This window comes from Kitasatospora sp. NPDC088134 (assembly GCF_044741705.1).
Classification (GTDB): domain Bacteria; phylum Actinomycetota; class Actinomycetes; order Streptomycetales; family Streptomycetaceae; genus Kitasatospora.
On sequence record NZ_JBIUTD010000001.1, the window covers coordinates 649,297 to 734,295 of the forward strand.

Sequence of the window (84,999 nt, forward strand, 5' to 3'; positions counted from 1 at the left end):
GGGCCCCGCGCGCGGGGGGGGGGGGGGGGGGGGGGGGGGGGGGGGGGCGCGGCCGCCCCCCCCCCCGGGGGGGGCCCCCCCCCCCCCCCCCGGGGCCCCCCCCCCCCCCACGCCAGGGTTTGTACTGAGCTCATGCGAATCGGCGAGATCGCCGCACTGGTCGGGGTCACCCCGCGGGCCGTGCGGCATTACCACCATCAGGGCCTGCTGCCCGAACCTGTCCGGCTCGGCAACGGCTACCGCGACTACGGCCTGCGCGAAGCCGTCCTGCTCGCCCGGATCAGGCGTCTGACCGAGCTCGGCCTCTCCCTGGAGGAAGTCCGGGACGTCCTCCAGGATGACCGGGGCCGGGATCTGGTGGAGGTCCTGGAAGAACTCGACCAGGATCTCGCCCGCCAGGAGAAGGTCCTCCAGGAACGCAGGATGCGGCTCCGTGCGCTGCTGGCCGAGGCGCGTACCGGCCGGCTCGACGGGGACGTCTTGCTGTCGCCGCAGCTCACTCGGCTTCTGGCGGGCCTGGGGCCGGTCCCGGACTCCCCGATGGCCGCGAAGGACCGCGACCATCTGGTCTTCCTGGACAGCGTGCTCCCCGCAGAGACCCGGACCGCCCTGCTGGCGGGCCTGGCCGGGATGCGGGACCACGCGGAACAGGTCTACGCCCTGCTGGACCGCCTCGCCGACAGCAGACCGGACGATCCGCTGGTGACCCGCGCCGCGCGGGAACTGGCCGCACTCATGCCCGACGACCTCGTCACCCACATCCAGCACGGTGCCCCGGGCACCGCAGAAGAGGCACTTCTCGCGGATCTCGCTCCAGCTCAGGCCGCGGCGCTGCGCCACGCCGTACAGCTGGCCGCCGAGCGGCAGGAAGGACCCTCATGACGACCTCCGAGGCCCAGGCGGTGCCCGTGGACCGGCCCGCCGTCCCTGCGCGCGGCCCCGCCTCGCGGGCCCTGCGCACCGTCGCCCTTCCCGCTCAACTCACCCTCGCCGTCTGCCTGCTGGCCGGCGTACCGGTGCCGGGCGCGGTCATCGTGGGCGCGAAGGTCCTGCTGATCGCCGTGCTCGCCGCCGAGGTCACCCTGTGGCTGCGGCTGCGCAGGTCCGGCCTCTCCGGGCGGGACGCGCTCACGCACCTGATCCCCGCCGCCGTGCTGCGGTTCGTCACCCACGAGCTGCGGCTCATGGCCGGTCTGGTCCGCTGGGCCGGCCGCCGCCGGCACGGGGTCGAGGGAGCCGACGCCGTCTTCCCCCACGGCCGCGATCAAGCCGCCCTGACGTACGGCTTCACGTTCGTATGCGTCGCCGAAACCACTGCAGTGTCCTTCCTGCTCGCCGACTGGCCCGTCATCCACGCCGTCATGCTCGTCGTCGACATCTACACCGTCCTGTTCGTCCTCGGCATCCACGCCGCTTCGATCACCCGGCCCCACGTGCTCGCCGACGGCTCCCTGCGCATCCGCCAGGGAGCCCACACCGACATCCTCGTTCCCCTCGACCAGATCACGACCATCCGTCGAGAGACCCTGTTCACCCACGAGAAGAAGGACGGCGAGATCAACCTCGCCATCGGTTCCCAGACGTCCTTGACCCTGCACCTGCGCGAACCCGTCAACGCACCGAAGTTCCTCGGCGCGCCCCATCACGTCACCGTGATCCGGATGCACGCGGACGACCCCAAGGCCCTCTACGGCACCGTCGTACGGGCACTCAACGCGCTCTCGGCCTGAGGGACCGCGCCGGTCCGCCGGTTGCACAACGAACGGCCCGACAGGCGGGTGCGCCGCCCGGCCGGGGCAGCGCCCCGCGCATCCGACTCGCCCAGCAGGGACAGGAACGGGCGCACGGTGTTGTAGCGCTGGGCCCGCTTCTCGCGCATCGCCGCCTCGGCCGATCCGTCGTCCTCGGGCACCAGGGTCTCGACGGTCGCCACCGCGCCGGCTACCGCCGTACGCGGCACGGCCTCCTCGACCGCCGCCCACAGCGCGGCGACGTCCAGGTCCGTCTCGTGCTCGGTAACCGGGTCCAGCTCCTCGGTGAGGATCTTCGACGCCTTCGCCGGGATCCGGGCCGCCTGCTCCAGCTGCGGCAGCATCGCCAGGCGCTCCCGGTCCGACGCCCGGCGGGCGGGGCTGATCAGCCGGTTCGCCATCAGCACCGCGAACAGGTCCAGGGCGTCGTCCACCGCTTGCGCCTCCAGCTGCCGCAGCACCGCCGTCAGCAGCGCGGTCCGCCGCGGCGCAGGCGCCCGCTCGATCGTCTGCGCCTTGCTGAGCTGCCCGTACTGGGCCAGCGCGGACAGCCGGTTCACCGGCACCCGCGACAGGTTCACCCGGCCCAGCGCGAACGCGGAGATCTCCTCCACCCGCTCCATCGCCCGTACCATCGCCGTGCCCGTCGACCTCACCGGCGGTGTACGCAGCCGCTCCAGCTCCGGGACCCGCCTGCCCTCTGGCACCACCAGCAGCTCCGCCAGGGCCGGCGCGAGCACGGGATCGGCCCGGTACGTCGCCCGGGCCACCGCGTCGTACAGGCACCGCTCGGCCGCCGTACGGGCCGCCGACACCTGCCGGGCCAGCCGACCATGATCGTTCTCACCGGGATTTCCTGCACCCCGACTACTCACACCCGGGGCTCACGGGGTCTCCTCCGGCGGTCTGTGGCACTCGGCAACTTTGAACGAGTGGTCAGAAGTTTCCGACCGTCATCAGCCGCTTTTCGCCGAGCAGAGACCTCAGTTCGTTGATCAGGTGTCCAGTTGTTGGGTCAGGCGGGCTCGGGGGCGTAGCGGGCGAGGAAGAGGTCGACACCGGCGGTGATCTGGGCGTCGAGGGCGGGGAGGTCGAGGGGGGTGCTGGGGGCGAAGGTGTGGACGAGTTGGGGGATGCCGACGGTGGTGGCGACGAGTTGCTGGACGGCGAGGTCGGGGTCGGGGACGTCGAGGGCGCCGCGGGCGGTGAGGTCGGTGAGGAGGTCGATCAGGGGGCGGTTGTTCATGTCGTAGGTGACGCGGTACCAGAGGCCGCCGAGCTGGGGGAAGCGGTCGATCTCGCCGATCACCAGGCGGCGCAGCGACATGATCCCGGGGCTGAGCAGGATGCGGGCCAGCGCGGCGGTGTGGCGGATCAGGCCGGTGCGCAGGTCGGGGGCGGCGGCGACGGTGGCGGCCGCCGGGGCGAGGTCGGCGTAGGTGGTGGGGAGGACGCCGCCGACGACGGCGAGGAAGAGGCGCTCCTTGCTGCCGACGTGCTTGTAGACGGTGGCCTTGGAGACGCCGGAGCGTTTGGTGATGGCGTCCATCGAGGCGGCCGAGTAGCCCTCGGCGAGGAATTCGGCGAGCGCCGCGTCGATGATCGCCCGGCGCTTGCGGGCGCTGGCCTCGGACGGGTCCGGGATGGTCGGGATGCCGTACTCGTCGAGCGGGTCGGGGGTGGTCGCGGCGGGCATGGTGCGATCCCTTCGGGGTGGGTGGGTGGTCCTGCGGTTCAGCTTGGGCCGATCGCCCCGTCAGTGTATGAACTGAACAGTTCGGTCGACAACGGACGCCAGCACCGGCCCCGCCGCCACCCCCAGCGGGAAGGCCAGGTTGAACAGTCCGATCGCCGCCCCGCGCCGCTCGGCGGGCACCGTGTCGGCGGCGAGCGCCGTCAGCCGCCCCTGCCCACCGGCCGTGACCAGCGCACTGACCAGGGAGCCCGCCGCGACCGGCGCCGCCCAGGGCGCGAGGGCCGCGACCGCGGCGGCCGCCAGCGAGGCCGCGGCCAGCACGGCGGGCCGCTGCCCGGGCCGGACCACCCGGGTGGCGAGCAGCGCGCCGGTCAGCGCCGCGCCGGAGACGGCGAGCGCGGTGGGCAGCGGCGCCCAGCCGGTCAGCCCCGCGATCCGGCGCGGAACCCCGTACACCAGCGCGAAGTTGACGGTGGCGAGCAGCAGCATCAACGCGGCGGCCCGCCGGAAGGCGGGGACCCGCAGCAGGTCGAGCGGCAGCACCCGCCCGGGCGCGGCCGGGGCCGCCTCCCCCGCCCGGGCTGCCCGCAGTGCCGCCGGGACGACCGCGAGTCCGAGCAGCGGCAGCACCGTCGCGGCCCGCCAGTCGAGCAGTTGGGCGGCCAACGCGCCGACGGACAGGCCGACGATGCCGCCCACCGCGTTGCCGACCGCGACCCGGCCGGCGGCCCGGCCGCTGCGGTCCCGGCCGGCGATCCGGAACGCCGCCAGGGTCAGCCCGGCCGCACCGACCGCCTCCACCGCCCGCCCCGCGAGCAGCGCCGGCAGCACCGGCGGGGCCAGCAGCAGGACGGCCGCGCCGAGCGCCACCAGGACGGCCCCCAGCCGGACCATCCGGGCCGGCCCGCCGCGCCGGGCGAGCGCCGACATCAGCGGCGTCCCGACCACCAGCCCGAGCCCGTACCCCGTCAGCAGCCAGGCCGCCGTCCCGACCGGCACCTGCAGCACCCGGGCGACGGCGGGCAGCGCGAGGCCCGGCCCGGAGATGCCGGCCGCAGCCGTCCCCGCGAGCAGGACGGCGGGCAGGGCGGCGGCGGAACGGATGGACGGGGCAGGGGCAACCGGGGCGGAGCCGGACGGGGCAGGGGCGGCCGGGGCGGGGGTGGTGGCGGTCCGGCGGGCGGGGAGGGCGGAGCGAGGGGCGAGGAGCTGATGGGCGATCACGGCGGAAGCACTTCCGTTCACGGGATTCGGCGGAACTTCACGAGGCGGAGGACGGACGGGGCGGAGGACGGACGGGGCGGAGGACGGACGGGGCGGAGGACGGACGGGCGGGCCCGGTAGGGGCTCACTGCGGCATGACGCCCATCGCGCCGCGGGCGAAGTCCTGCTGGGCCTGCCGGAGTTCGGCGGCGGTGTTCATCACGAACGGGCCGCTGCGGGCGACCGGTTCGCCGATCGGCTCGCCGGTCAGCACCAGCACCTCGGCGGGCCCGTCCTCGGCCCGGACGGTGAAGCGCTCGCCGTCGGCGAGCACCGCGAGGTGCCCGTCCGGCAGTTCGGTGCCGCCGCCGGTACCGCCGGTACCGGTCGGGCCGCCGACGGTGGCGCGGCCGGTGAGGACGTGGACGGCGGCGTTGTGGTGGGCGGGCGCGGTGAACTCGGCGCGGCCGCCCGCGTCCAGCCGGGCATGGGCGACCAGGACCGGGGTCAGGGTCTCGAACGGGCCGGTGACGCCATGGGTGGAGCCGGCGATGACGGTGATCCGGGCGCCGTCGGCGGTGACGGCCTCGGGCAGTTCGCCCGCCTCGGCGTTCTGGCTGCGCGGGGCGGTCCACTTGTGCCGGGCGGGCAGGTTCACCCAGATCTGCAGCATGTGCTGGAGGCCGCCGGCGGCGAGGAACTCCTCGGTGGGCAGCGCCTCGTGGACGATCCCCGAGCCCGCCGTCAGCCACTGCACCCCGCCGGCCCGGACCACGGCCCGGTGGCCGCGCGAGTCGGCGTTGGCGATGTCGCCGGCGATCACGTACTGGATCGTCTCGAAGCCGCGGTGCGGGTGCGGCGGCGCGCCCTTGGCCTCGCCCGGCGCCAGCTCGACCGGCCCCACCTGGTCGACCATCAGGAACGGGTCGAGGAAGGGCAGTTGCTCGGTCGGGAAGGGCCGGCGGACCGGGAATCCGGCGCCCTCGTAGGTGTGGAACGGGCGGACGGTGCGGACGACGGTGCGCTCAGGAGCGGCGGGGGCTTCGGTGGTCATGGCCCCACTGAACTAGACGGAACAGTTCACTGTCAAGACTGAACCGTTCCGTTGACACAAATGAACCGAATCGTTTAGTTTTCTCGGCGTCGGAACCACCACCGCACCACTTCGCCCCAGGGGGACCCCGCCATGACCGGCTCCAAGATCTTCGCCATCTCCGGCTCGCTCCGCGCCGACTCGCACAACACCCGACTCCTGCACGCCGCACGGAAGTTCACCCCCGTCGACCAGCAGATAGAGATCTACGAGGGCCTGCGCGACATCCCCCCGTACGACTACGACCTGGACACCCCCGAGCTGCGCCCCGCGATCGTCGAGGACCTGCGCCGCCGGGTCTCCGAGGCCGACGGCCTGCTGATCGCCACGCCCGAGTTCAACTACTCGATCCCCGGCGTGCTCAAGAACGCCCTGGACTGGCTGAGCACCGACTGGACCCGCACCGAGGGCCTGCCGCTGCACCGCAAGCCCACCGCGATCCTCGGCGCCGCCCCCACCAACTTCGGCAGCGTCCGGGCCCAACTCGCCCTGCGCCAGGTCTTCGTGTGGACCGAGAGCGATGTGGTGGTCAAGCCCGAGGTGATCGTCTTCCGGTCCCACGAGCGCTTCGACGCCGACGGCAACCTGACCGACGAGACCACCGTCGAACTGCTCCGCGGCCTGCTCACCGCCCTCCAGGACAAGATCGACGCCCGCTGAGCCCCGCCCGTCCCGTCCCGCCCCCGTCCCCGTCCCCGGTGTCCGGGGAGTTCCCGAAGGAGAACACCGTGTCCACCACCGTGCCCGCCACCGCCTCCGGGCCCGTCGAGGTCCGGCACCGCACCGTCGAGGTCAAGGGCCTGCCCGTCTTCTACCGGGAGGCCGGCGACCCGGCCAACCCCGCCCTGGTCCTGCTGCACGGCTTCCCGAGCAGTTCCTCGATGTTCCGCGGCCTGCTGCGCGACCTCGCCGACTCCTACCACCTGATCGCCCCCGACCACCTCGGCTTCGGCCGCTCCGCGACCCCGCCCGTCGAGGAGTTCGCGTACAGCTTCGAGAACCTCACCGACCACACCCTGGCCCTGCTCGACACCCTCGGCGTCGACCGGTTCGCGCTGTACGTCCAGGACTACGGCGCGCCGATCGGTCTGCGGATCGCCTCCCGGCACCCCGAGCGGGTCACCGCGCTGATCTCGCAGAGCGGCAACGCCTACCTGGAGGGCTTCACCCCGTTCTGGGACGTGCTGTTCGCGCACGCCGCCGACCGGGCCGCCCACGAGCCCGCCGTCCGGGAACTGCTCACCGCCGGGGCCACCCGCTGGCAGTACACCCACGGCGTCCCCGCCGACCGCCTCGACCGCGTCTCCCCCGACACCTGGACCCTCGACCAGGCCGGGCTCGACCGCCCCGGCAACCGGGAGATCCAGCTCCAGCTGTTCTGGGACTACCAGTTCAACCTCGACGGGTACCCCGCGTTCCAGGAGTACTTCCGCACCCACCGCCCGCCGACCCTGGTCGCCTGGGGCCGCCACGACGAGATCTTCGGCCCCGCCGGCGCCACGGCCTTCGCCCGCGACCTGCCCGACGCCGAGATCCACCTGCTGGACGCCGGCCACTTCGCGCTGGAGACGCACGGCCCCGAGATCGCCGCCCTGATCCGCGACTTCCTCGGCCGGACGCTCTGACGCCCCGTCATGCCGGGGCCCGCACCCCTGTCGGTGGGAGGCGGGCCCCGGTGCGTGCCTGCGACTGCTCCGCTCAGCGGCCGGGCCTGCGCATGGTCCGGATCTCGCCGCCCAGGCTGTCGGCCCGCGAACCCACCGCGCCGATCCGGCTCACCGTGTCCGCCTCGTTCGCGGCGTGGTTGTCCGCCATGACCTGGAGCTTCTGGCCGACCTCGCCGAGGCGCTGGGCCAGCGAGTCCATCGACTCCTGCATGCCGTCCCGCAGCCCCTCGTACACGATGCCGAACTTCTCGCCGAGGTCGTCGTCGCCCCACGGCGGCTCGCTGCCGCCCTCCAGCCCCTCCAGCCGCGACTTCGCCTGGTCGGCGATCCGCTGGAACGCGGCGGCCACCGACTCCAGATTCCGGCCCTCCGCGCGCAGGTTGGCCTCGTCGACGACGATCTGCTGTGACATCCGGACTCCCCCGTCCCGCTGCGGCACCGTGACCGGGCCGCACCCGACTTGACCTTGACCCCGACCTCGGACCTGACTGCTACTGCCGGCCGTCCCCGGTCGAACAGTGATCGTACGTCCCCGACCGCCCGCCCGGCCACGCGCGGTCGATCAACCGCACGGGCAGGTACGGCGACTCGACCGCGACCGGGTGCCCGAGGTCGAACGCCCAGCAGGCCAGCGCGAGCGCCCCGAGCGCGAGACCCCCGGCAGGCTGGCCCGCCCGCTCCTCCGTCGCGGTCCAGTACGCCCGGTGCAGCTCCACCGCCTCGACCAGGGCCGGCCCGAACTCCGCGCCGCCACCGCCCAGTTCCGCCAGCAGCCGGACCAGGGGCCGCTGCAGTTGCTCGGCCGCGTCGCGTGCTGCTTCGCGTGCCGCCGCCAACGCTGTTGCAGCGTCCGGACGTTGGAGTCGGTGTGCCTGCAGAGCCTCGATCCAGGCGTACGTGAACCCGTCGTCCCCGTCGTCCGGCGCCGCCCGCAGCCGCTCCACCGGTATCCCGCACAGCCATCGCGCCTGCTCCCCGTCCCGGCAGATCAGCGCCAGGTAGAACGCGTCGAGCCAGTTGTCCGCGTCGGCGTACGTCTGCCACCCCGTCGCCGGGATCTCGCGTACCCGGCCGTCAAGGAAGCACTGGACCGTCCCCTCCTCCACCGCCGTCACCGCGAACAGCGCCGTCCCCACCTCGGACGCCACCACCGCGGCCCGCCGGGTCCGCAGGTGCGCCGCCTCCGCATCCACCAGACAGTGGGCCCAGAACGCGGAGAACGCACTGCCGAACGCCGAATCGATCTCCTCCGCCGAGAGATCGAGCTCGCCGATCTCCTCCGCCGCCTGCTCGCTCAACCGCTCCGCGAGCCCCTCGGCCCCGGGCCCGGCCATCAGATGGCCGGCAACGAACGTGGTCACGCAAGCACCTCCACGAACAGCACTCCCCGGATCACCGGGTCGGGAACTCGCCGACCCAGGCGCCCTTCAGCAGGTAGATCGGCAGGTAGATCGGCAGGTAGGGCGGCTCGACCTCGATCGGCATCCCCGCATCGAAGGCCAGGCAGGCCATCGCCAGCGGGGCGAGTGCCACCAGGCCCTCCGACCTCAGTGCCCGGGCCTCGTTTCCCGTCCAGTATTCCCGATGCCAAGTCAGCGCGGTGGCCAGGGACTTGTTGAACTCTGCGGTCTCGCGGCGCAGGTAGAGCTGGAACAGTTCCAGCGGCGGGTGGAGCAGCTTGAGCATGACCTCCTTGCTCGCCACCCGGATGCGCTCCGGTGCCGTTCCCTCGATCGCGGCGACCAGCGCGTCCCACCTCTCCGGCCTGCGCTCCCAGGCCAGTTGCAGCGCCTCGATCCACCGGTACACGTACTCGTCGATCTCCGCGCCGGACGCCCGCAGGAACTCGACTGGCACGCCCAGGAGTTGAGGGATGCGCTGCTCCTCGCGGCACACCACCGCGAGGGAGAACGTGTTCAGCCACAGCACGGGGTCCAGGTACTCCTGCGGCCCGGTGGCCGGCAGCTCCAGCACCTCGCCGTTCGTCCCGACCCGGCAGCGCACCGGGCCGGACTCCGCCGTCGCGGACTCGAACAGCGCCGCCCCGATCTGGACCGGCAGCACCCCGGCGTGCCAGGTCGGGTTCGTCCCGCCGTCCGGGTCGAGCAGGCAGCGCCGCTTCGCCGACCCCAGCGCGTAGTCCAGCGCCTCGGCCCGGTCGTCCTCGGAATCCGGCATCCCCGCGACCAGCTCCGCGACGGTCGCCTCCAGCAACTCCAAGGATCGCTCGGACTGTTCACCGCGCACCTCGTGCCGGGCGATACGGACGGTCATCGGGCACCGCCCGGCCGACGGGGCATCATGACCGTCACGTCGGGAACTCGCCCAGCCACTCGTGGTTGAGCAGGTACTTCGGAATGTACGGCGACTCCACGCCGAGCGGGAACTTGCCGTCGAAGGCGTGGCAGGCCACAGCGAGCGGGCCGAGCGCGACCGCTCCTCTGGTGTCGGTCGCCCGCTTCTCCGTCTCCGTCCAGAACCTCTTATGGAATTCGAGTGCCTCGACCAGGGCGGGCCCGAACTCCTCCTCGCGCTTGCGCAGCACCTGGTAGAAGAGGTGCAGCGGCGGATAGAACAGCAGGTTGATTGCCTCCGAGGCCGCCGGGTCGGCGGCATCCGGATAGGACGCTTCGAAAGCGATCTCCAACTTGTCGAGCAGGTCCGGCCGTTGCAGCCAGTAGCTCTGCAGGGCGTCGATCCAGGCGTAGAGGAACTCGTACACCCCCTCCCGGACCCGAAGTCGCTCGACCGGGATCTCGCACAACTTCCGCGCCCGCTCCTGGTCACGGCAGATCATCGCCAGATAGAACGCATCGAGCCAGTTACGAGCACCGGCGTACGTCCGTGGGCCCATCGCCGGGATCGACCGCATCCGACCGTTGATGAAGCAGTCGACCGTCCCCTCCTCCACCGCCGTCACCGCGAACAGCGCCGAACCCACCTGCAACGCCGTCACCGTGGCCTCCCACGTCTCCAGGCGCGCCGCCTCCGGATCGACCCGGCAGTGCATGTTCATCGACAGCCGAGCATTGTCGAACAGGATGTCGATGATCTCCGCCGACCCCTCCAGGAGGTCGACGAACGTCCCCACCTGCTCGGCCAGATCCTTGGCGATGGCCTGACTGTTGGGCTCGGGTTCGATGTGACGGGCAACAGTCACGGTCACGGAAGAGTCCCCTTACTGATGTCAAACCGCCGGTACTGCAGGCCAGTATAGCTTCCGCTATTCTTCTCGCCCTTCACAACGATGTACTCCAGATTTCCCGTGTGAAGCGCCGTAATAATTTTCGTCACAAGCTTGGTTTCGCCGCGCTCGGTCATCTCCCTGATGATGTCGTTGAAATACTCCCTGCTTCCCTGCGAAACAATGTTGCGCTCGCCGTTCGCCTCGACTATCCGCGAGCCGAGTTTGGTGTCGGTGCTGCTCTTGGCTTCGACAACGACGACCCGGCCATCGTCATTCGTCCACACCTGGTCGAACTGGTCGTTTCCGTTCGCCGGACCGAGCAGCGGCTCATCGGTGAATCCCTCGTATTTCTCGGCGATGTAATGATGCCTGGCCGCCGCTTCCCCGAATGCCTCGGTGGCCTCTCCTATCGCGGTATGGGTCTTCTTGTAGGCCGTCTGTGCTTCGGGCAGGCCGGATTCGTCCCGCCACTTCCTGGTTTTATTGTCCAAATCGATGGCGTCGTGGCGCCTCTTCGCGAATCCGTCGAGTTCGCCTCGCCGCTCATCGCTGGTGACGGTCTCCCGTCCCATCGGGACGTAGTCCGGGTCGAGGTAGTGCGGCTCGGGCGGCTCCGGGGCGTCCTTGGCCCTGATCCATGGCGCATCCGGTTTCAACTGCATGAGTTGCGGCGGCGTCTGCCCGCTCTCGTCCTTTGTGGCGAGCAGCAGCCGGCGGCCGTTCTTGTCGTAGTACTGCTCCCGGTACCCCGCCTCCTCGTTGGCGCGGTAGACCTGGATCTGCTCGACCTGGTCCTTGGTGAGACCGGGCCGGCCGTAGATGTCCGGCGGGTCGCCCATGAAGTCGGGGCGCTGCACCCTCGGCCGGTCGGCGTCGGGTTGACCGTCCGGCGCGTTCGGGTCCGGATGCGTACTGTCGCCGGCGGCCTCGGCCGGGGCGCGGCGGTCGTGGGACGGGTCGGTGTCGTGGGACGGGTCGGCGTGGTGGTCGGGTGTGACCGGGTTGCGGTCCGGGCCGAGCGGGACGGCGAAGACGCCGTGGTCGCCGCTGTGCATTCGTTCCGGCGTCCGGGTCGAGCAGGCAGCGCCGCTTCGCCAACCCGAGCGCGTAGTCGAGCGCCTCGGCCCGGTCATCCTCGGAATCCGGCATCCCCGCGACGAGGTCCGCGGCGATCGCTTCGAGCGGCTCCAGGGAACGCTCGGAGCGGTCGCCGCGCACCTCGTGCCGGGCGATACGGATGGTTATCGGGCACCGCCGGGCCGACCGGGCATCACGGCCGTCACGTCGGGAACTCGCCCAGCCACTCGTGGTTGAGCAGGTACTTCGGGATGTACGGCGACTCCACGCCGAGCGGGACCTTGCCGTCGAAGGCGTGGCAGGCCACGGCCAGCGGGCCGAGCGCGACCGCCGCGGAAGTGTTGGACGACCAGGCCTCGTTCGAGGTCCAGTACGACTTGTGGAACTCCAACGCCTTCACCAGGGACGGCCCGAACTTGTCCTCCCGCTTGCGCAGCAGCAGGTAGAACAGGTGCAGCGGCGGGTACAGCAGGTAGTCGACCACCTCGGGCGGGGCGATGTGCGGGGCCGACGGGTCCGAGGCCGCGAAAGCGACCTCCAGCTTGTCCAGCAGGTCCGGACGGCGCAGCCAGTACGTCTGCAGCACGTCGATCCAGGTGTACAGGAACTCGTCGTACACTCCTTCCTGTACCCGCAGCCGCTCCAGCGGGATCTCGCACAACCGCTTGATCCGCTCCTGATCGCGGCAGATCATCGCCAAGTAGAGCGTGCTCAACCAGTTGTCCGCGTTGGCGTACGTCCGCCGCCCCATCGCCGGGATCGACCGCATCCGGCCGTTGATGAAGCAGTCGACCGTCCCCTCCTCCACCCCCGTCACCGCGAACAGCGCCGAACCGACCTGAAGTGCCGTCACCGTGGCCTTCCACGTCTCCAACCGCCCCGCTTCCGGATCGGCCAGACAGTGGTTCCACCACGCCGAAAGCGCACTGCTGAACGCCAAGTCGATCAGATCCGCGGACGTTTCGAGGTGGTCGACCCGTCGCGCCACCCGGCCGCTCAGCCGATCGGCCAACTCCTCGGCGTCAGGCCGAGGTACCAGGTGCCGTTCGACGATCGTGGTCATGCCGGGCTCTCCTTGGAAGAAACAGTCATGTCATCACGGTCACCGGGTCGGGAACTCGCCGATCCAGGCGCCCTTGAGCAGGTAGATCGGCAAGTACTCGGAGTCGACGTCGATCGGCATGTCGGCATCGAAGGCCAGGCAGGCCATCGCCAGCGGGGCGAGTGCCACCAACCCCTCCGACTTCAGCGCCCGGGCCTCGTTTCCCGTCCAGTACTCCTTGTGCCAGGTCAACGCGGTGGCGAGGGACTTGTTGAACTCCTCGGTCTCACGGTGCAGGTAGAGCTGGAACAGCTCCAGCGGCGGGTGGAGCAGCTTGAGCATCACTTCCTTCCTCGCCATTTCGGTGCGCTCCGGCGCCGTGCCCTCGATAGCGGCGACCAACGTGTCCCAGGCCTCGGGCCGGCGCTCCCAAGCCAGTTGCAGGGTCTCGATCCACCTGTACACGTACTCGTCGATCTCGGCACCGGACGCCCGCAGGAACTCAACCGGCACTGAAAGGAGTTGACGGATTCGCTCCTTCTCGCGGCAGACCACCGCGAGGTAGAACGCGTTCAGCCACAGCACGGGGTCCAGGTACTCCTGCGGGCCGGTGGCCGGCAGCTCCAGCACCTCGCCGTTCGTGCCGACCCGGCAGCGCACCGGCCCCAACTCCGCCGTCGCGGACTCGAACAGCGCGGAGCCGATCTGCATCGCCAGCACCCAGGAGTCCCAGGTCTCGTACAGATTGGCCTTGGGGTCGAGCTGGCAGCGCCGCTTCGCCAGGTCCAGCGCGTAGGCCAAGGCGTCGGCCCGGTCGTCCTCGGAGTCCGGCATCCCCGCGACCAGCTCCGCGACGACGGCGGCCCGCCCCGCGAGTGACGCCTCGGTGGGAACGCCGGCCACTTCGTGCCGCTCGATCTGCTCGGGCATCACATTCCGTTCTTCCAGACGCGCAGGTAGAGCGTGCCCTGCCGGGTCAGCGGGTGGGGAACTCGCCGACCCAGGCGCCGTCGAGCAGGCACTCCGGGAGGTATTCGGACTCGACCTCGATCGCCATGCCCGCGCCGTGGGCGAGCGCGGCCATCGCCAGCGGGGCCAGGGCGACGAAGCCCTCCGGGTTCTGGGCCCGGGCCTCGTTGGCGCTCCAGTACTCCTGGTGCCAGGTCAGGGCCGTGGCGAGGGACTTGTTGAACTCCTCGGTCTCGCGGCGCAGGTAGAGCTGGAACAGCTCCAGCGGCGGGTAGAGCAGCTTGAGCATCACTTCCTTGCTCGCCACCCGGGCGCGCTCCGGCGCCGTCCCGTCGATCGCGGCGACCAGCGCGTCCCACACCCCCTGCTGCCCGTCCCAGGTGCGCCGCAGCGCCTCGATCCACTGGTAGACGTACTCGTCCATGTCGGCGCCGGACGCACGCAGGAACTCGGCCGGTACCGCCATGAGTTGGCCGATCCGCTCCTCCTCGCGGCAGACCACCGCGAGGTAGAACGCGTTCAGCCAGGTCAGCGGGTTCAGGTAGTCCTGCGGCCCGGTGGCCGGCAGCTCCAGCACCTCGCCGTTCGTGCCGACCCGGCAGCGCACCGGCCCCGACTCCGCCGTCGCGGACTCGAACAGCGCCGCCCCGATCTGGGTCGGCAGCACCCAGGCGTGCCAGGTCGGGTTCGTTCCGGCGTCCGGGTCGAGCAGGCAGCGCCGCTTCGCCAACCCGAGCGCGTAGTCGAGCGCCTCGGCCCGGTCGTCCTCGGAGGTCTCCATGCCCGCGACCATCTCCGCGACGGTCGCCTCCAGCAGCTCCAAGGATCGCTCGGAGTGGTCTCCCCGCACCTCGTGCCGGGAAATTCGGGTCACCATTCGTCTCGCTCCTGTCAGATCCGGAAATCCTCGACAACCACGCCGGTGTATTTGCCGTTGTCGTCCTCGTTCACCTTGACCAGGACGTACTGTACCTTTCCGTCTTTCAGCGCCTGCCGGATCTCGTTGGCGAGGTGGGGGTCGTACTCGGACGGGTCGTTGGGGTCCCGATCGGGGTCCACCCGCAGCGACATCTCCCGGAGGATCGTCCGGATGTACGGCCTGGTGCCCTGCTGGACGCGGAGGCCGCCGGCACCGCCGTCGTCGCTCGGATCTGCCGGGTCCGGGTCCGCTTTGCCCTTCCGCCAGTCGGGGTCGCCCGCCGGCGCCTTCTCCTCGACGATCAGGATTTCGCCGTTCGGACGCCGGTAGACGCCATCGAACATGTTGGCACCGTTCGGCGTCTTCGGGAGATCGATCGGCACGGCATCCGGGAATCTGTGCGGAATGGCGTGCAGCACCGCGGCCTGGTGGCCGAACTCCTCCGAGATCTTGCTGTTGTTGTCGCGCCCCGGGAGCCGCTCGTCGAATTTCTCCTGGGCCTCGTCGAGCGCCTTCCGGTTCTCCGGGCTCTCGTCCTTGTCGAACGCCTTCTGGGCATTCCCCAGTTCCACCGACGCCCGACGGTTGGCCGCGGCCGAGTGCAGGGCCGGCAGGTTCCCGTCCGGGACGGAGCTCAGGTCGAGGCTCTTCTTGTTGAACCTGCTCTCCCCCGGCGCGCTCGGCAGGTCGTGTGCCGAGATCAGGTTGCCGTCCGCATCCCGCACCAGGTGCGGCAGTTCGACCCCGTCGACCAGCTTCTTGATCCTGAGACGCTGCGGCGGCTCGTGGTTGGTGTAGTGCTGGGCCCGCCAGTCCGGGTCCTCGTTCGCCAATCTGACGTGTTCCCGCATGAGTTCCGCGCGGCGCTCCGCGCTGATCTCCGGCGGACTCGTGTTGCTGCTGTCGCCGGCGGCCTCGGCCGGAGCGCGGCGGTCGTGGGCCGGGTCGGTGTGGTGGGACGGGTCGGCGTGGTGGTCGGGCGTGACCGGGTTGCGGTCCGGGCCGAGCGGGACGGCGAAGACGCCGTGGTCGCCGCTGTGCAGGGGCTGGTCGGAGCGGCGCCCGGTCTGGGCGTCGATGTAGGTGATCTTCCCGTTGTGGTTGACCGCGTTCCAGGCGTGCGCCCGGCCGTCGGCGTCGCGGGTGATGATCACCGCCTGCGAGCCGTGCCCGTTGCGCCGGAGGGTGTCCTCCAGGCGGCGGTAGGCCGCAGGCCCGTCGCCCAGGTCGGAGAACTTCGCGCCCAGCGCGTTCTCGATCCGGTCGCGGCCGTTGCGCTCGCCCCGGTCGGACGGGTTGCCGTCCGCGTCGTGGTCGGGCGTCCGGGCCGCCGCCGGGGTCGGGTGCCCCGAGTAGGTGTCGACGGTCGCCAGCGCGACATCCACGCAGTTGTTGCGCCGCCCCGGCTCGTTCGGGTCGCCGTTGACCGCACGCGGCCAGTCGCCCCCCGGGTCCGGGTGCCGCAGCGGACGCCCGTCGGCGCCGCGCGGCACCGACTCCTCCACCCGCTGCCGGTCCCGGTCCGTCGGCTCCACCAGGCCGCCCGGCTCCCCGTACGGACGGTCGGCCGTGGCCGGCTGCGACGGATCGTGCGCCGGGACGTCCTCGGACCGGTGGGTGGTCGGAGAGTCGGAGTCGGACGGGGTGGGGGTCGAGTCGGCGGGACGGGAGTCCGGGTGACGCGGGTCGCTGCCGTGCGGGTCGGTCCCGTGCGGGTCCGTGGCACGCGGGTCCGTCGAGCGGGGGTCCGGGTGCGTCGGGTTGTCGCGGTTCGGGGCCGTCGGCGGGTGGTCCGCCGAACGGGGCTGCACCGGGACGGTGTTGGGGTGCGGGGTGGTGTCCGGGCGCGACGGGGCGTCCGAACGCGGCTGGGACGGAACGGCGTTGGGCCGCTGAGTGGAGTCCGGGCGCGAGGTCGGGGTGCGGTCGGCACCGTCCGGGCGCGACGGGGCATCCGAACGCGGCTGCGCCGGGGCGGCGTTGGGGCGCTGAGTGGCGTCCGAACGCGACGGGGCGCCCGAACGCTGCTGGTGGGGGACGGAGTTGGGGCGCGACGGGGCGTCCGGGTGGGAGGGGGTCGCGGGCTGGCGGCCCCACGGGGCGGTGCGCGGGTCCGGGCGGCCGGTGGTGGGCTGCTGGCCCAGGGTGACCGGGCGGTCGGGGCGCGGCGCGTCCGCGGTGGGGCGGTGGGTGGCGGCGGGCGGCGGGCTGCCGGTGGGCCGGTCGCTCCTCGGGGCGGCCGAACTCATGGGCCCCGCAGTCGGGTTGACGGGCGGCATGCCGGTCGGACCGGTGGCCACGGGGCCGGCGGTCGGGTTCGGCTGGGGCGTGCCCTGCGGCGGAACGTCCGGGTGGGGTGCGCGGGTCGGCGGGGCGTCCGCGACGGCGGTCGAGGCGGTCTGGACGTTGGCCCGGGGCGCCTCGTGCTCCGCGTTCTGGCGGGAGGGATCGGCCACCGGGCCGGGCACGTGCGGCACCCCCGGGACCGGTGGCGGCTGCGCCCCCGGCGTCTCGTGCTGCGGCGCGGCGGCCGGACGAGTGTGCTCCGCACCGCTCGGCGCGCCCGGAGCGGGACGAGCGGCCCCACCGGGCGCGACACCTGACGTCTCGTCGCCCGGACGGCCCGGCCCACGCGACTCGCCCTCCGGCCGGGGTCCGTCCGCAGCCGCGTTGTGCCCGTCCCCACGCGGATCGGCACCGACCGGGTGCGGAGCCGGGTTCGGCACGCCACCACCCTGCGGACGCGAATCCGGGCCGGGGGCCGGAGCACCGTCCGTCTGCGCGTGCGGCGCCGGGCGGGAGTCGGGGGTCGGCGTGTGGTGCGACGGGCCGTCGCCCTGCGGACGCGCATCCGGAGCAGGAGTGCTGTCGGTCTGCGCGTGCGGGGCTGGACGGGAGTCGGGGGCGGGCGTGTGACCCGACGGGCCGTCACCTTGCGGGTGCGCGCCCGGGCCGGGCGTCGGAACGCCGTCGGCCTGCGCGTGCGGAGCCGGACGGGAGTCGGGGGCGGGCGTGTGACCCGACGGGCCGTCACCTTGCGGGTGCGCACCCGGACCGGGCGTCGGAGCACCGTCCGCCTGCGCGTGCGGAGCCGGATGCGCACCGGGAGTCGGCGCGTGACCCGACGGGCCGTCACCCTGCGGGCGGGAATCCGGGCCCGGGGTCGGGGTCGGGGCGCCGTCGTTCCGCACGTGCGGGGCCGGACCGTCGCCGTGCGGCGTCGAGTTGGGCACGCCGCCACCCTGCGGGTGCGTACCCGGACCGGAGGCCGGAGCACCGTCCGCCTGCGCGTGCGGGGCCGGACGGGGGTCGGAGGTCGGCGCCTGGCCCGACGGGGCGTCACCCTGCGGGTGCGCACCGGGGCGCGCGTCCGAACCGGCCGGGTCGCCGCCGTGGTTCGGCACCGCGCCGCCCTGCGGAGGCGCATCCGAAGCAGGAGTGCTGTCCGTCTGCGCGTGCGGGGCCGGGCGGGAGTCGGGGTGGGGCTGGGTGGTGGCCTGGTCCGGCGTCGGGGCGGCGGTGGTCGGGGTGGTGGTGTGGGTCGGAGCCGGGGCCGGGGTGGTGTCGGACTGGGGGGTGAGGCGGGTGCCGAAAGGGTCGGACTGGTCGGTGGAGCGGTGGTCGGCCGTGGGGGTGGGAGCGGGTGTGGGGCGCGGGGCGCTGTCGGGCCGGGTGGTGGTGCTGGTGTCGCCGGTCTGCGAGGTGGGTGAAGTCGGGTGCGGGGTGGGGGTGTTGGTGCTGCCGGGGGTGGTCGACGACGGGCTGGGGGCGGTCCGGGTGCCGCCGCTGCTGTCGCCGCCGTTCGGCGTGCTGCCCTCGTTGCCGCCGGTGCGGCTCCCGTTCCCGCTCCCGTTCCCGCTCCCGTTCTCTCCGGAGCCGTTGCCGGTACCGGAGTTGCCGGACTCGCCGGAGTTCCCGTTCTCGTGGCTGCCGCCGTTGCCGTCGCCGTTGCCGTCGCCGTGACCCGCCGCACTGTCCGCGCGGTGGCGGACCGCTCCGCCGGCGCGGGAGCCGACGCCGTCGCGGAGGCTCTCGGTGAAGGTGTCCTGCCAGTTCTTGGCGGCGTCGACGCCGTCCTCGATGCCGCGCTTGGCGGTGCGACCGAGGTCGTAGCCGTTCTGGGCGCCGAAGCCCTGGTTGACGGTCTGGGCGATCAGGTCGCTGATCATGCCCTGGACGGCGGAGACGATCGGGTCCTTGAGGGTCTCCATGATGGCTTCGATCAGCGCGTCGCGGAGTTCCTTGAGGAGGCGCCGGACGATCATCTTGGTGGCCTGGGTGGCACCGAGCGCGCCGACCTCGGAGAGGCCGAAGGTGAACGGGGCGGCGGCCTGGGCGGCGATGATCTCGGCGGCCAGGATGACCAGTTGGGCGATCACGGCGATCTTGCAGGCGACCACGATCATCGCGGCGGCGTCGAAGGCCATGGCGATCAGGCGGGCGGCCTGGGCGGCGTCGGCGAGGTAGCCGTCGCCGCCGGTGGTGAACTTGTCGAAAGCCTTGCCGAAGGCGTCGATGTCGTCGCCGAGGTTGGCCGAGCGGACGCTGCTCGCGGCGGACAGGGCCTGGTAGTTGATCTCGTCGACCTGGTCGGCGAAGTCGCGCCAGACCTGGGCGCACTCGCGGAGCTTGTCCTCGTCGGCCTTGGGCCAGTCGAAGCCGAGCATCTCCAGGACCCATTCGAGTCCGTCGGGCAGCATCATCGACACGAGTCAGTTCCCCCAACTGACGGGACCACCGGGGCCGGCGGGACAGGACCGGGACCGACGGCCGGAAGGCACGGACAACACAGAAGGCACAGAAGGCACGGACAACACGGAAGGCACGAACAGCACGAACAGCACGAACAGCACGGAAGACAGCGACAGCGCGAGCACAGACGGATAAGTCGCTACATTAAACGACCAGTCAAATGATCCTACTCATCCGGCCAAGACAGTTCGCCACCGCCCGTACCCCGGGCGGCGCACCGGCGGGAGGGGGCGGAGGGTAGCCTCGGCCGGGATTTGACCGGCACGGAGGAGCGGAGGAGCAGCAGTGATCACCCAGGAACAGGCCCTCGCCACGGCCGACCGCTGGCTGAACGGCGGTGCGGCCGACGGGGAGCGCCGGGAGGTGCGGTACCGGGAGTTCGGCCTGGGCTGGGCGGTGTGGGCCGCGCCGGCGCCGTTGGAGCGCGACCCGGTGACGGGTGAGCGGCGGCCCCCGGCCGATCTCGGTGACGCCTGCGGGGTGGTGGACCGGGAGAGCGGGGAGCTGAGCGTCCGGCCGTCGGTGCCGGTGGACGAGGTGATCGCGGGGTACGAGGCGGAGCACGCCGAGCGGGCGCACCGGTCGGACCCGCCCGCCACGGGGCCGGGCAACACGGCGGTGGCGACGTACGTGGACCCGGCGAACGGGCAGGAGACGATGCTGTACCGCACCGCGGGGCCGGGGCTGCCGCCGGTGGAGTACCAGGTGGCGGCGGAGCTGGCGCGGATCGGCGTGCCGGCGGGCAACGTGGTGGCGCTGCACACCGACCTGCGGCCGGCCACCCTGCCGGGCGGGTACACCGCGGCGCTGGTGGAACGGGCGTTCCCGAACGCGGAGTTCTCCTGCTCGCACCTCTACGGGATCTTCGCCGAGGAGCGTGCCGAGGGCGTCGCGGCGCTGGCCGAGCACGCCGAGCGGACGGCCCGGCTGGCCGGGCAGCAGCCCCCGCCGCGGCCGCGCCGGGTCCCGGCGCCGCAGCCCGGCGAGGTCGCGGCGGCGGCGCCGGTGCGGGACGTGGCGCTGGGCCGGCGGATCGCGGAGGTGCTGGGCGAGGTGGTCCGGTACGACGCCGACGACATCGCCGCCAGCGCCCTGCCGGCCGCCGCCCGGACCACCCTGACCTGGGCCGGACTGCCCGCCGACGTGCCGCTGTTCTTCACCGCCGACCGGCCGGACGGCCCGCCGCCGGGCGGCCTGTTCGCCGATCTGCGCACCCAGCTGACCGCCGCCGGAACGGAGTTGGAGCCGCAACTGCTCGACGTGCTGGCCGGGTGGACCCGGATCGGGTCGGATGGCCTGTGCGTGGTCGCCGTGCGCTGCGGCGGCGAGGACGAGCGGGATACGGGCTCGGTCTGGGCCGTGCACCCGCGCACCGGCAGTGGCCGCTACGTGAGCGACTCGGTGGCCTCCTTCCTGCGCGGCCTGGACGCCCTGGTGACGGCGCGGGCCGCGCTGCCGGGTCTCGACCCGTTCGCGGCCGGCGCGGCGGTGGCGGCGCTGCAGCAGGAGCTGGCGGCGATCGACCCGCGCGCCTTCCACAAGGACTCCACCTGGTGGAACGTCGTGCTGGAGCAGATGTGGCACGGCCTGTTCTGACCCGCTGACCCGCTGACCCGCTGACCCGCTGACCCACCCCGCCCGGATCTCCGCCCGGACCTCCGCCCGGCCCCCGGCCAGCCCCCGGACAGGCGACCGGGCGCGCATCCGGGGGATACCGGGAGGTCACGGGGTCTCCCCCGCGGGCGCGAAATCGCACGGCCAGGCGGCGCAGAGCGGGGGCGTCGCCGGGCCGGGCGCGGCGCGGGCTCCTCTTGCATGGGCCGCATGGCAACACTTCGACGCGGGCCCCGCCCGCCCGGGACCCTCGCGCTGCTCCCGTGGGTGCGGCAGACCTGTGCGCCCAAGCGGCCGCCCACCGTTCCGACCGCGGCCTGGCGGTCGCTGCTGGCGATCGGCGGGCCGGTCGGCGGCGGGCTGCTGACCGGCCGTCCACTGGAGGGGGTGCTGGTCGCCCTCGGGGCGCTCTCCGCCGTGCTGACCGACGTGGCCGCCGGGTACCGGCACCGGGCGGTCACCATGCTGCTCCCTCAACTGCTGGGCATGGCAGGGGCGTTCACCATGCTGGCGGCGGGGGGCGGGCCGGCGGCGGGGTGGGTGCTGCCCGCGCTCGGGGTGGTCGCGGGCGTGCTGTCCTGCCTCGGGCCGGAGGGCTCGCTGACCGCGATGATCCTGCTGATGGACGCCGAGCTGGTGCTCGACGTGCCGCTGCCCGGACCGCTCTGGCACGCTCCGGCGCTGCTGCTGTCCGGCGCGCTGGCCGTGGTGGCGCTGGCGCTGGCCGGGCGGCCGCTGCGCGGCGACCGTCCCGAACGGGCGCTGCTGGCCCAGTGCCTGACGGGCTGCGCGGAGGCGCTGGAGGTGACCGGCCCGGCGGGGGCGGCCCGGCGGCGGGTCCTGCACGAGGCGGTGGAGCGGGCCCGGCGCACCGTCGCGGTCGGCGGCAGCACGCTGCTGGGCCGTCACCTGCCGGGCCTGCTGCTGCTGTCCGAACTGGCCTCGGCCGCCGGGTCGCGCGGCCTGCCGGTCGATCCGGCGCTGCCCGCGCGGCTGCGCGCAGAGGCGGCCGCGCTCACGCGCGGCAGGACGCCCGGGCCGGACCGGCCGGACCGGTCGGACTGGCCGGTGGCGGGGTGCGCGTTCGAGGCGCGGCTGGTGCGGGCCGCGCGGGCGGCGGTCGCCCCGGGGGTGCCCCGGTCGCGCGGGACGGCGGCGGAGCGGCTGCGCCGGCGGGCGGTGCGACAGTGGCCGGTGGTGCGGGCGGTACTGGCGGACCCGCGGTCCTGGCTGGCGGGGCTGCGGGTCGGCCTGGCCCTGCTGCTGGCCGGTGCGGCGGCGGCGTACCTGCACCTGCCGCACCCGTACTGGGCGCTGCTGAACGTGACCTTCGTCTGCCGTCCGGACGTCGGGCCGGTCACGGGGCGGGCGCTGGAACGATTCGCCGGGACGGCGCTGGCGGCGCTGGTGAGCGGGCTGGTACTGGCGTCCACCGGATCGGCGTGGGTACGGGTGGGGGTGCTGGCGGTGGCGGCGGGGCTGATCCCGGCGCTGGCCGGGACGGGCTACCTGTACCAGACCTCGGCGCTGGCGACGGTGGTGCTGATGGCCACCGAACTCGCCGGGGACCCGGCGCTGCCGCTGCTCGGCCCGATCCTGGCGAACTGCGCGATCGGCTGCCTGGCCTCGGTGCTGGCCTGCGAGCTGTTCGGCGGCCGGACCCGACAACTGGTGCTGGCCCGCCGCCTGGCGGGTGCCGTCGAGCAGGCCGCGCTGACCCTCGGCCCGGGGCGCCCGCGCCCCGCCTCGGCCCTCGCCGCGCCCCGGGCGCACCTGCAACTCGCCCTGGCCCGGGCCGAGTTCGACCGGATTCGGCGCGAGCCGCCGTGGCGCCGGCGCAGCATCGGCCAGTGGGCCGACCTGATCGAGGAGGTCGAGCGGACGGTCGACACCGCGCTCGCCACCCGCCCGACCGCGGACGGCACCCGCCACCGCCTCCACCGCGCCGCGGCCGGCCTGCACCGGATGCCCGCCCCCCGCACCCGCCCGTCCGGCCGCACCACCCGCCCGGGCAACCGGCGCTGACAGGCCGTCGACCGGCCCGCCCGGAGGGGGTCTCCGGGCGGGCCGGGGAGAGGCGGCACCCGGGGTGTCAGTGGTCGGCGGCGGCCAGGCCGCGGGCCTCCAGGATCGGGCGCAGGGCCCGGACCGCGTAGAAGCTGCGGGACTTGACGGTGCCGACGGGGACGCCGAGCGCGGCGGCGGCCTCGACCATGGAGCGGCCCTTCATGTGGAGTTCGACCAGGACGTCGCGGTGGTGGGAGGGGAGTTCGGCGAGCGCGACGGCCATGTCCCGGGCGTCCAGCAGGGCGTCGTAGGGGTCGTGGGCGCCGCCGTGGCACTCCGGGGTCTCCCCCGCGACCTCCTGCGGGCGGGCGGACTGCATCCGGAAGTGGTCGATGGCGATCCGGCGGGCCACCGTGAACAGCCACGGGCGGCTGTGCTCGGGGCCGCGGCGGATCGCGTCCGGGTTCTGCCAGGCCCGCAGCAGGGTCTCCTGGACGATGTCCTCGGCCTTGCCCCGGTCGCCGCTGGTGGCGCGCAGCATGGCGCGCAGCAGGTAGCCCCCGTGCAGGCGGTACAGCTCGGCCAAGGTCTGCTGGTCGAGGGTGGGACGTCGCGGCGCACGGGCGGCGCCGGGGACGTCTGCGGTGGGTGCGGCGCCCCGGATGGTGTCCGGTCGTGCGGCGGTCGCTCCGTCGGTGGGCCCGGCGGTCGGGTGGGTGTCCTTCAGCTGAGCAGTAGCGTCGATGGCCACGGCGGTAGAGCCCTTCACAACAATCGTCGGCATTGGGCAAGCCGCCCCGCCTGGCCCACCACCTTCTGCGGCCCACCCTCGCGGGCGGTCCCAACGTCGCGCCAACGTCGCGCCAATGCGGCGGCCGGGACGGGCTGACGGGACGTCATCCCTCGTCGGGGGCGGCCCCGGTGCGGCGGCGGTGGACCCGGGCCGCGCCCGCGCCGAGCGCGACGACGACGGCGAGCGCCCCGGCGGACCAGGCCAGCGCGGCGGCGCGCCGGACCGGGGTCGGGTCGGGGGCGGGCGGGACGACCACCTGCGGGGCGGGGAGCGCGGCCGCGGTCGGGGCGGGCCCGGTCGGGGTGGAGAGCGCCGCGACCGGGTCGACGGTGCCCCAGCCGAGCAGCGGGTCGGGGACGGTGGTGCCGGGCCGGTAGGCGGTGGCCTTCAGCCGGGCGGCGAGCCGGTCCGGGGTGAGGGCGGGCTCGTGGGAGAGCAGCAGGGCGGCCGTCCCGGCGGTGAGCGCGGCGGCGCCGCTCGCCCCGTCGGTGCTGAACTGGCCGCCGCCCGGGCCGGGGGCGCGGAGCCGGGTGCCCGGGGCGGCGAGGTCGACCCGGGCGGGGGCGGCGTTGATCGCGGCGCCGTCGGGGCCGACGCCGGCCACCGCGAGGACGCCGGGCAGCGCAGCCGGGTACACCGCCCCCTTGGCCTGGGCGTCGTCGGGGGCGGTGGGCGCGACCAGCAGGACGCCCTTGGCGGTGGCGTAGCCGACGGCGTCGACGAGTTGCTGGCTGGAGCCGGCCGCGGGCACGCCGACCAGGGCGATCCTGGCCCCGTTGTCGGCGGCGGCCCGGATGCCCTGGGCGAGCAGGTCGGGGGTGGTGGTGCCGGCGTCGTCGGTGACGGCGACGGCGAGCACCGTGGCCTCGGGCGCGACCCCGGCCGGGCCGCCGTCGCCGGTGGCGCGGGCCGCGACCAGCCCGGCGAGCAGCGTGCCGTGGCCGACGCAGTCCCGCCCGGCGTCGCCCTGCCCGTACACCCGGGGGCCGAGCCGCAACCGCCCCGCGAGCGGGCCGGCCGCGCCGCCCGCGGCGGAGTCCACCCCGGAGGCGAGCACCGCGACGGTGACGCCGTTGCCCCGGCCGAGCGGCCAGACCGCCTCCGGATGCAGGTAGACCTGCGCCCACGGCAGCCCGTCGACGCTCTTCGCGGACGGCTTGCGGCACCCGTTCTCCTGGACGTCCGGCAGGCTCTGCCGGATCGTCGGCAGCTCGGTCGGCGACGGCGAGGGCACGTCCGCGACCGCCGCCCCGCCCGGCCCGAGCAGCGCCAGCCCGTACACCACCGCGCACCCGACCACCGCCCCCACCGCCCGCCGCCCGAGCGGCCCCACGCCCCCCGGCACGCTCTCCCGCGCCCCCGGTCGCAGGCCGTTCAAGCTCTCCTGCGCTCCCGGCCGCCGGAGGCCGGCTGTGCCGTCAGTGCCGTGCTGCGGGGTCATGCCGGGGTGCCCGTGGGGGCGGCGAGGTCCTGCGGGAGGAGGAGGCTGAGCTCGGAGACGTCGGCGAAGTCGAGGCGGCTGAGGCGGCGGGCCTGACGGGTGATCATGCCTTCGAGGGTCTGGCGGGCGTAGCGGCCGTTGCCGAAGGTGCGGTCGCGCGGGACGGCGGCGAAGTGCCGGGCGAGGGCGGCGACGGTGTCGGGGGCGCAGGTGTAGCCGGCCTTCTCGGCGTGGCGGCCGACGATGGTGACGAGTTCGTCGTCGGTGTAGTGGCCGAACTCGATCTGGCGGGAGAAGCGGGAGGCGAGGCCGGGGTTGGAGGAGAGGAAGTGCTGCATCTCGTCCTCGTAGCCGGCCACGATGACCACGACCTCGTCGCGGTGGTCCTCCATCAGCTTCATCAGGGTGTCGACGGCCTCCTGGCCGAAGTCGTTGCCGCCGCCGCCGTTGCGCGGGGTGAGGGTGTACGCCTCGTCGATGAACAGGACGCCGCCGCGGGCCCGGTCGAAGGCCTCCTTGGTGAGTTGGGCGGTGTGGCCGATGTAGCGGCCGACCAGGTCGGCGCGGGCGGTCTCGATCAGCTGGCCGGTGGGCAGCACGCCGAGTTCGGCGAGGAGTTGGCCGTAGAGCCGGGCCACGGTGGTCTTGCCGGTGCCGGGCGGGCCGGCGAAGACCAGGTGGTGGCCGATCTTGGCGGTGGGCAGGCCGGCCTCCTCGCGGCGGCGGGTCTGCCGGAGCAGGTCGACCAGGTCCTCGACCTGCTCCTTGGCGGCGGGGAGGCCGACCATGGCGCGGAGTTCGGCGAGCAGTTCGGTGCCGTCCTTGCGGGCGGCGGGGTCGGGTCCGGCGGGGGTGACGTCCTCGGGGAGCAGTCGGGCCAGGTCCTCGTCGGAGACCTCGGGGTGGGTGGCGAGGCGGGTGGCCTGGCGGTCGACCATCTCCTCGAAGACCTTGCGGGCGGCCCGGCCGTTGCCGAAGTCCTCGCCCTTGGGGAGCCGTTCGAACAGGGTGCGCAGGGCGTCCTGGGTGCCGTCGGCGAGGGTGTAGCCGTGGCTCGCGGCGGCGCGTTCGACGATGGTGACGAGTTCCTCGTCGGAGTAGTTGGCGAACTCGACGGTGCGGCTGAACCGGGAGGCGAGGCCGGGGTTGGAGGCCAGGAAGTCGGTCATCTCGGTGGAGTAGCCGGCCACGATGACCACGATCTCCTCGCGGTGGTCCTCCATCAGCTTGACCAGGGTGTCGATCGCCTCCCGGCCGAAGTCGGGGCCGCTGCCGCCGGAGCCGGCCGAGAGGGTGTACGCCTCGTCGATGAACAGGACGCCGCCGAGGGCGGAGCGGAACACCTCGGTGGTCTTCAGCGCGGTGCCGCCGATGATGGAGGCGACCAGGTCGGCGCGGGCGGTCTCGACCAGCTGGCCGCCGGCCAGGACGCCGAGTTCGGCCAGGATGCTGCCGTAGAGCCGGGCGACGGTGGTCTTGCCGGTGCCGGGCGGGCCCGCGAAGACCAGGTGGCGGCTCATCGGGAGGGCGGGCATGCCGGCGAGTTCGCGGCGCCGGGCCAGCTTGTTGAGGTTGACCAGGGTGGCGACCTGCTCCTTGACCCCGGCGAGGCCCACCAGCGACTCCAGCACCTCCAGCGGCCCGGGCGGGGCGGCGGACGCGGCGGGCGGCGCCGGCTGCTCGGGGGCGGCGGCGCGGTGCGGGTCGGGGGTGTGGCCCGCCCCGGCCGAAGGGGCGGCCGGGACGGACGTCTGGGAGGTGGCGACGGCGGTGCCGTGCGCGTCGGGCAGCCCGTTCTCCTCGCTGACCAGTTCCTCCACGGCGAGCCGTTCGCCGGGGGCGGTCTGCCGGAGGCCGGAGCCCTTGTTGCGGGAGAGCGTGCAGCCGGTGAGCCGGACGGCCTCGACGGAGTCGGTGCGGACGCCGTCGCCGGTGTTCTCGGCGGCGGCGACCTTGACCAGGACGGCGCGGGCGCCGCTGCCGAGCCGGACGCCGTGGCGGCGGTTGCCGGTGGCGCGGACCCGGGTGCAGGTCAGGTCGGCGCCGTCCTCGGCGGTGATGCCGTCCTCGCCGGAACCGGTGATCTCGCAGTCCCGCAGCTGGGCGGTGCCGACCCGGCCGAGCAGCACGCCGGAGCCGGTGGCGTCGCGGACGGCGGTGTCGCCGATCCGGGTGTCGGCTCCGTCGGCGATCCGGATGCCGGAGCGGCCGGCGTCCAGCACCTCGCACTTCTCCAACTGGCCGCGCCCGTCCCGCAGGACGGCGACGCCGTCGCCCTTGGCGCGGTGCACGGCGGCGCGGCGCAGCCGCGGGTTGGCGCCCTCAGTGATCAGCACGCCGGTGCCGGCCGCGTCGCGGACCTCCAGCCGGTCCAGGTCGGGGGCGCTGTCGCCGGTCAGTTCGAGGCCGTCGCCGCCGCAGTCCCGGACCACGGTGCGGGACAGGGTGGGGCCGGAGGACTCGCCGATCCAGATGCCGGTGCCCTGGGCGGCGGCCACCTCGCAGTCCTCGAAGGTGCCGCGGGAGCGGCCGGTGACGTGGACGCCGTGGCCCGAGGTGCGGACGGTGCGGCAGCGGCGCAGCTCGGGGTCGGTGCCGGCCGCGAGCACGATGCCGTGGCCGGAGGTGCCGGTGACGGTGCAGTCCTCCAGCACGACCCGGGCGGTGGAGCTGATGTAGACGCCGATGGTGGTGTCGCGGACGTGGGTGCGCAGCAGCCGGGTGGTGCTGTTCTCCTCCAGCGCGATGCCGGGCTTGTCGGTGACGGAGATCTCGCAGCCCTCGAAGGTGCCGCGGGCGTTGCCGTTGGCGCAGATGCCGTTGCCGCGGGCGTCGCGCAGCACGCAGTTGCGCAGCAGCGGGTCGGCCCGTTCGCCGATCACCACGGCGGAGCTGCCGAGGTGTTCGACGACGCAGTCCTCGATGACGCTGTTGCCGGTGGAGGTCTCCACCAGGCCGGCGCCGGCCGGGTTGGTGACCCGGCAGCCGCGCATCGCCAGCGAGCCGTCGCCGCGGGTGAGCAGGGCCGTCCAGGAGTTGCCGATGACCTCGCAGTCCTGGAAGGCGGCCTGGCCGCGCGGCACGTCGACGGCGGGCAGTTCCTCGTCCTGTCCTTGCAGGATCAGGCCGGTGAACTGCACCGCCTCGGCGGTGACCTGGACCACGCAGCCGCGCCGGGCGGTGATCCGGACGGTGCCGCGGGCCTCGGCGGCGGTGATGGTGACCAGCTTGTCGATCACCAGGTTCTCCTCGTACCGGCCGGGCCGGACCGAGATCACCGCGCCGCTGCGGGCCTCCGCCAGTGCCTCGCCGATCGTGCGGTAGCGGCCGTCCCGCTGTTCCGGGCACACCGTCAGCACGTGGCGCGACATGGCGTGGAGTCTCCTCTTCCTGGGTGGACTGGGTGGGCGGGGCGCGCTTCCTGACGGCGGATCAGGTGCAGTCGGCGCGGACGGCGGCGGCGGCGTGGTGGGCGTGGTCGGCGCCGGCCCCGTAGTCGATGCCGCGGTCGTGCAGCATCACAGCGATCTTCCCGTTGCTGACGGGGAAGGTGCCGGCGTTGACCCACTTGCCGCGGTTGGCGGTCTGGTCGATGGTGAACGCGCCGATGGTGCCCTCGCCGGTGGTGAAGTACCGCTGGACGGTGTAGTAGGCGGGCTTGCCGCCGACCGCCTTCACGTCGGTGTTGTTCGGGATGTACACCGAGAGCTTGCAGGTACCGGTGTTGATCGGCGAGGTGGTGAACGCCCACAGCACCGACTTGCCGTAGTCCTTGCCGGCCTCGCCGGACATCGGCACCGACACGTACTTGCCGCTGCAGCCCGAACCGGCGTACCCGCCGGTGGTGCTGGTGGTCCAGCCGGTGCTGCCGTCGGTGTACCAGCCGTTCTGGTCGTAGCCGATGCCCGCGTTGGTGCAGCCGGTTCCGGCGACGGCGGTGAAGCTGGGCGCGGCCGGGGTGGTCTTGTTCGGCGCGGGGACGGCGGGGGCGCCGCCGGTGGTGGTGGAGCCGCCGCCCGTGGTGCTGCCGCCGGTGGTGGAGCCGCCCCCGGAGGTCGAGCCGCCGGACGTCCCCCCGCCGGAGGTGGAGCCGCCGCCCGTACCACCGCCCGAGGTCGAGCCGCCGCCGGTGGAGCCTCCGGAGGTGCCGCCGGTGGCGGTGCCGCCGGCCGTGCCCGCGGCAGCGGGGTCGGTGGAGGTCGGCGCGGCCGTGCCGCCCGGGAGCAGCGCGGCGTCGACCGGCACCGCGACGGCGGTCGGGTCGTTCGGGCCCGGGGTGGGCAGCAGGTCGCCCAGTTCGGGGCCGCCGGCGGGCGGCTGGTCGGCCTGGCCGGCCGCGGCGTTGACGGTCTTCGGGCCGCTGCCGGTCAGCACGAACGGCAGGCCGAGCAGCAGCACGCCGGCGGTGACGGCCGCCAGCACCATCGGCTTCTTCGAGCGGCGGCGCTCCGGCTCCTCCTCCCCCTCGAACCCGTCCGGGTCCTCGCCGTCGAAGCCCCCCGCGGTCGGGTCGGGCATCGGGGCGGTGGCAGGCTCCTGCTCGGGCGACAGGAACGGGAACACCCCGGCGGGGGTGCGGGGCGGCCGGGGGGCCAGGCGGGCGTCGTCCTCGGCCCCGGCCCCGGCGGCGGGCTCGGGCTGCGCCGCCGCGGGCTGCGGCTCGGCGGCGGGCGGCGCGGACGGCCGGCGCACCGCGTTGGGGTCGGGCAGCACCCGGCCGTACTTCGGCGCGGACCCGGCCGACTGGGCGCCGGCGGGCTCCACCTGCCCGTACGAAGGCGCGCCGGACGCGGCGGCCCCACCCTCGGAGCCCTCCTCGATCTCCCAGGCGACCGAAGGTAGTTGGACTCCCCCGGCGCCGGCCTGAGAACCGTTTCCACCCGTGCTCGTACCCACCAGAACTCCTCGGCTCCCCATGCGGTCCTGTCGACGGGACCGCCCCGCCGACCGGACTGCGGACGCTCCCACTCCCTAGCTACGGCCCGGACCGGACCGGCGGTTCACCCGTTCCGGGAACCGCCCATCAGGGTGTTGAAGACCTTCTGCTCCGGGGAGACGGGCAGCCGGGTGAGGTCCCCGACGGTGAGGCGGCCTTCGCCCGACAGCTGGTTCACGTGGCGTATCAGGTCGGCCAGTTGGTCGTCCGTCGGCCCGGTGCCCTCCGGCAGCTTGAACAGCTGGCGGACCAGGGCCGTCGCCCCTTCCGAGGTGCCGCCGCCGAGCTCGACCAGCTCGTGGGCGGCGCGCAGCGCTGCGATGTCGTTCGCGTCGAGGCCCGGCCTGGCTCCGGCCTCGGCGCGCTGGAAGTCCTCGCCGAACAGGGTGCGGCTCAGCTCGACGGCGGCGACCTGCCGGTGCAGACCGGTCGCGGTGGTGGGGATGTACTCCGCCGGCGGGTGCCCCGTCCCGTCGGCCAGCACCCGCCAGAGGTTCCCGAGGGCCTGAAGGTGGGTCCCGGCGGACACGGGGGGCTCCAACTCCGGCAGCCGGTTCATGACGACCGCCAGCCGGGCCGCCTGATCGTCCGTCGGCCGGGCGTCCTCCGACAGGTCGAACAGCCGACGGACCTCGGCCATCGCCCCCTCCGGCGTGCCGCCGCCGAGCTCGACCAGCGCGTGGGTGGCGCGGAACACCACGATGTCGCCCTCGCCGAAGCTCGGCCGGACCCCGTTCTCGGCGATCCGGTAGTCCGTGCCGAACAGGGTGCGGCTCAGCTCGACGTCGACGGCCTTGACCTCCTCCAGCGGGATGTCCACCGTGAACGGGACCGTGCCGACCAGGGCGTTCTTCGGCGGGGTCCCCGCTCCGCCGTCCTCCTGGGGCTTCGACTCGGAGCCGCCGAAGAAGGTCACCTCGATCTTGGCTGCCCCCTTGAAACGGCCCATCGGGATCTCGTACTTGCCGTTGGCGATCCCGCCGCCGGAGCTGCCGAGGCTGGCGCCCTTGCGCCCCTGGTGCTGCAGGCCGAGCGTGCCGGTGGGGTTGAAGGGGGTGGAGCTGTCACCGAGCTTGGCGCCGACCTGCACCTGCGCCCCCCACTGCTTGCCCTTCAGTTCGCTGTGCTCCGTGCCGGCGACGCTGTTGTTGACCGGGCTCAGCACGGCCTTCTGGTGGTTGCCCTGGTGCTCCAGATCGAGGATCTGCACCTTCACCTCCATGCCCAGCCCCTTGCCGAGGTCCCAGTGCGAGGGCGGCTTGCCGGTGAACATCGCCGTGCCCTGGCTCGCGGAGTGCAGCAGCGAGGAGAAGTGGCTGTGCGAGATGACGTTCTCCACCGTCGGCCTGATCCGCGCCCAGGCACGGGACCCGAAGTACTGCTCGGCCCGCTGCCGCACCAGGTCGTGCAGGCCGCCGACGTCCTCCAGCCAGCGCAGCACGTCGGTGTCGCGCAGGCCGTGCTTCTCGATCCGCTCCGGCGGCAGGTACACCTTTCCGGGCACCGGCTTCTCGGGTGCCACGCTCGCCGCCCGGTACGGAGCGGAGGTCTCGGTGGTCTCGACGATGGTCTCGAAGCCGATCTCGGCGGTGCGCCGCCGGAAGACGCCGGCGCCGATCCACGGCTTCCGGGTGAAGTCCAACTGCAGCTCGGCGACGCCCGCGAAGGCCCGGCCGGACACCTTCGCCTTGGTGCCCATGCCGGCCGTGAAGCTGCCGGCCACGGTGTCGATCCGGTCGGTGCCCCAGGCGTGGTTGACCGAGCCGCCGACGTTCATCGTGACGCCCGACGGCAGCGTGACGTAGCCGACGGCACCGACGGTGACGGAGTGGCCGGTGCCGGCGCCGTAGGCGGTGACGCCGTCGGTGTTGGTGTAGCTCTGCTGCACCTGGGTGCCGACGTTGAACTCGGTTTCACCGGTGTAGCCCAGGTCCCGCAGGCCCTCGCGGACCACGGCGGTGATCCGCACGGTGCTCCGACCGTGCCGGACCACGATCGGGTCCCCCGCCGTCATGCCCTTGAGCCGGGCCTGGAGCTTCTCCGGGGTGAGCTCGGCCTCCAGCTTCCGGTCCAGCCCCTTCCAGTCCCACCGGAACGGGTTCTTGCCCGGCTCGTCCTTCGACTTCCGGACCAGGCCGTCCCAGTCCCACTTGAGCGGGTTGTGCTCCCGCTTGCCCCCCACCGTCGGGGCGAGGTCCTTCCAGCCCCAGTTGAGCGGGTTCTTCTCGACCACCATGACGTAGCGGGGCTCGTCTCCGGGGCCGGTGAACGGCACGACCTCCCGCGTCCGCCCACCCCTCCGGACCAGGCCGCCCCAGTCCCACTTGAGCGGGTTGTGCTCCCGCTTGCCCTCCGCCGTCAGGGCGAGGTCCTTCCAGCCCCACTTGAGCGGGTTCTTCTCGACCCGGTAGTCGTCCGCCGAGACATTCTCCTTCGGCCGCAGCGCGTCGGGGGCCTTGGGCAGGGACCGGTTCCGCTCGCCCTCCCAGGCGATGCCCCGCCCGGGGACGTGCACGGCCCTCCGGTCCTCCTGCGGCCACGACTTGATCTGCTCCAGAATCGACCTGCCGAAGCTGCGGGGCCGCTCCTTGGCCGTCTTGTCCTCCTGCTGCCCCCCCGCCTTGTCCTCCTGCTGGTTCGCGGCCGTGCCCTCGGCCTTGGCCGACTCCTCGGGCTTCCGGTGCGGGTACACGTCAGTGACGATCGCCGACGAGTCGATCCGCCGGCGGTCCAGCGTGTGCTCCTGCTTGCGCTCCTCGTCCTCCCGCTTCTTCTTCGCCTTCTCCTGCTCGTCCTTCTCCCGCTTCGCCTTCTCCTCCGGGCTCTCCTCCTTGACCTCCTTGACCTCGGTGTCCTCCGCCTTGCCCTTCCCCTTCGACGGTTCGGGCTGGTCCGGCGCCTTCTGGGCGTCGCGCTGCGGAACCGCGATCCGGGCGCTGGCCGGCACCGTTCCGTGGTCGGTGCTGTGGAGCACCTTCAGGGAGGTGTGCTTGATGTCGATCCGGTACGTGACCTCGGTGTCGAAGAGCTCGGCGGGCTCCGTGTGCTTGCCCCGGTTGGAGACCGAGCCGACGGTGTCCGCGACGTTGCCCTGGGTGCGGTCCCGGCGCCACGTGTAGCCCGCCGTGATGTCGAACAGCTTGTTCTTGTACTTGCCGACCGCGCCGGCGGTGAACCGCTTGAGCTCGTCGTGCGCGTAGCCCTGCCCCTTGGAGCTGAGCGTGCCGGACTCGAACTCGTACTTGGGCAGCGAGGAGTGGTGCTTGCTGTTCCCGAGCTCGGCCGTGACGGTGATCTCGGACGTCCAGGACTTGCCCGAGACCTTCGTGGTGATGCTGTCGCCGAGGGTCAGCCCGGCCAGCCGGGTCTTCAACCCGGTCTCGGTGAAGGAGTTCTCGATCCGGCGCTGCTGCTCGGCGGTGAGCTCACCGTGCTTGGCCGTCAGCTTCTGCTTCACCATCGCCGCCACCCCGTCCGCGCCGGACAGGCTGTGCACCACGTAGGAGGAGTTCAGCTCGTGGTGGCCGCGCATCCGGGTCGGCGCCTCGTAGGGCGCCGGCGGGGTCTTCGGGTTCTCGCCGTCCCCGCCCTCGTTGTGCTCCTTGTTCCCGTCGTCGCCCAGCGGCACCTTGGCGGCCTTGGTGTTCCGGGTGTCCATGCCGAACTCGGCGTGCAGGTCGGCGGTGAGGGGATCGCCCTCCTCGCGGCCCTTGGCCTTCACGTGGAACTCCACCGTCAGGTCCGCACCGAAGATGGCTTGCGGCGCCCCGTACTTGCCGTTGGCGTATATCCGGTCGGCGTCCCGGGCGCGCCAGGAGAAGCGGTCGCGGTACATGCCGCCGACCGAGGCGACCAGGTCGCCGTCGGGCTTGGGGCTGTCCGGATGGAACACCGGGCCGACCTGGGCCTGGATCGCGCCGCTGGCGGAGAGCAGCCGTCGGTCGGCGCTGAACGCGGTGTTCTCGTTCACCTGGTTCAGTTCCGCCTCGGCGTCGTACCGCCGGTAGACCAACTCCTTCACCTTGGCGACCGCGGTCACCACGTGGTGGCCGTTGTCGAACAGCGTCAGGGGTTCGCCGCGGGTCATCCCGACCAGCCGGGGCGCCAGGTTGGACTGGCCGGCCCGGGACAGCACCTCCTCGCCGTGCTCCTTCCAGAACGCGGCGTGGGTCCCCTTCCCCAGGCTCTTCAGCTTCGTGCGCAGGTCGGTGACGTTCCCGACGTCCCGGACCACCACGTCCCCCTGGAAGCCGTCCTTCCGCACGTCGTACGAGGGCTCCTGCGGCGGCAGTAGCTCCTTCGCCGGGGCCGCCGCCTCCCGCCCCTCCTTCGGGGACACCGTGGTGTCGGCCTTGTCCACCAGGAGCCGGACCTTGGCCGCGGGCCCCGTGGAGACCTGGTAGCCGCTGTCGAAGACCAGGTCGAACTGGACGTCGGCGTCGTACAGCGCCCCGTCCGTCTTCGACTTGCTGGTCAGCTGCGAGTTCTCGCTGGTCCCCTCGACCGTGACGTGTTCCCCGCCGACCCGGACGTTGGCGTTCACGTTGTCCGAGACCGGCTTGGCCTTGATCGACGGCACCAGGGAGCCCTGGACCGCGTGCCCGGTGCTCGTCGCCGTGCTGTGGACCTGCTGCACGGTGGTGCCGATGTTGAACTCGGGCTTCTTGACCGACCCGATGTGCTCCGGCTGCACGACCTTCGCGGTGATGTCCACCGAGACGGTCCGCTTCCTGCCGAACGGTCCCACCTCGACCTCGATCCTGATCGGCTCGCCGGCCGTCATGCTCCGCAGGCTCCACTCCAGGCGCTCGAAGCCGACCTGGGAGCGGATCTGCTCGCGCAGCTCCGGCCAGTGCGCCAGGACCTGCCGGGGCCGGTCGTCCTGCGGCTGCTGCTCGCCGCCGCGGTCCGTCATCTCGTGGTCCCCGGCAGACGCGTTCTCCTGCGCAGCGGCCTCGGCCAGCCTCGCCTCGGCCTGCTTCACCTTCTGCTGCAGCTCCTCCTGCACCTGGTCGAGCAGTTCCTCCACCGGCCCCTTGACCGGGCGGAGGGCCTCTGAGGACGGCGGCTCCAACGGCTCCAGCGGGCGCAGGCCCTGGACGACGTCCTGTCCGCCGATCCGGCCTTCCTGCAGCAGGCGCTCCGGTGCGGTCAGCCTGTCCTCGGCCGCCACCGGCGGGTGGTACGGGACGGCGATCTTCGCGGTCACCCGCACCGGCGTGGTGAGGTCCTCCTCCTTCTCCTTCCCGGCCTGCTCGGTGGGCTCCGTCTTCTTCGGGCCGTCGACCTCCACGGTGGACCCCGCGTGCTGCAACCCGCTGAAGTCCAGGTCCAGTTTGAGGTGCGTCAGGGACAGGTCGGCGTCGACCGTGCTCTTGGAACGGGCGACCGGCCCGACGGTCTCCAGCTCCACGTCGCTGTGGCCGGTGTCGTAGAAGTAGCCCAGCGCGTCGGTGACGTCGGCGATGCTGTCCGACTGCTTGGACTGCAGGCCCACGCTCATCTGCCAACTGCCGTCCGCCCGGGTGCCGGTGGTGACCCGCTGATCGACGCCGTTCTCGAACTCGATCGCCCGCAGGCCGACCCACTCCCGCCTGGCGACCTTGCCGCGCAACCGGATCTTCCCGGACCACCTGTTACTGCTGAACGGCGCCTCCCACACCTTGCCCTGGGACAGCGCAGCCACCATCGGCCGCAACGCCGAGGGCCCGAAGTACGCGTCCGCGAACGCCTTGATCGCCACCTCGTCGCCCGGCGAGACCTTCTCCAGGATCTTCACCACCCGGTCCCGCGCGGCAGTCTGACCGGCAGTCAGCTCGATCGTCAGGTCCGTACCACGGATCGGCCGGTCCTTCATCTCCGCGACCCGGAGCTTGGACGCCCTCTCCTTGGCCTTCCGCTCGGCCTCCTCCCTCTCCTCCTTGGCCTTCCGCTCGGCCTCCTCCCTCTCCTCCTTGGCCTTCCGCTCGGCCTCCTCCTTGGCCTTCCGCTCGGCCTCCTCCCTCTCCTCCTTGGCCTTCCGCTCGGCCTCCTCCCTCTCCTCCTTCGCCCTCCGCTCGGCCTCCTCCTTCGCCCTCCGCTCGGCCTCCTCCTTCGCCCTCCGCTCGGCCTCCTCCCTCTCCTCCTTCGCCCTCCGCTCGGCCTCCTCCTTGGCCTTCCGCTCGGCCTCCTCCCTCTCCTCCTTCGCCTTCCGCTCGGCCTCCTCCTTCGCCCTCCGCTCGGCCTCCTCTTGGGCCCTCCGCTCGGCCTCCTCCTTCGCCCTCCGCTCGGCCGTCTTCTCGTCCTTCGGCTGCTTCGCCTGCTTTTCGCGCTGCTTCCGCTCGGCCAGGCGGCGGTCCGCCTCGTCCCGGAAGTCCGTCTCCTGGGCCAGCCGTTCGACTTCCTCCCAGTTCGCCTGCTCGATCTCCCTCTCGCGGTCCTTCTCCAGGCGCTCGTCCTCGTCCCGGCGGGCCTTCTCCTGCCGGGCCTCCTCCTTGGCCCAGTGCTCGGCGTCCGCAGCCCGGCGCAGGTCGGCCTCCTCGGCCATCCGGCGTTCCCATGCGCGCTGGGCGGCCCTGTACTGGGCGGTCTCCTCCGCGGTGGGTTCCCGGAGGTCCTCCTTCAGGCGGTCCGCCTCCTTCTGGAGGGCTTCCTGCTGCCGGGCCTCCTCCTCGGCCCAGCGGTCGGCCTCCTCCTGGGCCGCCAGCTTCTCCTCGTCGTCCTTCAGATAGTTCGCTTCCTTCCGGCGGGCCTCCTCCTGCCGAGCCTCCTCCTCGGCCCAGCGGTCGGCCTCCTCCTGCTCGGCGCGCTTCTCCTCGTCCTTCCGGCGCGCTTCCTGCTCCGCACGGCGTTCGGCGTCGAGGTCCCTCGGGGGGACGAACTCGTAGGTGCCGTCGGCGTGGCGGATCAGGTCCATGGGGGTGCCGTGCTCGGGGCCCAGGTGTTCGAGGGCCCCGTTCTCGGCGCCCTCGTGGCGGACTCGCAGGCGCAGGCCGAGGGCGTGGGCGAGGACTGCGGGCAGGGCCTGGCGGTTCTGCGGGTCGTGGCCGGCCCAGGAGGGGGCGTGCCGGCGGAGGGTGTTGAGCAGCAGGTGGCTGTTCCGGGAGTCGATTTCGGTCCGGACCGCGGCCTGGACGTCCCGGGGCAGGCCCCCGGGGTGTTCCTGGTCCAGGTAGTGCTGGGCGACGTCGACGAGGTCGGGCTGCCTCTGGGTGAGGCCGCGGGCCGCTCCGGCCTGTTCGAGGGCGGTCCGAACCTGGGTGGGGGCGTGCGTGGTGAGGGTGTCGAGCAGGCTGTGTTCGGCAAGCGGCACGATGCCGTCGTAGTGGTTGCGCCCGTTGTAGTAGAGGGTGACGGGACGGCCGTCCTCGGGGCCGATCGTCAGGTGGGTCGATCCGTCGTGCCTGATCACCCGGATGTTCAGGTTGAGGGCGTGCGCGGCGGCGGGGAGCAGCATCTCACCGGCGTCGCTGCGCCAGTCCGTCCGCCATTCCCGGATCGTGCGCAGCAGGGAGTCGCGTTCGCTGGGCGAGAGCGGGACGTCCAGGTTGTAGAAGCGTTCGGTGATCTGCTCCCGGAGTTCGTTCTCGGAGAGTTCGGACATGACCGGCCTGAGCTCCTCGGGGATGTGCTCGCGGAGTTGCTCCAGGAGCATCGGCTCCTCGCGGTCGGCCAGGCGGTGGTAGGTGTTGCCGATGTCGGGCGGGTAGGCGCCGGGCTGTCGGTCCGTGTAGTACTGCTCGATCCGGGCGCGGAGGGTCTCGATGGCGGCGGCGCGGCCGCCGGGGCCCTGGAGGTCGGGCAGGCTGAGGACGAGCGCGTCGAGCAGGCAGAGGCCGTTGTCCTCGGCCTTCGCCCAGCGTCCGGCCGGGGTGGGGCCGGGGAGTTCCTGCTTCTCGTCGTCCGACTTGTGGAACGTGTTGGGGGGGCCGGTCATCTCGACGTCGTGGTGCGGTTCGGCCATCTCGACGTCGTGCGGGTGGGGGGCGCTGTCCTGCTCGGGGAGGTGGCGGTAGCTGCGGATGAGGCCGTCGCGGACCCGGACCTCGAAGCGGTGGCCGTGGAACTCGCCGCGGTGGACGGTGGTGCCGGGGCGGTCGGGGTGGGCCTCGCCGGTGCTGCTGGTGCGGACCTGGTGGGCGGCGAGGCGGAGGTCGGCGTCGGTCCAGCCGCTGGGCAGGGAGGAGCCGCGGCGCCGGGCCTCGGGGTGGAAAGCGTGGGCGGCGGCGGCCCGGGCGTGGTCGGTGGCGCTGGCGGGGCGGTGGCCGGTGCCGGGGGTGACGGGTTCGACCAGGGGGTGCGGGTCGGGGTGCTGGGAGGGGAGCCGGAACCAGCCCTCGGCCGGCGGGTCGCCGGCGAGGGTGCGCAGGTGGGCGGGGAGGTCGCCGCCGGCCTGCTGGTGGAGGTGCGGGACGAGGTCGGGGAAGTCGGCGTGGGTGGCGGTGGAGAGGTCGAGGGTGGAGTGCGCGGCGGCGGGGTCGTCGACGGCGGTGAGGCGGAGCCGGACCAGCGGTTCGCGGCCGCCGCTGAGGCCCGCGAAGTGCTGGTCGGCGTACTGCTGGAAGCCCGCCAGGAACTCGGCGCGCTGCTGCGGGGTGGTGTGCTCGGGGGCGAGGTGGATCGGGGCGGTGATCTCGACGCCGGTCTGGCCGCTCTCGAACCGGACGTGACGGACCGTCACCCGCAGCCCGGTGCCGGGCAGGACGGCGGTGCGGGGCTGGGAGGTCTCGGCGACCGCGTCGGCCCGCCAGTCGCGGTGGGGCTGCTGGTCGGCGGGGCGGTGGACGAGGTGGCGGCCGTCGCGGGTGAGTCCCTCGATCCGGATCGGCAGGTGCTCGCCGGGGAGGTGCGCGGTGCCGGTCCAGCGGACGGTGCGGCCGTCGGGGAGGAGTTCGGCGGTGGCGTTGCGGTGGGCCTCCTGGACGGCCTGCTCGATCCGGGCGGTGTTCCAGTGGTCGGGGTAGAAGGTCTGGTCGGGGCGGTCGGCCCGGCGGTGCCAGTTGCTCGGCCGGCGGGCCTCCCGCGAGCCGGGGTGGACGTTCGGGTCGAGGAAGTGGACGGGGGCCCGGTAGACGCCGTTGTCGTGGGTGTGGACGGGGTCGCCGACCCGGACGCCGCGGCGGCGGGCCACGGCGGGGTCGGTCCGCTGGTGGACGCCGTCGAGGGTGTGCCGGTCGCCGAACCGGGTGAGGTCGTCGACCCGCTGGTCGAAGGGGCGCAGCGTGCCGAGGTCGGGCAGGTGGGGGGCGGGCGTGAGGCCGCTCTGGTCGTCGGAGGGGCGGAAGGAGACGAACTCGTCGCCGCGCAGTTCGCCCTCGATCCGGACGCCGCCGTACACGCCGGTCCACCGGTGGCCGAGGCCGGCCGGTTGGACGCCGCCGTTGCGGCGGGCGTCCAGGTAGGCCTGTTCGGCGGCGTAGACGGCCTGGTCCTCGGTCCAGTGCGGGGGGAACATGGTCCGGGTGTCGCGCTCCCGGGGGGTGCTGGTGTCCTCGGCGGCCCGGGGCGGCAGTTCGGTGTGGTCGCCGAGCGGGCCGGTGGTCCGGCGGACGTGCGCCCGGTAGGTGCCGTTGGGGTGCTCGCTGCCGGGGACGGGGACGGGCCGGTGCCGGGCGGAGCCCTGCGGGGGCAGCAGGTGGCCGCCGCCGTCCTCGCTGCCGCGCAGCATCTCCTGGCGGACCGTCAGGCGGAAGTTCGCCCGGGTGGGCAGGTCGCCGTCGGTGCGCGGGTCGGGGACCGGGTCGTGCGGCGGGGCGTCGGGGTCGTCCTGCCGGGCCAGGTGCCGGGCCCGGTCGATGGCGTTGCCGAGCTGGCGGAGGTTGCGCGGCTGGAGGTACGCCTGCTCGTTCTCGGTGAGGTGCTTGCCGTGCGGGTTGTCGACGTCGACGTCGATCCGGCCGTCGGCCTCGAGCGCGCTGCCGCCCATCAGACCGTCGAGGTACACGGGGCGCGGCCCGCGCGCGCTCTCGCGGTACTCGTCGGGCAGGCCCAGCTGGTGGCCGATCTCGTGCGCGACGGTGGTGGGGGTGGTCTCCAGGCTCCAGTTGTACATGTCCTCCCGGATGTCCCGGGGGTGCACGGTGACCTGGATGTGCGGGTCCTGGTCGGGGCGGACGAACTGCAGCCGGACCCGCAGCAGGTCGCCGTCGGGCAGCCGCTGGCCCCGGTTGTAGACGCTGGCGATGCCCGCGTGGGCGTGCTGCCGGAGCTGTTCCAGCCGGGCGTCGCGGTCGGGCGTGGTCCGGTGCAGCCTCGAGGTGTCGAGGGCGACCCGGACGGTGATCAGGGTCTCCCGGTCGCCGTCCGGCAGGTCGTTGCGGTGGACGTCGAAGCCCTGCTCGTCCCGCGCCGAACTGACCATCAGGTGCCGGGGGTCGGTCTCCGGCACGACCCGGACCGGCACGCCCCGGTAGTCGGCGATGTCGCCGCGGTCCAGGGTGACCTCGATCCGCACCCCGGCGAACTCCCCGGTCACGACGAAGTCCTCGGCGCCGTGGTCGATCAGGCCCGCGGTGTCGGCGTCGGCGAGGACCCGGCCGACGGCGTAGCGGATCTGCTCGGGCGTCCAGCTCTCCGGCAGGTCGCGGCCGGCGGTCTCGCCGAGGTCGACCGGCCAGTGCTCGTAGTGGTCCTCGGTCTCGCGGACCCAGGTGGTCTCGTGCGGCGCCCCGGCGGGCGGGTAGCCGGGCAGCAGGTAGCCGCGGCGCTGCGGCTGCGGATCGTGCTCGCCGTACGGGTGCGGCTGCGGCGGCTGGTCGGGGGTGGGGCGGTGCAGCAGGGTGCCGTCGGCGTTGCGGATGCCCTCGATCCGGACGCCGCCGGACTCGCCGACCCAGTAGGACCGGCCGTCGGGCAGTTCGACCCGGCGCAGCGGCACCAGTTCGGCGGCCCGGACCTGGACGTGCACCTCGGTGGCGTCCCAGTCGTGGGGGTAGTAGGTGTGGCCGGGCGCGTGCGCGGGGCGGTGCCAGTTGGAGCCGAACAGGGCGAGCGGCGAGTCGGGGCGGATGCCGGGCACCGTCGTCCAGTCGTACACCCGCACCACGCCGTTGGGTTCGGTGACGGGGCGGGGCGTGCCGGGCCGGTCGGGGCGCGGGCGGAGCACGCCGGCGGGGGTGCCGTCGGGGTGCTCGGCGCGGTGCCAGAGGCCGGAGTGGTCGATCTGGAGCAGCGGCGCGGGCTCGGCGTCGGGGGTGTGCGGCGCGAACCCGGGGGTGTGCGGCGGCGAGTCGGCCCCGGGGGTGTGCGGCAGCGACTCCAGGTCCGGCGTGTGCGGCGGGGAGTCGACATCGGGCGTGTGCGGCGGCGACTCCGGGTCCGGGGTGTGCGGCGGCGAGTCGGCGCCCGGGGTGTGCGGCAGGGGCGAGCCGGACGGGGTGGCGACCGGCGGGGCGGCCGGGGGCCCGGGCTTCGCGGGGGCGGGCCGCTCCTCGTCGGGGGTGCTCTCTTCGGGGGTGCTCTCTTCGGGGCGGGCGGCGGGCCGGGGCCGCTCGGCCGGGGGCTTGGGCGGCTGCGCGTCGGGGGCGGGGCCGTTCTCCACCAGGTCGGTGAACTCCCGCAGCCCTTCGTACAGTTCGTTCTCGGCGCTGGTGCGGTGCACCGGGTTGGCGGGGCCGCCCTCGGGTTCGGCGGGCCGGCGGCCGTAGAGCTTCTCCAGCAGCGGCAGCAGTTTCGGCTCGTGCTTGCGGACCCAGTCGGCGCCGTTGTTGCGCGGCTGCCGGGTGTGCGGGTCGAGGCCGTGGTTGGTGCCGAGGTAGGCGTTGGTGACCTGGGCGAAGTACTCCTGCTCGTCGCGGGCGCCGTAGTTGCGGCGGCCGTCGGCGGCCGCGTAGGGGCCGTCGGACCAGCGGGGGGCGCGGGCGGCGTGCTCGCGGTGGGCCTGCTCCCAGGCGGCGTGGACCTGCTCCCAGCCGGCGGCGGCCTCCTTCCACTGCGCGGCGGCGGCCTCGTCGCCGGGCCGGCGGGTGCGTTCGAACTCGGCCCGCCGGGCGGTGAAGTCCCGCCACTGGCGCCGGTGTTCCTCCCAGCCGGGCCGGAACTCCTCCCAGGCCTCGGCCCGGGCCCGCTTGTCCCGGAACGCGTCGGCGACCAGCTGCTTGCCGGCGTCGTCCAGGCCGTACTCGTGCAGGGTGTGGCCGAACTCGTGGGTGGTGGTGGAGTAGCCGTCGGGGTAGTGCGGGGCGGGGCCGACGGTGGTGTGCTCGCCGAGCAGGTTCTCCTCGGTGACGGCGGAGTGCCGGCCGCCGGCGCCGCGGAGGTCCTCGTAGCCGCCGGAGTCGGTGCGGGTGCCGCGCAGGTCGTGCAGGTCGGGGACGTCGGTCATCCGGACGTCCTTGGGGACGACGACCACGTCGGCGCCGTTCTTCAGCATCCGCTCGATGGTGGCGGGGTCGTGCAGCAGCCGGGCGATCTGGCGCTGCGCCTCCTGCCGGGCGCTGGCGGGCCGGTCCGCGCGCGGGTCGACGTGCACCATCAACTGGGCTGCGGTGCGGGCGAATTCGGTGGTCGACAGGGTGTCGCGCAGGGCGCCGACGAAGCCGGGGTCGCGGGCCAGCAGGCGGCGGTCCTCGGTGGACAGGTTGGCGATCCGCTGGGCGCGCTGCTCGGGCGTCAGACCGGGCAGCTCCCAGCGCTCGCGGCGGAGCGCGGGCGGCAGCGGGGCGGCGGGCGGCAGCGGGGCCGGGCGCTGGTCCTCCGTCAGGTGGGTGGTCGCCCCGGGGGCGGCGTCCTGCTGCGGGCGCCGCTGCCCGTCGGCGGCGGGCGGGGCGGCGGGGTCGGGCCGGTGCGGGGGCATCGGCGGGACGGGGGGCGGGGGCGGCGGGGCGAGCGGCGGGGCGGCGGTGTCGTGCGGCGGCGGGGTCCCCTCCGGCCCACCGGTCGGGCGGGGGGCCTCGGCACCGGGGAGGTGCCCGGCGGCGGAACCGGTCGGGACGGGGGTGGGCAGGACGGGGGCGACGGGGGTCGGGGCGGTCATGTGCTGCCCGGTGGCGGGCGGCAGGTGGCCGGTGCCGGCGGGGCCGGTCGGCGGGTGCCCGGCCGCGGAGCTGGTCGGGACGGGCGCCGGGCGGCCCGCGCCGCCGGTGGTCGCGGTCGCGGTGTTCGCCGGCCCGGTGGGCGAACTCTCATCGTGCGCACTCCCGTTGCCGGGTGCGGTGTGGTCGCCGGTGCGGCGGGTCGGGGTCGGCGCGGGGGTGACGTCCTGGTGGCCCTGGGACTGGGTGCGGGTCGGCCGGGGCGTGTCGGCGACCGGGTGCGGCGGCTCGGGCTGCTCGCCGCCGCTGGTGCGGGTCGGCCGGGGGGTGGGCGGCGGGGCGTGCAGGCCGGTGTCGTTGATGTCGCCGAGGAAGCGCAGTGCGGCCAGGCCGGTGTGCTCGGTGTTCTCCTCGATGCTGAAGTCGGCGTAGTGCAGCAGGGACTGCATCAGCTCGGCGACCTCGGGGTCGGCGGGCGGCGAGTCGAACTTCTTGCCGGCGGCGTGGCCGATCGCGTCGGCCAGGCCCTCCAGATCACCCTTGTGCAGCCCGCTCGGGTCGAAGGTGCTGTCGCCGCGGTGGCCGACCCGGGGCACCGGGAAGGGCACCACCTTGCCGGAGGCGAGGCTGGCGAGGGCGGCGAAGCTGATCGGGTGGTACAGCGGGAAGTAGTCGGAGGCCCCGTCCGCGATCGCCTGGTGCTGGGTGGTCTCCACCCAGTGGACGTAGCGCTTCATCAGGGGCGCGGTGCCCAGGTGCAGGCCGTGGCCCATGGCACCGGTGAGCATGCCGCCGAGGAAGCTGCCGGCCGAGACGGTGAACTCGTGGTCCTCGCCGAAGATCAGGTTGTAGAAGCCCTCGGTGAGGACGTTCTGCACGCCGCTCTGCAGGTAGCCGCCGAGGGCGACGCCGAAGTGGTACGCCTTGTTGCCGGAGGACATGTTCCCGGCGAGTTCGGGCAGGTGCTCGCCGAGCATGGTGACGTGACGGCCGCTCAGGCCCCGGTTCTCCAGGACCTGGCCGAGCCCCTGCTTCATCTCGGCCGCGCCGACCCGCTCGCCGGTGGTCGCTCCCCAGTGCTTGACGAAGGCCTCGCCGAACTCGCGTCCGATCGCCCGGGCCTCCCCCTCGGCCAGGCCGCTGCCGAGGTGCTTGCCGAAGACCGTCTCCATCTCGTTGACGAAGATCTCCGACAGGGTGCCCGCGCCGGACTTCCCGAAGCCGTGCTGGAGCTGCTCGGTGGCGGCCTCCATCAGGCTGCCGAGCTCGCGGGCGAAGGCCTTGGCCTCCTTCTTGGTGAAGGTCGTCTTGAGGAGTTCCTCCTCGGACGCCTTCAGCACGTTCTTGCCGATCGCCCCGAGCGGGCCCTTCTTCCCGCCCGCCTCGGCGGCCTCCGCCGCGGCCTTCAGCAGGCCCTTGAGGCCCTGCAGGTCGCCGTGCACCAGGTAGTTGCTCAGCTGGTCGGCGAGCAGTCGGCCGCCGCTCTTGCCGAGCAGCTTGCCCAGCAGCTTGCCGAGGCCGAGGCCGAGCAGCTCCAGCGGGCCGCCGAGCAGGCCGCCGATCACGCCGAACAGCACGGCCTGCTTGGTGTACTCCTTGTCGATCTCCTTGCGGTTGCCCTGGCCGATCTGGATGTTCTGGATGATGCCGTCCATCAGCAGGCCGCCGACGATGCCGGCGAAGGTGTGCATCGCGATGGTCTTCAACAGGTACTTCATCAGCGCGGTGAGCGCGGCCTTGGTGAGCAGCTTGCGCAGCACCAGCCCGGAGAGGCTGGCCCCGAAGCTGAACGGCGCCCAGAAGATGGCCAGCGCGATCTCGACCAGCAGCTGCACCAGCTGGGCGATCGCCATCCACTTGGTGTACTCGACGGCGTTGGCGACGTCGCCCGCGCAGTCGGCGAGCTTCTTCGAGGCCTCGGCGGCGGCGGTGACGTAGTCGTTGTCGCCGCCGACGCCGATGAAGTAGTTCATCTGCCGGGCGAACGCCTGGGCGGCGGCGCCCTCGAACTGCCGGCGGCAGGTGGCCGCCACCTTGGCGATCAGCTCGCGCAGTTCGGGCAGTTCCTTCGACAAGCGCTCGTACGCGTCCCGGATGTCGCGCAGCTCGCCCTCGTTGATCTTCGGCCAGGGCATGCCGGTGATCGCGGAGAAGAACGCGGCCGTCGAGGGGCTGACCTCGATCGAGGAGTGGGACACGTGGACCGTCCTGCCGTCAGAAGTTGTTCATGGTGAGGACGGTGTCGTCGTCGGCCTTGTCCAGGGTCCCGGCCAGGGCCTCGCCGTTGGCGCCGGCGTCGCCCATGGTGGTCTCGATCTTGTTGACCAGTTCGGTGAGGATCGAGGTGCCCTCGTCGACCTTGGAGTGGTACTGCTTGCCGATCTCGTCGTCGCCGCCGACCTTGAGGTTGAGGCTGTTGATCAGGTTGACGTCGCCCTTCACCTTGGCGATCAGGTCGCGGAGTTCGTAGAACTCGGCGAAGGTGACCTTCAGGTTCGAGGTCTTGCCGGTGACGTGCGGCTCAGCCATCGAACTCCTCCTGGCGGCCGGAGCGGCGCTGCCGGTCGGCCTGCTCCTGGCCGGGGCGCATCGCGTAGAGCGGGGCGAGGATCTCGTCGAGCTCGGTGCCGCCGGTCATCGACAGCCGCAGCGTCTCGCCGAGGTCGTCGAACGCGCCGATCCGCTGGGCGACCTGCTCGCCGACGGTGGCCCGGGCCTGGTTGAGCAGGTCGGTGAGCTGCTTGCCGAGTTCGGCGGGCGCCATCGAGCGGTACGCCTCGGTGTGGAAGGTGATCGAGACCACCTGGCCCTGCGGGCCGACCTTGACGGTGACGGACCGGTCCTTGGTGGTCGCGGAGGCGGTGAGCTCGTTCAGCTCCTGCTGCAGCGCCTCGGCCTTGGCCAGTTCGCTGCGCATCTCCTCCATCGCCAGGGCCACCTGCTCGGCGAACGGGGTGCTCATGCGGGTCCTTCCGGTGGGTGCGGGCCGCCGGGGCGCGGGTCGCGCCCCGGCGGGGAGGGGGAAAACGGGGGTCAGCGGCCGATGACGCCGTGCACGGCCCCGGTGTCGGTGCCCCAGACCTCCTCGTCCTCGGCGAGCCAGGTGGTGCGGCGGCGGTCCTTCTCGCCCTGGCCGCCGGGGGCACCCATGCCGCCGCCGGGCATCATCGGCATGCCGCCGGAGCTGGTGGAGGTCTGCCGACCGGTCAGCAGCGCCTGCTCCTGGGCGGCGGCCCTGGCGGCCTTCTCGGCGGCCATCCGCTCGGCGTTGGCCTGGTCGGCGGCGGCCTTGACGGTGACCGGGTCGGCGCCGCCCGCCAGGGCCTTGCTGCCGATGCCGCCACCGGTGCCGAAGATGCTCGGCAGGCCGCCGATCCCGCCGGGGCCGGAACCGCCGGAGCCGAGGCCGGGGCCGCCGGTGGTGTAGGAGAAGCCGCCGGTGCCGAAGTGACTGGGCGTCAGCAGGTCGCTGCCGCCCCCGCCGCCCGAGTACTTGTCGGCGAGCAGCTGCCGGTACTGCGGGATCGGGTTGCCCTTGCCGTCGCGGACGGTGCCGTCGGGGCCGATGGTGTAGTCCTTGCCCGCCACCATCGGGTTGCCGTTGGCGTCGAGCACGGGCTTGCCGTTGGCGTCGACGATCCGGCCGTCGTCGGTGATCCGGGAGCCGGGGGGCACGGTGACGGGCTTGTTGTCGGTGGTGCTGCCGCCGGTGCCGATGCCACCGATCCCGCCGATGCCGCCGATCCCGCCGCCGATCAGGTCGGCGCCGCCGGTGCCGCCGGTGCCCTTGTTGCCGCCGATCCCACCGATGCCACCGATGCCGCCACCGCCGGGGCCGCCGCCGAGGTCGAACTTGCCGCCGCCGCCGAGGCCGCCGCCACCGGCCCCACCGCCGGTGCCGCCTCCGCCACTGCCGCCGCCGAGGCCGTTGACGTCGAACTTGCCGTTCCCGCCGAGGCCGTCACCGCCGGGGCCGCCCTTGCCGGGGTCGTCGATGCCGGGCGGGGCGGGCGGAGCGCTGAACGGCAGCTTCAGGTTGGCCTCCCCGATGGGGTGGCCGACCATCAGGTCGCGGGTGGTGTGGTAGCTGGTCTCGATGCCGGTCAGGGCGTCCTTGGCGGCCGCGTCGAGGGTGTGCAGGTCCTCCAGCCAGATCGCCTTGGCCCGCTCCTTGACCTTGGCCCAGAAGTCGTCCGTCTTGGGGTCGCCGAACTTCGCCCCGCTGAACGTCAGGGTGAAGGAGGACGCGGATTGGGGATTGCCGTCGACGCCGGTCGGCGCCAGGCCGCCCTGGTTCTCCCAGAAGTCGTGGTCGTTGTTCGCGCCGCCGTAGGCGAGGTGCACCCGGGCGCCGGTCAGCCCCTCGTACAGGGCCTTGGCCAGGGACTGCTGCGGCGAGGACTCCTTGAGCGCCTTCCACGCCTCCCAGGCGGGGGCCAGCTTCAGCATCGCCCGGTTGAGCTCCAGGCTGTTCTTGCCCAGCTCGGTGATCAGATCCGTCTCGACCAACTTGTCGTAGAGGGTCTGCATCTCCCGGTAGTAGCCGGTCAGCACGGCCGAGAACGAGCCGGCGGCGCTGCCCTGCCAGTCGCTGCCGGGGCTGCCGACGTCCGTGGCCCACCCCTTGGCGATCGGTATCCACGTCTCCAGGACGGTCTTGACGTTCGTCAGCATGAGGGCGGCTTCATTGAAGGTCGGCGGGCTGCACCGGTCGTTCATGTAGGTGCTGCTCACCAGCGAGTCGATCACCCGCTGCCCGTCCTGCAGGAACTTGCCGTAGGCGGTGGACGGCCCGATGAAGCCGTCCTTGGTGGTCAGGCTGACCACGACGCTGCCGGTGCCGGCCGCGTTGCTGTAGTGGGGGATGGAGTTCCCGTCAGTGGTCGTCAGGACGTAGGAGTAGACGAAGTTCCAGGAGAACCAGACCTCGTGGTCCCCGCCGCTCTCCCTGATCCGGTTGGTGATCTCGACCTTGTGCTCGGCGACCCACTCCTCCTTCGGGTCGACGACGGCGGTGCGGGTGTCCCGGGTGGCGTACACCGCCGGCGCGACGAACGACAGGAGGTCTTCCCACTGGTTCACGGCGTGCTCTCCCTGCTGCTGTGACGGCGCGGCGGACGGACGGGCGGACCGGCCCCGCGCCGGAGCCGGTCCCCGTACTGACGGTGGATCAGGGGTGGCCGGCGCCCCCGCCGGTCCCTCCGCCCCTGAGGACGTCGTCGATCAGCCACATGAACTGGGCGGCGCTGAGCGCCTCGTCGTGGCCGTCGCTGAGCGCCCAGTCGGCGTGCCGCAGGTCGCCCTGGAGCTTGATGACCTGCTTCGCCAGCTCGCCGATGTACGCGTCGATCTGCCCCGCGTACGTGGACAGCGCGGTGACCAGCTCGCCCGGCGCGGTGTTGCCGTCGACCGAGGTCCCGGCCAGCAGGTGCGAGACGGTCGTCTTGTCGCCGACGAACAGCTTGACCTTCGCCCGCTCGGGCGACTTGTCCAGCGCGGCGATCAGCTCCGGGAGCTTGGTGTCGGCGAAGTTCTTCAGGTAGCTCTCGGTGACCTTGACCTTGCCGCCGTGGTGGTCCTCTTCGTCCTTCTTCGCCACCGGGCTCAGCCCCTGGCGTGGTCGAAGTGGGTGCTGGCGAGCATGTCGGCGTCGCGGATGGTGTCGCGCATCTCGCCGAGCTTGCCCTGGGCCTCGCCGATCTTGACGCCCATGCTGGTGTCCGCGTCGCTGAGCTTGCGGGAGAATTCGTCGGCCGCGCCGGAGAACTGGCCGATCAGTTCGACGCCCAGGTGCTGCTTCAGCTGCTGCATGGTCTGCTCGTTCTGCTCGACCATGTGCCGGAAGCTGGTGCCCAGGTCTTCGATCGCCTTGTCGAGGTTGGCGTAGTGGAGTTCCATGTCGCCGCTCATGGTCCGGCCCTTTCGTTCGAGGTGCTCGGCCGCCGCCCGTCGCGGCGGCCGGTCCGACAGTGGATCAGCGGCCCGTCGCCGGGCCGGGACTGCTACGGGTTCAGCACGCCCTCGATGTAGCCGGGCAGGGTGCTGCCGCCACCGCCGCCGATGCCCATGGCGAGCTTCACGGTGTGGTCGCCCGCGTTGGCGAGCTGGCCCTTGCCGGCGTTCAGGCTGGCCTCGAACTCCCGGTACGCCGCAGTGACCTTGGCGTACTCCTCGCCCCACTCGCGCATCTTGTCCTGGAAGACGGTGCTGGCCGCGCCCTGGAAGCTGTCCCGGACGGCGTCGGTGATGCCGTCGATGTGCATGCGGGTCTGCTCCATCGCGGTGTACTGGCCCTCGACCCAGGCCACCACCTTGTCGATGGCGGCATCGGTGTTCTTGAACGTCGGCGTGCTCAACGCTGTCCCTCCTCGCGTGGCGCCGGCCCGGGCGGGCGGCTGGACGTGTCGCGGGGCCGCGCCGGAACCCGGCCCGCCAGGGTGAACGGCCCGCCGCCGCCCGGTGGTTCACCGTCCGGAGCCCCCTCCGGTCACTTCGCGCAGCGCCCCTCCGCCGCCGCCGGCGGCTGGACCACGCCGCCCGCCAGCGGGCCCGGGTCCAGGCTGGGTCCGGTCGGCAGCAGCGACAGCAGCCGGGACGGCACCCCGGACGGGGCGGCCTTGCCGTAGCCGAGCTGCTCGGCGACCGCCGGCGAGGCCAGCGGGTACTTCACGCCGGTGTCGGTGACCAGGTACAGCGTGCTGCCGTAGCCGCCGCCGGCCAGCGCCCGCACCAGGGCGCCGCCGCCGGGCCGGACCGCGATCCGGTCGGCGGGCGCGCAGGACGGCAGCACGCCGGGCTGGAGCGCCGGGGGCAGGCCGAGGACGGTCGCGGAGTCCGGGACGGTGAGCGCGAGTTCGCCGTCCTCGCCGGGGCGCAGCGCCGCGCACAGCGCCCGGTCGGCGGTGGTCGGCAGCAGCTCCGGGGGGCGGGCGGGCAGCCCGGCCGGGTCGGCGGCCTTCGCGGCGGGCGCGGTGTGCGCGGCCAGGTCGGCGGCGCCGACGGGGGCGGCGGCGACCCGGCCGCCGCCGTAGGCGTCGCGCTGGGTGCGCGGGTCGCCGAGCAACAGGGCGAGCTGGGTGGCCGTCAGCGGGGCGAGGCCCTGCTCGGTGAGCAGCCAGCGCTCCTCGCCGAGGCCGGCGAAGAGCTGGCCGACCCGGGTGGGCTGCCCGGACAGCACCGGTCCGGCGCCGCCCCGGCCGGGCACCTCGGGGGCTCGCAGGTCGGGCCCGGCGGGGAAGGCGCCGAGGAAGGCGGCGGTGACCGGCACCGGCGTGGCGGCGGCCCAGCCGAGGGCGTGCACGGCGGCGGGGTCGACGGCGGAGCGGCGGCCGTGCCAGAGCAGGTGCAGGCCGCCGTCGGGGGTGGTGGCGAGGACGCCGCGCTCGCCGGCGTCCCGGCCGGGCTGCCGCAGGCCGACGCCGACGGACAGCAGCGGGGCGGCGGTGGCGGTGCCGGACGCGCGGACGCTGCACACCTGCCAGTCGGTGCCGCCGACCGCGTCGGCGGCGGGCAGGCCGTCGGGGGCGCCGACGATGCCGACCGGGACGCCGCGGCCGGCCCCGGCCAGCGAGCGCTCGGAGACCTGCTCGACCCGGAGCCGGTCACCGGCCAGCAGCCGGGCGCTGGCCTCGTTCAGCACGGGGTGCAGCAGGCCGTCGGCGTACAGGTAGCGGGCGCCGCTCTCCTTCGCCACCACCAGGGTGCCGGGCTGCTTCCAGCCGGTCGCGCCGCCGGGCACGACCAGGCCGTACACCCCGGCGCCGGCGCCGATCAGCAGGGCCAGCACCAGGCCGGTGACGGCGCCGCGGTTGGTGCGGCCGACGGGCGTGTCGGGGGCGTCGGGCTCGGCGCGGAGCACGCCCGCGGCGACCCGACCCATCACGAACAGGTGGGCCTGCACCTGGTCGCGTCGGGACTGCATGCGCTGCTCCTCCTCGGGTCCTGGGGTGGGGTGGGGTGCTGACGGGGCGTCAGCCCGCCAGGCCGCGCATCCGCGCGTAGAAGCCGAGCACCTGGAGCGCCAGCGGCAGCAGGGCGAGCGCGGCCAGCGAGTGCAGCAGGTCGCCGGCCCGGCCCCAGTACGGGAGCAGCCGGCGGCCGGGGACGGTGCGGGCGACCACGGCGAGGACGGTGGCGGCGGCCAGCAGGGCCGCGAACAGCACCAGCCGCCCGGCCGGGTCGGTGTCCCGGCCGACGTGCAGGGCGAGCAGGGCCAGGCCGAGCGCGCCGGGCAGCAGCAGGGCCAGGCGGTGCCGGACGCCGCCGATGTCGCGGGCGTGCAGGAGCAGCAGCACCGACAGGTCGGCGGCGGTCGCGGGCACGCCCCAGCCGCCCTCGCCGGAGGTGGCGAGCAGGGCCAGGGCGACGGCGCAGACGGTGCCGACGGCGAGCAGGAACCCGGCCAGGTAGCCGTCGGCGACCAGGCTGCGGGAGAGCACCTGCTCGGCCGGGAACGGCTCGATCTCCTCCTGGAGCTCGTCGGCGTTGCGGGGCAGCGCGGGCAGCCGCAGCCCGGCGAGCTTGAAGGACAGGCCGGGCACGAACGCGCCGAACAGCACGGCGAAGGCGGCGGTGACGGCGGCGGCGTGCGTGACGGGGGCGCCGGAGGCGGCGACGGCGCCCGCGACGCCGGCGGCGACGGCGGCCACCAGCAGCCCGGCGAACACCGGTCCGGCGCCGACCAGGGCGACCGCGAGCACGGTCGAGCCGGCCGCCGCGGAGCCGCCGGCCAGCAGCCGGGCGGTGCCGGTGACGCCGGGGACCAGGGCGGCCGCGGCGGCGGCGTGCGCGATCCCGGCCACCGCCAGGGCCAGGCCGGCGGTGCGGTCGCCGACCAGCCGGGCCACGGCGGCGGCCCCGGCCAGCAGCAGCACGGCGGCGGCGCCGGCGGCGGCGCAGCGCGGGGCGGCGGGGCCGGGCTGGGCGAGCAGCAGCAGGCCGCAGGCGAGCGCGGCCAGGGTCAGGGCGAGCGCGAAGCGGTGGGTGGTGGCGGGGCGCCAGGAGTCGCCGCGGGCGGTGGTGCCGGTGCGGACGCCGTCGACCAGGTCGTCGAAGTGCACCTCGGGGAGTTCGCCGAGGCCGGGGCGGAGGAACAGCTCCTCGCCGTCGTGCAGGCCCAGCGCCTCCAGGGTGCGCTCCTCGTCGAGCGGCCGGCCGCCGGCCCGCTGGAGCACCCAGCCGCCGTGGTCGCCGCCGCTCTCCTCGGCGCCGGGCCCGGCGTGGCCGAGCACCGCCGGGAGCAGGTCGGCGAGGACCACGTCGCCGGGCACCGCGAGCTCGAACGCCGCGTCGGGCGCCCGGAACCTCAGTCGGACGAGTCCTTGGGCCGCCGTGCCACCGCTCACCTGATCGTGTCCTCCCGCGGAGCCCGGACCGCCCGGCCTCCCGTGGGACCAGTACGGACGGCGGGCCCCGGGCGGTTCACCCGCGTCCGCCGAACCGCTGGGGAGCCGCCGAGCCGTCGGGGCCGCTGAACCGTCCGGGGCCCGCGGACCGTACGCCTGGGTGGGCCCGGCCGGTGGGCGGGCCCGGTGAGAGGAGAGCCCCCGTTGAGCGTGGTCCTGGTCGACCGTCCGCCCCGGCGTCCCGGACCGGCGATGCCGGACGGGGAGCTCCAGTTGCAGGAGCCGCCGGTGCTGCCGGAGCAGCAGAGCGGCATGTCCAACATGATCGCGATGGCGCCGATGGCGCTCAGCTCGCTGTCGATGGTGATGATCTTCCTGAACCCGCAGTCCGGGGGCGGGCCGCTCACCTACGTGGCGATGGGCATGATGGGCCTGTCGGCGGTCGGCATGCTGGTCACCCAGCTGATCCGGGGCGCGGGTGACCGCAAGCGCCAGCTGCGCGCCGAGCGCCGCGACTACCTGCGCTACCTGGCCCAGATGCGCCGTCAGGTCCGCCGCCACATCGGCGGCCAGCGCCGGGCGCTGGCCTGGCGGCACCCCGCGCCGGGGGCGCTGGCCACCATGGTGCGCTCCTCCCGGCTGTGGGAGCGCCGCTCCGCGCACCCCGACTTCGGCGACGTCCGGATCGGGGCCGGGCCGCAGCGCCTGGCGGTGCGGCTGGCCCCGCTGTCCACCCAGCCGGTGGAGGACCTGGAACCGCTGTGCGCGCACGCGCTGCGGCGCTTCATCCACGCCTACGGCACCATCGACGCGCAGCCGATCGCGGTGCACGTGCGCGGCTACGCGCACGTGCTGCTGCGCTGCGAGCGGCCCGCCGCGGAGCCGTCGGCCGAGGGCGCGGCGGTGCCGGAGGCGGAGCCCGCCGACCCGGGTCCGGCCCGGGCGCTGGTCCGCGCGATGCTGGCCCAGCTGGCGTTCTTCCACGCCCCGGACGAGCTGCGGATCGCCGCCGTGGTCGCCCCCGGCCTGCGCGCGGACTGGTCCTGGCTGAAGTGGCTGCCGCACGCCCTGCACCCGACCGAGAGCGACGGGGCGGGCCCGGTCCGGCTGGTCGCGGACTCGCTGCTGGAGCTGGAGCAGCTGCTCGGCCCCGAGTTCACCGACCGGCCGCCGTACGAGCCGGACACCCAGCCGGGCCGCGACGAGCCGTTCACCGTGATCGTGCTGGACGGCGTCCGGCTGCCCGCGGGCAGCCGGGCCGCGCTCGCCGGGTACCGCAACGCGGTGCTGCTGGACCTGGCGGGGGCGCTGGAGTGGAAGCACGCCCCGCACCGGCTGCGGCTGCGGCTGACCGAGGGCGACGGGACGGCGGCGCCGCTGCTGGAGCTGGTCGCCGCGGACCGCAACCGGCAGGACGAGGCGACCGCGCTCGGCCGCCCCGACGCGCTCTCCGCGGCCGCCGCCCGGCGCTTCGCCACCGTGCTCGCCCCGTACCGGCTGGGCGACGCCCGGGACACCGCCGAACCGCTCGCCACCGACTTCGACCTGACGGCGCTGCTGGACATCAACGACCTGTACCGGCACGACGTCGCGGGGCGCTGGGCGGCCGGGACGGGCGGGCGCCGACTGCGGGTGCCGATCGGCCTGGGCTCCGACGGCAGCCCGGTCGAGCTGGACCTGAAGGAGTCCGCGCAGGGCGGCATGGGCCCGCACGGCATGCTGATCGGCGCGACCGGCTCCGGCAAGTCCGAGCTGCTGCGCACCCTGGTGCTGGCGCTGGCGCTGACCCACTCCTCGGAGACGCTGAACTTCGTCCTGGTCGACTTCAAGGGCGGCGCGACCTTCCTCGGCCTGGACGACCTGCCGCACACCTCCGCGGTGATCACCAACCTGGCCGACGAGGCCGCGCTGGTCGACCGGATGCGCGACGCCCTGCACGGCGAGCTGAACCGCCGTCAGGAGCTGCTGCGGGCGGCCGGCAACTACAGCTCGCTGCTGGACTACGAGACCGCCCGGGCCGCCGGCACCCCGCTGGACCCGCTGCCGACGCTGTTCGTGGTGGTCGACGAGTTCAGCGAACTGCTGTCCGCGCACCGCGACTTCATGGACCTGTTCATCATGATCGGCCGGCTCGGCCGCTCGCTCGGCGTGCACCTGCTGCTGGCCTCGCAGCGCCTGGACGAGGGCCGGATGCACGCCCTGGAGTCGCACCTGTCGTACCGGATCGGCCTGCGCACCTTCTCCGCGATGGAGAGCCGCGGCGTGCTCGGCGTCCCCGACGCCTACCAGCTGCCCTCGCAGCCCGGCAACGGCATCCTGCGCAGCGACACCGCCACCCTGACCCGGTTCAAGGCGGCGTACGTCTCCGGCCCCTACCGCCGCCGACGCGGCGCCACCCGGCAGGCCGTCGCGGCCGGCCAGGTCGTCGCCTACGGCACCGAGTACGTGGTGCCGCGCCCGGTCGAGACCGAGCTCCCGGCCCAGGCCGCCGCGGTCGAGGAGGAGCCGACCGAGACCCTGCTGGAGCTGGCCGCCGACCGGATGCGCGACGCCGGCCCGCCCGCGCACCGGGTCTGGCTGCCGCCGCTGGAGACCCCGCCGACCCTGGACGAGCTGCTGCCGCCGCTCACCCCGACGGCCGCACACGGCCTGGCCCCCGACGGCCGCCCCCCGGTCGGCGACCTCACGGTGCCCGTCGGCGTCGTCGACAAGCCCTTCCAGCAGCAGCGCGACCTGCTCACCGCCGACCTGTCCGGGGCCGGTGGCCACGTCGGCATCGCCGGCGGCCCGCAGAGCGGCAAGAGCACCCTGGTGCGCACCCTGGTCGCGGGCCTGGCCCTCACCAACTCGCCGCGCGAGGTGCAGTTCTACGGCCTCGACTTCGGCGGCGGCACGCTCTCCGGCCTGCGCGGCCTCCCGCACGTCGGCGGCATCGCCGGCCGGCACGAGCCCGAGCGGGTCCGGCGCACCATCGCCGAGGTCGCCGCCGTCATCGCGCACCGCGAACTGCTGTTCGCCCGGCTGAACATCGACTCCGCGACCACCTACCGGCGGCGCCGCGCGGCCGGCGACCCGGCCCTCGCCGAGGAGCGGCACGGCGACGTCTTCCTGGTCGTGGACGGCTGGAACACCGTCCGCGAGGAGTTCTCCGACTGCGTGCCCGCGCTCGCCGTGATCGCCGGGCGCGGCCTCAACTACGGCGTCCACCTGATCGGTTCGGCCGCCCGCTGGACCGACTTCGCCAGCGGCCTGCGCGACCAGCTCGGCACCCGCTTCGAGCTCCGGCTCGGCGACCCCACCGACTCCGCCATCAACATGCGGGCCGCCCAGGGCGTCCCGCGCGTCCCCGGCCGCGGCCTGACCGCCGACCGGATGCACTTCCTCGGCGCACTGCCCCGGATCGACGGCCTCGGCGACAGCGAGAGCCTCAGCGACGGCGTCGCCGACCTGGTCGACGCCGTCGACGACCACTGGGACGGCCCGCGCGCCCCGCAGGTCCGGATGCTGCCGGTGCTGCTCGACGCCGCCGAACTGCCCGCCCCCGAGGGCCGGCTGCGGATCGCCCTCGGCCTGGAGGACACCGCGATCGCGCCGCTCTGGCACGACTTCGAGGAGTCCCCGCACCTGCTGGTGGTCGGCGACAGCGAGAGCGGCAAGACCAACCTGCTGCGCCTGGTGGTCGACGCCGTCACCACCGCGTACACCCCCGCCGAGGCCCGGATCATGCTGGTCGACTTCCGGCGCGGCCTCTACGAGAGCGTCCCCGAGGAGTACCGCCTCGGCTACGCCGTCGCCGTGGACGTCCTCAAGCAGGTGGTCACCGGGGCCGCCCGCGCCATGACCGCCCGGCTGCCCGGCGAGGAGATCAGCCCCGCCCGGCTGCGGCTGCGCGACTGGTGGACCGGCCCCGAGCTGTTCGTCCTGGTCGACGACTACGACCTGGTGCCCGCCCAGCCCGGCGGCGCCCACCCGTTCGCCCCCGTCCTGGACTTCCTCGCCCAGGGCACCGAACTCGGCCTGCACCTGATCGTCGCCCGCTCCGCCAACGGCGTCGGCCGCGCCTACAACGACCCGCTGCTGCGCCGCCTCCAGGAGGTCAACACACCCGTCGCGCTGCTGTCCTGCCCGCCCAGCGAGGGCACCCTGTTCGGCAGCGTCAAGCCCCGCCAGCTCCCGCCCGGCCGCGCCCTGCACATCACCCGGCGCCGCACCGTGCAGCTCCAGACCGCCCTGCTGCCGCCCCCGGAGCCCGAGGACGACCCGGACCACCCCGCCACCGCCCGGGCTGGCACCCGGTGACGCCCCGTCAGGACCGCCCCGGGGCCGTTCCCGCCGCCGCTCCTTCGGCCGGCCCTTCCGCCCGTCCCCCCGCCGCTTCCTCCGCCGCTCCCGGCCCGGGCGGCGGCCCGCCGGTGAACCCCCGGGCGGGCGGCGGCCGTGGAACCCGGCGATGAGCCTCTCCCGTTCCGCCGCCGACGCCCCGCAGCCCGCCCCGCCCCACCGACGGTTCGGCCGCCGGCGGGGCGGCGCGGCGGCCGCGCCGCCCGCCGGAGGCGCCCCGGCCCCCGCCGCGCCCCGGCCCGCCCCCGTGGCCCGCCGCTCCGAACTGCGCGAACTGGGCCCGCACATCGTGATCGCCCCGGCCTCCGCCGGGTACGACGAGCTCTGGGCCGCTCTCGGCGCGCTCCGGCCCGTCCCCGACAGCCTGGTCGTGGTGGCCGCCGCCGACGACGCCGCGCCCGTGCTGCGCGACCGGATGGGCGAGCTCGGCGACCTGGCCCGGGCCCGCGGCGCCGGCGTCCTGGTGCTCGCCGCCTCCGGCCTGGCCGCGCTCGCCCCCAACGGCCGCCGCCCCGCCGAGGTGGTCGCCGCCCGGGCCGGACTGCCCGTCATCGCCCCCGACGGCCTGGTCGAGATCACCGCCGACGGCGACCTCGACGTCCTCTCCCCCGACGGCGCCGCCGGGGCCGCCTCCTGGTGGTACTGCGCCCCCGGCGCCGAACCCCGCCGGGCCCGCCGGGCCGCCCGCACCCCCTCGGCCGCCCCCGCGCCCGCACCGGCCCCCGCCGTCCCGCCCACCGTCCGGGTCCGCCGGCTGCCCGCCGGCTACTGGCTCACCCACGCCGCCGCCCCGCCGCCCGGCCCGCTCCCCGGCCTCGCCCTGGCCGCCGGGCCGCCCGGCAGCACCGTCCTGGTGGTCGGCACCCCCGGCGCGCCCGTGCTGCTCCCCGAGGACTTCGTCGCCGCCGCCACCGCCCTGCCCGTCGACCCCGACCGGGTCCTGGTCAGCGCCCCCTGGGCCGCCCCCGACGAACTCGCCGCCCTCACCGCCGCCCTCACCACCCGGCTCGACCGGCCCGTGCACGCCGCGATCGGCGTCCCCGTGCTCGGCGCCACCGGCCCCACCTCCCGCATCCTGGACGCCCACGGCCACCCGCAGTGGGAGCCGTTCCTGCTCCGCCTCGCCGCCGTTCCCGGCGACGCCGTCTCCCCCACCGCCTGGCACAACGGCGGCGCCGACTGGCGCACCGACCGGCCCGCCGTCTTCGCCGCCTTCCCCTACTGGGCCCTGGAGGCCGTCCCCGCCGGCCTGTGGCTGCGCCCCGAACCGGCGCACGTGGTCACCCCCCGGTTCCGCCGCCCCGAGACCACCCGCCCGCTGCTGATCGTCGGCGAGCGCGACCGCCCGGTCGCCCCCGACGTGTTCGAGGAGCTCGGCTGCCTCCTCGACCGCCTCCCCGCCGTCGGCGTGCACGGCTTCGGCCTGCTCGTGCACGGCCTGCTCGACCCCGCCGCCGCCACCGTCGCCCGGTTCGTCGCCCGCACCCACGACCTCGACTGGCTCGGCCCCGAACAGCCCGTCGGCGCCCCGCCGCAGCCCGCCCCCGTCTCCTACGGCAGCGTCGCCCCGCCCCCGCCCCGCCACCACTACCGCCCCGCGCCCCCGCCCACCCTGCACCAGCACCGGCCGTCCCCGGCCCCCGCGATCGGCCACGGGCCGGGGACGGCGCCGAACCCGGACCTCGGACCGGCCGCGGCCACAACCGCGGCCACGGCCACCGGGCCGGGGCCGCTGCCCGACGCCGTGCCGGCCCCGGACGCCGTCCCCCCGATCGGCCCGCCCACCCGGGCCGCGACCTCCAGCGGCCCCGGCCTCGCCGACGCGCCCGCCACCACCGCGACCGCCGCCACCGCGCACGCCACCGCCGCCGCTCCGGAGCCGTACCCGGCCACTCCCCCGTGGGCCGACGAACCGTCGAGCCCCCGCCCCGAGGCGCCCTCCTGGGCCGACGACCCCGACCTCGCGCCCCGGCCCTACCCCACCCCGGAACCGGACAGCGATCCGGACCTCGCGCCCCGGCCCTACCCGACGCCGCTCTCCGACCCCGAGACCGAGACCGACCCGGACCTCGCGCCCCGGCCCTACCCCGCCCCGGAACCCGACCCCGCCCCCTCCTCCCGCCGGCCCGACGGGCCGTCAGACCCCTTGCCCGGCCCGGGCACCACCCCTCTCCCGGCCGCCGCGGCCCGACTGCGGCTGCTGCGGCCCGAGGAGCTTCCCCCACCCGCCGCCGCCACCACCGTCAGCACGGCCGCAGAGCGGGACGCCGTCCGGGCGCTGCTCGGCGAGCACTACCACCGGTGCTCGGGGCGGGTGGAGCAGGTCTCGACCCGGTTGCCGGGCGTCCGGTCGACCGCCAAGGACGACATCAAGCCGGACCTGGCCGCCGTCCTGCTGCACCACACCGACGCGGGCGTGCCGGCCGACCGGGACGGGCTGGTCGCGGCGGCCCGCTCCGGCGATCCCCGGCTGGCCCCGTTCCTGCGCTGTCTGGGCTCGGGGCTGCGCCGGCTGCCGAGCCACCACGGCGCGGTCCTGCTGGGCGCCCCGCCCGGGGCCGACCCGGAGGAGCTGCTGGCGCTGTACCGGGTGGGCGAGCAGCTGACCGAGCCGGGACCGGTCACCGGCCTGACCGCGTCCTCGGTCGAACTGCCGGGCGTCCTGGTGGAGTTCGTGATCTGGTCGGTCACCGGCCGGCGCACCGCGGCGTTCTCGACCGGCCCGGAGGAGGCCCGGGTCACCTTCTCCCCGGGCACCGTGTTCACCGTCCTCGGGGCGCTGTCCGGCGAGGCCACGGGCAGCCCGGCCCGGGTGCTGCTGCGCGAGTCCGGCGGCCCCGCGGACGCCGACCCGGCCGCCCGCGACCGCAACACCCTGACACGCCTGCACTCCTGGCTGGACCGCCGCGACCGGCTCGGCCCGGCCGACCGCCGGACGGTCGAACGGCCCGAGCGCTTCCACCACACCCCGGGAGCCGAACTCCTCCCCGCCCCGCCCCCTGCCTGACCCCCGCGCCCCCACCCGCCGGGGCGGTCCCGGACAGCACCCGGAACCGCCCCGGTCCCCCGCGCTCAGCCTTGTGCGCGACCGTGTTCCGCGCGGTGCGCCGGCGGGGCGGTGCTCTCCCCGGCCGGGCTGGTCGCCTCCGGCGGGGCGACCGGGCGGAGGCCGCGTTCGGCGGGCCCGCTGTGGGCGGTGCGGCGCAGGGTGGGGACGTCCCGGCCCGGCCATCCGCCGGCGGTCTCCGGCTCGTCGTCCTCGACGTCCCAGAGCGCGGGCCTGGCGTGCGGCACGGGAACGGACCCGGTGTCGGCGTCCTGGTCGTACGCCGGGGCGGCCCACCGTCCGCCCGCCGGGGCGTCCTGGGCGGCCGGGGCGTCGAGGACGGCCTCCCGCGCGGTCTCCGGCCGGACGGGCCGGACCCGGGGGCGCTGGGCGGTCAGCTTCCCGTGCAGCACCCCGGGGTTCTTCGGGCGGATCGCCCGGACCTCGCCCGGGCCGAGCATCCAGTCGGGGACGGGCGCCTCCTCCCACCCCTCAGGGATCGGCGGCCGCCGGTACGCCGTCGCGGCGCCCGCGGACTCCTCCTCCCGACGCTCCTCCCGGTACTCCTCCCGACGTCCTTCCCACCGCTCCTCCCGGCGCCCGCCGGTGACCGGTGTCGCCCCGCCCCGCTGCCCGCCGACCGGTACCGGCGCGTCCGGTCGGCCCTCCTCCGGCACTCCGGCGCCCCGTCCCCACTCCGGCCCACCGGCCCCGGCGGCAACGTCCCGGCCGACGGCGCCCCCGGCCCCGGCCCCCGGCGCGGAGGAGGTCCGGACCGACGGCGCGGCGGCCGGGGGCGGCGGGGCGACGGGCGGGGCCGGGGTGTCGAGGCGGTGCAGGCGCAGGGTCAGGCCGCCGCTGCGGACGGTGCCCGAGCCCGCGTCCTGCCAGGGGGCGGGGACCCAGCCCGTGCCGGGGGCGAGGCGTTCGGGCACCAGGTGCCACTCGACGGCGGCCGGCACGTCCAGCACCGCGCCGGTCCGGCCGGGCAGCACCCAGGTGCCGTGGGGGGTGCGGGCGACCGCGCGCCGCTCGTGGTCGGCGTCCGTGCCGGCCACCGTGATCCGCCAGGCTCCGCTCATCCGCAGCAAGGGTGTCCTCCCCGAGGTCCGCGCGGGCGGACGGCCCGCCCCGCACCCTGCTCGACGGCCCGCCGGACACCCGGGGTTCAGGCGCCGACGGCGCGGGCGGGGCCCGGAACCGCGGCAGCGGGCCTTCGAACACCTGGCGCACCGTCGGCGAATTCTGGTGGAATGCCAGCTGGACGCATGGTGTCACCGTCCGGGAGTGCGCTCGAACGACCGGCAGAACAAGGGTGGTTCGTCGACGCACCGACCTCCCGCGACGGATCGGACACGTCGAATTCGTGTGGCAGACTGCCGCGCGGGACGTGCGGGAAAGCGCGGGAAAGCGTGCGACGACAGCCCTTCTACCTGGGGAATCCGTGTTCATTCGACTTCTGGGCCCGGTCGAGCTGCGGGCCGCGAACGGCACCGTCACCGCACCGGCCGGCGCGAAGCGGTGCGCCGTCCTGGCCCTGCTGGCGCTCGAACTCGGCCGGGTCGTCCCGGTGGACCGGCTGTTCGAGCTGCTCTGGGGCGAGACCCCGCCCGCCCAGGCCCGGGCGGCCCTGCAGGGGCACGTCGCCGCGCTGCGCAAGCAGCTCGCCGGGTCGCGTTTCACCCTGCTGACCCGGGCGCCCGGCTACCGGCTCGACGGCCCGGCCGACCGGGTGGACGCGCTGCTCTTCGACCGGCTCGCCGCACAGGCCGCCGAACCGGCCGCCGCGGACAACGACGAGGCCGCCGCCGCGCTGCTGCGCGCCGCGCTGGACCTGTGGCACGGCCCGGCCGCGCTCACCAACCTGCCCGACACCGACCTGCGGCGGCTGGCCGCCGACCGGCTGGAGCGGCACCGCACCCGCGCCCTGGAGGACTGGGCCGAGCGGCTGCTCCGGCTCGGCCGGGGCGCCGAGGCCGTCCCCGAACTCGACCACGCCGCCGCCGCGGACGGGCTGTACGAGCCGGTGGCCGCGCTGCTGGTCCGCTGCCTGCACCAGGCCGGCCGGTTCGCCGACGCCGTCGCCGCCTACCACCGGGCCCGCCGCCTGCTGGCCGAGGAGCTGGGCGTGCCGCCCGGCCGCGCCCTGCAGTCCGCCGTGGACGACGCGCTCGCCGCGGGCCCCGCCCAGCAGCCCCCGCGCCCGGCCCCGGCACCGCCACCGGTCCGGCACCTGACGCCGGATCAACTCCCGCGCGGCTCACAGGGGTTGGTCGGCCGCACGGCGGAGCACCGCCGGCTGTACGCGGCCTGCGCCGAGCCCGGCGGCGGACGGCTCGCGGTGCTGGTCGGCCCGGCGGGCGTCGGCAAGACCGCCACGGCGCTGCGCTGGGCGCACGAGGCCGCCGGACTCTTCCCGGACGGGCGGCTGTTCGCCGACCTGAACGGCTTCGGCCCGGGGCCGCGCACCGCCCCGGCGGAGGTGCTGGCCCGCTTCCTCGGGGCGCTGGGCGTACCGGCGGCCGACCTGCCGGACGGGCTGTCCGCCCGGGCCGCGCTGTTCCGCGCGCTCAGCCGGGACCGCCGGCTGCTGGTGGTGCTGGACGACGCCCGGGACGCGGACGGCCTCGCCGACCTGCTGCCGGCCGGTCCGGGGTGCGCGGCGCTGGTCACCGGGCGCGGCGCGCTGGAGGACCTGGTGGTGACCGAGGGCGCGGCCCTGCTGCGGCTCGGCCCGCTGCCGGGCCCGGACGCGCTCGGGCTGCTGGAGCACCTGCTGACCCCGGCCCGGGTGCGGGCCGAACCGGTGGCGGCGGCCCGGGTGGTCGCGCTCTGCGAGGGCCTGCCGCTGGCGCTGCGGATCGCCGCCGCCCGGCTGGCCGCGCAGCCCGGCTGGGCGATCGCCGACCTGGTCCCGGAGCTGGCCGACGAGCGGACCCGGCTGCGCGCCCTGGAGACCCGGGGCGCGGTCGGGGTGCGCGAGCGGATCGCCCTGACGGTGCGCCGGCTCCCGGCCCGGGCCACCGAGTTGCTGTGCCTGCTGGCCACCCGGGCGGTGTCCGAGGCGGGCGCCGAGGACGCCGCGGCCCTGCTGCGCTGCGCCCCCGCCGAGGCCCGCCGGGCCCTGGACGTGCTGGCGGCGCACCACCTGCTGGTCGAGGACAGCCCGGGCCGCTACCGGCAGTCCGACCTGGTCCGACTCTGTGCCGCCGAGCACCGCGCCACGGCCCGGCCGGCACCCCCGGACGCGTCGGACGGACCGGCCGACGGACCGGCCGACGCGCCGGACGTTCCTCAGCGCGCCAGCTCGGCCACCAGCTCCTGGACGCCGTCCTCGCCGAAACGGTGGACCAGCAGCGCGACCCAGCGCACCGCCTCGGCCCGCTCGGCGGCCGTCCAGTACCCGGCGGACGGGTGCTCGTCGACCACCAGCACCTCGGCCAGCGCGGCCAGCGCGGGGGGCGCGGCGGCGGGCGTGCCGTCGGAGTCGCGCAGGGCCAGCCGGCGGGCCGCCGCGGCGACCGCGGTGCCGGTGGCGGGCGGCACCGGCAGCGCGCCGCCGGCCCCGGCCGGGCCGGCCCCGTCCGGGCGGGGTCCGGCCCCGGCGGGCGCCGGGGTCTCCTCCGCCGCCAGCCACGTCCCGATCAGTGCGCGCATCTCCTGCTCCCCCGTCATGCCCACCAGGATGCCAGCACCACCGCCGGTCATCACCACCGTTTCTGTGGACGAGAACGGCTGCGCCCCCGTCCGGCGTTCATCCGGTACCGAACCACCCGCGGATCCGCCCGGGGCCGGTGCGCCGGCGGGCGCTCTGCCGTCGGCGAATCTGCCCCGGGCAGATCGGGCTCCCCGGCGGCCCGTCCGGGGCCGAGGGTGGAGGGGAGGCCCCAGACCCTGGCGGCCGACCGCCTCCGTCCGACAGGGAGTTCCCGATGAGTCCACTCGCCCCCCGCCGTCCCCGCGCCGAGGACGGTGACACCGTGCCGAGCCGGTTCGACGACCACCTGGCGGCGCAGCTGCTCGCGCAGCGGATCGTGCTGCTGGGCACCCAGGTCGACGAGGTGTCGGCGAACCGGGTGTGCGCGCAGCTGCTGCTGCTCTCCGCCGAGGACCCGCGCACCGGCATCGGCCTGTACATCAACAGCCCGGGCGGGTCGGTGACGGCCGGGCTGGCGATCTACGACACCATGCGGCTGATCCCGAACGACGTGGCGACGCTGGCGATGGGGTTCGCGGCCAGCATGGGCCAGTTCCTGCTGACGGTGGGCACGCCGGGCAAGCGGTACGCGCTGCCGAACGCGCGGATCATGATGCACCAGCCGTCGGCGGGCATCGGGGGTTCCGCCGCGGACATCGAGATCCAGGCGGAGAACCTGCTGTACACCAAGCGGGCGATCGAGCGGATCACCGCCGAGCACACCGGGCAGAGCGCCGAGACCATCGCCCGGGACGGCGACCGGGACCGCTGGTTCACGGCCGAACAGGCCCGGGACTACGGGATGGTGGACCACGTGGTGGAGTCGCTGGCCGACATCCGCCCGGCGGCCTCGCGTCCCCGCGTGGGGCTGTGACATGGCCTCCTACCCGATTCCCTACGTGATCGAGCGGACCGCGCACGGCGAGCGGACCTACGACGTGTTCAGCCGGCTGCTGAACGAGCGGATCGTCTTCCTCGGCACCGAGATCGACGACGGCGTCGCCAACACGGTGATCGCCCAACTGCTGCACCTGGAGTCCGCGAACCCGGGCGAGGAGATCTCGATCTACCTCAACTCGCCCGGCGGGTCCTTCACTTCGCTGATGGCCATCTACGACACGATGACCTTCGTCCAGTCGCCGATCTCGACCTTCTGCGTCGGCCAGGCCGCGTCCACCGCGGCGGTGCTGCTGGCGGGCGGCGACCCGGGGCGCCGGTTCGTGCTCCGGCACGCCCGGGTGCTGCTCGGCCAGCCCGCCAGCGGCGGGCGGCAGGGCACGGTCTCCGACCTGAGCCTGGCCGCCAAGGAGATCGCCCGCATCCGCGGCCAGGTCGAGGAGGTGCTGTCCCGGCACACCGGCCACGACCCGGCCAAGCTCCGCGCGGACCTGGACCGGGACAAGGTGCTGGACGCGGCCGAGGCCGTCGCCTACGGCCTGGCCGACCACGTGGTGAGCCGCCGTCAGGTCCCGGCCGCGGCCTGAGCGTTCCTCGGGCGGGGCGGCCGGGGCCGGGACGGGGGTCCGGCTCAGGCCGCCAGGCAGAGCCCGTCGTACGGTGCGGCGGCCCGGGGCGCGAGGGTGCGCGGCGCGGCGGCCGGGGCGGCGCCGGACGTGGTCCGGAGCGGTCGGGCGCGCAGCACCGGGCGCTCCAGGTCGTCCTGGACCAGCCGCAGCACGTCGCCGAGGCCGAGGCCGAGGGCCCGGGCGGCGGCCGCGATCACCTCGGAGGAGGCCTCCTTGCGGCCGCGCTCCAGCTCCGACAGGTACGGCACCGAGATCCGGGCCTGCTCCGCGACGTCCTTCAAGGTCCGTTCCTGGGCCAGGCGTTCGCGCCGCAGCACGCCGCCGACCAAGTCCCGCCAGAGCGGTTCGCGCGGCGCCGGGGCGGCGGGGCCGGCCGGGACGGCGGTCGGGGCGCGGTGCGGGGCGCCGGGCGGGCGCAGCGGGATGACGCGGGCGTGGTCCGGCGCGGGAGAGGTCATGCTCCCAGCCTAGGCACTCCCGGCGGCGGCGGAAGGCCGTGGCGCTCTGCTCCCGGCGAAACCGGCAGCGCGCGGCAGTGCCCGACAACGCCCGACAACGCCGGAGCGCCGGCCCACCGCCCCGGGAGGGGGTGGCGGACCGGCGCTCCGGTGCGAGGGGGTGCCGGGTCAGCTGCTGCGGGGAGGCAGCACCCACTTCTGGGCCGCGGTGCCGTTGCAGTCGAACAGCTCCAGCCGGGCGCCGTCGGAGACGGCGTTGTTCGGCAGGTCGACGCAGCGGCCGGAGCCGGGGTTGTAGAGGCTGCCGTCGGCGCGCGGCAGGAAGATCTGGTTGTAGGCGCCGCTGGCGCAGGGCCAGATCTCCAGCAGGGTGCCATTGGTGGTGCCACCGCCGACGGCGTCCAGGCAGCCGCCGAGCGCGCGGAGCGAGCCATCGGCCTGGAAGGACCAGGTCTGGGCGGCACTGGTGTTGCAGGTCCACAGCTGGACGGCGGTGCCGGGCGCCGGGTTGGCGCCGGAGACGTCGACGCAGGAGGTCGGGGTGCCCGCCAGCTTGATCTGGTCGGCCTTGCCGTAGGTGCTGCCGACCGCGGTCGGGCCCTCCACCCAGGTGTAGAACGGGGTGGTGGCGCTGGAGTGGCCGGTCCAGATCTTCACGATGCCGTTGGCGTCCAGGCCCCACAGGGTGGGCGAGCCGATGCCGGTGAGGTCGCCGTCCGAGCCGAGCTGCGGCCAGCCGCCGGCGGGGGCGGCGGAGACGTTGCCGATCGAGGTGTTCTTGTCGATCGCGGCGAGCGTGGTCACCGGGACGGTGCCGCCGAAGCCGTCGTCGACGCCGATGCTGCCGGTGGTGAAGGTGTAGCCGCGCAGGTCGCCGCTGGTGCGGTTGCGGGCCCACAGGCCGGGCCGGCCCTGGCCGGTCCAGTCGCCGGGCGACAGCAGGTCCCAGCCCTTCCAGCCGGTGGCGGCGAGCTTGGTCGGCGCGCCGAACACGGCGTCGCCGACGGTCGGGTAGAACCAGAGCGCGCCGTCGCCGCCGGGCTCGTTCTCGACGGTGAACAGGCCGGTCCGGTTGAGGAACTTCTTGGCCGGGTCGAGGTTGGTGGTGCCGGGGTCGCCGCTGGCGGCGATCTGCTGGACCGTCGTCCAGTCGCCGGACCGGTAGCCGGTGCAGTCGGTGACGGTGCTGACGCAGGCGGGCTTGGCCAGCGTGCTCCTGGTGTCGAAGACGCCGGAGACGCCGGTGTTGCCGGGGTTCTTGTAGTAGTAGAGCGCCGCGTCGCCGGTCTTGTGGACGATCAGGTCGTCGACGTTCTTGCCGCCGCTGAGGCTGCCGCGGTGGGTGAGGGCGTAGTTCGCCCAGGAGTCGCCGCCGGGGGACTTCGCGGCGGGGGCGGCCAGCGGCGCGGTCAGGCCGTTGCCGGGCATGCTGTAGTCGCGCAGGTCGCCCTTGGGGTCGGCGGCCACGATGTCGGGCTTGGCGTCACCGGTGACGTCGCCGAACACCGGTGCCGGGCCGTTCGGGTTCCACGGCACGTAGAAGGAGTACGAGTTGGCCGGCGAGAGGTTGCCGGCGTTGTCCTCGGCCTGCACGTACAGGACGTTGGTGCCCCAGCGGCCGGGCTTCACCGGGATCTCGGTGGTCGGCCGGTTGGCGCCGCACTGCCAGGCGGCGTCGGCGAACTGCGGGTCCCAGCTCCAGCGCAGGCAGGCCAGGCCGGAGCTGTTCAGGCCGGACGGGTTGGGGTCGGTCAGGACGATCGGCACCGCGCCGTTCTGGCCCGCGTAGATCAGCGGGGTCTGGCCGTTGCCGGACGGCGGGAACTGCTTGCCCGGGTCGGCGACGCTGCTGGGGAAGGACACCGTCGGCGGGGTCAGGTCGACCTTGAAGAAGCAGGTCGGGGTCGCGCCGGACCAGGGCACGCCGGGCAGCTGGTCGCTGGCCATGATGCTGTAGCCGTACGAGTGGCCGTCGAGGATGACGCTGCCGGGCACGGAGAAGCTGGTGGTGCCGCCGTTGCCGACCAGGTCGGAGTAGCCGGAGGCGACGTCGGGGGTGCCGGGGAGCTGGTAGTCCCAGAGGTGGTTCCAGGACCAGAGCTGGCCCTGGGTGGGGCTGGAGACACTGGCGTTCAGCCAGGTCGCGCCGTTCTGGTTGGTGCCGGCGCCGAGCCAGCCCCAGTTGGTGGAGTTGCCGTCGCCGCAGGCCTGGGTGGTGGTGCCGGTGCTCGCGATCTGCGGCAGCGGCCAGACCCGGGGGTTGGTCGGGGTGTTGGGCGTGCGGTCGTACTCGATGTACAGCGAGGGGTGGTAGTCGAACCGCTTGAAGGCGTACTGGTTGCTCTCGTTGCCGTACAGGCCGAAGGTCAGCTGCCCGTAGTTGACGTACTGCTGCATCGCGCCGGTGATGGTGTAGCTGAACGGCACGTTGTTGTAGCAGCCGGTGTGGCCGGAGCCGCCGATGGTCTGCTGGCCGAGCGAGCCGCCGACCTGGCCGGGCTGGTTGTTCCAGGTGGTGCCGCTGCCGATCGCCCCGGTGACGTACAGGTCCAGCGGGTAGGTGGTGCCGCAGGACCAGTCCGCGGAGACGTACTCCTGGAAGTTCAGCGTCGCGTAGTGGATCACGGCGCCGTAGATCGGGTTGATGTCGTACTGGAAGAACGAGCGGTACTTGCTGGCCGGGCTGCAGGAGCCGCCGTTGGGGTAGGTGCCGCAGACGCCGACGCCGGGGTGGTCGCCGTCGGCGCTGCCGGAGCGGTTCCAGTTCGTGGTGGTCGGGTACGCGGACTGGACCCAGGTCCAGGCGTTGTTGCCCTGGCTCCACGGCAGCCAGGCCGGGTCGACGTAGAACGGCGCGGTGCCGTTGGCGATCAGGTCCTGGTCGGGCGTCAGGTCGATGCCGTCCTTGCCGGCCTTGACCGGCATCGCGGCGACCTTCGCGGACCGGCCGGGGCCGGCGGCGTCGCTGTGCTCGTGGCCGGTCTGCGGGGCGGCTTCGGCGGCGGTCGTGCCCTGGGCCTTCGGGGCCTTCGCCGGTGCGGCCGCGGCGCTGTCCCACATCTGCGGGGTCGGCGCGGTCCACCGGGCCTTGCCGTCGGCGCCCTTGGCGGCCAGGTTGCCGCCCGCGTCGGCCTCCACGGTGACGCCGTCGGTGACGGTGCCGAAGTGCAGGTTGCGCAGCGCCGGGGAGGCGGCGGCGGCCTTGGTGTGCAGCACCAGGACGGTGGTGAGGCCGCCGGTCGCGGTCGCGGTGACCTTCAGGTCGGTGTCCGGCGCGACCGCCGGGTAGGTCACGCTGTCGCCGTCGAGCACCGGGGCGGTGAGCCGGAACGGGGCGGTCAGCGCCAGCTTCTTGCCGTCCGAGCTGGTCATGGTGGCCAGCGGGCCGTCGCCGCCCTTGGACAGCACCAGGCCGGAGGCCGCGGACTTCGGCGAGAAGGTGCCGTCCTGATTGGCCGTCAGGGTGGCGTCCAGCGCCCGCCAGGCGCCGTCGCGCTTCACCCGCTGCTGGTCCGGGTGGCCGGTCAGGGCCAGGTGGCCCTCGGGCGTGGCCACCGTCTCGCTGAACTCGGTGGTCAGCGAGGCGACCGGGACGGGTTTGCCGGTGGCCTTCGCCTCGGCGAGGGCGCGGTCGGTGTCGTCGCCCGGCGGGCGCTCCCGCTCCCGCTCCGCGGTGGCCGCGGCGATCTCGGCCGGCGTGGGGAGCCTCCCCCCGGCGGCCGCGGCCGCCGGGAGCACCGGCGTGCCGAGCACCGCGAGCGCCAGCGCCGCGGTCAGCGCCCGCACCGACCGGCCGCCGGGTCTTCTTCTGCTCATCAGTTCTTCCCCCAGGTTCGTTCCGGCCTCCGGCGCACTCGGCACGGAAGCCGACGCCACGGTTCCGGGTTCGCCCGGTCTCGGCAAGCCGGATTCGGCCACCGGTCATCCGAATTGCGCCGACCGAACCGAAATGATCGACAGTGATATGCGTCACACCGGGATCCGGCGCAACGTCAATACCCGCCCCTTGCACCCAAATCGGCTCATCAGGCCAGATGTCCGGCTCCACACGGATCGACCCGGCCCGATCCGGTCGGCGAATCCGGAATGGCCGCCGGACCTCCCGCGGGACCGCCCCATCATATTCCGTGCACGAGGGAAATCGCCCGCGCCGGGAATTCATTCGGAATTCCGCCCGGCGGGCCCCCGGGGGTCGGCGGGGGCACCGGGCGGGCCGGCGGGGCGGGCGCCCGCCCGGACGGGCGGCGGTGTGGTGACACATTTCACGGCCCGCCCCGTTCTGCCGAAGGGGTTGGGGAGTCTAGGTTCCTGCGGTCAAAGGGGGTTGCTCTCCCCGGTCCGCGGAACGTGACCCGCACCATCCCTTCGACGAGAGAGAACGAGCGATGTCTGGAAACGACTCCTCGCCGCGCCCGCCCCAGCGGGTCGGCGTGGTCGCCGAGTCCACGCCCGGTGAGACCCGGGTGGCCGCCACGCCGTCGAGCGTGCGCGGCCTGCTGGCCCTCGGGTACGAGGTGCTCGTCGAACCGGGGGCGGGCACGGCGTCCGGGTTCGACGACGCGGCCTACACCGCGGCGGGCGCGGAGGTCGGCAACGCCTGGTCCGCCGACGTGGTGCTGAAGGTGAACGCGCCGACGGCGCCCGAGGTGGCCCGGCTGCGGGACGGCGCGACCGTGATCGGCCTGCTGGCGCCCGCCCAACGGCCCGAGCTGCTGGCGCTGCTGGCGGAGCGTCCGCTGACGGCGCTGTCGCTGGACGCGGTGCCGCGGATCTCGCGGGCCCAGTCGATGGACGTGCTCAGCTCGATGGCGAACATCGCCGGGTACCGGGCCGTGATCGAGGCCGCGCACGCCTTCGGCCGGTTCTTCACCGGGCAGGTCACCGCGGCCGGCAAGGTCCCGCCCGCGAAGGTGCTGGTGGCGGGCGCGGGCGTGGCCGGGCTGGCCGCGATCGGCGCCGCCTCCAGCCTGGGCGCGATCGTCCGGGCCACCGACCCGCGCCCCGAGGTGGCCGACCAGGTCAGGTCGCTGGGCGGCGAGTACCTGCCGGTGGAGGCCGCCCAGGAGGCGAGCACCGACGGCTACGCCAAGGCCACCTCGGCCGACTACGACCGGGCCGCCGCCGCGCTGTACCGGGCCCAGGCCGCCGACGTGGACATCGTGATCACCACCGCGCTGATCCCGGGCCGCCCGGCGCCGAAGCTGCTCACCGCCGAGGACGTGGCGGCGATGAAGCCCGGCAGCGTGGTCGTCGACATGGCGGCCGCCCAGGGCGGCAACGTGGCGGGCACGGTGGCGGGCCGCACCGTGGTCACCGACAACGGCGTGACCCTCATCGGCTACACCGACCTGGCCTCCCGGCTGGCCGCGCAGGCGTCCCAGCTGTTCGGCACCAACCTGGTCAACCTGCTGAAGCTGCTCACCCCGGGCAGGGACGGGCAGTTGACGCTGGACTTCGACGACGTGGTGCAGCGCGCCGTCACCGTGGTCCGGGACGGCGGGATCACCTGGCCGCCCCCGCCGGTCGCGGTCTCCGCGGCCCCCGCCGCCGCCCCGGCGCCCGCGCCCGCGCCGGCCGCGCCGGAGCCGTCCCGGTCCGCCCCGGCCGTCCGGTTCGGCCTGATCGGGCTCGGCATGCTGGCGCTGTTCCTGGTGGTGGCCTTCGCCCCGGCGCAACTCGCGGAGAACTTCACGGTGTTCGCGCTCGCCGTGGTGATCGGCTACTACGTGATCGGCAAGGTCCACCACGCGCTGCACACCCCGCTGATGTCGGTCACCAACGCGATCTCCGGGATCGTGGTGATCGGCGCCCTGCTGCAGATCGGCCACGAGAGCACGCTCGTCACCGTGCTGTCCTTCGTGGCGATCCTGCTGACCAGCGTGAACATCTTCGGCGGCTTCGCCGTCACCCGCCGCATGCTGAGCATGTTCTCGAAAGGCTGAGCCCCGATGACGTCCCTCACCGCCGCGCACGCCGCGGACCTGGTCGCCGCCCTGCTGTTCATCCTCAGCCTGGCCGGGCTCTCCCAGCACCGCACCTCCCGGGCCGGCGTCGCCTACGGCATCGCCGGGATGGCGCTGGCGCTGACCGCCACCGTCGTGGTGGCCTCCCGCAGCATCGACGCCGGCGCGGTCGCGCTGATCCTGCTGGCCACCGCGATCGGCGCCGGGATCGGCCTGTGGCGGGCCCGCCGGGTCGAGATGACCGGGATGCCGGAGCTGATCGCCGTCCTGCACAGCTTCGTCGGCCTGGCCGCCGTCCTGGTCGGCTGGAACAGCTACCTGGAGGTGGAGCGGCACGGCGCCGCGCAGACCGCCGTCGCCGCCGACCTGCTGACCATCCACCACACCGAGGTGGTGGTCGGCGTCTTCATCGGCGCGGTCACCTTCACCGGCTCGATCGTGGCCTTCCTGAAGCTGTCCGCCAAGATCGCCTCCCGCCCGCTGGTGCTGCCCGGCAAGAACGCCCTCAACCTGGGCGCGCTGGGCGCCTTCGCGGCCCTCACCGCCTGGTTCACCGTCAGCCCGGGGCTGCTCCCGGTGGCCGCCGTCACCGTGCTGGCGCTGCTGCTCGGCTGGCACCTGGTCGCCTCGATCGGCGGCGGCGACATGCCGGTGGTGGTCTCCATGCTGAACAGCTACTCGGGCTGGGCGGCCGCCGCCGCGGGCTTCCTGCTCGACAACAACCTGCTGATCGTCACCGGCGCGCTGGTCGGCTCCTCCGGCGCCTACCTGTCGTACGTGATGTGCAAGGCGATGAACCGGTCCTTCCTGTCCGTCATCGCGGGCGGCTTCGGCATCGAGGCCCCGGCGAGCGGCGGGCAGGAGCAGGGCGAGCACCGCGAGATCCGGGCCCGGGAGGCCGCCGAACTGCTCGCCGACGCCAAGTCGGTGATCATCACCCCGGGCTACGGCATGGCCGTCGCCCAGGCCCAGCACCCGGTCGCCGAGCTGACCCGCCGGCTGCGCGAGCGCGGCGTCGAGGTCCGCTTCGGCGTCCACCCGGTGGCCGGCCGGCTGCCCGGCCACATGAACGTGCTGCTGGCCGAGGCCAAGGTGCCGTACGACGTGGTGCTGGAGATGGACGAGATCAACGAGGACTTCGCCACCACCTCGGTGGTCCTGGTGATCGGCGCCAACGACACCGTCAACCCGGCCGCGCTGGACGACCCGGCCAGCCCGATCGCCGGCATGCCGGTGCTGCGGGTCTGGGAGGCCGAGCAGGTCGTCGTCTTCAAGCGCTCGATGGCCTCCGGCTACGCGGGCGTGCAGAACCCGCTGTTCTTCCGCGAGAACAGCGCGATGCTGTTCGGCGACGCCAAGCAGACCGTCGAGGAGATCCTCCGGGCCCTGGACGCGACCGCCCCCGCGGGCGCCCGCTGACGGGCCGTCCGGCCCGCCGACCGCCGGGGGCGGGCGGTCCCGGGACTCCTCCCGGGACCGCCCGCCCCCGGCGGTCGCGCGCGTCAGGAGTCGCGGCGCGGGGTGAACGGCGCGTCGCGGCCGGTGCCCTTGGGGGTCGCGCTCTTGTCCGCGCCCTCCTCGTGGTACTCCTCCTCCACGTTGACCTCCCACACGTCGTGGGCCGAGCCGGTGCGGATGTTCTCCGCGGTCAGCAGCGCGGTCATCATCGAGTGGTCCTGGTTGTTGTAACGGTGCATGCCGTTACGGCCGATCGGGTGCACGTTCGGCACCGCCTCGGCCAGCCAGGCGCGGATCACGTCGAGCGAGGCCTGGTAGCGGTCGTCGTAGATCGGGTACGCCTTGTGGATGCGCACCGCGTAGCCGACCTCGACGCTGCCCGGCTTGGTCAGGCCCAGCTGCTCCAGCTCGGCGGTGCCGAGCTCGACCAGCTCCTCGTCCGTCATGTTCCAGAGCTCGTCGCCCTCGTTGACGAAGTACTCCAGGCCGAGGCAGGTGCGGCCTTCCTTGACCAGGTACGGCGACCAGGAACCGAAGTTCTGGATGCGGCCGACCTTGACGCCCGGGCTGTGGATGTAGATCCAGTTGTCCGGGAAGCCGTCCTTCTCCGGCACCACCAGGGCGACGGTGAGGAAGTCGCGGTAGCGCAGGTTGTTCGCGGCCTCGATCACCGCGGCCGGCGCGGCCGGCTCCATGATCCGGACCAGGTGCGAGATCGGGGTCGAGGAGACCACGTGCTCGGCCGGGACCTGCGAGACGGTGCCGTCGGAGCCGGCCACTGCGACGGAGACCGCGCCCTTGCCCTGCTCCCAGTACACCTTCTCGACGCGGGTGTTCATCTCGACCGTGCCGCCCTGGGCGCGGACCTTGTCGGTCGCGGTCTCCCACATCATGCCCGGGCCGTACTTCGGGTACTGGAACTCCTCGATGAGGGACGTGATGTCCTTCTGGTTCCGGCTCGGCAGCAGCGCGTTCTTGATCGCGGCCATCAGCGACAGGTTCTTGATCCGCTGCGCGGCCCAGTCCGCCTGGAGCTCAGTGGTCTTCATGCCCCACACCTTCTCGGTGTAGGTCTTGAAGAAGATCGAGAACAGTCGGCGGCCGAAGCGGGCGGTGACCCAGCCCTCGAAGTGCGACTGGTCCTTCGGCGGGCGCACCCGGGCCCAGAAGTACGAGCCGATGCAGCGCACGGCCTCGATGACGCCGAGGCCCTTGAGCGCGTTGCCGGCCTTCAGCGGGTAGTCGAAGAGCTGGCCGCGGTAGAAGATCCGGCTCATCCGCGGACGCAGCAGGAAGTCCTCGTCGGGGAGGATCTCGTGCCACAGGGCCTCGACGGCCGCGACCTTGGTGAAGAAGCGGTGGCCGCCGATGTCGAAGCGCCAGCCGTCCCGCTCGGCGGTCTGCGAGATGCCGCCGACCACGTTGTCAGCCTCGAAGACCCGCGCCGGGAAGCCGTGCTTGGTCAGGTCGTAGGCGGCGGTCAGACCGGCCGGCCCCGCACCTATGACAACGGTCTCGGGCTTGAGCGAAGCCTCGGTGTTGCTGGATTCCATGTCGAGCCAGGTCCTTGGATCTCGGGGTCTTCTCGGTGAAGACCTCGGGGGATGGGGTAGGGGTGGTGCGGGTACGAGGTACGTGGGGTTCCGTCAGCGGTGGGGTTCCGTCAGCGGGTGCCGGTGGTGGCCTCTTCCGATCGGCGGCGGCCGGAGTCGGGTTCCGGATCGGTCTCCGGCCCGGCGGCCGCGATCCTCCGGTCCTCCCGGGCCAGCAGCCGGATCGCCAGCGCGCACAGCGCCGCGACCACGGCCGCCGCGTTCCAGGCGAACCCCGAGTCGAGCGGGTTCTGCTGCCAGAAGACCCTCGCCATCAGGATGTTGCTGAACACTCCCAGCCCGGCCAGGAAGACCCAGCGCGGCCCGATCCGGCCCGCCCGCATCGCCAGCAGCAGGAACAGGGTCGGGTAGATCGGCAGCAGGTAACGGGCACCGACCTGGTACCAGCCCGCGGCCTGGAACATGATGATCGGCACGAACAGCGCCACGGTGCCGGCCCACAGCGTCGCGCGCAGCCAGCGCGCCGGGGTGCGGCCCTGGGAGGTGGTCAGGAACAGCAGCATCAGGGGAGTGCTGAAGAAGATGCTGGTGCCCATCCCGTCGGCCATCAGGTCGGTCACCGGGTGGGCGTCGTTGACGCCCTTGTAGTGGAACTCCGGGAAGCGCAGGAAGTCGATCACGAAGTTCGGCCAGATGTAGTGCCAACTCATCAGGCCGTACGGGAACTCGACGATGTCGGTGGCCGAGTGGATGTCGTAGCCGGTGCTCAGCGGGCTCCCGAAGTACAGCGCGTTGCGCAGCAGCAGTACCGCGCCGCAGATGCCGAACGGCACCAGCAGGGCCGTGAGTTCGCGCAGCGAGGGCAGCCGCTCGGGGCGGAGGCTCCACCGACCTGCGAGCTTGCGGCCCACGCCCAGGTCGCGCAGGTAGACGATCAGCGGCACCACCGCGATCATCACCTCCGTGGTCCGGGTCAGCGCGATCATGCCGACACCCAGCGAGGCCAGCCACCAGCGCCGGCACACCGAGGAGTGCAGCACCAGCAGGATGCCGGTGACGCTCATCAGCTGGCCGGTGAACCACACCTGACCGCCGATCGACAGCCAGAGCACGATCGTGCCGAAGCCGAAGACGAAGGTGAGGACCAGGTTCTCCAGCGCGGTCCGCCGGGTGAGCCGCCGGACCCGCATCGCCTCCAGGATGCGGAACAGCAGCACCGTGTTCAGCGCGGCGACGCCCCAGGTGAACCAGACGTCGCTGAAGTTGTCACCCAGCAGCCACACGAAGGGCAGCATGGCCAGCGCCGGCAGCGGCGGGTACATCGAGTAGAAGTGGCCCCGGACCGTGATCATGTCGAACACGACCTTGGAGCTGGTGCTCGGGCCCAGGTCCAAGCGGCCGTCCAACCAGGCCTTGACCTGCCAGACGTAGTGCCCGGCCGGTGCCGTCTTGCCGGCGTCGATGCTCAGGATCGACGCGAACACGCCGAGCAGCGTCAGTGCGGCGGCGAAGATCGCAAGGTCGACCATCCGACGTTGCAGGCGGGTCATGGCGAAAGGTCTCCACATGGGGAAGCGTGAGAAGGCGCGCCGAAACCACCCCCGGCGGCGAACGCCGTCCGTAGACTCAAGGACAGCGGGCGTCGTAATGGTAGGGCACGGATCAACCGAGCCCGTACGAGGGGCCACCCGCGGGCCCGCACTCCCGAGCACGGTGGATCACAAGTTTCCGGTCGCCCCACAGTACCCGCAGTACCCGGCGGCACCGCCCGCGACCGCCCGTGCCCGGCGAGAGGAAGGGGCCGCACCGTGTCCGTCCGGGGAACCGACGGCTACGCCGACGCCGGCCCGCTGCCCGAACCGGTCGCCCGGGCCGTGGCACTGGCCCGGCGGGCGGGCTTCGAGCAGTCCTGCCGCCCCGAGCAGGGCCGGCTGCTGCAGGCGCTCGCCGCCGGGGCCCCCGGGTCCGTCGGCGAGACCGGCACCGGCTGCGGCGTCGGCCTGGCCTGGCTGCTGGCCGGCCGCCGGCCCGGGGTCCGGGTGGTGAGCGTCGAGCGCGAGGCCCGGCTGGTCGCGCTCGTCCGCGAACTGTTCGCCGGCGTCCCCGACCTGGAGATCGTCCACGGCGACTGGACCCGCCTCCACGCGCACGGCCCCTTCGACCTGCTGGTCCTCGACGGCGGCGGCAACGCCAAGCGGTCCGACCCCGCCGACCCCGACCTCCTGCTCACCCCCGTCGGCACCCTCGTCGTCGACGACCTCACCCCCCTGACCGCCTGGCCCCCCACCCACGCCGGCCGGCCCGACACCGCCCGCACCCACTGGTTCGACCACCCCTCCCTCCTCACCACCGAGGTCCGCCTCGCCCCCGACCTCGCCACCCTCCTCGCCACCCGCCGCCCCTGACGGGCCCCGCCCACGCCTCTGGAGCAGGGGGTCACGTCCGGAGCAGGGGGTCACGGCGCGTCAGCCCGTGGCGGCGCGGACCAGGGCGGCCACGTGGGCGGCGGCGGCCGCGAGCGGGACGTGCGCGGTCTCGCCGGTGGCGCGGACGGTGACCTCGACCAGGCCGTCCGCCAGGCCGCGCGGGCCGACGGTGATCCGGTAGGGGATGCCGACCAGTTCGATGTCGGCGAACTTCACGCCGGGCCGTTCGTCGCGGTCGTCCAGCAGCACGTCCAGCCGTTCGGCGCGCAGGGCGGCGTACAGCTCCTCGACCGCCGCGGCGGCCCGCTCGTCGAGCCTGCCGATCGGGACGAGGGCGACCTCGAAGGGGGCGACGGCGACCGGCCAGACGATGCCCTTCGCGTCGTGGTGGGCCTCGACGATCGCGGCGATCGCCCGCTCGATGCCGATGCCGTAACTGCCCATCTCGGGGCGGACGGCGGCGCCGTCGGGGCCGAGCACGGTGACGTCCAGCGCCTCGGTGTACTTCCGGCCGAGCTTGAAGACGTGGCCGACCTCGACCGTCCGGACCACCTCCAGGGGCGCCCCGCAGTCCGCGCAGGGCTCGCCGGCCCGGACCTCGCGCAGGTCGGCCCAGCGGGTGACGGCGACGTCCCGGGCGACGTCCACGCCGCGCAGGTGGACGCCGTCCTCGTTGGCGCCGGTGGCCATCGCGGTGCGGCCGGCCAGCGCGTGGTCGGCGAGCACGGTCACGCCGGTCACGCCGACCGCGCCGAGGCTGCCGGGCCGCGCGCCCAGCAGGGCCTCGATCTCGTCGGCGTCGGCGGGGCGGACCGCGCGGGCGCCGGTGGCGTCGAGCAGCTTCTGCTCGACCAGGGCGTGGTCGCCGCGGAGCAGGACCAGCAGCGGGGCGCCGTCCGCGACGTGGACCAGGGTCTTGATCTGCTGCTCGGCGGGCACGCCGTGCAGGCGCGCCAGCTCCTCGATGGTGCGGGCGTCCGGGGTGTCGAAGCGCTCGGGCGCGGCGAGGGCCGGGCCGTCCGCGACGGCGGGCAGCGCGGAGCCGGCCTTCTCCACGTTGGCGGCGTAGCCGCAGGCCGGGCAGTGCACCACCAGGTCCTCGCCGGCGGGGGTGGGCGACATGAACTCGACCGAGGCCGAGCCGCCCATGCTGCCGCTGGACGCCTGCACGGGGATCGCCGGGATGCCGAGCCGGGCGAAGATCCGGGTGTAGGCGGCGTGGTGCAGGTCGAAGGAGCGGTCCAGGCCGGCCCGGTCGAGGTCGAAGCTGTAGGAGTCCTTCATGGTGAACTCGCGGACCCGCAGCAGGCCGCCCTTCGGGCGGGGCTCGTCCCGGAACTTGGTCTGGAACTGGTACCAGAGCTGCGGGAGTTGGCGGTAGGACGACAGCTCCTGGGCGAGCGTGGTGAAGATCTCCTCGTGCGTCATGCCGAGGGCCAGGTCGGCACCCCTGCGGTCGGTGAGCCGGAACATCTCCTCGCCCATCACCTCCCAGCGCCCGGAGCGCCGCCAGATCTCGGCGGGGTGCAGCGCGGGCAGCACCCACTCCTGGGCGCCGATCCCGTCCAGCTCCTCCCGGACCACCGCGACGACCTTGCTGCGGACCCGGACCGCCAGCGGCAGCAGCGAGTAGTGACCCGCCATCAGCTGCCGGACGAATCCGGCCCGCACCAGCAGCCGGTGGCTCGCCGCGTCGGCGTCCGCCGGGTCCTCGCGCAGCGTGGGGACGTACAGCTGTGACCAGCGCATGGCAGTGCCTTTCCGTGGGGGCCCGACGGCCGACAGGAAGGGCATCGTATGCCGGGAACCCCCGGGGACCTGCGGAATTACCGGCGGGCCCGGCCGCCTCCTCCCCGACGGCCCGTCGGATCCGGCGGCGGCCGGTCGGCGCAGGAGGCGGCCCTCCGGTGCGGCGGTCCGGGGCACCACACCCCCGTACCGCGCCCCCGTACCGCGTCCCCCGTGGACCCGGGGGCCGTCCTCGCTGCACCGGGAAGTCTGCCGGGCGGCGGCCCGTCCGGCGGGTTCTCCGGATGATCCCGGACGATCCCGGACGGTCGGGTAGCCTGCGCGCAGGAATGCCGTGGGACGGACCGGGAGGGGTGGGTGCGGTGGCCGGAGAGGCCCGCGCGGACGGGGTGCCGGAGCCGGGCCGGGAGGCCGCGCCGTCGCCCGAACGGGCCAGGGACGCCGCCGAGTTCATCGCCCTGCTGCGCTCGTTGAAGACCTGGGCGGGCAACCCCTCCTTCCAGGAGCTGGCCCGGCGCAGCGGCCTGGCCCGCAGCACCCTCGCCGACGCGCTCCGGCCGGACCGGCCGGGCCTGCCCCGGCTGGAGGTGGTCACCGCGCTGGTCGCGGCCTGCGGGGTCCCGGACCGCCGGGCGGCGGCCTGGCGGCGGGCCTGGCGCGCCCTGCAGGACGCCGAGGACCGCCGCCGGGTGCGGCGCTCCCCCGGGCCGGCCGAGGCCCCGGCCGCCGCTCCGGCACCGGCGACCACCGTCCCGGTGCCGGCCGAACTCCCGCGCGTACCGGCCGACTTCACCGGCCGCTCGGCCGAACTGCAGGAGCTGCGCGCCCTGTTCGCCGCCGAGGGGGCGCTCGGCGACGGCGGCACCGTGCTGATCTCCGCGATGACCGGCGCGGGCGGCGTCGGCAAGACCTCGCTGGCGCTGCACCTGGCGCACGAGGTCCGCGGGCGGTACCCGGACGGCCAGTTGTTCGTGAACCTGCGCGGCACCTCGCCGACCCCGCTGCGCACCGGCGAGGTGCTGGCCCGCTTCCTGGTCGCGCTGGGCGTGCGGCACGAGGCCGTCCCCGAGGACGAGGACAGCAAGGCGGCGCTGTTCCGCAGCCTGCTGGCGACCCGCCGGGTGCTGATCGTGCTGGACGACGCGCGGGACGCCGCCCAGGTGCGCGCCCTGGTCCCGGGGGCCGGGCCGCACGCCGTCCTGGTCACCAGCCGCAGCCGGCTGCCCAGCCTGGAGAGCACCCACCGGGTCGCCCTGGACGTGCTGGACCCGGCGGAGGCCCGGGAGCTGCTCGGCCGGCTGGTCGGCGAGGAGCGGCTGCGGGCCGACCCGGCGGCCGCCGCCGAGGTGCTGCGCTCCTGCGCGGGGCTGCCGCTGGCGATCCGGATCGTCGCGGGCCGGCTGATCGCCGCCCCGGCGATGCGCCTGCGCACCCTCGCCGACCTGCTGGCCGACCAGCACCGCCGGCTCGACGAGCTGCAGATCGAGGACCAGGCCGTCCGGGCCGGCTTCGGCGCCGGCCACCACCTGCTCGACGCCGACCAGGCCCGGGTGTTCCGGCTGCTCGGCCTCTGGAGCGGCCCCACTGTCGGCCCGCTCGCGGCCGCCGCCCTGTGCGACCTGCCGCCGCACCGGGCCGAGTCCCTGCTCGGGCAGCTCGCCTCGCTGCACCTGCTGGGCGCCGCCCCGTCCGACGGCCGGGCCCCGTCCGACGGCTACGCCCTGCACGACCTGCTGCACCTGTTCGCAGCCGAGCGCGCCGACCGGGACGAGCCCGCCGCGGAGCGCACCGCCGCCCTGCGCCGCCTGGTGTCCTGGTACCTGGCGGCGGCCGCCGCGGCGAGCCGGCTGCTGAACCCGGACGCCCAACTGCCGCCCGTCGAACCGTTCGCCGCGCCCGAGCTGGCCCCCGACCTGGGCGGCTCCGCCGAGACGGCGCTGCGCTGGTACGAGGCGGAGCGCGCCAACCTGGTCGCCGCCGTCCGGCAGGCCGCCGAGGCGGGGCTGCACTCGCTCGCCTGGCGGCTCGCCAAGTCGCTGTGGGCGTTCTTCAACCTCCGCAAGTACTGGGACGACTGGGCGGAGACCGGCCGGCTCGGACTGGCCGCCGCCCGGGCCGCCGGGGACCTCTCGGGCGAGGCCGTGATGCTCAACCACCTGGGCGTCCTGGCGCACGACCTGCACCGCTTCGGCGACATGGAGGAGCACTGCCGGGCCGCGCTGGAGATCCACCGCCGGCTCGGCGACCGGACGGCCGTCGCCACCGCCCTCGGCAACCTCGGCGTGGCCTACCGCAAGCTCGGCCGACTGGAGGACGCCTACCAGAACCAGCTGCTGACCCTGGAGTCCTTCCTCGAACTCGGCGACACCTACAGCGAGGGCGTGACCAGGCTCAACCTGGTCCGCATCCTGCAGGACCTGGACCGCCCCGAGGAGGCGCTGGAGCAGTGCCTGCGCTCGCTGGCGGTCTTCCGCACCCTCGGCAACACCTACGCCCAGGGCGGGGCACTGAACACCGCCGCCGCGACCTGCCTGCTGCTCGGCGCGCACGAGCGGGCGATCGGCTACGCCACCGAGGCCCTGGAGATCCGCACCGCGACCAACGACCAGCACGGCCAGGCCCGTTCGCTGGACACCCTGGCGCAGATCCTGCGCGCGCTCGGCCGCGAGGACGAGGCCCGCGCGCACTGGGCCCGCAGCCTGGAGCTGTTCACCGCGCTCAACGACTCCTACGCCGACACCCTCCGGGCCCTCCTGTCCGACCCGACGCGCCCCTGATCCCCGCCGGGGTCCGGTCGCGCCGGGACGGGTGGGAGCGGTCCGCCCGGCGCCCGGGTTCAGGTGCCGTCCTCCTCCCGGTGCCAGGCGGCGGCGCACAGGGCGGTGGCGAGTTCCTCGGCGTAGCCGGCGACGGTCGACCAGGCGGTGGCGTAGGCGAGTCGGTCATCGGTGCGGAGGCGGCCGAAGACGTCGCGCTCCTGGTCGGCGGCGGCCGCGCGGAGGGCGGTGAGCAGGTGCTCGGCGGTGGCGAGGCCGGCCGCCCGGAGGCGGGGGCCCTCGGTGGCGCCCGCGGCGAGACGGGCCGCCAGGCCGTCGCGGCCGGTGGTGACGGCCTGTTCGAGCGGCCGGGCCAGCAGGTGCAGCGGGGGCTGCGGCGGCAGCCCCGCCGATGCGGGCACCGGGCCGCCCGCCGGGGGCAGGTCGGCCTGCTGGAGTTCTTCCAGGCCGAGGCTGATCCGCTCCCGGTACTCGGGGCGCAGCGCGAGCGAGGACTCCGGCCCCGGCGCGGCCGCCAGCAGCCGCAGCCTCGGGTGGGCGGCCCGCTCCAGCCGGCCGACCACCCGCAGCCGCAGGCCCGGCACCCCGGCCAGCAGCGCCAGGTTCGCGCCGTACGCCAGCCGCGGGTGCTCCAGCGCCGGGAGCAGCGCCACCGTCCGGCCCGCGCAGTCGGCGAGCAGTCGCGGGGCCGCCTCGCCGGGCACCGCCCCCGGGCCGAGCACAGTGACGTCCAGGAACAGCAACTCGTCCCCGGCGGGCCGCAGTTCGGCCGGGGTCCGGCCGGCCCGCAGCGCCCGTTCGACCTGGGCCCCGACGGGTTCCGCCCAGAGCCGGGCGACCGGCTCCCGGTACCAGTCCGCCCCGGACGCGCCCGCCGCACGGACCTGCGCGCCCGCGCCCAGCCGCCCCGAGACCGTCCGGGTCGCGCCCTGCACCACCAGGCCGCCGCGGGCCAGTTCGCGGTGCGCGAGCGAGGCGTCCCCCAGCCGCACCGGCCGGCCCGCCGCGGCCCGGGCGAGCTGCGCGGCCTGTGCCGGGTCGGCGTGCGGCAGCACGTCGGAGACGGTGGCGAGCGCCCCGTCCGCGTCCACCGTCCAGACCGTGACGCCCGCGTGGGTGGCCGTCACCACCGGTTCGGCGAACAGCCCGTACAGCCGCAGCGAACCCGCCTCCCGGTAGCTCTGCCGGGCGGTGCCGCGCAGGGCGTCCGGGTCGGCGGGGCCGACCGTGACGGCGTCGAGGAGTTCGCGGTGCGCGGCGACCAGGTCGGCCAGCCGGTGCCCGGGCGCGCCGGAGCGGGCCGCCCGCAGCCGGGTGACCACGGTCGCGGCGAGCGCGGCGGGCCGGTGCAGGCCGAGCAGCCGGGCCTGGTGCGCGGTGCGCAGCAGTTCCGCCTGCAGCACGCTGCCCGCCCCACCGATCCCGGCCGCCAGGGTCTGCGCCGCCGTCAGCCGGAGCCGGTGCACGGCGGCGCGTTCGGCCTCGGTCAGCGGCTGCACGGCCACCGCCTCCGCCTCGGGTGCCGTCCCGGGTACCGTCTCGGGTGCTGCCTGCGGCTCCGGTGGCGGCTCCGGCGCGGTGTCCTCGGCGAGCGGGGCGAAGGTGACGGCGGCGGCGCGGTGCAGGCAGCCGGGCGCGAGCAGGCAGCCGCAGCGGACGTCCCCGGCGGTGCGGACCACCCCGCCCGGGGCGTGCAGCACCAGCTCCGCCTCCTCGTCGATCCGGACCCGCCACTCCTCCCCCGCCCGGACCACCGGCCGGTCGGCGAGTTTCGCGGCCGCGCCGTCGAGCCGCTTGCGCAGCCGCTCCGAGAGCGCCGACACCACCTCGGCGACCACCTCCGGCGCCACGGCCGGCCAGGGCGCGCCGGCGGGTTCCCGACGGTCCGTCATGCGATCTTCTCCCCCACCCAGCGGGCCAGTTCCAGCGGGCTGAGGGCCGCCACCGGCATGCCCGCCGCCACGAGTTGTTCGGCGACCGCCTTCGAGTAGCGGGGCCGGCCGGTGTCGTCCAGCGCGGCGCAGCCCAGCAGCCGGCAGCCCTCCCCGACCAGCGACCGGGTCTCGGCGAGCAGCCCGCCCAGCGGGTAGCCCTCCTCGAAGTCGCTGACCACGACGACCATGGTCCGGGACGGCACGGTGACCAGCCCGCGGGCGTACCGCAGACCGGCCGCGATGTGCGTGCCGCCGCCGACCCGGACCTCCAGCAGCAGGCCCAGCGGGTCCTCGACCCGGCCGCTCAGGTCGACCACCTCGGTGGAGAACGCGACGAAGTGCGTGGTCAGCGACGGCACCCCGGCCAGGATCGAGGCCGTCAGCGCCGCCCAGACGGTGGACGCCTCCATCGAGCCGGAGACGTCGACCACCAGGACCAGCCGCCAGTCGTTGGCCTTGGCCGCCCTGGTCCGGAACACCGGGCGCTCCGGCACGATCAGCGTCCCCCCGTCCGGCCCCGGCCGGGCGGTGGCCAGGTTGGCCCGGATGGTGCGGTCCAGGTCGAGCCGCCCGCCCGGACGGCGGCTGGGCCGGGGCAGCGTGATCCCGGTCAGCGCGGGCCGCAGCCTGGTCGCCAACTCCTTCGCCAGCTCGTCCACCAGCCGCTTCACCAGCGGGCGCAGCGCGGCCACCCGCGACTCCGGCAGCCCGCCGGCGTGCTGCAGCACGGTGCGCAGCAGGTCCACGGACGGACGGACCGCCTCCGGGTCGACGGCCTGCAGGACGTCGGTGCGGCCGTGCGCGACAGCCGCCGCCAGCACCTCCTCCCGCACCCCCGGCCCGAACAGCGCCGCCAACTCCTCCGACCACTCCCGCACCCCGGGGAACGGCGCCTCCCGCCCGCCCCTTCCGCCGCCGTCCAGCCCCGGCCCGGAGCCCTCGCCCCGCCCCGACCCGTACAACTCGTCCAGCGCAGCCGCCAACCGCCCGGCCCGCCCGCCCCGCTCCCCACCGGCCCGCCCGAGCACCAACCGCCAACGCTCCCCGGGAGCAATTCCGTTGGGCGCAGCCTCCGGCAACAGGGAGCCCGTGGACGACAGTTGACGCCCAGCCGGCCCCACCCCTCCACGCCCGGCCACCTGCGGCTCCGCCGGATCGGCCTCTCCCGCACCGCCCGCCGCCTGCGGCAGCAACTCCTGCTCCGCCAACGCCAGACCGGTCTTGTCCCCCTCCTCGCCGCCCGCAGCCTGCGGCAGCAACCCCCGCACCACCAGCGCCCGGCGGGCCGCCAGCTCGGCCTCTGCCTCTTCTTCCTCTCCGTCCATCGCCTGCGGCAGCAATCCCCGCTCCGCCAACGCCAGACCGGTCTTGCCCCCTTCCTCGCCGCCCGCAGCCTGCGGCAGCAACCCCCGCACCAGCAGCGCCCGGCGGGCCGCCAGCTCGGCCTCTGCCTCTTCTTCCTCTCCGTCCATCGCCTGCGGCAGCAATCCCCGCTCCGCCAACGCCAGACCGGTCTTGTCCCCCTCCCCTCCACCCGCAGCCTGCGGCAGCAACCCCCGCACCAGCAGCGCCCGGCGGGCCGCCAGCTCGGCCTCTGCCTCTTCTTCCTCTCCGTCCATCGCCTGCGGCA

Annotated in this window: 49 protein-coding genes; 15 read left to right on the plus strand and 34 right to left on the minus strand. The window is 74.5% G+C overall.

The features are described 5' to 3' along the window. The first annotated feature begins 132 nt into the window (after nt 1-132). Together ACIOHG_RS02685 and ACIOHG_RS02690 are read left to right on the plus strand one after the other, a co-directional pair. The gene (locus tag ACIOHG_RS02685) at nt 133-882 is read left to right on the plus strand and encodes a MerR family transcriptional regulator (RefSeq protein WP_400944495.1); all 750 of its coding nucleotides are present in this window, start codon (nt 133-135) and stop codon (nt 880-882) included. Beyond that, nucleotides 879-1,730, plus strand: coding sequence for a hypothetical protein (locus ACIOHG_RS02690; RefSeq protein WP_400944497.1), 852 nt, complete (start codon nt 879-881; stop codon nt 1,728-1,730). Before ACIOHG_RS02685 ends, ACIOHG_RS02690 begins: the two co-directional genes overlap by 4 nt. On the opposite strand, the gene ACIOHG_RS02695 is transcribed toward ACIOHG_RS02690, so the two are convergent. From ACIOHG_RS02695 to ACIOHG_RS02710, 4 genes are all read right to left on the minus strand, one after another. Then, nucleotides 1,688-2,566 carry a hypothetical protein gene (locus tag ACIOHG_RS02695; protein ID WP_400944499.1) on the minus strand — a complete coding sequence of 293 codons (879 nt, stop codon included), beginning with the start codon at nt 2,564-2,566 and terminating at the stop codon, nt 1,688-1,690. The two genes, ACIOHG_RS02690 and ACIOHG_RS02695, sit on opposite strands and share 43 nt — an antisense overlap. A 200-nt stretch (nt 2,567-2,766) precedes the next feature. Next, nucleotides 2,767-3,447, minus strand: coding sequence for a TetR/AcrR family transcriptional regulator (locus ACIOHG_RS02700; protein WP_400944501.1), 681 nt, complete (start codon nt 3,445-3,447; stop codon nt 2,767-2,769). 60 nt (nt 3,448-3,507) lie between these two features. Next, nucleotides 3,508-4,671 carry an MFS transporter gene (locus tag ACIOHG_RS02705; protein WP_400944503.1) on the minus strand — a complete coding sequence of 388 codons (1,164 nt, stop codon included), beginning with the start codon at nt 4,669-4,671 and terminating at the stop codon, nt 3,508-3,510. 124 nt (nt 4,672-4,795) lie between these two features. Then, nucleotides 4,796-5,704, minus strand: a complete 909-nt coding sequence (locus ACIOHG_RS02710) for a pirin family protein (protein ID WP_400944505.1) — start codon at nt 5,702-5,704, stop codon at nt 4,796-4,798. Between the two features lie 132 nt (nt 5,705-5,836). Here ACIOHG_RS02710 and ACIOHG_RS02715 point away from each other — a divergent pair, with 132 nt between their 5' ends. Together ACIOHG_RS02715 and ACIOHG_RS02720 are read left to right on the plus strand one after the other, a co-directional pair. Then, the gene (locus ACIOHG_RS02715; protein WP_400944507.1) at nt 5,837-6,403 is read left to right on the plus strand and encodes an NADPH-dependent FMN reductase; all 567 of its coding nucleotides are present in this window, start codon (nt 5,837-5,839) and stop codon (nt 6,401-6,403) included. Between the two features lie 68 nt (nt 6,404-6,471). Then, nucleotides 6,472-7,368: an alpha/beta fold hydrolase gene (locus tag ACIOHG_RS02720; RefSeq protein WP_400944509.1), complete on the plus strand. Its 897-nt coding sequence runs from the start codon at nt 6,472-6,474 to the stop codon at nt 7,366-7,368. Between the two features lie 73 nt (nt 7,369-7,441). On the opposite strand, the gene ACIOHG_RS02725 is transcribed toward ACIOHG_RS02720, so the two are convergent. The 9 genes from ACIOHG_RS02725 to ACIOHG_RS02765 all read right to left on the minus strand — a co-directional run bounded on the left by ACIOHG_RS02725 (nt 7,442) and on the right by ACIOHG_RS02765 (nt 19,307). Next, nucleotides 7,442-7,822, minus strand: a complete 381-nt coding sequence (locus ACIOHG_RS02725; protein WP_400944511.1) for a hypothetical protein — start codon at nt 7,820-7,822, stop codon at nt 7,442-7,444. Nucleotides 7,823-7,901: 79 nt separating this feature from the next. After that, nucleotides 7,902-8,771, minus strand: a complete 870-nt coding sequence (locus tag ACIOHG_RS02730) for an immunity 49 family protein (RefSeq protein ID WP_400944513.1) — start codon at nt 8,769-8,771, stop codon at nt 7,902-7,904. Between the two features lie 31 nt (nt 8,772-8,802). After that, nucleotides 8,803-9,684: an immunity 49 family protein gene (locus ACIOHG_RS02735; protein ID WP_400944515.1), complete on the minus strand. Its 882-nt coding sequence runs from the start codon at nt 9,682-9,684 to the stop codon at nt 8,803-8,805. 34 nt (nt 9,685-9,718) lie between these two features. Then, nucleotides 9,719-10,576, minus strand: coding sequence for an immunity 49 family protein (locus ACIOHG_RS02740; RefSeq protein WP_400944517.1), 858 nt, complete (start codon nt 10,574-10,576; stop codon nt 9,719-9,721). Continuing rightward, entirely contained in the window at nt 10,573-11,652 is a 1,080-nt protein-coding gene (locus ACIOHG_RS02745; protein WP_400944519.1) for a hypothetical protein, read from the minus strand. Before ACIOHG_RS02745 ends, ACIOHG_RS02740 begins: the two co-directional genes overlap by 4 nt. Before the next feature lie 224 nt (nt 11,653-11,876). Then, entirely contained in the window at nt 11,877-12,737 is an 861-nt protein-coding gene (locus tag ACIOHG_RS02750; RefSeq protein ID WP_400944521.1) for an immunity 49 family protein, read from the minus strand. 39 nt (nt 12,738-12,776) lie between these two features. After that, entirely contained in the window at nt 12,777-13,646 is an 870-nt protein-coding gene (locus ACIOHG_RS02755; protein WP_400944523.1) for an immunity 49 family protein, read from the minus strand. 46 nt (nt 13,647-13,692) lie between these two features. Continuing rightward, nucleotides 13,693-14,562, minus strand: a complete 870-nt coding sequence (locus tag ACIOHG_RS02760) for an immunity 49 family protein (protein ID WP_400944525.1) — start codon at nt 14,560-14,562, stop codon at nt 13,693-13,695. Between the two features lie 14 nt (nt 14,563-14,576). After that, nucleotides 14,577-19,307: a toxin glutamine deamidase domain-containing protein gene (locus tag ACIOHG_RS02765; RefSeq protein ID WP_400944839.1), complete on the minus strand. Its 4,731-nt coding sequence runs from the start codon at nt 19,305-19,307 to the stop codon at nt 14,577-14,579. A 334-nt stretch (nt 19,308-19,641) separates the two neighbouring features. On the opposite strand from ACIOHG_RS02765, the gene ACIOHG_RS02770 reads away from it, so the two are divergent. Together ACIOHG_RS02770 and ACIOHG_RS02775 are read left to right on the plus strand one after the other, a co-directional pair. Next, complete coding sequence (locus tag ACIOHG_RS02770; RefSeq protein WP_400944527.1) at nt 19,642-20,952, plus strand: SUKH-4 family immunity protein; 1,311 nt, start codon at nt 19,642-19,644, stop codon at nt 20,950-20,952. Nucleotides 20,953-21,180: 228 nt separating this feature from the next. Beyond that, a complete protein-coding gene (locus tag ACIOHG_RS02775) occupies nt 21,181-22,995 on the plus strand; it encodes an FUSC family protein (protein WP_400944529.1) in 1,815 nt (604 codons plus the stop codon). Between the two features lie 67 nt (nt 22,996-23,062). Here the strand turns inward: ACIOHG_RS02775 and ACIOHG_RS02780 are convergent, their stop codons facing one another. From ACIOHG_RS02780 to eccD, 13 genes are all read right to left on the minus strand, one after another. Then, nucleotides 23,063-23,728, minus strand: a complete 666-nt coding sequence (locus ACIOHG_RS02780) for a sigma-70 family RNA polymerase sigma factor (protein WP_400944530.1) — start codon at nt 23,726-23,728, stop codon at nt 23,063-23,065. Nucleotides 23,729-23,873: 145 nt separating this feature from the next. Beyond that, complete coding sequence (locus ACIOHG_RS02785) at nt 23,874-25,148, minus strand: S8 family serine peptidase (RefSeq protein WP_400944532.1); 1,275 nt, start codon at nt 25,146-25,148, stop codon at nt 23,874-23,876. A 59-nt stretch (nt 25,149-25,207) separates the two neighbouring features. Next, complete coding sequence (locus ACIOHG_RS02790; protein ID WP_400944534.1) at nt 25,208-28,582, minus strand: right-handed parallel beta-helix repeat-containing protein; 3,375 nt, start codon at nt 28,580-28,582, stop codon at nt 25,208-25,210. A gap of 61 nt (nt 28,583-28,643) precedes the next feature. Next, nucleotides 28,644-30,107, minus strand: a complete 1,464-nt coding sequence (locus ACIOHG_RS02795; RefSeq protein ID WP_400944536.1) for a hypothetical protein — start codon at nt 30,105-30,107, stop codon at nt 28,644-28,646. A 104-nt stretch (nt 30,108-30,211) separates the two neighbouring features. Next, on the minus strand, nt 30,212-45,295 hold the full coding sequence (locus ACIOHG_RS02800) for an EndoU domain-containing protein (RefSeq protein ID WP_400944538.1): 15,084 nt from the start codon (nt 45,293-45,295) through the stop codon (nt 30,212-30,214). Nucleotides 45,296-45,311: 16 nt separating this feature from the next. Further along, nucleotides 45,312-45,626 carry a hypothetical protein gene (locus tag ACIOHG_RS02805; RefSeq protein WP_400944540.1) on the minus strand — a complete coding sequence of 105 codons (315 nt, stop codon included), beginning with the start codon at nt 45,624-45,626 and terminating at the stop codon, nt 45,312-45,314. Then, entirely contained in the window at nt 45,619-46,059 is a 441-nt protein-coding gene (locus ACIOHG_RS02810) for a YbaB/EbfC family nucleoid-associated protein (RefSeq protein WP_400944542.1), read from the minus strand. Before ACIOHG_RS02810 ends, ACIOHG_RS02805 begins: the two co-directional genes overlap by 8 nt. A gap of 71 nt (nt 46,060-46,130) precedes the next feature. Continuing rightward, nucleotides 46,131-48,179 carry a hypothetical protein gene (locus tag ACIOHG_RS02815; protein WP_400944544.1) on the minus strand — a complete coding sequence of 683 codons (2,049 nt, stop codon included), beginning with the start codon at nt 48,177-48,179 and terminating at the stop codon, nt 46,131-46,133. 88 nt (nt 48,180-48,267) lie between these two features. After that, a complete protein-coding gene (locus tag ACIOHG_RS02820) occupies nt 48,268-48,696 on the minus strand; it encodes a hypothetical protein (RefSeq protein WP_400944546.1) in 429 nt (142 codons plus the stop codon). Between the two features lie 5 nt (nt 48,697-48,701). After that, nucleotides 48,702-49,007, minus strand: coding sequence for a hypothetical protein (locus ACIOHG_RS02825; RefSeq protein ID WP_400944548.1), 306 nt, complete (start codon nt 49,005-49,007; stop codon nt 48,702-48,704). A 92-nt stretch (nt 49,008-49,099) separates the two neighbouring features. Further along, entirely contained in the window at nt 49,100-49,453 is a 354-nt protein-coding gene (locus ACIOHG_RS02830; RefSeq protein ID WP_400944550.1) for a WXG100 family type VII secretion target, read from the minus strand. 131 nt (nt 49,454-49,584) lie between these two features. After that, nucleotides 49,585-51,018: a type VII secretion protein EccB gene (gene eccB, locus ACIOHG_RS02835; protein ID WP_400944552.1), complete on the minus strand. Its 1,434-nt coding sequence runs from the start codon at nt 51,016-51,018 to the stop codon at nt 49,585-49,587. Nucleotides 51,019-51,067: 49 nt separating this feature from the next. Further along, a complete protein-coding gene (gene eccD, locus ACIOHG_RS02840) occupies nt 51,068-52,441 on the minus strand; it encodes a type VII secretion integral membrane protein EccD (RefSeq protein WP_400944554.1) in 1,374 nt (457 codons plus the stop codon). A 204-nt stretch (nt 52,442-52,645) separates the two neighbouring features. Here eccD and eccCa point away from each other — a divergent pair, with 204 nt between their 5' ends. Both eccCa and ACIOHG_RS02850 read left to right on the plus strand, forming a co-directional pair. Beyond that, nucleotides 52,646-56,740, plus strand: coding sequence for a type VII secretion protein EccCa (eccCa, locus tag ACIOHG_RS02845; protein ID WP_400944556.1), 4,095 nt, complete (start codon nt 52,646-52,648; stop codon nt 56,738-56,740). 151 nt (nt 56,741-56,891) lie between these two features. Further along, nucleotides 56,892-59,789 (plus strand): hypothetical protein, encoded by a 2,898-nt coding sequence (locus ACIOHG_RS02850; RefSeq protein ID WP_400944558.1) that lies wholly within the window; start codon nt 56,892-56,894, stop codon nt 59,787-59,789. A 65-nt stretch (nt 59,790-59,854) separates the two neighbouring features. Here the strand turns inward: ACIOHG_RS02850 and ACIOHG_RS02855 are convergent, their stop codons facing one another. Beyond that, complete coding sequence (locus ACIOHG_RS02855; RefSeq protein ID WP_400944560.1) at nt 59,855-60,910, minus strand: hypothetical protein; 1,056 nt, start codon at nt 60,908-60,910, stop codon at nt 59,855-59,857. A 362-nt stretch (nt 60,911-61,272) separates the two neighbouring features. Here ACIOHG_RS02855 and ACIOHG_RS02860 point away from each other — a divergent pair, with 362 nt between their 5' ends. The 3 genes from ACIOHG_RS02860 to ACIOHG_RS02870 are packed head-to-tail and all read left to right on the plus strand — an operon-like array spanning nt 61,273 to nt 65,009. Next, complete coding sequence (locus ACIOHG_RS02860) at nt 61,273-63,804, plus strand: BTAD domain-containing putative transcriptional regulator (protein ID WP_400944562.1); 2,532 nt, start codon at nt 61,273-61,275, stop codon at nt 63,802-63,804. Further along, nucleotides 63,761-64,399 (plus strand): ClpP family protease, encoded by a 639-nt coding sequence (locus ACIOHG_RS02865; RefSeq protein WP_400944564.1) that lies wholly within the window; start codon nt 63,761-63,763, stop codon nt 64,397-64,399. The genes ACIOHG_RS02860 and ACIOHG_RS02865 overlap by 44 nt, the downstream gene beginning before the upstream one ends. A gap of 1 nt (nt 64,400) precedes the next feature. Then, entirely contained in the window at nt 64,401-65,009 is a 609-nt protein-coding gene (locus ACIOHG_RS02870) for a ClpP family protease (RefSeq protein WP_400944566.1), read from the plus strand. Nucleotides 65,010-65,053: 44 nt separating this feature from the next. On the opposite strand, the gene ACIOHG_RS02875 is transcribed toward ACIOHG_RS02870, so the two are convergent. Both ACIOHG_RS02875 and ACIOHG_RS02880 read right to left on the minus strand, forming a co-directional pair. After that, nucleotides 65,054-65,509 (minus strand): helix-turn-helix domain-containing protein, encoded by a 456-nt coding sequence (locus ACIOHG_RS02875; RefSeq protein WP_400944568.1) that lies wholly within the window; start codon nt 65,507-65,509, stop codon nt 65,054-65,056. Between the two features lie 168 nt (nt 65,510-65,677). After that, nucleotides 65,678-69,325 carry a ricin-type beta-trefoil lectin domain protein gene (locus ACIOHG_RS02880; protein ID WP_400944570.1) on the minus strand — a complete coding sequence of 1,216 codons (3,648 nt, stop codon included), beginning with the start codon at nt 69,323-69,325 and terminating at the stop codon, nt 65,678-65,680. Nucleotides 69,326-69,894: 569 nt separating this feature from the next. Between ACIOHG_RS02880 and ACIOHG_RS02885 the strand changes: the two genes are divergently transcribed. Both ACIOHG_RS02885 and pntB read left to right on the plus strand, forming a co-directional pair. Beyond that, complete coding sequence (locus ACIOHG_RS02885; RefSeq protein WP_400944572.1) at nt 69,895-71,451, plus strand: Re/Si-specific NAD(P)(+) transhydrogenase subunit alpha; 1,557 nt, start codon at nt 69,895-69,897, stop codon at nt 71,449-71,451. 6 nt (nt 71,452-71,457) lie between these two features. Continuing rightward, nucleotides 71,458-72,891 carry a Re/Si-specific NAD(P)(+) transhydrogenase subunit beta gene (pntB, locus tag ACIOHG_RS02890; protein ID WP_400944574.1) on the plus strand — a complete coding sequence of 478 codons (1,434 nt, stop codon included), beginning with the start codon at nt 71,458-71,460 and terminating at the stop codon, nt 72,889-72,891. A gap of 83 nt (nt 72,892-72,974) precedes the next feature. Here pntB and ACIOHG_RS02895 read toward each other — a convergent pair whose 3' ends face one another. Together ACIOHG_RS02895 and ACIOHG_RS02900 are read right to left on the minus strand one after the other, a co-directional pair. After that, entirely contained in the window at nt 72,975-74,483 is a 1,509-nt protein-coding gene (locus ACIOHG_RS02895; RefSeq protein ID WP_400944576.1) for an NAD(P)/FAD-dependent oxidoreductase, read from the minus strand. 110 nt (nt 74,484-74,593) lie between these two features. Then, entirely contained in the window at nt 74,594-76,033 is a 1,440-nt protein-coding gene (locus tag ACIOHG_RS02900) for a hypothetical protein (protein ID WP_400944578.1), read from the minus strand. Between the two features lie 258 nt (nt 76,034-76,291). Between ACIOHG_RS02900 and ACIOHG_RS02905 the strand changes: the two genes are divergently transcribed. After that, nucleotides 76,292-76,888 carry an O-methyltransferase gene (locus ACIOHG_RS02905; protein ID WP_400944580.1) on the plus strand — a complete coding sequence of 199 codons (597 nt, stop codon included), beginning with the start codon at nt 76,292-76,294 and terminating at the stop codon, nt 76,886-76,888. A 60-nt stretch (nt 76,889-76,948) separates the two neighbouring features. Here ACIOHG_RS02905 and ACIOHG_RS02910 read toward each other — a convergent pair whose 3' ends face one another. Further along, nucleotides 76,949-78,658, minus strand: a complete 1,710-nt coding sequence (locus tag ACIOHG_RS02910; RefSeq protein ID WP_400944582.1) for a proline--tRNA ligase — start codon at nt 78,656-78,658, stop codon at nt 76,949-76,951. Nucleotides 78,659-79,020: 362 nt separating this feature from the next. On the opposite strand from ACIOHG_RS02910, the gene ACIOHG_RS02915 reads away from it, so the two are divergent. Beyond that, nucleotides 79,021-81,435 carry an ATP-binding protein gene (locus ACIOHG_RS02915; protein WP_400944583.1) on the plus strand — a complete coding sequence of 805 codons (2,415 nt, stop codon included), beginning with the start codon at nt 79,021-79,023 and terminating at the stop codon, nt 81,433-81,435. 59 nt (nt 81,436-81,494) lie between these two features. Here ACIOHG_RS02915 and ACIOHG_RS02920 read toward each other — a convergent pair whose 3' ends face one another. Together ACIOHG_RS02920 and ACIOHG_RS02925 are read right to left on the minus strand one after the other, a co-directional pair. Further along, nucleotides 81,495-83,327 (minus strand): hypothetical protein, encoded by a 1,833-nt coding sequence (locus ACIOHG_RS02920; RefSeq protein ID WP_400944584.1) that lies wholly within the window; start codon nt 83,325-83,327, stop codon nt 81,495-81,497. Further along, nucleotides 83,324-84,999, minus strand: a 1,676-nt coding sequence (locus ACIOHG_RS02925; RefSeq protein WP_400944586.1) for a VWA domain-containing protein, incomplete at its 5' end; no start/stop codon positions are given. The genes ACIOHG_RS02925 and ACIOHG_RS02920, both read right to left, overlap by 4 nt.

What these genes read in the sequence shown, in the direction of transcription:
- ACIOHG_RS02685 (WP_400944495.1), top strand. Translation starts at nt 133, where the DNA reads ATGCGAATCGGCGAGATCGCCGCACTGGTCGGGGTCACCCCGCGGGCC.
- ACIOHG_RS02690 (WP_400944497.1), top strand. Translation starts at nt 879, where the DNA reads ATGACGACCTCCGAGGCCCAGGCGGTGCCCGTGGACCGGCCCGCCGTC.
- ACIOHG_RS02700 (WP_400944501.1), bottom strand. Translation starts at nt 3,447, where the DNA reads ATGCCCGCCGCGACCACCCCCGACCCGCTCGACGAGTACGGCATCCCG.
- ACIOHG_RS02710 (WP_400944505.1), bottom strand. Translation starts at nt 5,704, where the DNA reads ATGACCACCGAAGCCCCCGCCGCTCCTGAGCGCACCGTCGTCCGCACC.
- ACIOHG_RS02715 (WP_400944507.1), top strand. Translation starts at nt 5,837, where the DNA reads ATGACCGGCTCCAAGATCTTCGCCATCTCCGGCTCGCTCCGCGCCGAC.
- ACIOHG_RS02725 (WP_400944511.1), bottom strand. Translation starts at nt 7,822, where the DNA reads ATGTCACAGCAGATCGTCGTCGACGAGGCCAACCTGCGCGCGGAGGGC.
- ACIOHG_RS02735 (WP_400944515.1), bottom strand. Translation starts at nt 9,684, where the DNA reads ATGACCGTCCGTATCGCCCGGCACGAGGTGCGCGGTGAACAGTCCGAG.
- ACIOHG_RS02745 (WP_400944519.1), bottom strand. Translation starts at nt 11,652, where the DNA reads ATGCACAGCGGCGACCACGGCGTCTTCGCCGTCCCGCTCGGCCCGGAC.
- ACIOHG_RS02750 (WP_400944521.1), bottom strand. Translation starts at nt 12,737, where the DNA reads ATGACCACGATCGTCGAACGGCACCTGGTACCTCGGCCTGACGCCGAG.
- ACIOHG_RS02755 (WP_400944523.1), bottom strand. Translation starts at nt 13,646, where the DNA reads ATGCCCGAGCAGATCGAGCGGCACGAAGTGGCCGGCGTTCCCACCGAG.
- ACIOHG_RS02760 (WP_400944525.1), bottom strand. Translation starts at nt 14,562, where the DNA reads ATGGTGACCCGAATTTCCCGGCACGAGGTGCGGGGAGACCACTCCGAG.
- ACIOHG_RS02765 (WP_400944839.1), bottom strand. Translation starts at nt 19,307, where the DNA reads ATGATGCTGCCCGACGGACTCGAATGGGTCCTGGAGATGCTCGGCTTC.
- ACIOHG_RS02775 (WP_400944529.1), top strand. Translation starts at nt 21,181, where the DNA reads ATGGCAACACTTCGACGCGGGCCCCGCCCGCCCGGGACCCTCGCGCTG.
- ACIOHG_RS02790 (WP_400944534.1), bottom strand. Translation starts at nt 28,582, where the DNA reads ATGTCGCGCCACGTGCTGACGGTGTGCCCGGAACAGCGGGACGGCCGC.
- ACIOHG_RS02805 (WP_400944540.1), bottom strand. Translation starts at nt 45,626, where the DNA reads ATGGCTGAGCCGCACGTCACCGGCAAGACCTCGAACCTGAAGGTCACC.
- ACIOHG_RS02810 (WP_400944542.1), bottom strand. Translation starts at nt 46,059, where the DNA reads ATGAGCACCCCGTTCGCCGAGCAGGTGGCCCTGGCGATGGAGGAGATG.
- ACIOHG_RS02825 (WP_400944548.1), bottom strand. Translation starts at nt 49,007, where the DNA reads ATGAGCGGCGACATGGAACTCCACTACGCCAACCTCGACAAGGCGATC.
- eccB (WP_400944552.1), bottom strand. Translation starts at nt 51,018, where the DNA reads ATGCAGTCCCGACGCGACCAGGTGCAGGCCCACCTGTTCGTGATGGGT.
- ACIOHG_RS02850 (WP_400944558.1), top strand. Translation starts at nt 56,892, where the DNA reads ATGAGCCTCTCCCGTTCCGCCGCCGACGCCCCGCAGCCCGCCCCGCCC.
- ACIOHG_RS02855 (WP_400944560.1), bottom strand. Translation starts at nt 60,910, where the DNA reads ATGAGCGGAGCCTGGCGGATCACGGTGGCCGGCACGGACGCCGACCAC.
- ACIOHG_RS02865 (WP_400944564.1), top strand. Translation starts at nt 63,761, where the DNA reads ATGAGTCCACTCGCCCCCCGCCGTCCCCGCGCCGAGGACGGTGACACC.
- ACIOHG_RS02870 (WP_400944566.1), top strand. Translation starts at nt 64,401, where the DNA reads ATGGCCTCCTACCCGATTCCCTACGTGATCGAGCGGACCGCGCACGGC.
- ACIOHG_RS02875 (WP_400944568.1), bottom strand. Translation starts at nt 65,509, where the DNA reads ATGACCTCTCCCGCGCCGGACCACGCCCGCGTCATCCCGCTGCGCCCG.
- ACIOHG_RS02880 (WP_400944570.1), bottom strand. Translation starts at nt 69,325, where the DNA reads ATGAGCAGAAGAAGACCCGGCGGCCGGTCGGTGCGGGCGCTGACCGCG.
- ACIOHG_RS02885 (WP_400944572.1), top strand. Translation starts at nt 69,895, where the DNA reads ATGTCTGGAAACGACTCCTCGCCGCGCCCGCCCCAGCGGGTCGGCGTG.
- pntB (WP_400944574.1), top strand. Translation starts at nt 71,458, where the DNA reads ATGACGTCCCTCACCGCCGCGCACGCCGCGGACCTGGTCGCCGCCCTG.
- ACIOHG_RS02895 (WP_400944576.1), bottom strand. Translation starts at nt 74,483, where the DNA reads ATGGAATCCAGCAACACCGAGGCTTCGCTCAAGCCCGAGACCGTTGTC.
- ACIOHG_RS02900 (WP_400944578.1), bottom strand. Translation starts at nt 76,033, where the DNA reads ATGACCCGCCTGCAACGTCGGATGGTCGACCTTGCGATCTTCGCCGCC.
- ACIOHG_RS02910 (WP_400944582.1), bottom strand. Translation starts at nt 78,658, where the DNA reads ATGCGCTGGTCACAGCTGTACGTCCCCACGCTGCGCGAGGACCCGGCG.
- ACIOHG_RS02920 (WP_400944584.1), bottom strand. Translation starts at nt 83,327, where the DNA reads ATGACGGACCGTCGGGAACCCGCCGGCGCGCCCTGGCCGGCCGTGGCG.